This window comes from Rhodobacter capsulatus (assembly GCF_052363175.1).
Taxonomy (GTDB): Bacteria; Pseudomonadota; Alphaproteobacteria; order Rhodobacterales; family Rhodobacteraceae; genus Rhodobacter; species Rhodobacter capsulatus_D.
The window spans coordinates 2,827,501-2,941,492 of record NZ_CP198946.1; the positions used below are offsets into that span (position 1 = coordinate 2,827,501).

Annotated in this window: 100 protein-coding genes and 3 pseudogenes (2 of these 103 running past the window's edge); 34 read left to right on the forward strand and 69 right to left on the reverse strand. The window is 65.3% G+C overall.

Features of this window, described 5'->3' with window-relative positions; translation table 11 throughout:
• The 5 genes and pseudogenes from ACTTAI_RS14850 to ACTTAI_RS14870 all read right to left on the reverse strand — a co-directional run.
• Positions 1–470, reverse strand: a pseudogene (locus tag ACTTAI_RS14850) (phosphatidylserine decarboxylase); its annotated part reaches 250 nt to the left of the window's first position; the annotation flags it as partial.
• Between the two features lie 516 nt (positions 471–986).
• Positions 987–2,042 carry a calcium-binding protein gene (locus ACTTAI_RS14855; protein ID WP_444452293.1) on the reverse strand — a complete coding sequence of 352 codons (1,056 nt, stop codon included), beginning with the start codon at positions 2,040–2,042 and terminating at the stop codon, positions 987–989.
• A gap of 146 nt (positions 2,043–2,188) precedes the next feature.
• Complete coding sequence (rpsI, locus tag ACTTAI_RS14860) at positions 2,189–2,677, reverse strand: 30S ribosomal protein S9 (RefSeq protein ID WP_444452294.1); 489 nt, start codon at positions 2,675–2,677, stop codon at positions 2,189–2,191.
• A 2-nt stretch (positions 2,678–2,679) separates the two neighbouring features.
• Positions 2,680–3,144: a 50S ribosomal protein L13 gene (gene rplM / locus ACTTAI_RS14865; protein WP_013066607.1), complete on the reverse strand. Its 465-nt coding sequence runs from the start codon at positions 3,142–3,144 to the stop codon at positions 2,680–2,682.
• Between the two features lie 144 nt (positions 3,145–3,288).
• A complete protein-coding gene (locus tag ACTTAI_RS14870) occupies positions 3,289–3,714 on the reverse strand; it encodes a PaaI family thioesterase (protein WP_444452295.1) in 426 nt (141 codons plus the stop codon).
• A gap of 54 nt (positions 3,715–3,768) precedes the next feature.
• Between ACTTAI_RS14870 and ACTTAI_RS14875 the strand changes: the two genes are divergently transcribed.
• Positions 3,769–4,554 carry an enoyl-CoA hydratase gene (locus ACTTAI_RS14875; protein WP_444452296.1) on the forward strand — a complete coding sequence of 262 codons (786 nt, stop codon included), beginning with the start codon at positions 3,769–3,771 and terminating at the stop codon, positions 4,552–4,554.
• A 12-nt stretch (positions 4,555–4,566) separates the two neighbouring features.
• Here ACTTAI_RS14875 and ACTTAI_RS14880 read toward each other — a convergent pair whose 3' ends face one another.
• The 6 genes from ACTTAI_RS14880 to argS are packed head-to-tail and all read right to left on the reverse strand — an operon-like array spanning position 4,567 to position 10,029.
• On the reverse strand, positions 4,567–4,776 hold the full coding sequence (locus ACTTAI_RS14880) for a hypothetical protein (protein ID WP_444452297.1): 210 nt from the start codon (positions 4,774–4,776) through the stop codon (positions 4,567–4,569).
• 1 nt (position 4,777) lies between these two features.
• Positions 4,778–5,419, reverse strand: coding sequence for an SMC-Scp complex subunit ScpB (gene scpB / locus ACTTAI_RS14885; protein WP_110807293.1), 642 nt, complete (start codon positions 5,417–5,419; stop codon positions 4,778–4,780).
• Positions 5,416–6,219 carry a segregation and condensation protein A gene (locus tag ACTTAI_RS14890; RefSeq protein WP_444452298.1) on the reverse strand — a complete coding sequence of 268 codons (804 nt, stop codon included), beginning with the start codon at positions 6,217–6,219 and terminating at the stop codon, positions 5,416–5,418. Before ACTTAI_RS14890 ends, scpB begins: the two co-directional genes overlap by 4 nt.
• Entirely contained in the window at positions 6,212–7,231 is a 1,020-nt protein-coding gene (locus ACTTAI_RS14895; protein ID WP_444452299.1) for a glycoside hydrolase family 3 N-terminal domain-containing protein, read from the reverse strand. The genes ACTTAI_RS14890 and ACTTAI_RS14895 overlap by 8 nt, the downstream gene beginning before the upstream one ends.
• Entirely contained in the window at positions 7,207–8,229 is a 1,023-nt protein-coding gene (locus ACTTAI_RS14900) for an SPOR domain-containing protein (RefSeq protein ID WP_444452300.1), read from the reverse strand. The genes ACTTAI_RS14895 and ACTTAI_RS14900 overlap by 25 nt, the downstream gene beginning before the upstream one ends.
• Positions 8,230–8,283: 54 nt before the next feature.
• Positions 8,284–10,029 (reverse strand): arginine--tRNA ligase, encoded by a 1,746-nt coding sequence (gene argS, locus ACTTAI_RS14905; RefSeq protein WP_444452301.1) that lies wholly within the window; start codon positions 10,027–10,029, stop codon positions 8,284–8,286.
• Positions 10,030–10,282: 253 nt separating this feature from the next.
• Here argS and ACTTAI_RS14910 point away from each other — a divergent pair, with 253 nt between their 5' ends.
• Positions 10,283–11,923: a DEAD/DEAH box helicase gene (locus ACTTAI_RS14910; RefSeq protein ID WP_444452302.1), complete on the forward strand. Its 1,641-nt coding sequence runs from the start codon at positions 10,283–10,285 to the stop codon at positions 11,921–11,923.
• A gap of 54 nt (positions 11,924–11,977) precedes the next feature.
• Here ACTTAI_RS14910 and ACTTAI_RS14915 read toward each other — a convergent pair whose 3' ends face one another.
• The 6 genes from ACTTAI_RS14915 to ACTTAI_RS14940 are packed head-to-tail and all read right to left on the reverse strand — an operon-like array spanning position 11,978 to position 18,252.
• The gene (locus tag ACTTAI_RS14915) at positions 11,978–13,036 is read right to left on the reverse strand and encodes a dipeptidase (RefSeq protein WP_444452303.1); all 1,059 of its coding nucleotides are present in this window, start codon (positions 13,034–13,036) and stop codon (positions 11,978–11,980) included.
• Positions 13,033–13,812, reverse strand: coding sequence for an ABC transporter ATP-binding protein (locus ACTTAI_RS14920; RefSeq protein WP_444452304.1), 780 nt, complete (start codon positions 13,810–13,812; stop codon positions 13,033–13,035). The genes ACTTAI_RS14915 and ACTTAI_RS14920 overlap by 4 nt, the downstream gene beginning before the upstream one ends.
• Positions 13,805–14,638: an ABC transporter ATP-binding protein gene (locus ACTTAI_RS14925; RefSeq protein WP_444452305.1), complete on the reverse strand. Its 834-nt coding sequence runs from the start codon at positions 14,636–14,638 to the stop codon at positions 13,805–13,807. Before ACTTAI_RS14925 ends, ACTTAI_RS14920 begins: the two co-directional genes overlap by 8 nt.
• Positions 14,635–15,540 (reverse strand): nickel transporter permease, encoded by a 906-nt coding sequence (gene nikC / locus ACTTAI_RS14930; RefSeq protein ID WP_444452306.1) that lies wholly within the window; start codon positions 15,538–15,540, stop codon positions 14,635–14,637. Before nikC ends, ACTTAI_RS14925 begins: the two co-directional genes overlap by 4 nt.
• Positions 15,540–16,604 carry an ABC transporter permease gene (locus ACTTAI_RS14935; RefSeq protein ID WP_444452307.1) on the reverse strand — a complete coding sequence of 355 codons (1,065 nt, stop codon included), beginning with the start codon at positions 16,602–16,604 and terminating at the stop codon, positions 15,540–15,542. Before ACTTAI_RS14935 ends, nikC begins: the two co-directional genes overlap by 1 nt.
• A 49-nt stretch (positions 16,605–16,653) precedes the next feature.
• Positions 16,654–18,252 carry an ABC transporter substrate-binding protein gene (locus tag ACTTAI_RS14940; RefSeq protein WP_444452308.1) on the reverse strand — a complete coding sequence of 533 codons (1,599 nt, stop codon included), beginning with the start codon at positions 18,250–18,252 and terminating at the stop codon, positions 16,654–16,656.
• 753 nt (positions 18,253–19,005) lie between these two features.
• Between ACTTAI_RS14940 and ACTTAI_RS14945 the strand changes: the two genes are divergently transcribed.
• Together ACTTAI_RS14945 and ACTTAI_RS14950 are read left to right on the forward strand one after the other, a co-directional pair.
• Positions 19,006–19,620: a hypothetical protein gene (locus ACTTAI_RS14945; protein ID WP_444452309.1), complete on the forward strand. Its 615-nt coding sequence runs from the start codon at positions 19,006–19,008 to the stop codon at positions 19,618–19,620.
• A 246-nt stretch (positions 19,621–19,866) separates the two neighbouring features.
• The gene (locus ACTTAI_RS14950; protein WP_444452310.1) at positions 19,867–20,418 is read left to right on the forward strand and encodes a hypothetical protein; all 552 of its coding nucleotides are present in this window, start codon (positions 19,867–19,869) and stop codon (positions 20,416–20,418) included.
• Here ACTTAI_RS14950 and ACTTAI_RS14955 read toward each other — a convergent pair whose 3' ends face one another.
• From ACTTAI_RS14955 to pepN, 4 genes and pseudogenes are all read right to left on the reverse strand, one after another.
• Positions 20,419–21,393, reverse strand: a complete 975-nt coding sequence (locus tag ACTTAI_RS14955) for a DUF808 domain-containing protein (RefSeq protein WP_444452311.1) — start codon at positions 21,391–21,393, stop codon at positions 20,419–20,421. It abuts the gene before it with no gap.
• Positions 21,390–22,082, reverse strand: coding sequence for a hypothetical protein (locus ACTTAI_RS14960; protein WP_444452312.1), 693 nt, complete (start codon positions 22,080–22,082; stop codon positions 21,390–21,392). Before ACTTAI_RS14960 ends, ACTTAI_RS14955 begins: the two co-directional genes overlap by 4 nt.
• Before the next feature lie 255 nt (positions 22,083–22,337).
• Positions 22,338–23,856 (reverse strand): annotated as a pseudogene (gene gatB, locus ACTTAI_RS14965) (Asp-tRNA(Asn)/Glu-tRNA(Gln) amidotransferase subunit GatB).
• A gap of 173 nt (positions 23,857–24,029) precedes the next feature.
• Positions 24,030–26,576 (reverse strand): aminopeptidase N, encoded by a 2,547-nt coding sequence (gene pepN, locus ACTTAI_RS14970; protein ID WP_444452313.1) that lies wholly within the window; start codon positions 26,574–26,576, stop codon positions 24,030–24,032.
• A 156-nt stretch (positions 26,577–26,732) separates the two neighbouring features.
• On the opposite strand from pepN, the gene ACTTAI_RS14975 reads away from it, so the two are divergent.
• A complete protein-coding gene (locus ACTTAI_RS14975; protein ID WP_444452314.1) occupies positions 26,733–28,886 on the forward strand; it encodes a malate synthase G in 2,154 nt (717 codons plus the stop codon).
• A gap of 130 nt (positions 28,887–29,016) precedes the next feature.
• Here the strand turns inward: ACTTAI_RS14975 and ACTTAI_RS14980 are convergent, their stop codons facing one another.
• Both ACTTAI_RS14980 and ACTTAI_RS14985 read right to left on the reverse strand, forming a co-directional pair.
• Complete coding sequence (locus tag ACTTAI_RS14980) at positions 29,017–29,640, reverse strand: DnaJ domain-containing protein (protein ID WP_444452315.1); 624 nt, start codon at positions 29,638–29,640, stop codon at positions 29,017–29,019.
• Between the two features lie 146 nt (positions 29,641–29,786).
• Entirely contained in the window at positions 29,787–30,155 is a 369-nt protein-coding gene (locus tag ACTTAI_RS14985; RefSeq protein ID WP_444452316.1) for a DUF4177 domain-containing protein, read from the reverse strand.
• Positions 30,156–30,340: 185 nt separating this feature from the next.
• On the opposite strand from ACTTAI_RS14985, the gene cobS reads away from it, so the two are divergent.
• From cobS to ACTTAI_RS15000, 3 genes are read left to right on the forward strand one after another with little or no spacing between them, the layout of a single operon-like run.
• Positions 30,341–31,315, forward strand: a complete 975-nt coding sequence (cobS, locus tag ACTTAI_RS14990) for a cobaltochelatase subunit CobS (RefSeq protein ID WP_444452317.1) — start codon at positions 30,341–30,343, stop codon at positions 31,313–31,315.
• A gap of 9 nt (positions 31,316–31,324) precedes the next feature.
• Entirely contained in the window at positions 31,325–33,199 is a 1,875-nt protein-coding gene (gene cobT / locus ACTTAI_RS14995) for a cobaltochelatase subunit CobT (RefSeq protein ID WP_444452318.1), read from the forward strand.
• Between the two features lie 6 nt (positions 33,200–33,205).
• A complete protein-coding gene (locus ACTTAI_RS15000) occupies positions 33,206–35,005 on the forward strand; it encodes an aminopeptidase P family protein (protein ID WP_444452319.1) in 1,800 nt (599 codons plus the stop codon).
• 162 nt (positions 35,006–35,167) lie between these two features.
• Here the strand turns inward: ACTTAI_RS15000 and ACTTAI_RS15005 are convergent, their stop codons facing one another.
• Together ACTTAI_RS15005 and ACTTAI_RS15010 are read right to left on the reverse strand one after the other, a co-directional pair.
• Positions 35,168–36,337: an acetate/propionate family kinase gene (locus tag ACTTAI_RS15005; protein WP_444452320.1), complete on the reverse strand. Its 1,170-nt coding sequence runs from the start codon at positions 36,335–36,337 to the stop codon at positions 35,168–35,170.
• Positions 36,337–37,722, reverse strand: a complete 1,386-nt coding sequence (locus tag ACTTAI_RS15010; RefSeq protein ID WP_444452321.1) for a bifunctional enoyl-CoA hydratase/phosphate acetyltransferase — start codon at positions 37,720–37,722, stop codon at positions 36,337–36,339. Before ACTTAI_RS15010 ends, ACTTAI_RS15005 begins: the two co-directional genes overlap by 1 nt.
• 158 nt (positions 37,723–37,880) lie before the next feature.
• On the opposite strand from ACTTAI_RS15010, the gene ACTTAI_RS15015 reads away from it, so the two are divergent.
• Positions 37,881–39,266 carry an FAD-binding oxidoreductase gene (locus tag ACTTAI_RS15015; protein WP_444452322.1) on the forward strand — a complete coding sequence of 462 codons (1,386 nt, stop codon included), beginning with the start codon at positions 37,881–37,883 and terminating at the stop codon, positions 39,264–39,266.
• Complete coding sequence (locus ACTTAI_RS15020; protein WP_444452323.1) at positions 39,263–39,655, forward strand: SgcJ/EcaC family oxidoreductase; 393 nt, start codon at positions 39,263–39,265, stop codon at positions 39,653–39,655. Before ACTTAI_RS15015 ends, ACTTAI_RS15020 begins: the two co-directional genes overlap by 4 nt.
• Positions 39,656–39,826: 171 nt before the next feature.
• Here the strand turns inward: ACTTAI_RS15020 and recN are convergent, their stop codons facing one another.
• The 12 genes and pseudogenes from recN to ACTTAI_RS15080 form a co-directional block, all read right to left on the reverse strand.
• A complete protein-coding gene (gene recN / locus ACTTAI_RS15025) occupies positions 39,827–41,476 on the reverse strand; it encodes a DNA repair protein RecN (RefSeq protein ID WP_444452324.1) in 1,650 nt (549 codons plus the stop codon).
• 30 nt (positions 41,477–41,506) lie between these two features.
• Positions 41,507–42,352 (reverse strand): outer membrane protein assembly factor BamD, encoded by an 846-nt coding sequence (locus ACTTAI_RS15030; RefSeq protein WP_444452325.1) that lies wholly within the window; start codon positions 42,350–42,352, stop codon positions 41,507–41,509.
• A gap of 152 nt (positions 42,353–42,504) precedes the next feature.
• Positions 42,505–43,422: a UDP-3-O-acyl-N-acetylglucosamine deacetylase gene (gene lpxC / locus ACTTAI_RS15035; RefSeq protein ID WP_444452326.1), complete on the reverse strand. Its 918-nt coding sequence runs from the start codon at positions 43,420–43,422 to the stop codon at positions 42,505–42,507.
• A gap of 215 nt (positions 43,423–43,637) precedes the next feature.
• The gene (ftsZ, locus tag ACTTAI_RS15040) at positions 43,638–45,356 is read right to left on the reverse strand and encodes a cell division protein FtsZ (RefSeq protein ID WP_444452327.1); all 1,719 of its coding nucleotides are present in this window, start codon (positions 45,354–45,356) and stop codon (positions 43,638–43,640) included.
• A gap of 202 nt (positions 45,357–45,558) precedes the next feature.
• The gene (gene ftsA, locus ACTTAI_RS15045) at positions 45,559–46,887 is read right to left on the reverse strand and encodes a cell division protein FtsA (RefSeq protein WP_444452328.1); all 1,329 of its coding nucleotides are present in this window, start codon (positions 46,885–46,887) and stop codon (positions 45,559–45,561) included.
• Positions 46,884–47,834, reverse strand: coding sequence for a cell division protein FtsQ/DivIB (locus ACTTAI_RS15050; protein WP_444452329.1), 951 nt, complete (start codon positions 47,832–47,834; stop codon positions 46,884–46,886). Before ACTTAI_RS15050 ends, ftsA begins: the two co-directional genes overlap by 4 nt.
• A complete protein-coding gene (locus tag ACTTAI_RS15055; RefSeq protein ID WP_444452330.1) occupies positions 47,822–48,736 on the reverse strand; it encodes a D-alanine--D-alanine ligase in 915 nt (304 codons plus the stop codon). The genes ACTTAI_RS15050 and ACTTAI_RS15055 overlap by 13 nt, the downstream gene beginning before the upstream one ends.
• Before the next feature lie 77 nt (positions 48,737–48,813).
• Complete coding sequence (gene murB / locus ACTTAI_RS15060) at positions 48,814–49,734, reverse strand: UDP-N-acetylmuramate dehydrogenase (RefSeq protein ID WP_444452331.1); 921 nt, start codon at positions 49,732–49,734, stop codon at positions 48,814–48,816.
• A 179-nt stretch (positions 49,735–49,913) separates the two neighbouring features.
• Positions 49,914–50,153 (reverse strand): DUF2484 family protein, encoded by a 240-nt coding sequence (locus ACTTAI_RS15065; protein ID WP_110806901.1) that lies wholly within the window; start codon positions 50,151–50,153, stop codon positions 49,914–49,916.
• Positions 50,154–50,165: 12 nt separating this feature from the next.
• On the reverse strand, positions 50,166–51,572 hold the full coding sequence (murC, locus tag ACTTAI_RS15070; protein WP_444452332.1) for a UDP-N-acetylmuramate--L-alanine ligase: 1,407 nt from the start codon (positions 51,570–51,572) through the stop codon (positions 50,166–50,168).
• Positions 51,569–52,674: pseudogene (locus ACTTAI_RS15075) on the reverse strand (UDP-N-acetylglucosamine--N-acetylmuramyl-(pentapeptide) pyrophosphoryl-undecaprenol N-acetylglucosamine transferase). The gene murC and the pseudogene ACTTAI_RS15075 overlap by 4 nt, the downstream one beginning before the upstream one ends.
• Positions 52,675–52,685: 11 nt before the next feature.
• Positions 52,686–53,855, reverse strand: a complete 1,170-nt coding sequence (locus ACTTAI_RS15080; protein WP_444452333.1) for a peptidoglycan glycosyltransferase FtsW — start codon at positions 53,853–53,855, stop codon at positions 52,686–52,688.
• Positions 53,856–54,150: 295 nt separating this feature from the next.
• Between ACTTAI_RS15080 and ACTTAI_RS15085 the strand changes: the two genes are divergently transcribed.
• Positions 54,151–55,080, forward strand: coding sequence for an L-lactate dehydrogenase (locus ACTTAI_RS15085; RefSeq protein ID WP_444452334.1), 930 nt, complete (start codon positions 54,151–54,153; stop codon positions 55,078–55,080).
• Positions 55,081–55,139: 59 nt separating this feature from the next.
• Here ACTTAI_RS15085 and ACTTAI_RS15090 read toward each other — a convergent pair whose 3' ends face one another.
• A complete protein-coding gene (locus ACTTAI_RS15090) occupies positions 55,140–57,017 on the reverse strand; it encodes a calcium-binding protein (protein ID WP_444452335.1) in 1,878 nt (625 codons plus the stop codon).
• Positions 57,018–57,153: 136 nt separating this feature from the next.
• Between ACTTAI_RS15090 and ACTTAI_RS15095 the strand changes: the two genes are divergently transcribed.
• Both ACTTAI_RS15095 and ACTTAI_RS15100 read left to right on the forward strand, forming a co-directional pair.
• Positions 57,154–57,855 carry a Crp/Fnr family transcriptional regulator gene (locus tag ACTTAI_RS15095; RefSeq protein WP_444452336.1) on the forward strand — a complete coding sequence of 234 codons (702 nt, stop codon included), beginning with the start codon at positions 57,154–57,156 and terminating at the stop codon, positions 57,853–57,855.
• A complete protein-coding gene (locus ACTTAI_RS15100; protein WP_444452337.1) occupies positions 57,855–59,606 on the forward strand; it encodes a CHASE2 domain-containing protein in 1,752 nt (583 codons plus the stop codon). The genes ACTTAI_RS15095 and ACTTAI_RS15100 overlap by 1 nt, the downstream gene beginning before the upstream one ends.
• Here the strand turns inward: ACTTAI_RS15100 and ACTTAI_RS15105 are convergent.
• From ACTTAI_RS15105 to ACTTAI_RS15145, 9 genes are all read right to left on the reverse strand, one after another.
• Positions 59,596–60,201, reverse strand: coding sequence for a FecR domain-containing protein (locus ACTTAI_RS15105; protein ID WP_444452338.1), 606 nt, complete (start codon positions 60,199–60,201; stop codon positions 59,596–59,598). The genes ACTTAI_RS15100 and ACTTAI_RS15105 overlap by 11 nt on opposite strands.
• 148 nt (positions 60,202–60,349) lie before the next feature.
• A complete protein-coding gene (locus ACTTAI_RS15110; RefSeq protein ID WP_444452339.1) occupies positions 60,350–61,456 on the reverse strand; it encodes a protein-glutamate methylesterase/protein-glutamine glutaminase in 1,107 nt (368 codons plus the stop codon).
• Between the two features lie 3 nt (positions 61,457–61,459).
• On the reverse strand, positions 61,460–62,359 hold the full coding sequence (locus tag ACTTAI_RS15115; protein ID WP_444452340.1) for a CheR family methyltransferase: 900 nt from the start codon (positions 62,357–62,359) through the stop codon (positions 61,460–61,462).
• A gap of 11 nt (positions 62,360–62,370) precedes the next feature.
• Complete coding sequence (locus ACTTAI_RS15120; protein WP_444452341.1) at positions 62,371–62,907, reverse strand: chemotaxis protein CheW; 537 nt, start codon at positions 62,905–62,907, stop codon at positions 62,371–62,373.
• 112 nt (positions 62,908–63,019) lie between these two features.
• Positions 63,020–65,215 (reverse strand): HAMP domain-containing methyl-accepting chemotaxis protein, encoded by a 2,196-nt coding sequence (locus tag ACTTAI_RS15125; RefSeq protein ID WP_444452342.1) that lies wholly within the window; start codon positions 65,213–65,215, stop codon positions 63,020–63,022.
• 21 nt (positions 65,216–65,236) lie between these two features.
• Entirely contained in the window at positions 65,237–65,719 is a 483-nt protein-coding gene (locus tag ACTTAI_RS15130) for a chemotaxis protein CheW (protein ID WP_444452343.1), read from the reverse strand.
• A gap of 10 nt (positions 65,720–65,729) precedes the next feature.
• Positions 65,730–67,727: a chemotaxis protein CheA gene (locus ACTTAI_RS15135; RefSeq protein ID WP_444452344.1), complete on the reverse strand. Its 1,998-nt coding sequence runs from the start codon at positions 67,725–67,727 to the stop codon at positions 65,730–65,732.
• Between the two features lie 21 nt (positions 67,728–67,748).
• Positions 67,749–68,114, reverse strand: a complete 366-nt coding sequence (locus tag ACTTAI_RS15140; protein WP_444452345.1) for a response regulator — start codon at positions 68,112–68,114, stop codon at positions 67,749–67,751.
• Positions 68,115–68,116: 2 nt separating this feature from the next.
• Positions 68,117–68,380, reverse strand: coding sequence for a hypothetical protein (locus ACTTAI_RS15145; RefSeq protein WP_444452346.1), 264 nt, complete (start codon positions 68,378–68,380; stop codon positions 68,117–68,119).
• A gap of 255 nt (positions 68,381–68,635) precedes the next feature.
• On the opposite strand from ACTTAI_RS15145, the gene ACTTAI_RS15150 reads away from it, so the two are divergent.
• The 8 genes from ACTTAI_RS15150 (at position 68,636) to ACTTAI_RS15185 (ending at position 76,671) form a co-directional block, all read left to right on the forward strand.
• Entirely contained in the window at positions 68,636–70,225 is a 1,590-nt protein-coding gene (locus ACTTAI_RS15150) for a hypothetical protein (RefSeq protein WP_444452347.1), read from the forward strand.
• A gap of 60 nt (positions 70,226–70,285) precedes the next feature.
• Positions 70,286–70,594, forward strand: coding sequence for a PepSY domain-containing protein (locus tag ACTTAI_RS15155; RefSeq protein WP_444452348.1), 309 nt, complete (start codon positions 70,286–70,288; stop codon positions 70,592–70,594).
• On the forward strand, positions 70,594–71,259 hold the full coding sequence (locus tag ACTTAI_RS15160) for a response regulator transcription factor (protein ID WP_444452349.1): 666 nt from the start codon (positions 70,594–70,596) through the stop codon (positions 71,257–71,259). Before ACTTAI_RS15155 ends, ACTTAI_RS15160 begins: the two co-directional genes overlap by 1 nt.
• The gene (locus ACTTAI_RS15165) at positions 71,256–72,599 is read left to right on the forward strand and encodes a sensor histidine kinase (RefSeq protein WP_444452350.1); all 1,344 of its coding nucleotides are present in this window, start codon (positions 71,256–71,258) and stop codon (positions 72,597–72,599) included. Before ACTTAI_RS15160 ends, ACTTAI_RS15165 begins: the two co-directional genes overlap by 4 nt.
• Positions 72,600–72,681: 82 nt before the next feature.
• Entirely contained in the window at positions 72,682–73,794 is a 1,113-nt protein-coding gene (locus ACTTAI_RS15170; RefSeq protein ID WP_444452351.1) for a cytochrome b/b6 domain-containing protein, read from the forward strand.
• Between the two features lie 4 nt (positions 73,795–73,798).
• On the forward strand, positions 73,799–74,194 hold the full coding sequence (locus ACTTAI_RS15175; protein ID WP_444452352.1) for a DUF1924 domain-containing protein: 396 nt from the start codon (positions 73,799–73,801) through the stop codon (positions 74,192–74,194).
• Positions 74,195–74,209: 15 nt separating this feature from the next.
• Positions 74,210–74,692: a diheme cytochrome c gene (locus ACTTAI_RS15180; protein WP_444452353.1), complete on the forward strand. Its 483-nt coding sequence runs from the start codon at positions 74,210–74,212 to the stop codon at positions 74,690–74,692.
• 77 nt (positions 74,693–74,769) lie between these two features.
• Positions 74,770–76,671, forward strand: coding sequence for a cation-translocating P-type ATPase (locus tag ACTTAI_RS15185; protein WP_444452354.1), 1,902 nt, complete (start codon positions 74,770–74,772; stop codon positions 76,669–76,671).
• A 9-nt stretch (positions 76,672–76,680) separates the two neighbouring features.
• Here ACTTAI_RS15185 and ACTTAI_RS15190 read toward each other — a convergent pair whose 3' ends face one another.
• The 5 genes from ACTTAI_RS15190 to ACTTAI_RS15210 all read right to left on the reverse strand — a co-directional run bounded on the left by ACTTAI_RS15190 (position 76,681) and on the right by ACTTAI_RS15210 (position 79,542).
• Positions 76,681–77,175 carry a helix-turn-helix transcriptional regulator gene (locus tag ACTTAI_RS15190; protein ID WP_444452355.1) on the reverse strand — a complete coding sequence of 165 codons (495 nt, stop codon included), beginning with the start codon at positions 77,173–77,175 and terminating at the stop codon, positions 76,681–76,683.
• Positions 77,172–77,822 (reverse strand): cytochrome b/b6 domain-containing protein, encoded by a 651-nt coding sequence (locus ACTTAI_RS15195; protein ID WP_444452356.1) that lies wholly within the window; start codon positions 77,820–77,822, stop codon positions 77,172–77,174. The genes ACTTAI_RS15190 and ACTTAI_RS15195 overlap by 4 nt, the downstream gene beginning before the upstream one ends.
• On the reverse strand, positions 77,822–78,079 hold the full coding sequence (locus ACTTAI_RS15200) for a PepSY domain-containing protein (RefSeq protein WP_444452357.1): 258 nt from the start codon (positions 78,077–78,079) through the stop codon (positions 77,822–77,824). The genes ACTTAI_RS15195 and ACTTAI_RS15200 overlap by 1 nt, the downstream gene beginning before the upstream one ends.
• A gap of 154 nt (positions 78,080–78,233) precedes the next feature.
• Positions 78,234–79,064 carry a 4,5-DOPA dioxygenase extradiol gene (gene ygiD / locus ACTTAI_RS15205; protein WP_444452358.1) on the reverse strand — a complete coding sequence of 277 codons (831 nt, stop codon included), beginning with the start codon at positions 79,062–79,064 and terminating at the stop codon, positions 78,234–78,236.
• A 52-nt stretch (positions 79,065–79,116) separates the two neighbouring features.
• On the reverse strand, positions 79,117–79,542 hold the full coding sequence (locus ACTTAI_RS15210) for a DoxX family protein (RefSeq protein ID WP_444452359.1): 426 nt from the start codon (positions 79,540–79,542) through the stop codon (positions 79,117–79,119).
• A gap of 126 nt (positions 79,543–79,668) precedes the next feature.
• On the opposite strand from ACTTAI_RS15210, the gene ACTTAI_RS15215 reads away from it, so the two are divergent.
• Positions 79,669–80,565 carry a LysR substrate-binding domain-containing protein gene (locus tag ACTTAI_RS15215; protein WP_444452360.1) on the forward strand — a complete coding sequence of 299 codons (897 nt, stop codon included), beginning with the start codon at positions 79,669–79,671 and terminating at the stop codon, positions 80,563–80,565.
• A gap of 68 nt (positions 80,566–80,633) precedes the next feature.
• Positions 80,634–80,996 (forward strand): YigZ family protein, encoded by a 363-nt coding sequence (locus ACTTAI_RS15220; RefSeq protein WP_444452361.1) that lies wholly within the window; start codon positions 80,634–80,636, stop codon positions 80,994–80,996.
• 53 nt (positions 80,997–81,049) lie between these two features.
• On the opposite strand, the gene ACTTAI_RS15225 is transcribed toward ACTTAI_RS15220, so the two are convergent.
• A complete protein-coding gene (locus ACTTAI_RS15225) occupies positions 81,050–82,084 on the reverse strand; it encodes an aldo/keto reductase (protein ID WP_444452362.1) in 1,035 nt (344 codons plus the stop codon).
• A gap of 170 nt (positions 82,085–82,254) precedes the next feature.
• Between ACTTAI_RS15225 and ACTTAI_RS15230 the strand changes: the two genes are divergently transcribed.
• Together ACTTAI_RS15230 and ACTTAI_RS15235 are read left to right on the forward strand one after the other, a co-directional pair.
• Positions 82,255–83,154: an AraC family transcriptional regulator N-terminal domain-containing protein gene (locus ACTTAI_RS15230; RefSeq protein WP_444455783.1), complete on the forward strand. Its 900-nt coding sequence runs from the start codon at positions 82,255–82,257 to the stop codon at positions 83,152–83,154.
• Positions 83,155–83,359: 205 nt separating this feature from the next.
• A complete protein-coding gene (locus ACTTAI_RS15235) occupies positions 83,360–84,718 on the forward strand; it encodes an alanine/glycine:cation symporter family protein (protein ID WP_444452363.1) in 1,359 nt (452 codons plus the stop codon).
• A 64-nt stretch (positions 84,719–84,782) separates the two neighbouring features.
• Here ACTTAI_RS15235 and ACTTAI_RS15240 read toward each other — a convergent pair whose 3' ends face one another.
• The gene (locus tag ACTTAI_RS15240) at positions 84,783–85,094 is read right to left on the reverse strand and encodes an ETC complex I subunit (protein WP_444452364.1); all 312 of its coding nucleotides are present in this window, start codon (positions 85,092–85,094) and stop codon (positions 84,783–84,785) included.
• Between the two features lie 367 nt (positions 85,095–85,461).
• Between ACTTAI_RS15240 and uvrB the strand changes: the two genes are divergently transcribed.
• Positions 85,462–87,645 (forward strand): excinuclease ABC subunit UvrB, encoded by a 2,184-nt coding sequence (gene uvrB / locus ACTTAI_RS15245; protein ID WP_444452365.1) that lies wholly within the window; start codon positions 85,462–85,464, stop codon positions 87,643–87,645.
• Between the two features lie 11 nt (positions 87,646–87,656).
• On the opposite strand, the gene ACTTAI_RS15250 is transcribed toward uvrB, so the two are convergent.
• On the reverse strand, positions 87,657–88,961 hold the full coding sequence (locus tag ACTTAI_RS15250; RefSeq protein WP_444452366.1) for a UDP-glucose dehydrogenase family protein: 1,305 nt from the start codon (positions 88,959–88,961) through the stop codon (positions 87,657–87,659).
• A gap of 312 nt (positions 88,962–89,273) precedes the next feature.
• On the opposite strand from ACTTAI_RS15250, the gene ACTTAI_RS15255 reads away from it, so the two are divergent.
• Positions 89,274–89,459 (forward strand): hypothetical protein, encoded by a 186-nt coding sequence (locus tag ACTTAI_RS15255; RefSeq protein WP_444452367.1) that lies wholly within the window; start codon positions 89,274–89,276, stop codon positions 89,457–89,459.
• Positions 89,460–89,632: 173 nt separating this feature from the next.
• Here ACTTAI_RS15255 and ACTTAI_RS15260 read toward each other — a convergent pair whose 3' ends face one another.
• From ACTTAI_RS15260 to ACTTAI_RS15300, 9 genes are all read right to left on the reverse strand, one after another.
• A complete protein-coding gene (locus ACTTAI_RS15260) occupies positions 89,633–90,322 on the reverse strand; it encodes a YjbF family lipoprotein (protein WP_444452368.1) in 690 nt (229 codons plus the stop codon).
• A complete protein-coding gene (locus tag ACTTAI_RS15265) occupies positions 90,319–92,502 on the reverse strand; it encodes a YjbH domain-containing protein (RefSeq protein ID WP_444452369.1) in 2,184 nt (727 codons plus the stop codon). The genes ACTTAI_RS15260 and ACTTAI_RS15265 overlap by 4 nt, the downstream gene beginning before the upstream one ends.
• Positions 92,503–92,656: 154 nt before the next feature.
• Positions 92,657–93,811 carry an iron-containing alcohol dehydrogenase gene (locus ACTTAI_RS15270; RefSeq protein WP_444452370.1) on the reverse strand — a complete coding sequence of 385 codons (1,155 nt, stop codon included), beginning with the start codon at positions 93,809–93,811 and terminating at the stop codon, positions 92,657–92,659.
• Positions 93,808–95,196 carry an aldehyde dehydrogenase family protein gene (locus tag ACTTAI_RS15275; RefSeq protein WP_444452371.1) on the reverse strand — a complete coding sequence of 463 codons (1,389 nt, stop codon included), beginning with the start codon at positions 95,194–95,196 and terminating at the stop codon, positions 93,808–93,810. Before ACTTAI_RS15275 ends, ACTTAI_RS15270 begins: the two co-directional genes overlap by 4 nt.
• A 40-nt stretch (positions 95,197–95,236) precedes the next feature.
• Positions 95,237–96,601 (reverse strand): glutamine synthetase family protein, encoded by a 1,365-nt coding sequence (locus ACTTAI_RS15280; RefSeq protein WP_444452372.1) that lies wholly within the window; start codon positions 96,599–96,601, stop codon positions 95,237–95,239.
• A 53-nt stretch (positions 96,602–96,654) separates the two neighbouring features.
• Positions 96,655–97,689: a TRAP transporter substrate-binding protein gene (locus tag ACTTAI_RS15285; RefSeq protein ID WP_444452373.1), complete on the reverse strand. Its 1,035-nt coding sequence runs from the start codon at positions 97,687–97,689 to the stop codon at positions 96,655–96,657.
• A gap of 46 nt (positions 97,690–97,735) precedes the next feature.
• Entirely contained in the window at positions 97,736–99,061 is a 1,326-nt protein-coding gene (locus ACTTAI_RS15290) for a TRAP transporter large permease (protein ID WP_444452374.1), read from the reverse strand.
• On the reverse strand, positions 99,061–99,567 hold the full coding sequence (locus tag ACTTAI_RS15295) for a TRAP transporter small permease subunit (RefSeq protein WP_444452375.1): 507 nt from the start codon (positions 99,565–99,567) through the stop codon (positions 99,061–99,063). Before ACTTAI_RS15295 ends, ACTTAI_RS15290 begins: the two co-directional genes overlap by 1 nt.
• Entirely contained in the window at positions 99,567–100,337 is a 771-nt protein-coding gene (locus ACTTAI_RS15300) for an N-formylglutamate amidohydrolase (RefSeq protein WP_444452376.1), read from the reverse strand. The genes ACTTAI_RS15295 and ACTTAI_RS15300 overlap by 1 nt, the downstream gene beginning before the upstream one ends.
• Positions 100,338–100,489: 152 nt before the next feature.
• Here ACTTAI_RS15300 and ACTTAI_RS15305 point away from each other — a divergent pair, with 152 nt between their 5' ends.
• The gene (locus tag ACTTAI_RS15305) at positions 100,490–101,362 is read left to right on the forward strand and encodes a MurR/RpiR family transcriptional regulator (protein WP_444452377.1); all 873 of its coding nucleotides are present in this window, start codon (positions 100,490–100,492) and stop codon (positions 101,360–101,362) included.
• 20 nt (positions 101,363–101,382) lie between these two features.
• On the opposite strand, the gene ACTTAI_RS15310 is transcribed toward ACTTAI_RS15305, so the two are convergent.
• The 4 genes from ACTTAI_RS15310 to ACTTAI_RS15325 all read right to left on the reverse strand — a co-directional run bounded on the left by ACTTAI_RS15310 (position 101,383) and on the right by ACTTAI_RS15325 (position 105,265).
• Positions 101,383–102,429, reverse strand: a complete 1,047-nt coding sequence (locus ACTTAI_RS15310) for an ABC transporter ATP-binding protein (RefSeq protein WP_444452378.1) — start codon at positions 102,427–102,429, stop codon at positions 101,383–101,385.
• Positions 102,426–103,208 carry an ABC transporter permease gene (locus tag ACTTAI_RS15315; RefSeq protein ID WP_444452379.1) on the reverse strand — a complete coding sequence of 261 codons (783 nt, stop codon included), beginning with the start codon at positions 103,206–103,208 and terminating at the stop codon, positions 102,426–102,428. Before ACTTAI_RS15315 ends, ACTTAI_RS15310 begins: the two co-directional genes overlap by 4 nt.
• Positions 103,205–104,095 (reverse strand): ABC transporter permease, encoded by an 891-nt coding sequence (locus ACTTAI_RS15320; protein ID WP_444452380.1) that lies wholly within the window; start codon positions 104,093–104,095, stop codon positions 103,205–103,207. Before ACTTAI_RS15320 ends, ACTTAI_RS15315 begins: the two co-directional genes overlap by 4 nt.
• Before the next feature lie 72 nt (positions 104,096–104,167).
• Complete coding sequence (locus tag ACTTAI_RS15325; protein WP_444452381.1) at positions 104,168–105,265, reverse strand: ABC transporter substrate-binding protein; 1,098 nt, start codon at positions 105,263–105,265, stop codon at positions 104,168–104,170.
• A 292-nt stretch (positions 105,266–105,557) separates the two neighbouring features.
• On the opposite strand from ACTTAI_RS15325, the gene ACTTAI_RS15330 reads away from it, so the two are divergent.
• Both ACTTAI_RS15330 and ACTTAI_RS15335 read left to right on the forward strand, forming a co-directional pair.
• On the forward strand, positions 105,558–105,875 hold the full coding sequence (locus tag ACTTAI_RS15330) for an antibiotic biosynthesis monooxygenase family protein (RefSeq protein ID WP_444452382.1): 318 nt from the start codon (positions 105,558–105,560) through the stop codon (positions 105,873–105,875).
• A 54-nt stretch (positions 105,876–105,929) separates the two neighbouring features.
• Positions 105,930–106,160 (forward strand): transposase, encoded by a 231-nt coding sequence (locus ACTTAI_RS15335; RefSeq protein ID WP_444452383.1) that lies wholly within the window; start codon positions 105,930–105,932, stop codon positions 106,158–106,160.
• A gap of 496 nt (positions 106,161–106,656) precedes the next feature.
• On the opposite strand, the gene ACTTAI_RS15340 is transcribed toward ACTTAI_RS15335, so the two are convergent.
• On the reverse strand, positions 106,657–108,315 hold the full coding sequence (locus ACTTAI_RS15340; protein WP_444452384.1) for an NAD+ synthase: 1,659 nt from the start codon (positions 108,313–108,315) through the stop codon (positions 106,657–106,659).
• Between the two features lie 150 nt (positions 108,316–108,465).
• On the opposite strand from ACTTAI_RS15340, the gene ACTTAI_RS15345 reads away from it, so the two are divergent.
• From ACTTAI_RS15345 to ACTTAI_RS15360, 4 genes are all read left to right on the forward strand, one after another.
• Complete coding sequence (locus ACTTAI_RS15345; protein WP_444452385.1) at positions 108,466–109,908, forward strand: MORN repeat-containing protein; 1,443 nt, start codon at positions 108,466–108,468, stop codon at positions 109,906–109,908.
• A 186-nt stretch (positions 109,909–110,094) separates the two neighbouring features.
• Positions 110,095–111,543, forward strand: coding sequence for a sensor histidine kinase (locus tag ACTTAI_RS15350; protein WP_444452386.1), 1,449 nt, complete (start codon positions 110,095–110,097; stop codon positions 111,541–111,543).
• A 284-nt stretch (positions 111,544–111,827) separates the two neighbouring features.
• Positions 111,828–113,387, forward strand: a complete 1,560-nt coding sequence (locus tag ACTTAI_RS15355) for a 2-isopropylmalate synthase (RefSeq protein WP_444452387.1) — start codon at positions 111,828–111,830, stop codon at positions 113,385–113,387.
• A gap of 310 nt (positions 113,388–113,697) precedes the next feature.
• Positions 113,698–113,992, forward strand: partial view of a rod shape-determining protein gene (locus tag ACTTAI_RS15360; protein WP_444452388.1) — the beginning only. It continues 743 nt past the right edge of the window; only the first 295 of its 1,038 coding nucleotides appear in the window; its start codon is at positions 113,698–113,700; its stop codon lies off the right edge, out of view.

A 113,992-nucleotide genomic window follows, 5' to 3' on the forward strand; every position in this document is an offset into this window, starting at 1 on the left:
GAGGCGGTCTCGACCGCAAGCCCGTTGCGTTCGTTGTCCATCGAGGCCTTGTCGAGCGAGGCGTTCAGGAACAGCCCCTTGTGATAGGCGACCTTGGTGATGCGGCCTGCGAGCGGCAGACGGTTCACATGGCAGTTGAAGACCGACATGAAGACCGAAACGCGGGTCATCGGCGCATCGCCAAGGCCCAGCTCGGCCGGCGGCACCGCGGGTTGCAGCAGCGACACGACGCCATCGGCGGGCGAGATCATCAGCCCGTCGCGCGCCGGCGTCACCCGCGGCGGATCGCGGAAGAAGTAATACACCCAGATCGTCAGCCCGGTGCCGATCCAGCCGAGCGGCTCCCACAGCAGAAACAGCATCACCGTGATCGCCGCCGCGATGGCGACGAACTTGCGCCCCTCGGGGTGCATCGGCTTGACGAAGGTGGAAAGCATGGAAACGGACATTGCGAGCCTTTCTCGTTGGTCTTTCCGTTGCCGCTTCCTAGCGCAAGTTTCGCCAGAAGGAAACGCCCCCGCCGCCGCAGCGCAGCGGGGCGGAGTGGCAGGTCAGGCGTCTCGTGGTCGATGGTGCTTTCCACCTGATCCAGATCGATGTGCAACAGATCCTTGCCCGGAATGAAATCGATGATCGTGACAAGGCTGTTTCGCACCGCAGGCGTCACCGCTGCCACTCCACGGGCAAGTAGGAGAGATCGTTGGCGCAAAGCGCACCGATCTTTGTCAGATCGCCCCCGCTTCCTGCGCCAGGCAAAACCAGTGGCAAGGTGAACATCACACAGACGAGGCCCATGAGCGTCTGCAAAACGCAGATCCATCAAGTTCATGCAATTTGCGCGCATCAGCCATTCCGCAAATAGTTTCAGCAGCTTGCGGCTAGGGGCTGCGTGGAACGCCTTGCCCGCGTCGGGATGCGTCATGGCAGACCTGAAAACAAAAGACCCGCCCCTTGCGAGGCGGGTCTTGTCCGGAAACCGCGGTGGATCAGATGAGATCGGCGGCGGCCGCCCCGAAGGCGTAATCCTCGACGATCTGATCAAGGGTCACCCCCGTCACATCCAGAAGGGTGACCGCATCGTGGCTCGTGCCCGCACCGTCGGTGACCACGATGATAGTGTCGCCATCCTCGGTCCGCAGCGAAAGCGTCAGCGCATTCTCGACGCCGCCGTTCGAAAGGTCGAACTGCAGCACATCGCGCCCGGCCAGAAAATCGGTGACCGTCACATCGGCGCTCAGCGCCAGCGTCGTCTCGCCCGCCGCGCCGATCACGATCACATCCAGGCCCGCACCACCGGTGATCGTATCCGCCCCCGAGGCAAAGATCGTGTCATGCCCCGCGCCCGCATCGATCAGCGCCGCATCATCGGCCACCAGAGTGCCCGAGGCATCCGCAACCCAGACATCACGGATCACGTCATTGCCGTAGCCGCCGACCAGCGTATCGGCCCCATTGCCACCGATCAGCGTATCGGCTCCGGCATCGCCATTCATCCAGTCATTGCCCGCGCTCTCGCCATCATCGGTCAGCACATCATTGCCATCGCCCCCCCGGGCAAAGTCGTTGCCGCGCCCGACGATCAGGCTGTCAGCCCCGGCCCCGCCGAACATGCGGTCATCGCCACCACCTCCGATCAGCGTGTCCTTGCCCGCGCCACCGGTCAACTGGTCGTTCTGTTCGCCCCCGTCCAGAAGATCGTTGCCCTCGTCACCGAACAGGCGGTCGAAGCCGTAACCGCCATGCAGCTCATCGCCATAAGCGCCCCCCATGAGCTGATCCGCGCCAAGATCGCCCCAGATCGTGTCGGCGCCAATTCCGCCCGTCAGGACGTCCCCGCCGTCGCCGCCCCGCAGCAGATCATTGCCGAGACCGCCATCGATCGTATCGGCGCCTTCACGCCCGAAAAGATGATCCGCCTTGTCGGTTCCCGTCAGCTTGTCATCCAGCTTCGTGCCCCATTGCGTGACAATCGCAGCAGCCAGGGCGGCTTTCGCCGTGGCCGCGATTGCATCGGTCCGCGCGTCAACTGCGTCAGACGTCATCTCCTTAAGGGACAAGACAAATTGATTACGCATGGCCACCCCAGTTGCCGTTAAGAAATATTAACGAATTAGCATGTTCAACCGGGAAGAGAAAATGAAAAGGCGGCCCCTGATTGGGACCGCCCGGAAACGGATTGTTTCGAAGATCAGCGCTTCGAGAACTGGAAGGAGCGACGGGCCTTGGCCTTGCCGTATTTCTTCCGTTCGACGACGCGCGAGTCACGGGTCAGGAAGCCAGCGGCTTTCAGCGCCGCGCGCAGGCTCGGCTCGTGCAGTTGCAGCGCCTTCGAGATGCCGTGCTTCACCGCACCGGCCTGACCCGAAAGACCGCCACCCACAACCGTCGCCATCACGTCGTACTGGCCTTCGACGCCAGCAACGCCGAACGGCTGGTTCACGATCAGCTGCAGCACCGGACGCGCGAAGTAAACCGGCATCTCCTTGCCGTTCACCGTGATCTTGCCCGTGCCGGGCTTCACCCAGACCCGCGCAATCGCGTTCTTGCGCTTGCCCGTCGCATAGGCGCGGCCCTGCGCGTCACGCACCGGGGTGCGCTCCACCACAGCAGCCACCGCCGCCGCCGGGGTGCCAGAGACGGCCGACTTCAGATCGTCGAGGGATTTGATATCGGACATGATCAGGCGCTCCGGGTGTTCTTCTTGTTCAGGACTTTCACGTCCAGAACTTCGGGCTGTTGGGCTTCATGCGGATGGGCGGCCCCGGCGTAAACGCGCAGGTTCGACATTTGCGCACGGCCCAGACGGTTGCGCGAGATCATGCGTTCGACCGCCTTGATCACCACGCGCTCGGGATGCGCCCCTTCCAGAACCTGACGCGCGGTGCGGAACTTGATCCCGCCCGGGTGGTTCGTGTGCCAGTAGTAGCGCTTGTCTTCGCGCTTGGCACCGGTCATCTGCACCTTGTCGGCGTTGATGATGATCACGTTGTCACCCATGTCCATGTGGGGGGTGAAGGTCGGCTTGTGCTTGCCACGCAGGCGCATGGCAACGATCGTCGCGAGGCGGCCCAGAACGACGCCTTCGGCATCGATCAGGATCCACTTCTTCTCGATCTCCGCAGGTTTCGCGGTATAGGTTTTCATTGTCGATCGCCCTTTGAAGGGTTGGGAAACTGGATGCGGGCTTATCCGCGCTTTCCAAAAACAAATCAAGCAAACAAAGCGGAATTATTCCAAACAATTCCAATGGTTTATAAAATAGGTATCTAAATACCTCATGCCGAGGCGCTAAACCTGCCGCTTCGGCGGGATCGCATAGGTCATCGAGGCCCGCGCGACGGGTTCCCCCTGACCTTCGGAAAAGATCAGGCACTCGCCCACCGCCAGACTGCGGCCCAGCTTCAGCACCCGCACCCGCGCCATGAGATCAACGCCCGCCAGCGGCTTGCGCAGGAAATCGATCGTCGCATTCGTCGTCACGGCCAGCGCCACCGGCCCGATGCGCGCAAGGATCGCCAGATAGATGCCGACATCGGCCAGCGCGAACATCGTCGGCCCCGAGACCGTGCCGCCCGGACGCAGGTGGCTCTCGTCGACCTTCAGGCGGATCACCGTCTCCTCGCCCAGCGCGACGATCTCGAACATCCCGGCGACCTGCGGAAATTCGGCGCGCAAAAAGGCAGTCAACGCCGCCACATCCATCTTCAGTTGCATCTTTCCTCCCGGCCTCTCCCGAGCCTAGACTTCGGCTACAGGGGAGGAATTGCAATGAGCGAGCTTGTCGAGATCGAAAAACGTGGCGTCATCGCACATCTGACGTTGAACAGCCCGGGGACGCTGAATGCGCTCTCGGATGCGATGCTGGCGGCACTAGACGCGCGGTTCACGGCGCTGGCCAAGGATGCGAGCGTGAAGGTCGTGGTGCTGAAGGGCGCGGGCAAGGCCTTTTGCGCGGGCCATGACCTGAAGGAAATGCAGGCCGGACGGGCGGCAAAGGATGGCGGCCGGGCCTATTTCGCCGATCTGTTCGCCCGCTGCGCGGCGGTGATGCAGAAGATCCCCGCCCTGCCGCAGCCGGTCATCGCCCAGGTGCATGGCATCGCCACCGCCGCGGGCTGTCAGCTGGTGGCGAGTTGCGATCTGGCCGTCGCGGCCGAGGGCACGCGCTTTGGCGTGAACGGCGTCAACATCGGGCTGTTCTGCTCGACGCCGATGGTGGCGCTCAGCCGTGTCGTGCCCCGCAAGGTCGCCTTCGAGATGCTGACGACAGGCGAATTCATCGACGCCGCCCGCGCGCGCGAGGTCGGGCTGGTGAACCGTGTCGTGCCCCATGACGGGCTGGACGCGGCCACGACGGCGCTCGCCGAAACGATCGGGGCGAAACTCGGCGCGGCGGTGAAGGTCGGCAAGCGTGCCTTCTACGAACAGATCGAGATGGATCAGGCCGCCGCCTATGCCCATGCGGGCGCGGTGATGGTGGAAAACATGCTTTTCCGCGATACCGCCGAGGGCGTGCAGGCCTTTCTGGAGAAACGCAAACCGGATTGGGCCTGAGGGACCAACGCCTCAGCGCAACCGCCGCGTGATCGCCGCCGCCTGCCGCGCGCGTTTGACCGCCTGACGCGCCGATTTCGCGGCCTTGCGCTCGGCGGGCGTCATCTGCGACGCGGGTTTGCCCTTGCCCGCCGCCAGCTCGATGCCCTTGTTGACGCCAAGGCGCAGCAGGCGGCGCAGGATCGTATTCCAGACCATCTGCAAGAGCTTCATCGGATCCATCTTACTCCTCCTCGAACAGTTCGGTCTGACCGACCATGTCGCCCTCGTCGTCCTCGGCCCCGGGCATCGGCCGGTTGTCGAGAAGCCCCGCAGCACGCAATTCCTTGATGCCGGGCAGGTCGCGCGCGGATTCAAGGCCGAAATGATCCAGGAAAGTCTCGGTCACGACAAAGGTCACCGGCCGCCCCGGCGTCATCCGCCGCCGCCCGAGCCGGATCCATTCCAGCTCCAAAAGCTGGTCGATGGTGCCGCGACTGACCGCAACGCCCCGGATTTCCTCGATTTCCGCCCGCGTCACCGGCTGGTGATAAGCGATGATCGCCAAGGTCTCGATCGCGGCCCGGGACAGTTTCCGTTGCTCGACCGTTTCCTTTTGCATCAGGAAGCCGAGATCCGGCGCGGTGCGAAAGGCCCAGGCGTCGCCGATCTTCACCAGATGCACACCGCGCCCCTCGTAACGGCGGCGCAGATAGGCGAGCGCCTCGGCCGCGTCCGAGCCATGCGGCATCCGGTCCTGCATCTCGCGCACCGTCACCGGCTCGGCCGCGGCAAAGAGGATCGCCTCGATCATGCGCTCCTGCTCCGCCAAGGGCGGCGCGTCGAAAAGCGACTTTTCATTCGGATCGTAGCGGCTGTCACTCATGAGCTGGCACGCGGCGTGGTTCGGGCGCGGATGGTGATCGGCGCAAAGGTTTCGGTCTGGCGGATCTCGATCTGGCCCTGTTTCGCCAGCTCCAGAGACGCCGCAAAGGTCGCCGCCGTGGCGGAGCGGCGCCGCTTCGGGTCTGCCCCCCAGCCATCGGGCAGATAATCGGTCAGATCGGTCCAGGCCCCGGCATAGCCGATCAGCGGCCGCATCCGTTCCAGCGCCTCTTCCATGGTGAAGATGTTCTTGCGATCAAAGGCATAGGGGCGGAATTCGTCGCGGGTGCGAATCCGCGCATAGGCCTGCATCAGTTCCAGCAGCGTCGCGGAATATTTCACCTTGCGGACCCGCTCGACAGTCTCGCTGTAACCGCGGGCAAAGAAGTTGCGCCCCAGCTGATCGCGCCCCATCAGCGTCGCCGCCGCCTCGCGCATCGCCGAAAGCCGTTCCAGCTGAAAGGCCAGATGCGCCGCCAGATCCTCGGCCGAGGGGCCCGCCTCGCCCGGTTCGGGCGGCAGCAGCAGACGCGATTTCAAAAACGCAAGCCAAGCCGCCATCACCAGATAATCGGCCGCCAGTTCGATGCGCAGCGCCTTGGCCTCGTTGACGAATTTCAGATATTGCTCGGCCAGCGCCAGAACCGAGATGCGGCGCAGATCGACCTTTTGCGTGCGCGACAGCGTCAGCAAAAGATCGAGCGGCCCCTCGAACCCGTCGACATCGACAATCAGCGCCTCGGCCGCAAGCCGTTCGCTGACACTCGTGCTTTCAAAGAGGCTTGCCGTTTCCTCAGCCATCCGACCCGCCGCCGCCCGCAGCGTCAAATTCCGCCGCCAGCGCCGCCAAGTCAACCGCGCCGGGGGCTTGGCGCAAGCGCAGCGCCGCCGCGGCGCGCAGGCTGGCCGCGGGCGAAAGCCGCCCCGCCGCCGCCACGGTTTCCGCAAATTCCGCGCGCGTGCCGTTGCAATGCAGGATCACGTCGCAGCCGGCGGCGCGCGAGGCCGCCGCGCGCTCGGCATAGCTGCCCGACAGCGCCTGCATCCCGATATCGTCGGTCATCAAAAGCCCGGCAAAGCCGATCTCCTGCCGGATCAGATCGATCATCTTCGCGCTTTGCGTGGCAGGCGCGGCGTCAAAGGCGGTGAAGCGGATATGCGCGGTCATGCCAAGCGGCAGATCGGCCAGCGCCGCGAAGGGGGCGAAGTCGTGGGCGCGCAGATCCTCGGCCGCGGCCGTGACCACGGGCAGATCCTTGTGGCTGTCGGCCTCGGCCCGGCCATGGCCCGGCATGTGCTTGAGCACCGGCAGCACCCCGCCCGCCAGCAGGCCCTCGGCCGTCGCACGGGCGTTTTTCACCACCGCAGCAACAGTTTCGCCCAGGCAGCGGTTGCGCAGAAACGGATGCGTCTGCCCGCCCGCGATGTCACAGGTCGGCGCGCAATTGCCGTCGATGCCGACGGCGCGCAACTCGGCCGCCTGAAGCCGCGCGCGCAGCCACATCCCCCGCGGGCCGCGCAGAAGCGCATCCTCAAGCGGCGTCGCCCAGTCGCGCCAATGGGGCGGCCGCAGGCGCTGCACCCGTCCGCCCTCCTGATCGACAAAGATCGGCGCATCCCGCCCCAGGGCCGTGCGCAGATCGGCGGTCAGGCGGGAAAGCTGCGCGGGATCTTCGACGTTGCGGGCAAACAGGATCAGCCCCCAAGGGTCGGCCGCGCGCAGAAACGCCGCTTCATCGGCGCCCAGCACCGTCCCCTCGACGCCCAGAATCGTGGCGCCACAGGGGGTTACTTGATCACGGTCGGAATGCAATTTGCCCCCTCGGCCACCAGCGCGGCACAGAACTGACGCGCGTCCTCGACGCCCTTGAAGCCCGAGACGCGCAACCGCCAGAAGTTGCGCCCACCCGAGGCCGCCTCCTGCACGATGCGTTTCTTGCCCGCCATCAGCGCCTCGAACCGGCCCGCGATGCGGCCCCATTCGGCGCGGGCCTCGTCGGGGCTGTCAAAGGCGCCCAGCTGCACGACGCGGGTGCCCGAGGGCAGATCGGCCGCCTTGACCTCGACGGATTCGGGGCCAGCCATCGCGGCGGCAACGGCCTGCGCGGCGGCTTCCGCTTCGATATCGGCGGCCGGGCGCGGCAGTGGCCGCGGCGATTTCGCAATGCCCGGCACATCGGCAGGGATCGCCGGCTCGGCCGGTGCGGCCGCGATAGCCGGCGCGTCTTGCACCGCCGCGGTCGTTTCCTGTCCCGGCTCGACCGGAGCTTCTGGATCGATCGGCGGCTCGGCCGTCGGCTCGGGTGCGGCAACCGCCTCGGGCGCAGGCTTTTGCGGCAAGGCACTGTCGGGCACCGGCACCGGAGGGCCTTCCATCGCCAGATCCTCGGCCTCGGGCGCGGAGGCGACCTCGGGCAGCGGCTTGAGTTCGGACATCGGCGCGTCATCGGGCGAGAGCCCGGTGGGCGGCGGCGCCAGCACAACACGGTTCGGCCCCGGGGCGGCCAAGCCAGAGCCAGCCACCTCGTTCACCGCCAAGCCGACATGGGCGGCCATGTCGCCGCCCGGATCGGCGGGCGCAATCCGCGCCGGACCGGCAATCGCATGGATCACCGGCACACCGGACACATCGCGCACGGCCAGACGATAGCCCCAGATGATCACGCCAAGGATCAGCGCGCCGGAAACGGCAGCGCCCGCCCATTGCACCCAGCGCGCTGCCGGGGCGGCAGGCGCACCAGGACCGGAGGCATAATCGCCCCCGCCCTGCCTGCCAAAACCCCCGCCAACGCGGGTGTCGGGATCGGTCATGCTCGCCCCATCTCCGGTTTTCGGGCCGATCCGGCCCTGCCCCCCGGTGGTGCCTTAGCGCATCTCTTCGGCCGGGGTGACGCCAAGAATACCAAGACCGGCCGAAATCACAACGGCCGAGGCCCGGGCAAGGGCGATTTTCGCCGATGAGGCCGCCACATCGCCGTCCTGAATGAAGCGCAGGGACGGCTCGTCATTGCCGCGATTCCACAGCGCATGCAGGTCCGAGGCGATCTCGTAAAGGAAGAACGCGACCCGATGCGGCTCGTTCGCGCGGGCGGCGATTTCGACCTGACGCGGCCATTCGGCAATCTTCTTCGCCAGCGCGCGCTCGGCCTCGTGGCCGTTGCGGTCAAGATCGGCGGCAGCCAGCGCCGCATCCGACACGTCGATCCCCAGATCGCGCGCCTTGCGCAGCACCGAAGCAACCCGGGCATGGGCATATTGCACGTAGAAGACCGGGTTGTCCTTCGACTGCTCGAGCACCTTGTCGAAGTCGAAATCCAAAGGCGCATCGTTCTTGCGCGTCAGCATGTGGAAGCGCGTCACGCCCGCCCCCGCCTGTTCGACCACGTCGCGCAGCGTGACAAAGGTGCCCGCGCGTTTGCTCATCTTGAAGGGCTCGCCGTTCTTGAACAGCTTCACCAGCTGGATCAGCTTGATATCCAGCGAAACCTTGTTTTCCGACAGCGCCGCGACGGCGGCCTTCATGCGCTTGACGTAGCCACCGTGATCGGCGCCGAAGACGTCGATCAGCTGATCGAAGCCGCGCTCGATCTTGGTCCAGTGATAGGCGATGTCGGGAGCGAAATAGGTCCAGCTGCCGTCCGACTTCTTCACCGGCCGGTCAACGTCGTCGCCATAGTTGGTGGAGCGGAACAGCGTCTGTTCGCGCTCTTCCCAATCCTCGGGGAGCTTGCCCTTCGGCGGCTCCAGCACGCCTTCGTAGATCAGCCCGAGATCCTGCAGCCGCTGCAGCGCCGCCTCGATCTGGCCGGTGCCATAGAGCGACTTTTCGGAATAGAAGACATCCATCTTCACGCCGAGCAGCGCCAGATCCTCGCGGATCATCGCCATCATCGCCTCGGTCGCGAAAACGCGCACCTCGGCCAGCCAGTCGCTTTCCGGCTTGTCGATCAGGCTGGCACCGTATTTTTCTTTCAGCGCCTCGCCCACCGGGATCAGGTAATCGCCCGGATAAAGCCCTTCGCGGATTTCGGGCTCGAGCCCGTTCGCCTCGCGGTAGCGCTCATAGGCCGAGCGCGCCAGCACATCGACCTGCGCGCCGCCGTCGTTGATATAGTATTCGCGCGTCACATCGTAGCCCGCGAAGTCGAGCAGCGAGGCCAGCGCATCGCCGAAGACCGCGCCGCGGGTATGGCCCACATGCATCGGCCCGGTCGGGTTCGCGGACACATATTCGACGTTGACCTTGATGCCCTTGCCCAGATCCGAGCGGCCAAAATCCGCGCCCGCTTTCAGCGCCGCGCGCACCACATCGGTCCAAAGACCGGGCGCCAGCCGCAGGTTGATGAAGCCCGGCCCGGCCACTTCGGCCGAGACGATCCGGGCATCGGCGGCAAGCTTCGCCACCAGCCCCTCGGCCAGCGCGCGCGGGTTCATCCCCGCCGGTTTCGCCAGCACCATCGCGGCGTTGGTCGCCATGTCGCCGTGGGCGGCATCGCGCGGCGGCTCGACCGCCACGGCAGAGGTATCAAGGCCCGCAGGCAGCGCGCCTTCGGCCACCATCGCATCCAGCGCGGCAAGCACGACCGCGCGCATATCGGCAAAGAGGTTCATGATCTGATCGCTTCCTTCGTTGCCTCACCCCTGCCAGAGCGGCGCCGTGTCGTCAACTCTGCGCCACCGTTGACACCCCGCAGCACGCCCTGCCCCCCTGAGAAAGCGCGTCGCACCCCGTGCAGATTGACGCATCCGCATTTTTCCGCTAACGCGACCTCACCCGCAATCCGGCGGGCAGACGGGACGCCCGGTTTCATCGCGTCCCCCCCACCCCGCGCGCGGGGCCTTCCCGACGCGCTACAGGACGCCAATGACGAAGTTTTCCGATCTCAATCTTGACCCTGCCGTGCTGCGTGCCATCGCGGATTCGGGCTATGAAACGCCCACCCCGATCCAGGCGGGCGCCATTCCCCCCGCCCTCGAAGGCAAGGACGTGCTGGGCATCGCCCAGACCGGCACCGGCAAGACCGCCTCTTTCACCCTGCCGATGGTCACCATGCTGTCCTCGGGCCGCGCCCGGGCGCGGATGCCGCGCTCGCTCGTGCTGTGCCCGACCCGCGAACTGGCCGCGCAGGTGGCCGAGAACTTCGACACCTATGCGAAATACACCAAGCTGACCAAGGCGCTGCTGATCGGCGGCGTTTCCTTTGGCGAACAGGACAAGCTGATCGACCGTGGCGTCGACGTGCTGATCGCGACGCCGGGCCGCCTGCTCGACCATTTCGAGCGCGGCAAGCTTTTGCTGACCGGCGTGCAGATCATGGTGGTCGACGAAGCCGACCGGATGCTCGACATGGGCTTCATTCCGGATATCGAGCGCATCTTCCAGCTGACCCCCTTCACCCGGCAAACGCTGTTCTTCAGCGCGACGATGGCGCCCGAGATCGAGCGCATCACCAACACCTTCCTGCACGCCCCCGCCCGCATCGAGGTGGCGCGTCAGGCGACGACCTCGGAAACGATCACGCAAAAGCTGATCCAGATCACGCCGCCGCGCCGCGACCAGTCGGCCAAGGCGAAACGCGAACTGCTGCGCGCGATCATCAAGGCCGAGGGCGACAGCTGCACCAACGCCATCATCTTCTGCAACCGCAAGACCGATGTGGACATCGTGGCGAAGTCGCTGAAAACACACGGGTTCAACGCGGCGCCGATCCATGGCGATCTTGACCAGAGCCAGCGCATGCGCACGCTTGACAGCTTCCGCGACGGCTCGCTGCAACTTCTGATCGCTTCGGATGTCGCCGCGCGCGGCCTTGACATTCCGGCCGTCAGCCACGTTTTCAACTACGATCTGCCCAGCCACGCCGAAGATTACGTCCACCGCATCGGCCGCACCGGCCGCGCGGGGCGTCTGGGCACGGCCTATTCGATCGGCACGCCTGCGGATGCGAAATATCTCGCCGCGATCGAGGCGCTGGTGAAGCAGGAAATCCCCCGCGCCGATCCGCCCGAGGGCTTCACCCTCTCGGATGCTGCGCATCGCGAGCCGCGCAAATATGACGACGACAAGGGCCCGCGGTCGCGCTCGTCGCGGTCGCGCTCGGGTCGGGGTCGTGATGAAAAACGCGCGCCGCGGGAAGACCGCGCGCCGGTGATTGCCGCTGTGGAAGAAGACGAGTCGCATATCGTCGACGTGCCCGAGGCGAAGCGCCCCGACAGAAGCCGCTCCGAGCCGCGCCACAACGAACCGCGTCGCGCCGAAAGCCCGCGCTCCGAGCCGATCCGCCCGGAAAGCGCCCGCGAAGATCGCCGCACCGAACTGCATCGCGACAGCCGTCGCGGCCGCGACGGTGGCCCGGCTGTCGTCGGCATGGGCGATCACGTGCCGGACTTCCTGCTGCGCTCGTTCCGCACCACGAAACCGGTGATCGAAGACAAGGACACCGAGGCCGAAGACAGCACCGAGGCCGAGGCGCAAACCCCGGTCGAGGAAACCTCGGAAAGCTGAGCGGTTCCGCTGCAAAGGACAAAGCCCCGGTTTCCCGGGGCTTTTTCTTTTCGTTCAGGCGCCGAAGGTGCGTTCGAGTACGCCCAGCCAGTTTTCATGCGCGATCTTGCGGATCAGCTCCTCGCCCCAGCCATGATCGCGCATCGCGCCGATGAAGCCCTGCAACCCCGCGACATCGCCCAGCACCGCGGGGATTTCCGCCCCGTCGAAATCCGAGCCAAGGCCGACATGATCTTCGCCCAGCCGCTCGATCAGATGGTCGAGATGGCGCAGCATCGGCTCCCAGCCACAGGCCGGATTCTTGAGGCCATCGGGCGTCAGGAAGCTGACCGCATAGTTCAGCCCCACCATGCCGCGGCTTTCGCGGATGATGTTCAATTGCCGATCCGTCAGGTTGCGCGAGGACGGGCACAGCGCATGGGCATTCGAATGGGTGGCCACAAGCGGCGCATCCGACAGCGCCGCCACATCGTCAAAGCCCTTTTCGTTCAGGTGGCTCAGGTCGATCATCACCTTCAGCTTGTTGCATTCGCGGACCAGACGCTTGCCCGCCTCGGTCAGCCCCGGCCCGGTGTCGGGGCTGGAGGGGAAGGCAAAGGGCACGCCATGGCCAAAGATCGTCGGGCGCGACCAGACCGGCCCGAGCGAGCGCAGACCCATCGCATGGAAGGCGTGCAACATGTCGAGATCGGCGTCGATCGCCTCGGCCCCCTCCATATGCATGATGCCGGCGATGACATTTTCCGCCATCGCGGCGCGAACCTCACCCGCGGTACGGCAAATACGGAAGGCGCCCTCGGACGCGCGCTCCATCCAGAGCATCAGGCTCGCCGCCCGCAGCGCCGGATCGGCCGCCTCGGCAGCGTCCATCAACGCGGGCAGCGGCAGGCGATAGGGCGGATTGGCCATCTGCGCCATCAGATCGGCATCGTCATGCGCCGTGGGCGACGGCAGATAGATCGCGAAGAAACCGCCCGCGAACCCGCCCGCACGCATCCGCGGCAGGTCAAGCTGCCCCCTGCCCTCGCCCGTGAGCCAGATTTCATTGCGCTTTTCAGGGGCTTCCAGAAGCCGCAACAACAGATCGTTGTGGCCGTCAAAGACGGGGATCATCGGGTTTCCTTTCCGGCGGGGTCCAGCATCCGGTCCGCGGAGGCCGCGAACAAGCTTTGCGCATAGGCGGTCGTCATCCTTGCATGGGCCAGGTCGTCGCGCGCCAGTTCCTCGACCGCGCGGCCGCCCTGCATCACCAGCACGCGGTCGCACATATGGTCGATCACGGCGAGATCGTGGCTGACCATCAGGAAGGTCAGCCCGCGTTCCGCCCGCAGCCGGTTGAGCAGGTTCAGCACCTCGGCCTGCACCGAGGCATCCAGCGCCGAGGTGGGTTCATCGAGCAGCAAGATTTCCGGTTCCAGCATCAGCGCCCGGGCAATGGCGACGCGCTGGCGCTGCCCGCCCGACAGCTGGTGCGGATAGCGAAAGCGAAACCCGGTCGGCAGGCCGACATCGGTCAGCGCCCGCATCACCCGCGCGTCGGTATCGCCGATGCCGTGAATGGCGAGCGGCTCGGACAGCGTGCGGTCGATGGTGTGGCGCGGATGCAGGCTGGCGTAGGGGTCCTGAAACACCATCTGCACGCGCGCGGCAAAGGCCTTGTCGCGCGGCGATTTCAGCTTTTCCCCGCCGATGCGGATCGCGCCGGAGGAGATCGGCGCCAGCCCGCAGATTGCTCGCAGGATCGTCGATTTGCCGGAGCCGCTTTCGCCGACCAGACCGAAACTGGCCTTGGCGGGCACGCGCAGACTGACCCCTTCGACCGCATGAACAGCGCGGCCATGCGCGCGGAAGGTGACCGAAAGGTCTTCGATTTCAATCAGATCAGACATTGGCCCAAGCCCCCGTGCGATCAAGCCCCGGCAGCGGCGCGCGTGGCCCCCCGATCCGCGGCAGGCAGTTCAACAGCCCCTGCGTATAGGGGTGCTTCGCCGCCATCAGGTCATGCGCTGCCAGTTCCTCGACGATGCGCCCACGATACATCACCAGCACCCGATCGCAGAACCGCGCCACAAGCCGCAGATCGTGGCTGATGAAGATCAGCCCCATGCCGCGGCTTTTCACCAGACCATCAAGGATCGACAGAACCTCGGCCTGCACGGTCACATCGAGCGCCGAGGTCGGTTCATCGGCGATCAGCAGGTCGGGTTCCGGGATCAGCATCATCGCGATCATCACCCGCTGGCCCATGCCGCCCGACAGCTCATGCGGCCAAGCCTCCATCACCCGTTCCGGGTCGCGGATCTGCACGGCTTCGAGCGCCGCAATGGCTTTCTTGCGCGCCTCGGCCCGGCTGATCCTGTCCCGGCGCAGCAAGCCCTCGGTCAGCTGCGCACCGATCCGCATGACGGGGTTCAGCGAATATTTCGGGTCCTGCATCACCATCGCCAGACGCGGCCCGCGCAGGGCGCGCATCTGCTTTTCCGAGGCTTTCAACAGGTCGATGCCGTCGAACTCCATCCGGTCCGCCTCGATCCGCCCCGGAGGGCGGATCAGACGCAGCACCGAGCGTCCGGTGATCGTCTTGCCCGAGCCGCTTTCGCCGACGATCCCAAGCCGTTCGCGGCCAAGGGAAAAACTGACCCCGCGCACCGCCTCGACCGGGCCGGTCTCGGTGGCAAAGGTGACGCGCAGGTTTTCGATCTGCAACAGGCTCATCGGGCGGCACTCCGCGGGTCGAGGACATCGCGCAGACCATCCCCCAGAAGGTTGAAGCCAAGCGAGACGGTGAAAATCGCAAGGCCGGGCATGGTCGCGACCCACCATTGCTCGAACAGGAACTTGCGCCCCGAGGAAATCATCAGCCCCCATTCCGGCAAGGGCGGCTGCACGCCAAGACCAAGGAAGCCAAGCCCCGCCGCGATCAGGATCACCCCCGCCATGTCCAGCGTCACCCGGATGATCACCGAGGGCAGGCACATCGGCACGACATGGCCCCAAATGATCCGCCCCGCCCCCGCGCCCTGCAGGCGAACGGCGGCGATATAATCCGAATTGCGCACGGTCAGGGTTTCCGCCCGCGCGACGCGGGCATAGGGCGGCCAGGCCGTCAGCGCGATGGCAAGCACCGCATTCTCGATCCCCGGGCCGAGCACGGCAACCAGCGCCAGCGCCAGAATGAGCTTCGGGAAAGCGAGGAAAATGTCGGTGATCCGCATCAGCACGGTGTCGATCCAGCCACCGAAATAGCCCGCGACGGTGCCGATCAAAAGCCCGATCAGCGGCGCGGTGACGGCGACAAGGGCGACGATGGTCAGCGTGATCCGGGCGCCGTAGACGATCCGGCTCCAGATATCGCGGCCGAAATCATCGGTGCCAAGCCAGTGCCCGGGCGTGCCGGGCGGCAACAGCCGCTGCGCGAGATCCTGCACAAAGGGGTCATGCGTGGCAAAGACCGACGCCGCGGCGGCCAGAAGGCAGAGCACCGCGATGATGAAAAGCCCGAGCATCGCCAGCGGGTTGCGGCGCAGTCTGAGCCAGGCGAGCCAGGCTTGACCAAGGCGCGCCTGACGGCGCGAGCTGGGGTTCGGATCGGTGAGCCAAAGGGTCAACGCGGTCATCAGCGGGCCCTCGGATCGACAAGGCGGTAGAGGATGTCGGAAAGCATGTTCAGCGTCACGAAGACGACGCCCACGACCACGGTTCCGCCCAGAACGGCGGGCATGTCGGCGGCGAAAAGCGCGTCAGTTATGTAAAGGCCAAGCCCCGGCCAGGCGAAGATGGTCTCGGTCAGCACCGAACCTTCGAGCAGATAGGCGTAAGAGAGCGCGATCACCGTGATCAGCGGCACCGAGACGTTGCGCATCGCATGCACCCAGATCACCCGCCATTCCGGCATCCCCTTGACGCGGGCGGTGGTGATATATTCCTGGCTCAGCTCCGTCATCATGAAGCTGCGCGTCATGCGACTGATGTAAGCCATGGACACATAACCCAAAATCCCGGCAGGCAGGATGATGTGCGACAGCGCATTGGCAAAGATGTCCCAGGCGCCATTGATCGCGGAATCGATCAGGATCGCCCCGGTGTAACGGGTCAGGGTGAATTCGAGCATCATGTCATAGGCGGCATCGAGCCGCCCCGGACCGCCGACCCAACCGAGTTCGCCGTAAAAGATCAAAAGGCCGATCAGGCCGAGCCAGAACACCGGCATCGAATAGCCGACGAGCCCCACCAGACGCACCACCTGATCGGCCAGCGTCCCGGGCCGCGTCGCAGCAAGCACACCGGCCGGCACGCCCATCGCAATCCCGATCACCGTGCCAAGCGTCGCCAGCTCCAGCGTTGCCGGGAAAAACCGCGCGACATCCTCGATCACCGGAGTATGGGTGCGGATCGACTGCCCCAGATCGCCATGGAAGGCGTCGCGGACATAGATCCAGAATTGCAGCCAGAGCGGTTGATCAAGACCAAGCGCGGTGCGGGCGGCCTCGTATTGCTCGGTCGTGGCGCGTTCGCCGATGATCGACAGCACCGGATCGATCGGCACGACCCGCCCGATGACGAAGGTCACCAAGAGCAGGCCCAGAAGCGTGATGGCAAGGGAGAGAAGACCCCCGGCAGCATGGCGCGCAAGCGCAGGCAGACGGGAGGGCGGGGCCGGGGAAGCGTCGGATGTGGTCATGGGCAAAGGCCCCGCCGCGTGAGGGTCGGCCCCACGCGGCGGGATCGTCTTACTTGGTCACGGTCCAGTAGCTGGCCTGGTCGGTCGCGCCGCCCGCGTGGAAGCCCTTGATATTCGAGCGCAGCGCATCTTGCCGCGCCATCTGGAACATCGTCACGAAAGCCGAGGTGTCGCGGTGCACGCGCTGCATGTCTTCATACATCGCGGCGCGCTTGGCGGCATCGGGCTCGGCCACGGCGGCCTCGGCCTGCGCGCCCATCGCACCCGGATCCCAGGCCGTGCGCCAGGCCAGATAGCCGGTCGCCTTCGCCTCGTCCGAGTTGTCGGGGTTTTCGGCGAAGGTCGAGGCGTTGGTATGCGGATCGGGATAATCCGGGCCCCAGGTCTGCAGGGTGATCTGGTGCTGACGGCCGCGGAATTTTTCCAGCACCTGCTTGCCGTCGCCGACATCCAGCGTGACGTTGATGCCGATCTGCCCGAAGGTGTTCTGCACCGATTGCGCGATGTTCATCCGCTCGGGGTTGTTGCGCACGGTCATGCTGACTTCGAGCGGCAGCTTGACGCCCGATTCCGCCAAAGCCGCCTTGGCCTTCGCCAGATCGAGGCTGTAGGGCGTGTCGTCCAGCGCGCCAAGGAAGCCCTTGGGCAGGAAGGCCTGATGCACGACCCACTGGCCTTTCAGGATGCTGTCGGCCATGCCCTGATAATCGACCGCCCACCGCATCGCCTCGAGCACTTTCGGGTTCGCCAGATCCGCCACCTTCTGGTTCATCGCCAGATAATAGATCTGCCCGCCAACGTCGTTCTGCACGGTGATGTCGGGATTGCCCTCGACGCCCGCGATATCGGTCGGCGTCATTTCGCGGGCGATGTCGATGTCCCCCTTTTCCAGCATCAGCCGCTGGGTCGCGCCCTCGGGAATATGCCGCATCAGCACGTTCTTGATCGGCGCATCGCCGCGCCAATGGCCTTCGCGGGCCTGCAGGACATAGCCTTCGTTCGGCTTGAACGAGCGCAGCACATAGGCGCCGGTGCCTTCGGAATGCGCCTTGAGCCAGTCGTTGCCCATGTCGCCATTCACTTCATGCTCCATCGCTGCCTTGACGTCGACGATATAGGCGGGCGTCGCGGTCAGGCAGTTGTAGATGAAGCTCGGCGCATAGGCCTTGTCGGTCTTCAGGATCAGCGTGTCGCCGTCGAAGCTGACCATCTGATCGACGTTGTCCTTGCTCAGACCGAACTGGGTCAGGATGAAGGCCGGGGTCTTGTCCATCTTGACGACACGGCGCAGCGATTGCGCAGCGGCCTCGGCGGTCACGGGATTGCCGCTCGAAAAGGTCACGCCCGCGCGCATCTTGAAGCGATAGGTGACGCCATCGGCATCGACCGACCAGCTTTCGGCCAGGCCCGGCACCAGCTCGCCCGGTTTCGCCGGATCGAGTTCGACGAGCGAATCGTAAAGGTTGTTGTTCAAGTCCGCGCCCGAGAATTCAAAGCCTTCGGCCGGATCGATGGAGACGATATCGTCGATCGCATCGGCCAGAACCAGCGTGTCGGCGGGCGTCTGCGCGAAAAGCGCCGCGGGCGCGACACAAGCAAGAAGGGCGGCGAAAGCGGCCGCCGGGCGAAGGCTGCGGAGTGATGTCATATGCGGACTCCCTGTCCTGTCTGTTCTTGGCGCGAAGCGGCCCAAAGCGGGCCGCCCCAGTCAGACGAAGCTGGCCCGTTCCTTGCGGAAGATCAAGCGCGCCTGAACGCAAAGGCGTCCTGCAAAACCAAAAGCGCGAAAGATTGCCCGTTCGGAAGGCAGAGGAGCACCGCCACAGCGCCGAAAAATCGAGCCGCGAAAACCACATAGGCAAGATGGACGGCAGATCAGTGCGCGTGTCGTCAGGCATGCAATGGCGCCGGGCGCCCCAACCCGCCGCCCTCCGTGGCGGTTCGCGGCGGGAACTGGAGCGCAACCGTTTCCGACATGTCACCATAGCCCTTGCGCCGCCCCGCGCCGGATCCGGAGAATCAGCAATGCCGACACGTCAAGACCCCCGTCCCGGCTGTGTCCCGCTGGTTCCGAAAACCGGGGCCGCTTCGTGGCAGTTGCAGCGAAATCGCAAAATTTTGACACAATTGGCGAAGATCGAAGGTTGCACGGCAACGATCCCTGCGACCGCAAAACGGGAATTATTGCCGCGTGGTTAACAATTTCTTGCTTGTTTTCATGGGTCTCAACGCGAATTAAGGATTCATTAAGGTTTCTTAGCGCCGTCAAGACGTCGTTAACCTTTTGTTTCCATTTTAGGCGACAATTCCGAAAAGCTTCCTCACTGATGCCTCAGCCCGGGGGGATTATGGTCTCATCAAGCAGGTGCCCAAAGGGTACTGAGAGCCGAGGAGAACCAACATGGCGTTCACGTTCCGCAAGAAGCACGAGATGAAAGAAGCCCAGCCGGTTGCGGTCGCCGCGGCGGTTGAACAGCAAGAGCAACTGGGCCTGTCCGAGAAGATCGCCCAATACGATTACCTCGAACATCTGCTCGAAGATCTGATCGTCGAGCAGGAAACCCTGTCGCGCAACTTCTACGCCAAACAGCGCGAAGCCGAGGCCAACGGCGACAGCGTCGCGCTTGCCTCGGGCGAGATGGTGGCCCGCGACGAGATGACGATCACCGACATTTCCTTCCCCGATTTCAAGCAATTGAGCGATCTGGCCAAGCGCGTCGTGCCGAATGGCCTGCCGAATGCGCATCGCCGCTTCGTGCTCAAGGCTTGCAGCCCCGAGATGGTGGCGATCGAGGATCTGGAAGAGATGATCAAGCTCTACCGTTACCGCATGGGCGCGGCCGAGCAGGACATCCTCGATCACCGTCCGAAGACGGTCCTCGAAGCCACCGCGAAGCTGCGTTTCATGTCGAGCCTGATGCTCGACGGCCTCGACATCAAGCATGACTACTTCTTCTACCTGGTCGAGGAATGCGCGATGATCATCGAAAAGATCGAGCGTCGCCGCATCGCCTGACTTCCGTCAGCCCAGCCTGCCGAACGGGGAGCAGCAGGCCGGGCGAACCCCGCAGCAAGGGCTTTGCAGCCCGGTCGGCACCGGATCGATGCAAATCGACATCTTCGGGAGCCTATTTTCCTCAACTCTGAGGAGAGGCCGGACCTTTTAACTCTTTCTTAACCATTCCTGCGCGAATCTTCGAAAAAACAAGGACGTCGGGGCGGATCATCGCGATCGACGGACATGAGGCAAAGGAAGATCGAAATGTCCCCCGAAGACCACAGCCACGAGCCGCCCCGCTTCTGGGAGCGCCTGCGCCGTCGGCTCAGCCCCGCCGCCGCCCGCCGCGAGGCCCGTCTGGCGGAACTGCGCCAGCAGATCGACCGGGTGCGCGACAAGGCGCTGCAGGTCGTCGCCCATGCGGGCGAAGGGCGCGAGCGCTGGCTGCTGCTTCAGGAAGAAGACCTCGATCTGGCCGTAAGCGAAATGCGGATCCTCGCGGCGGTGACCATGCAGGCCGAATTCATTCTGCGCGCGCAATCGCAGCGCACGCGGCATGACACCCTCCCCGAGGCGCAGCTGATCGCGCTGTCGGAACAACTCGCCCACACGCTGGCCGCGCTCGAAGACCTGCGCACCGCGGCGGCGCTGTCGGCGCTGAAGGCGCGGCACGGTCTGCTGATGGCACACCCCGAGCCGCTCGGCCCCGAGGGACGCCGACCGGAAGCCCCCCGCCCTGCCCCGCAACGTGCGGGCAAGACCCGGGTGCTGAACGGCGTTCCCGCCGGGGCGCGGCCGCTGACGACGGCAGTCTGATCAGCCGCGCAGGCGGCCGATCAGACGGATCAGCGGATCGACGATGAACATCGCGAGCGGGATCAGCATCAGGCCGAAGATCAGCCCCAGCACGCCATCGCAGGCGGCGGTGACCAGCCATTCGGTGAACCCGCCCGCGGGCACCAGATGCCCCGCCCCCTCGGCCAGATGGTGGATCGTGTCATTGGCACCGGGCCAGCCAAGCTCCGCCGCACCATGCAGCAGGATCGCGCCGCCAACCCAGATCATCGCCGCCGTGCCGAGGATCGACAGCGCGGTCAGCAACGGCGGCATCGCCCGCACCAGCCCCCGCCCGAGCCAGCGGATCGGCGCGATCGCCCCCTTGCGCGCCAGCCACAGCCCGACGTCATCGGCCTTCACGATCAGCGCAACGCCGCCATAGACCAGCACGGTGATCCCCACCGCCACCACCGCCAGCGCCAGCGCCTGCATCCAGAGCGGCTCGCCAGCGGGCAGCGAGGCCATCGCGATGGTCATGATCTCGGCCGAGAGGATGAAATCGGTCTTCACCGCCCCCGAGACCTTTTCGCGCTCCAGATGCGCGGGATCACCCGCCGGATCATCATCGGGATCGATATGGCTGTCGGCATGCGGCGCATGCGGGAAGAGGACGTGAAAGACCTTCTCGGCGCCCTCGAAACACAGATAGGCGCCGCCGAGCATCAACAGCGGCGTGATCACCCCGGGCGCGAAGGCCGACAGGATCAGCGCGATGGGCAAAAGGAAAACGATCTTGTTGCGGATCGAGCCCATGGCGATCTTGCCGACGATCGGCAACTCGCGGCTGGCTTCAAACCCATGCACATAGCGCGGCGTGACGGCGGCATCGTCGATGACAACGCCCGCGGCCTTGGCCCCGGCCTTGGCAGCACCCGCGGCGACATCATCCACCGAGGCAGCCGCAATCTTGGCGATCCCCGCCACGTCATCGAGAAGGGCGAGAAGGCCGCTCATTCAAATCTCCCATGGGTTTCGCGGGAAAGTAGGGGCTGGGGGGGGGCGAGGTGCAAGGGGGGGACAACAAGCTTGATTTCTATGGAAGGCGCATTCTCCAAAGATAGATTATATAAGCCTTTCGTGCGCCAAAATAATTCATCATGGATATCCTTAGAGATATATCCAAATTTAGCCAAAGCATGCACATAATAGCGCAACAATGTCTCATAATGGGATTCGCTGACGCAATCTTCGCGCCGCGGAATCTGCGAGCAGTCAAGACGAGGCTCTCTTCCATAAGCACCCTCAACGACTTCACAGATTATTCTAGTAGCCCCAATACTCAATTCAGAGTTATAGGCATCGCACTCAGCCAAAGTCGGCCGATAAGCCCATAGGTTTCCTTGCGCCTCGTAAGCCACCTTTTTCACTGCTCCAGCAGCTGTCACGGCCTTATAAACCGAGGCATACAGCACCTTATGTGACCTCAAAGCATTCTCTTTAAGACGCTCCGCTCGCGCATCAAAGACATCTCGATCCGTCGAGAGATCTACATCACACCTCTTATTGTATAGTAACGAAGGCTCATCTTTTATCACCCAATGATCACGCGCGCCTTCAATGTACCATTTTCGCGACTGGCCAAACTTGTGAACAAAAAAATCCACATCGGCCAAACATAGACAGTAGAACCTTCTCGCAATCACCTATCTTACCTCTGCTCCCAGCCTTCATTCGCAGTAATAACACTTATGAAATTCGCCATATACTCAAAATGATCAACCGGCTTATCGCAAAAAAAACCGACGGACAAAAGTCATCAACTAATAAAATCACTAAATATTCGAAAAAATTTTCCAAGTCGGCATCCGAATAACCGCACCTGATGCCTCGAGGCATAAAAAGCTTCCACGCAAGAGTACCCCCAAAAAAAGGCGCCCCCGCAGGAGCGCCTTTTTCTCTTACAGCCCGAGCTTCTTCGCGACGATCTCGTTCACCGCCGCGGGGTTGGCCTTGCCCCCCCGAGGCCTTGATCACCTGCCCCACGAACCACCCCGCCAGCTTCGGATTGGCCTTCGCCTTCTCCACCTGCGCCGGGTTCGCGGCGATGATCTCGTCCACCGCCGTCTCGATCGCGCCCATGTCGGTGACCTGCTTCATGCCGCGGGCCTCGACGATCGCGGCCGGATCGCCGCCCTCGGTATAGACGATCTCGAACAGATCCTTGGCGATCTTGCCCGAAATGTCGCCCGAACGGATCAGCCGGATGATGCCACCGAGCTGCGCCGGGCTGACCGGGCTCTGGCCGATCTCGTGGCCTTCCTTCTTCAGACGGCCAAACAGCTCGTTGATCACCCAGTTCGCGGCCAGCTTGCCATCTTCGGCCACGGCCACCACGGCTTCGAAATACTCGGCATCCGCAACTTCCGCCGTCAGCACCGAGGCGTCATATTCCGACAGCCCCAGATCCTTGACGAAGCGGGCCTTCTTCTCATCCGGCAGTTCCGGCATCGTCGCGCCGATGTCATCGACCCAACCCTGCTCGATTTCGAGCGGCAGCAGATCCGGGCAGGGGAAATAGCGGTAGTCATGCGCCTCTTCCTTGGAGCGCATCGAGCGGGTCTCGCCCTTGTCCGGGTCGTAAAGCCGGGTTTCCTGCACGATCGACCCGCCGTCCTCCAGAATGGCGATCTGGCGGCGGGCTTCGTAATCGATCGCCTGCTGGATGAAGCGCATCGAGTTCATGTTCTTGATCTCGCAGCGCGTGCCGAGATGGCTGAAATCCTGGCTTTCCTGATATTTCTCATACTGCCCGGGACGGCAGACCGAGACGTTCACATCGGCGCGCAGGTTGCCGTTCTGCATGTTGCCATCGCAGGTGCCGATATAGCGCAGGATCTGCCGCAGCTTGGCGATATAGGCGGCGGCTTCTTCCGGGCCGCGAATGTCGGGACGCGAAACGATTTCCATCAGCGCCACGCCGGTGCGGTTGAAATCGACAAAGGACATCGTCGGGTCCATGTCATGGATCGACTTGCCCGCGTCCTGTTCCAGGTGAATGCGCTCGATGCGGACCTTGCGGGCGATGCCCGGGCCCATGTCGACGATGATCTCGCCCTCGCCCACGATCGGGTGGTAAAGCTGCGAAATCTGATAGCCCTGCGGCAGGTCGGGGTAGAAGTAATTCTTACGGTCAAAGGCCGAGCGCAGGTTGATCCCCGCCTTCAGCGCGAGCCCGGTGCGCACGGCTTGGGCAACGCAGAATTCGTTGATCACCGGCAGCATGCCGGGCATCGCCGCATCGACGAAGGCGACGTTGGCGTTCGGCTCATTGCCAAAGGTCGTGGACGCGCCCGAGAACAGCTTCGCATTCGAGGCCACCTGCGCGTGCACCTCCATCCCGATCACAAGCTCCCAGTCGCTTTTCGCGCCGGCAATGACTTTCGGTTCGGGGGCGGTGAAGGCAAGGTGATCAAGCATTGCGGGTTCCCTTTCTCGGCTTCGGCCCTTCTAGGACAGCCGCGCGCGCGGGGCAAGACGAACCACCCGCGCGGCGGCCGGGATGTCGACAGGGCGTATTTGCACCAAGAAAAAGCCGATGTGTTTTTTCCTGGCGCAAATACGTCGGGGTCCGGGGCAGCGCCCCGGCGCTCTCAGCCCGCAAGCCGCCCGACCATCTCGGCCAGATCGCGGCTGAGCCCGGGGGTGGCGGCGATGCGGGCAAGGGCCGTTTTCGCATGCGCTTGCCGCGTGGTGTCATAGCGCCGCCAAGTCTCGAAGGCCGTCGACATCCGCGCCGCGGTCTGCGGGTTGAGCGGATCGAGGCGCAGCAGCCAATCGGCGTAAAGCGCATAGCCCGCGCCATCAACCCGGTGGAAGCCCGCGTGGTTGGCCGCGAACCCGCCCAGCAGGCTGCGGAAGCGGTTCGGGTTCTTCCAGTCGAACTCGGGCGCCGTGCCCAGCCGGGTCACGGTTTCCGCCGCATCCTCGGGCGGGGTCAGCGCGCCCTGCGCCATCCGCCACTTGTCCATGACAAGCGGATCTTTCGACCATCGCGCCGCGAAAGCAGCAAGCTGCCCCTGCCCTTTGCCCTCGGCCACCAGAAGGTTGAGCGCGCCGATGCTTTCGGTCATGTTCGTGGCTTCGGCGAAAAGCGCCGCCGCCCGGGCGCCGCCATCTTCGGTCGTGAGCAGGGCGAGGACGGCCAGCCGCAGCGCGCGCCGCCCGGCGGGACCGGCATCGGGGCTGTAGGGACCGGTGACCGCGCAGCTGTCATAGACCCGCGTCAGCGCCGCGCCGTGGCGGGTGGCGAGCATCTTCATCAGCTTGCGCCGCGCCGCGCGGATCGCGTCGGGATCGGGGGTATCGCCCCGTGCAAACAGCGCCGCGGCAATCTCGTCTTCGCCCGGCAGGCGCAGACAGGCGGCACGGAAGCCCGGATCGGCCTCTTCGTCGGCAATGAGCCGCCCCACCGCGTCAAGGTAGTCAAGCTGCGCCCCCTCGCCACGCGCCATCGCCATCAGCGTCTGCCGCGCCAGCGTCCGTCCCGCTTCCCAGCGGTTGAAGGGATCGGTGTCATGGGCGAGCAGGAAAGCCTGTTCGGCGGGCGTCGTCGCCCGATCGAGGATCACCGGCGCCGAGAACCCGCGCAGCAGCGAGGGCACCGGCCGCGCCGCAAGCCCCTCGAAGCGGAAGCTTTGTCGCGCCTCGGTCAGTTCGAGCACCGTCGTCGGCACCACCTCGTCGCCATTGGGCGACAAGAGCCCCACCGCCAGCGGAATATGCCGCGGCGGCTTGACCTCCTCGCCCGGGGTGGGTGGGGTCGTCTGGCTCACCTCCAGCGTATAGGTGCCGTTTTCGTAAGCCTCGGTCACCGTCAGTTTCGGCGTGCCCGCCTGGGTATACCAGAGCTTGAACTGGCTCAGATCGCGGCCCGAGGTGTCCTCGAACACCTTGATCCAGTCCTCGATCGTGCAGGCCTGCCCGTCGTGGCGGTCGAAATAGAGATCAAGTGCCGCCCGATAGCCCTCGGGCCCAAGCAGGCTGGCCAGCATGCCGACCACCTCGGCGCCCTTTTCATAGACGGTCGCGGTGTAGAAGTTGTTGATTTCCTTGTAGCGATCGGGCCGCGGCGGATGGGCAAGCGGGCCTGCATCCTCGCGGAACTGGCGCGCGCGCAGGGCCGCCACATCCTCGATCCGCTTCAGGCCGCCCAACCGCACGTCGCGGGTAAAGCTTTGGTCGCGATAGACCGTCAGCCCCTCCTTGAGACAGAGCTGGAACCAGTCGCGGCAGGTGATGCGGTTGCCGGTCCAGTTGTGGAAATATTCATGCGCGATCACCGCCTCGATGCGTTCGTAATCGGTGTCGGTCGCGGTTTCGGGGCTTGCCAGGACCAGCTTCGAATTGAAGATGTTCAACCCCTTGTTTTCCATCGCCCCCATGTTGAAATCATCGACCGCGACGATGTTGAACAGATCCAGATCGTATTCGCGCCCATAGGCCTCTTCGTCCCATGTCATCGACCGGGCGAGCGCCCCCAGCGCGAAATCGCAGCGGTCCTCGTCGCCCGGGCGCACCCAGATATTGAGATCGACCTTGCGCCCCGAGCGCGTGGTGAAGCTGCCCGAAGTGGCGCGCAGATCCCCCGCCACCAGCGCGAACAGATAGGCGGGCTTCGGCCAGGGATCGTCCCATTCCGCCCAGCCCGGCCCCTGCCCGACCGGGTTGCCGTTCGACAAAAGCACCGGCAGATCGCTCTCGATGCGGACATGAAAGCGGCTCATCACATCGGGACGGTCGGGGTAAAAGGTGATGTGGCGAAAGCCCTCGGCCTCGCATTGGGTGCAATACATGCCGTTCGACATGTAAAGCCCCTCAAGCGCGGTATTGGCCGCGGGGGCGATCTCGACCTCGGTCTGCAGCCGGAACGGGCCCGCGGGCAGCCCCGCGGCAGGCAGCGTCAGGCCGGTCTCGTCCAGAAGATAGTCGCCCGGGACCAGCGCCCGCCCGTCAAGGGAAAGTGAGATCAGCGTGAGGTCCTCGCCCTGCAACACCATGTCGGCGCCCGGCTGCCGCGGTGTCACGTCGAGCGTCGCAAGAACCCGCGTCGCCGCCGGATCGAGCCGGAAGGTCAGGGAAACGGAGGCAATCTCAAAGGGATAGGGCTTGTAATCCGACAAAAGGGTGACGCCGTCCATGACTTTCCTCGCACTGGGCTTGCACTGGGCTTTCGCGCAAGCTAGGCGCTTCCCGCCCCCCCGGCAAGGCATCGCCGACAGTCGGCGCGGATGCGAATTTCGCTGGACAGGGGCGGCGTCAGGGCCAAGATACCGGCCAAAGCTTGGGAGGAGCCGATGACGGAACGCGTGGAACGCGAGGGGCTGCAGGTTGCGGCCGAACTGGCGACCTTCATCGAAACGGAGGCGCTGCCCGGCACCGGGGTCGATCCGGCGCGGTTCTGGGCCGGATTTTCGGCGCTGATTCATGAATTCGGCCCGAAGAACCGCGCGCTGCTCGACAAGCGCGACCAGCTGCAGGCGCGCATCGACGCCTGGCACCTGCACCATCGCGGTCAGGGCCATGACGCCACCGCCTACCGCGCCTTTCTGGACGAGATCGGCTATCTGGCACCCGAAGGCCCCGATTTTGCCATCGAAACCGGCCCGACCGATGCCGAGATCGCAAGCGTGTGCGGCCCGCAGCTTGTCGTGCCGATCACCAATGCGCGCTATGCGCTCAATGCCGCGAATGCGCGCTGGGGCAGCCTTTACGATGCGCTTTACGGCACCGATGCGCTGGGAACGCCGCCCGCCGCGCCGGGCTATGACCCCGTCCGCGGCGCGAAGGTGATCACTTGGGCGAAGGAGTTCCTCGATACCGCCTGCCCGCTGGTGGCGGGCTCCTGGGCGCAGGCGACGCGGCTTTGGCTGCAGGATGGGGGCTTGTTCGCCGAGGTAGCGGGCGAGGAAACCGGGCTGAAAGACCCCGCCCAATTCGCGGGCAGTCGTGGCCCGGCCGACGCTCCCGCCGAAATCTTGCTGCGCAACAACGGGTTGCATCTGATCCTGAAACGCGACCCCGCCCATCCGATCGGCGCCAGCGATCCGCTGGCTCTGGCCGATCTGGTGCTCGAATCCGCGCTGTCCTCGATCATGGATTGCGAGGATTCGGTGGCCACCGTCGATGCCGCCGACAAGGTTCTGGCCTATCGCAACTGGCTCGGCCTGATGCGGGGCGATCTGACCGAGACGGTCACCAAGGGCGATCGCAGCTTCACCCGTGCTCTGGCGCCGGACCTGAGCTTTACCGCGCCCGAGGGCGGCACCGTCACGCTCAAGGGCCGGGCGCTGATGCTGGTGCGCAATGTCGGGCCGCTGATGACCACCCCCGCGATCCTCACCCGCGCGGGCGCCGAGGCGCCCGAGGGGCTGATGGATGCGATGGTCACCACGCTCTGCGCGCTGCATGATCTGAAGCGTGGGGCCAATTCCACCACCGGCTCGGTCTATGTGGTGAAGCCGAAGCTGCACGGCCCCGAAGAAGTCGCCTTCACCTGTGCCACCTTCGCCCATGTCGAAGAGGTGCTGGGTCTGCCCGCGAACACGGTCAAACTAGGCATCATGGACGAGGAACGCCGGACCTCGGCGAACCTCAAGGAATGCATCCGCGCCGCCAAGGATAGGCTCGCCTTCATCAACTCGGGCTTCCTTGACCGCACCGGGGACGAGATCTTCACCTCGATGGAAGCCGGGCCGATGGTGACCAAGGCCGAGATGAAATCGCAGCCGTGGATTTCGGCTTACGAGGATCGCAACGTCGATATCGGCCTGCGGTGCGGGCTGCCCGGCAAGGCGCAGATCGGCAAGGGCATGTGGGCCGCGCCCGACAACATGGCCGAGATGCTGGCGCAGAAGATCGCCCATCCGATGGCCGGGGCGAATTGCGCCTGGGTGCCCTCGCCCACCGCGGCGGTGCTGCATGCGACGCATTACCACCGCGTCGATGTGAAGGCGCGCCAACGCGAGATCGCGCAGTTGCAACGGCCGCTGCGGCTGTTTGATCTGCTGACGATCCCGCTGGCCGTCGGGCGCACCTATTCCGAGGCCGAGATCACCGCGGAAATCGAGAACAACGCGCAGGGCATTTTGGGCTACGTCGTGCGCTGGGTCGATCAGGGCATCGGCTGCTCGAAAGTGCCCGACATCCATGATGTGGGCCTGATGGAAGACCGCGCGACGCTGCGGATCAGCTCGCAGGCGCTGGCGAACTGGCTGCATCACGGCATCTGTGGCGAGCCGCAGGTGATGAAGGCGTTCCGCAAGATGGCGGCGGTGGTCGACCGGCAGAATGCGGGCGATCCGGCCTATCAGCCGATGGCGCCGAATTTCGACGGGCTCGCCTTTCAGGCCGCCTGCGATCTGGTCTTCCTCGCCCGGATCCAGTCCTCGGGCTACACCGAACCCGTGCTGCACCAGCGCCGGGCGCAGGTGAAGGCCGCCAAGGCCTGAAAAAAGGGGGGCTCTGCCCCCGTCCGCAAGCGGACTCCCCCCGGGATATTTGGGGCAAGATAAAAGGGCGCTCCGCGATGGGCGCCCTTTATCTTGCCGAACATATCTTGAGGGCCGCGCCCCCGCCGCCTCACTTGAAGTTGCGGCTGTCCTTGATCTGATCCCAAGCCCAGACGACCTGCTGCAGCATCTCCTCCTGAGAACGGTCGCCGCCGTTCATGTCGGGGTGCAGCACCTTGATCAGCGCCTTGTAGCAGCCGCGGATCTCGGTCTTCGTCATCGTGTCCCGGGCATCGAGCAGCTCAAGCGCGCGCCGTTCGGTCGGCGGCAGCTTGCGCCCCACCGCGGTCCGGCCGGGGTTTTGCGTCGCATTCGCGCCCAGCAATTCCATCGGGTCGGTGATGCCGTGCCGCGCCCAGCCCTTTTCCTCTTTCGAGCGGCCAAAGGGTTTCGTCGGCCGTTCCCAGACATTGGCACTGTCCAGAAACTGCTGGAATTCCTCGTCCGACTGGCCCTGGAAATAGTTCCAGCGCAGGTTGTATTCGCGCACATGGTCCTTGCAGAACCAGAAATAGTCGTCGAGCACCTTCGGGCTCTTCGGCGCGCGGTACTGGCCCGGCTCGCTGCACTCGGGGTGATCGCATTGCCGCGTCGAGGTTTCAAAGGCGCCGGACATGCCGCGCTTGCCTTTGGTCCGACTTTTCTTGTCGGCTGCGGCAGAGATGTTGAAGCCGAAAGGGTCAGTCTTGCTCATGGGGCCTCGCAAATCACGTCCGCAAGTCGGGCGCGGTCAGGGTCTCGGCACGGTTTCTGCGTCCGTTGCCGACTCGGGTGCCAGAGGATAGAGGTTTTCGCGGCCAAGCCAAGGGCAAGCGGGCAGATTGAGAAACGAGCCGTTGATCAGAAGGTCTCGTCGGCCGCCGGACCCAGCCGCGGCGCCCGTCCCTCGGGGGCAAAGGCGGTCAGACGGCCGCGGCGTTCCGACGAAAACGTCAGACCATCCTCGTCCTCGCCGTCCGCGTCCGAAACTTCTTCGTCTTCAAGGGCGCGGCGGAACACCAGCAGGTGGTGAATCACCGTCGTCTTCGAGGCAAGCCCGGCGCGTTCCTCGGCGGGCAGCGTCTCGGCGCGCCAGTATTCCCAGCCGTCGCGCGCCAGCTCGTTCATCACCTCGCTCAGCGCAAGGGCAAAGCGCTCGGCCCCGGTCAGCCCGCGGTCCTTTTCGCCCCGCACCGGCGCGGGAACCACCTTGTATTCGTAAAGCTGCATGGCGCTCCTCGTTTTGGCGCGACAGATACGCCTCCTGCGCCGGGGGTCAAGCAACGATGGGGTGAACGCGGCCTTCACCCCGCCTTGGCAAAAGCGCCCGCAGCCTTGTCCCCCGCACAATCCGCCTCTTGCGCAGCCCTGCCCCTTCGGCCACAAATTGGCGGATTGCCCAAAGAGGACCCAAGATGCTCGACCTGACCGCCAAGCCCACCGAGGAAATCGACCTGCGCGAGGTCTTCGGCATCGACAGCGACATGAAGGTGAAAGCCTTCGCCGAGCGCACCGACCGCGTGCCGGACCTTGATCCGACCTACAAGTTCGACCCTGACACCACGCAGGCGATTCTGGCGGGCTTTGCCTACAATCGCCGCGTGATGATCCAAGGCTATCACGGCACCGGCAAATCGACCCATATCGAGCAGGTCGCGGCGCGGCTGAACTGGCCCTGCGTGCGGGTGAACCTTGACAGCCACGTCAGCCGGATCGACCTGATCGGCAAGGACGCGATCAAGCTCGTTGACGGCAAGCAGGTGACCGTGTTCCACGAGGGGATTCTTCCCTGGGCTTTGCGCAACCCGACCGCGATCGTCTTTGACGAATATGACGCGGGCCGCGCCGATGTGATGTTCGTGATCCAGCGCGTTCTGGAAGCCGACGGGAAACTCACCCTGCTCGACCAGAACGAGGTGATCACGCCGAACCCCTATTTCCGGCTGTTCGCCACCGCGAACACCGTGGGTCTGGGCGACACGACCGGGCTTTACCACGGCACGCAACAGATCAACCAAGGCCAGATGGACCGCTGGTCGCTCGTCGCGACGCTGAACTATCTCAGCCACGACGCCGAGGCCGCGATCGTTCTCTCGAAGGTGCCGCATTACAACACCGAAAAGGGCCGCAAGGTGATCTCGCAGATGGTCACCGTGGCCGATCTGACCCGAACCGCCTTCATGGCCGGGAACCTGTCCACGGTGATGTCGCCCCGGACGGTGATCGCCTGGGCGCAGAACGCCGATATCTTCCGCAACGTGGGCTATGCCTTCCGGCTGACCTTCCTGAACAAATGCGACGAGCTGGAACGCGCCACCGTGGCCGAGTTCTACCAGCGCCTGTTCGACGAGGAACTGCCCGAAAGCGCCGCCGTCATCGCGGGGCGGTAAGGGGGGGCGATGAGCAAGCCCACCGACAACCCCGCCGATCCGTTCAAGAAGGCGCTCGCCGAGGCCACCCGGACCTTGGCCGATGCGCCCGAGCTGAACGTCAGTTTCTCGGTCGATCCGCCCGGCGTGGCGGGCGATCAGATGCGCCTGCCGCAGGTCTCGCGTCGGATGACCCGCGACGAGATCATGATGGCGCGCGGCACCGGCGATGCGCTGGCCCTGCGCCAGCGTCACCACGATACCGCCGTGGCCGCCCGCTATGCGCCCTCGGGCGACATGGCGAAATCGCTGTACGAGGCGATGGAAACCGCCCGCTGCGAGGCCTTGGGCGCGCGCGACATGCCCGGCACGCTGACCAACATCGACTTCAAGATCGGCCACGAGGCCGAGCGCAAGGGCTATGGCCAGATCCGCACGCAAGCCGAGGCGCCGCTTGCGGTGGCCGCGGGTTACATGGTGCGCGAAATGGCGACGGGGCGGAAACTGCCGCAGGCCGCGAACCATGTGCTCGACCTCTGGCGCGGCTTCCTTGACGATCAGGCGGGCGAGGATTTTCAGGGCATCGAGGCCGCCTTGGCCGATCAGGCGGCCTTTGCGCGGCTCGCGCGCAAGGTGATTGCCGATCTCGGCTATGGCGATCAGCTGGGCGAAGATCCCGACGCGCAGCAAAACGACGAGGCCGATCAGGAGAGCGAGGAAGACCCCGAGGCGGATCAGGACAACGGCTCGGACGAGGAACAGCAGGACGACGACGGCGAAGCGACGCCCGAGCAAAGTCAGGAACAGCAGCAGGATCAGCGTCAGACCACCGTCAGCCAAGACGATCTCGCCGATGACGAGACCGGCGACGAAATCGACATGCCGCAGGCCGACGCCCCGCCCGAGCCGCCGCCGCCCGCGCCGCATTCCTCGGCCGATCCGAATTACACCGTCTTCACCACCGAGTTCGACGAGGAAATCCGCGCCGAAGATCTGGCGGAACCGGCCGAACTCGAACGGCTGCGCGCCTACCTCGACACCCAGCTTGAACCGCTCAAGGGCGCGGTGGCGCGGCTCGCGAACAAGCTGCAACGACGGCTGCAGGCGCAGCAGAACCGGTCGTGGGAATTCGACCGCGAGGAAGGCACGCTCGATGCCGGGCGGCTCGCCCGCGTCGTCGCGAACCCGACGATGCCGCTGTCGTTCAAGGTCGAAAAGGACACCGAGTTCCGCGACACCTGCGTGACGCTGCTTCTGGACAACTCCGGCTCGATGCGGGGCCGCCCGATTTCCATTGCCGCGATCTGTGCCGACGTGCTGGCCCGCACGCTCGAACGCTGCTCGGTCAAGGTCGAGATCCTCGGCTTCACCACCCGGGCGTGGAAGGGCGGCCAATGCCGCGAGAAATGGCTGGCCGAGGGCCGCCCGCAGGGACCGGGGCGGCTCAACGACCTGCGCCATATCATCTACAAATCGGCCGATGCGCCGTGGCGGCGCGTGCGCTCGAACCTTGGCCTGATGATGAAGGAAGGCCTGCTGAAGGAAAACATCGACGGCGAGGCGCTGGAATGGGCGTGGAAGCGCTCGATGGCGCGGCCCGAGGCGCGGAAAATCCTGATGGTGATTTCCGATGGCGCCCCGGTCGACGATTCCACCTTGTCGGTCAACCCCGCGATTTATCTCGAAAAACACCTGCGCGACGTGATCGCGATGGTCGAGCGCAAGCGGGCGGTCGAACTTCTGGCCATCGGCATCGGCCATGACGTGACGCGCTACTATTCGCGCGCCGTCACCATCACCGATGTCGAACAGCTGGCGGGCGCGATGACCGAACAGCTGGCGGCGCTTTTCGACAGCGATCCGCGGGCGCGGGCACGGGTGCTGGGGATGAAGAAAACGGGGTAAGCGGGCATGTTTCAGGATTTCACCACCCGCTCGACCCGCACGAACGGCCCGGCCCGGCTGGCAGCGCTGCGGCAGGCGATCCGCGGCGCCGGGCTGACCGGCTTCCTGATCCCGCGCGCCGACGTGCATCAGGGCGAATATGTCGCCGAGAGCGACGCGCGGCTGGGCTGGCTGACCGGCTTCACCGGCTCGGCCGGGTTCTGCATCGTTCTGCCCGAGATCGCCGGGGTCTTCATCGACGGCCGCTACCGCGTGCAGGTGAAATCCGAAGTCGATCAGACCGCCTTCACCCCCGTCCCCTGGCCCGAGGTGAAGGCCGGGCCGTGGCTTTTGGAAAACCTGCCCGAGGGTGGCCGGATCGGCTTCGATCCCTGGCTGCACACCCGCAAGGAGGTGGAAGATCTGCGCAAGGCGCTCGATGGCTCGGGCATTGAGCTCGTCGAGACGGCGAACCTGATCGATGCGGTCTGGACCGACCGCCCTGCCCCGCCGATGCAGCCCGCGCGGGTGCATCCCGCTCAATTCGCGGGAGAGCCGAGCGCGGAAAAGCGCCAGCGTCTGGGGGCCGGAGTGGTCAAGCAGGGCGCGCAGGCGGCGGTGCTGACGCTGCCCGATTCCATCGCCTGGCTTTTGAACATCCGCGGCGCCGACATTCCGCGCAATCCGGTGATGCAGGCCTTCGCCGTGCTGCATGGCAATGGCCATCTGACGCTCTTCACCGAGGCGGCGAAGCTTTCGCCAGAGCTGCGCGTGCATCTGGGCAACGAGGTGACGCTGCGCCCGGTTTCGGCCTTTGACGCCGCGCTGCGCAGCCTGAAAGGCCCGGTTCTGGTCGATCCCGCCTCGGCGCCGCATCAGGTCGGCCGCGAGCTGGAGGAGGCGGGCACGCTCGTCCTTTGGGCCGAAGATCCCTGCATCCTGCCGAAGGCCCGCAAGACCGCGGCCGAGGTGGCGGGGATGCAGGCCGCCCACATCCGCGACGGTGCGGCCGTGGTGGAGTTCTTGGCTTGGCTCGACACCGAAGCGCCAAAAGGCAAGCTGACCGAAATCGACGTGGTGGAGCGGCTCGAAAACCACCGCCGCGCCACCGGGCAACTGCTCGACATCAGCTTCGACACGATCTGCGGCGCCGGACCGAATGGCGCCATCGTGCATTACCGGGTGACCGAGGCGACGAACCGCAAGGTCACCCCCGGCGAACTCTTGCTGATCGACAGCGGCGCGCAATACCCCGACGGCACCACCGACATCACTCGCACCGTCGCCGTCGGCCCCGTGCCCGAGGGCGCGGCCGAGGCCTTCACCCGCGTGCTGCAAGGCATGATCGCGATTTCCCGCGCCCGCTTCCCGCGCGGCCTTGCCGGGCGTGACCTTGATGCACTCGCCCGCATCGCGCTCTGGCAGGCGGGGATGGATTACGACCACGGCACCGGCCACGGCGTCGGCGCGGCGCTTTGCGTGCACGAAGGCCCGGCCCGGATCTCGCGCATCTCGGACGTGCCGCTTGCGCCGGGCATGATCCTCTCGAACGAACCCGGCCATTACCGCGAAGGCCAATGGGGCATCCGGATCGAGAACCTGATCCTTGTCGAAGAGGCCCCGAAGATCGGCGACGGCCGCGATCATCTCTGTTTCGCCACCCTGACCTGGGTGCCGATGGATCGCCGCCTGATCGTCGTCGGCATGCTGTCGCAGGCGGAACGCGACTGGCTCGATGCCTATCATGCGGGTGTGCTCGAACGCATCGGTCCGCTTGTGGGGCCCACCGCGCATGACTGGCTGACGGCGGCCTGCGCCCCCCTTTAAGGAAAGGGCGTATTTGCGCCAAGGAAAAGCAGGACCGGATCGACCGGCCCTGCCCTTGGTTTTCCTTGGCAAAATACGCCGCGGGGTGAATTGCCGCAGGCAAGAGGGGGGCGCGCAGCCCCCCTTGCTGCGGGGGTCCGGGGGCAGCGCCCCCGGCCTTGCTCAGATATGCAGCGCGTCTTTCGCCGCGCGCGCGATCACCACTTCCTCGTTCGTCGGGATCACTCGCACCGCCACGCGGCCGGTCGAGATCTCGCGCGCATGCGCCAGGTTCGCCGCCTCGTCGATCGTGATACCGGACCAGTCAAGCCCCTCGCAAACCGCTGCCCGCACATGCGAGGAGTTCTCGCCGACACCACCGCAGAAGACGAGCGCATCGATCCCGCCCATCGCCGCCGCAAGCGAAGCGATTTCGCGTTTCACGCGATGGCAGAAATAATCGATCGCTTCCTTCGCATGCGGATTCTTCGAAGCTTCGAGCGTGCGCATGTCGTTCGACACGCCCGACATCCCGATCAGCCCGGAGCGGCGGAACAGCAGATCGGTGATGTCTTCGGCGTTCATCTTTTCCTGGTCCATCAGATAGACCACAACGCCAGCGTCCAACTCGCCAGCGCGGGTGCCCATCGGCAGACCCGACAGCGTCGAGAAGCCCATGGTGCAGGCAATCGATTGGCCATTGTGCACGGCGCAGAGCGAGGCGCCCGAGCCAAGGTGCGCAATCACCACGCGACCCGCGCGCAGTTCCGGCTCCTCGGCCGCCAGCACGCCGTCGATATAGGTGTAGCTGAGGCCGTGGAACCCATACCGCCGCACGCCCTTTTCGTAATAGTGCCGCGGCAGCGCATAGGTGTCATCGACAAAGGGATGGCCGCGGTGGAAGGCGGTGTCGAAACAGGCGACGTTCGGCACGCCCGGGAAAGCCTCGATCGCCGCACGCACGCCAGCAAGGTTGTGCGGCTGGTGCAACGGCGCAAAGGGGTTCAGCCGTTCGAGGTGGTCCATCAGCACGTCCGTCACCTTCTCGGGTTCGGCATGCGCGGTGCCGCCATGCACGATCCGGTGCCCGATCGCCACGATCTCCAGTTCGGGCATGTCGGAGCGGAACGCGCCAAGCGCCGAGCGCAGGGCGAGCGTGTGAGTGGCGAAGTCATCCGGGCCAAGATGCGGCACCGGCATCGCATTGCCGTCAGCATCCTTCAGCTTGAGCGAGCCCTCGGGCGCGCCCAGACGATCGACGTGGGCTGTGGCCAGAGGCGCCAGCGCCTCGTCGAACAGACCAAGTTTCAGCGAAGATGACCCGGCATTCAGGGTCAGAATGGCTCTCGTCATCAGCGGCTCCCTTCGCGAATGCGGTTCCAGTGGATCGAGGCGACAGCGGCCGAGGCGAGCCGCGCCATCGCGCTGTCAGAGCGCGAGTTCAGGATCACCGGCACCCGGGCGCCCAAGACCACCCCCGCCGCTTCCGCGTGGGAAATATAGGCCAGCTGTTTCGCCAGCATGTTGCCCGCATCGATCCCCGGCACCACGAGCACATCGGCCTGTCCGGCGACCGGCCCGCGCAGCCCCTTGGTGCGCGCCGCGCCAATATCGACCGCGTTGTCCATGGCGAGCGGACCATCCACGACACCACCCTTGATCTGTCCGCGCTCGGCCATCTTCGACAAAAGCGCCGCGTCGATCGAGCTGGGCATCGCCGGGTTCACCGTCTCGACCGCGCTCAGGACGCCCACTTTCGGCGTTTCCATGCCGAGCGAAATCGCCAGATCGATGGCGTTCTGCACGATGTCGACCTTGGTCGCGAGATCGGGGGCGATGTTGATCGCCGCATCGGTCACCAGCAGCGGATGGCTGACGCCGGGCACGTCCATCACGAAGACATGGGTGAAGCGCCGCCCGATCCGCAGCCCCTTCTCCTTGTCGAGCATCGGCCGCAACAGGTCATCGGTGTGCAGATGCCCCTTCATGATCGCCTGCGCACGGCCCTCGCGCACCAGATCGACGGCCGAACGCGCGGCCTCGCGGTGGCTCAGCATCTCGACGATCTCGTAATCCGCAAGCGACTTGCCCATCGCCTTGGCGGTGGCCTCGATCTTGCCCGGGTTGCCGATCAGGATCGGCTTGATCAGCCCGCGTTCGGCCGCGAGCAGCGCGCCTTCCAGCGCCGATTGCTCCTCGGGGCAGACGACGGCCGTGCCGATCGCCGGCAACGCTTCGGCCCGCTCGAGCAGCGCCTCGAAATGGCGGTGGCGCTGCACGATCAGGCCGGGAGCGTCGATTTCTTCATAGCGGATGTAGGTCTTGGGGGCGAGCACGCGCGCGGTGCCCGAACAGATCAGCGCCCCACCTTCGACCCGGCGCACCTCGGTCTCCATCACGATCACGCCGTCGGCTTCCTTCGCCGTCACCGTAACCTTGGCCACCAGTTCTTCGCCCGCGGTGACATAGTCATGAAAGGCCAGATGCTGGTCGCGGTAACGCGTCCCCGGCCCGGGCAGGATCGAGCCCAGAAGCGACGAGATCAGCGAGGCCACGAACAGGCCCGGCGCCAGCGGCTTTTCCTTTTGTCCATCTTCATCGACATGCTCGAGGTGCATCGGGTTGTGGTTCCCCGAGGCAGCGACGAAGGCATAAATGTCATCAGCAGTGCAGAGTCGGCGCAGCTCTGCGCTCATGCCTGGCTCGATTTCGTGATACATGCGGCTTTCGAAAATCATCGCGGACTCCCTCCATCGCCGCGACTCTGCGGCTGTCTCCTGTCCGAGCGGATTGGTGCATCCGCGAGAGATATTGTTCAACGCCTGATGCTGCGGTTTTTCGCCCCTTTCGGGACGCCGCCGATCCGCTTAAGACGAGGCAACATCGGGAGGGGCACATGGCAGACGCAACATTCTGGCAAGAGGCGCAGGTAATTTTCGGCAATCGGATCAGCAAAAAAAGGACAGATTGCGAAACCCATGGCCAATCCGAGACCTGGTTTCCCCTGACCCCGCCCGAGGCGGTGGTCTTCCCCGAAAGCACGGAAGAGGTCGCCGCCCTCACGAAAATTTGCGCCGCCCATCGCGTGCCGCTGGTCGGTTGGGGGGCGGGCACCTCGCTGGAAGGGCACGCGCTGGCGGTTGCGGGCGGGATCGTGGTCGATTTCAGCCGCATGAACCGGGTGTTGGAGATCCGCGCCGAAGACCGTCTGGTGCGAGTCGAGCCCGGCATCACCCGCGAGGCGCTGAATGCGGATTTGCGCGCGACGGGGCTGTTCTTTCCGGTCGATCCGGGGGCGAATGCGTCTCTGGGCGGGATGGCCGCGACGCGGGCCTCTGGCACGACGACGGTGCGCTATGGCTCGATGCGTGACAATGTGGCGGGGCTGACCGTGGTTCTGGCTGACGGGCGGGTGATCCGCACCGGCTCCGGCGCGGCGAAATCGGCCTCGGGCTATGATCTCACCGCGCTGATGCTCGGCTCGGAAGGGACGCTTGGCCTGATCACGGAACTGACGCTGCGGCTGCATGGCCAGCCCGAGGCGATCTCTTCGGCGGTCTGCGCCTTTGACCGCTTCGAAGCGGCGGTGGAAACCGTGCAGCATGTCATCCAGCTGGGCATCGAGGTCGCGCGGATCGAATTCGTCGACGAGGAAATCGCCCGCGTCTTCAACAAGATGAACGGCACCTCCCTGCCCGAGACGCCGCATCTGATGATCGAATTCCACGGCTCCGAGGCCTCGGTCGCCGAAGCCTCGCAGCGCTTCGGCGAGGTGGTGGCCGAGATGGGCGGCGCCGATTTCCAGTGGGCAACGACGACGGAAGAGCGCACGAAGCTCTGGAAGATGCGGCACGGCGCCTATTCCGCCTGCATCGCCTCGCGGCCGGGCTGCATGGGGCTCGTCACCGATGTCTGCGTGCCGATCTCGCGGCTGGCCGAGGCAGTGGCGCGGGCGCGGGCGATGATCGACGCGGCGGGGCTTCTTGGCCCGATCCTTGGCCATGTCGGCGACGGCAATTTCCACGCCATCCTGCTTCTCGACCGCGAGAACTCCGCAGAACTGGCGAAGGCGAAGACGGTCGCGCATGATCTGGCAGCGATGGCGCTCACGATGGGCGGCACGATCACCGGCGAGCACGGGATCGGTATGGGCAAGCGAGGCATGATGATCGAGGAACATGGAGAGGCCTGGGCGGTGATGGGCGCGATCAAGGCCGCGCTCGATCCGCTGAACATCCTCAACCCCGGCAAAGTCGTGCCGCAAGCCGGAGAAACACCGTGAGCCTGAGCCAACCGGCGGACCTGCCGCGGACCTTTGCGATGCTCTGGGGCGCACGCGATGCGCTTGGCATGGCGCAGCTTTTTGCCGAAGACGGCGAGATCCTGAGCCTCACCGGCGGCGCGGCGCAGGGGCGCACGGCGATTGCGGAGCTTGTTGCGGGCGAATTCGCGGGCGCCTTCCAGCGCGCGCGTCTGGTGACCGGCCGCACCCGGCTGCGCCCGATCGGCACCGAAGTGACGGTGCTGATGCAACGCTTCGTGCTGTCGGGGCTGGTCGATGAAACCGGACAGGATGCGGGCCGGATCGGCGCCGTCCTTTGCGCCACGCTCGAACGCACCGGCCCCGAAGGCTGGCAGATCGTCACCGCGCAATTCGTGGTGGAATCATAAGGGGAAGCGGGGGGCGCTGCCCCCCTCTTTGCGCTGACGCGCAAATTCACCCCCCGAGATATTTGCAGCAAGGTAAGACCAAGCCCGGAGGGAAAGCCCCGCCCTTTTATCTTGCTTCAAATATCTCGGGGGGAGTCCGCTTGCGGACGGGGGGCAGAGCCCCCCCCTGCCTCAGCTGTGCAAGAGCGACTGCGCCGCGGCCCGGGCGGCATCGGTGACCTCGGCGCCCGAGATCATCCGGGCGATTTCATCCACCCGTTCGGGCGGCGGCAACGCCTCGACGCGCGAGGTGGTCATGCCGTCACTGACCGATTTCGCGACGCGGAAATGATGCGATCCGCGCGCGGCCACCTGCGGGCTGTGGGTGACCACCAGCACCTGCGCGGTTTCCGAGAGCTGCGCCAGACGCCGCCCGACCGCATCGGCCGTGGCCCCGCCGACACCGCGGTCGATCTCGTCGAAGATCAGCACAAGCGCATCGGCGCCCCGCGCCAGCACCACCTTCAGCGCCAGCAGAAACCGCGAGAGTTCCCCGCCCGAGGCGATCTTGTCCAAAGGCCCGGCAGGCGCGCCCGGGTTCGTCGCCACGGTGAAGGCGACCGTATCCCAGCCCTCGGGGCCGGGATCGCCCTTGCTGAGTTTCGTCGCGAAAACAGCGCGTTCAAGCTTCAGCGGCGCCAGTTCAGCCGCCATCGCCGTATCAAGCTGCCCCGCCGCCTGCGCCCGCGCGGCCGACAGTTTCTCGGCCGCCGCCGCGAAAGCCGCCTCGGCCGCCGCAACATCGGCTTCGAGCCGCGCAATCCCCTCTTCGCCCGCATCGAGCGCATGCAGCCGCGTCGAGAGCTTGCCAGTCAGGTCGGCCAGCGCGTCGGGTTGCACCCCATGCTTGCGCGCCGCCGCCCGCAGGGCGAAGAGCCGCTCCTCGCAGGCCTCCAAAGCGCGGGGATCGAAGGCCATCGCATCAAGCGCCGCCTCGACGCCCGACACCGCCTCGCCAAGCTCGATCAGCGCCCGTTCGAGCGAGGCCATCGCGCCATCGAGCGCCCCTTCGGCCTTGTCGGCCGCGCCCGAAAGCCAGCGGTCGGCATCGCGCATCGCGCCCTCTGCGCCCTCGGGACCAAGGATCTGATGCGCGCGGACCACATCGGCCCGGATCCGCTCGGCCGCCTGCATCAGGCGCCGACGGGTGTCGAGATCAGCTTCCTCGCCCGGCTGGGGGGCAAGCTTCTCAAGTTCCGCCACCGCATGGCGCAGGAAATCTTCTTCACCCTTGACCGCCGCCAGCGCCGCACGCGCCTCCGCCAGCCGCTTCGCGGCCGCCGAACGCGCCGCCCAGGCCGACCGGACCGCCGCCAGCAGATCATCGTGGCCCGCAAAGGCATCCAGCGCCGCCCGGTGACCGCGGGCGTTCAGAAGCCCGCCGTCATCTTGCTGCCCGTGCAGCTCGACAAGCGTGTCAGAGACCGCCCGCAGCACCTCTCCGCTCGCGCGGCGATCATTGATGAAAGCGGTCTTGCGGCCATCGAGCGCATTCACCCGGCGCAGGATCAGCTCGTCCTCGGCCGGGATGCCAGCCTCTTCCAGAACCGTCCGCGCCGGATGGCCCGCGGGCAGATCGAAGACCGCCACCACCTCGCCCTGCGCCGCGCCCTTGCGCACCAGTTCCGCCCGGCCGCGCCAACCCAGCACGAATCCCAGACAATCAAGCAGGATCGACTTGCCCGCCCCGGTCTCGCCGGTGAGCACGTTCAGACCGGCGCCGAAATCAAGTTCGAGCCGGTCAATCAGCAGCATGTCACGAATGTCGAGCGTGCGCAGCATCTCAGCCCCCTGCCCCGGTCCCCGAAAGGATCAGAGCCATTCGCCCTTGATGACCTGCCGGTAAATCGCCGAAAGCCAGCTCGACCCTTTCGCCTCGGGCTCCAGCCCTTGCTTCTTCAGGCGCTTGTAGGCGTCTTCATAGAAGGGCGAGGACTGGAAGTTGTGGCCAAGAATCGCCCCCGCCGTCTGCGCTTCATCGGTCAGGCCGAGCGAGAGATAGCATTCCACCAGCCGCTCCAGCGCCTCGGGCGTGTGGGTGGTGGTCTGATATTGCTCGACCACGACGCGGAAACGGTTGATCGCGGCGGTGTAATGGCCCTGCTTCAGATAGAAACGGCCGATTTCCATTTCCTTCGACGCCAGATGGTCGAAGGCCAGATCGAATTTCAGCGCCGCCGAGCGGGCGTAATCGCTGTCGGGATATTCCTCGATCACCGCGCGCAGCGCCTGCAGCGCCTGGAAAGTCAGGCCCTGATCCCGGCCGACCTCATCGATCTGGTCGTAATACGAGAGCGCCAGCAGATACTTGGCATAGGCCGCATCCTCGGACCCCGGATAGGTATCCAGATAGCGCTGCGCCGAGGACCGGGCGTCTTCATATTTCTTCGCCTTGTGCTGGGCGAAGGCCTCCATGATCAGCGCGCGCTTGGCATATTCGGAATAGGGGTAAAGCCGCTCGACTTCCGAGAAATAGCGCAACGCATCCGAGGGGCGGCGCGGGTTGCCGACCTCAAGCTCATACTCGCCGCGCTTGTAGATTTCCTCGGCGGTGAAATTTTCGAGCGGCGGCTCCTTTTGCGACGGACCGCAAGCCGCCAATGCCGCGAGCAGCGCAAGACTGCCGACTCGTAGCGCCGCCGTTTTGCCCGTTGCCATTGCTGCCTCTTCCGTTCGTCACCGGAACTGCGTCCGGTCTGCCGCCTGAGACCCCGCGAGGGGCCGCTGTTTCGCCCGTCCTAGCACAGAAAAAACGGCGGCGCAAAACGCCTTTCGCTCTTGCGGGGGGTGACTGTCGCAGCCGTGAAGCCTCAGCGCGCGGCCAGCGATCCCCGCAGCACGCCCGCTCCGGGCAGACGATGCGCCTGTTCGGGCGAGCAGTTTTCCCAGATCCAGGCATCCGGATCGGCGAAAAGCGCGCGCAGAAGCTTGTTCGTCAGGGCGTGACCGGCGCGATTGCCGACATAACGCGCCATCAGCGGTGCCCCGGCCAGCGCCAGATCGCCCATCGCGTCGAGCATCTTGTGCCGCACGGCTTCATCTGCATGGCGCAGACCGCCGGGCGACAGCACTTCGGCGCCATCAACGACGACAGCGTTTTCATAGGTGCCACCCAGCGCCAGACCATTGGCGCGCATGAAATCGACATCGGCCTGACGGCAGAAGGTGCGGCTGTCCATCAACTCGCGCACGAAGGCGCCATTGGCCATTTTCAGGCTTTTCGCCTGTTTGCCGATCGCTTCATCGGCGAAGTCGATGGCGAAATCAATTTCCAGCGTCCCAGCGGGTTCGAGCCGGGCCACTGCCTCGCCCTCGCGCACTTCGACCGGATGCAGAACGCGGATCGCGCGCAGCTCGGCGTCAAGACGCCGCAGGCCGACGCGGCGGATCGCCTTCACGAAGGGCGCCGCGGAGCCGTCGAGAATCGGCACTTCCGGCCCGTCGATCTCGATCAGCGCATTGCCGATGCCCAGACCAGCCAGCGCCGCCATGACATGTTCGATCGTCGAGACCGAAACGCCATCGGCGTTCACGATCAGCGTGCAGAGTTTCGAGGGCGTGACATGATCCCAGGCCGCCGGGATGCGCGGATCGACGCCGTTCACATCGGTGCGGCGGAAGACGATGCCGTGATCGGCGGGGGCAGGATGCGCGATCATCCGCACCGGCTTGCCCGAATGCAGGCCGATCCCGGTGAAGGTGACAGATGCGCCAAGCGTGGTTTGCACGGTCGTGCTTGCCTTTCTTTTTCCCCACCGATCGTGGCGGGGAGTTCCGAGCCTCAGTTAAGAACCGTTGACCAAACACTCAATTCACCTTTTGCAACAAACTGAAACAGAAGGCGGAGAGCTGGGCGAATCCCTGCCGACTTCGCATTAAGCAATTGATTCACAAAAGAAAAGGGCCGGTTTTGACCGGCCCTTCCGCGACATGTTGTGATGCGTCAATTCGCCTGACGACGCAGGAAAGCCGGGATCTCGATGCGATCCTGATCGGGATCCTGCTCGTCGTCATAGGGCTGATGCTGCGGCGCGGCAGGCATGTGGCGCTGAGTCGGGGCGACGGCGGCCGCCTCGGCATGGCCGGTCATCCGGTTGATCAGCGAGTTGATGCCGAAACGCGGCTTTTCGGCCGTGGCCTGTTGCGGCGCGACAGCGCGGGTCGCGCTGACAGCGCCTTGCGCCACCGGGCGGTGATAGCCCGCGGCCGGAGCCTGCGTGCCGCCCGGAACCTTGCTCACCGCCGCTTGCAGACGGGCCAGCGCTTCGGGCGAGGGTTGGCCGGGCGCGCGCGGACGCGGCGCAACGAAGCTCGCCTCGTCGTCCTGCATCATCATCTCGCGCGCAGCGGGGCGCGGTTGATAGGCGGGGGGCGGCAGCTCGTCCGACATCTGCTGCGCCACGGGTTGCGGCGCGGGCGCGGCCACCGGTTGCGGCGCCGGGGCGGTAGCGACCGGGGTTTCGAACAGGTTGCGATCATAGACCGGCTGCGCGGCGGGTTGCGACGCGGCCATCGGCTGTTGTTGCACCGGCTGCGGCGCGGGTTGCGGCGCCACCGGCTGCGCAGCCGGTTGGCTCATCACCAGCGGTTGCGCCGAAGCCACGGCCTGCGCCGGACGGGCGGGTTCGACCGCAGCGGGGGCGGCTTTCAGCGGCTCGGCCATCGAGCGGCGCGGCACCGGGATTTCCTGCGCCACCACCGCATCAATGCCAGTCGCAACGACCGACACACGCATCATGCCTTCCATCGACGGATCAAGCGTCGAGCCAACGATGATGTTGGCGTCCGGGTCCACTTCCTCGCGGATGCGGTTCGCGGCTTCGTCGAGTTCGAACAGCGTCAGATCATAGCCGCCGGTGATGTTGATCAGCACACCCTTGGCACCACGCAGGCTGATTTCGTCCAGCAGCGGGTTCGAGATCGCCTTTTCGGCGGCCTGAACGGCACGGTCATCGCCCGCGGCCTCGCCCGTGCCCATCATCGCCTTGCCCATCTCGTCCATCACCGCGCGCACGTCGGCGAAGTCGAGGTTGATCAGGCCCGGACGGACCATCAGATCGGTCACGCCCTTGACGCCCTGATAAAGCACATCATCGGCCAGCGCGAAGGCTTCGGTGAAGGTGGTCTTTTCGTTCGCGAGCCGGAACAGGTTCTGGTTCGGAATGATGATCAGCGTGTCGACGACCTTTTGCAGGGCTTCGATGCCCGCTTCGGCCTGACGCATCCGCTTCGGCCCTTCGAACTGGAAGGGCTTGGTGACCACGCCCACCGTCAGAACGCCCAGCTCACGCGCCGCCTGTGCGATGATCGGGGCCGCACCGGTGCCGGTGCCACCGCCCATGCCGGCCGTGATGAAGCACATATGCGCGCCGACCAGATGATCGACGATCTCTTCGATGGTTTCTTCGGCCGCCGCTGCGCCGACAGACGGACGCGCGCCCGCGCCGAGACCCTCGGTCACCTTCACACCCATCTGGATGCGGTCGCGCGAGCGCGATTGCTGCAGCGCCTGAGCATCGGTATTGGCCACGACGAACTCGACGCCTTCCAGCGCCTTGTCGATCATGTTGTTGACCGCGTTACCACCCGCACCGCCCACACCGAAAACGGTGATGCGCGGCTTGAGGTCTTCATGCTCTGACATGCTCAGATTCAAGGTCATTGGAGTCCGCCTGTGTTCACGCGGCCTTCGACGGCCGACTGTCCCCGAAATTACCGCCAAGTGTAGCCAGCTTTGCAGGTTCCGTCACTCAAAAAACACGAAGATTCCACAAAATGTGGACGCCAACCTGACGCATTAAGCGGTATTTCGCGCAAACATCATCATCTGGGGGACGCAAACCACGTCTCCCCTTTTGATAGCCTCACCAATTATCGCGGAACCAGCGGATGGCCCGCTTGAAAGAGCGTCCACCCATCCGGTCCAAAGGAATCTCGAAGTCCCACCATTCGTCCTGCGGGCAGGCGGCGAAAAGCGCGAGCCCCACCATCGCGGCGAATCCGGGGCCGCGCATCGCCTCGGGCATGCCCTGCACGCGCATCGGTCGACCCAGACGCACATTCTGGCCCAGAATCTTCGCCGCCAGCATGTCGAGACCGGGGATCTGGCTTGCCCCACCCGTCAGCACGATCTGCTGGCTGGGCAGGTGATCGAAGCCCGCCGCATCCAGACTGGCGCGGACCTCTTCGAGGATCTCCTCGACCCGCGGACGCATGATGCCGATCAGTTCGGTGCGGCTGATTTGGCGACGGTCCTTTTCCCAATCCCCCGGATCGGCCGAGAGCTCGATCATCTCGCGGTCGTCCATGCCGGTCGCGTGCACGCCGCCGTGGAAGGTCTTGATGCGCTCGGCCAACTGCGTGCCGATCTGCAGCCCGGCCGCGATGTCGCGGGTGACGGTATCGCCGCCCATGCGCACCGTATCGGCGAAAATCATGTGCTTCTTCAGGAAGATCGACACGCCTGTGGCACCGCCGCCCATATCGATGCAGGCCGCGCCGAGCTCCTGCTCGTCTTCGACCAGGGCCGACAGCCCCGCGACATAGGCCGACGAAGCAATCCCCGCCAGCTCCAGATCGCAGCGACGGATGCAATTGATGATATTCTGCACCGAGGCCGCATCGACCGTCAGCATGTGCATGTCGGTGGCCAGTTTCGCGCCGACATGGCCGCGCGGATCGGAGAGCCCCGAACGATGGTCCAGCGCGAAGTTCACCGGATGGGCATGCAGCACCTCGCGGCCATAGCCGATATCGGGCAGATCGCAGGCCGCCAGAACCCGCGCCACATCCTGCTCGTCAACATGACCGCCCGCCACCTCAACCTCGCCCGCGAGCCCGTAGCTGCGCGGATCACCGCCGGCAAAGCAGGCGATGACGTGATCGACACGGGTGTTGGCCATCTTCTGCGCCGCCTGCACCGCGGTGCGGATCGCGCGCTCAGTCTCGGCCATCGCATCGATCTCACCGTAGCGCACGCCTTGCGAGGCGATGGTCTTCGCCCCGATCACCCGCATCGCGGATTGCCGGAACAGCGGCGTCACCACGTCATTCGCCGCTTCGGGATTTTCGAAGCGCAGCACCAGACAGGACACTTTCGAGGTGCCGATATCAAGCAAAGCGATCACACCCCGCGCCATGGCGGTGGTCCGCATCGTGCGCATGGCACGCTGAGTCTTGTGAAACTCGGTCATTGCGAGGCCTCTGGAGTGGGTTGCGCGGCCGTCTGCTGGAACGCCACCAGCGCTTGCGCGCTGAGACGGATCGTCGGCCGGGTTGCGTTGCGAAGGTCGAGCCGCGTGAAATCGCGGCTCAGCAGATCTTCGGCGGCATTGAGGGCAAGCGCGCGGTCGATCGCCTGCACCGGGTCGTTTTCCGGCAGCATGATGCGCCGGTCGTTATCAAGCACAATGTCCCAGCGCCGCTCGCCGATGCGGATCAGCCCGCGCGCCCGCGGCAGGATCGGCTTCGCAGCGGCAAGGATCGCCAGCGCCTCGGGCACGGCCTTGTCGGCCCCCTCGCCCGCAATCAACGGCAGATCCGGCCGGGCATCGCGGCGCTTGAGCGAGGCGGTGCGATGCCCGCTTTCATCGAGCATCTGCAGGCCGAGAGCGGTGCGCCACAGGATCACCGGCTCCCGCTCGGTCACGCGCACGCTCAGCGTGCCGCCGGGCTGCACGATCAGCGAGACGGATTTCACCGCATCCAGACGCAGGATCGCCGCCCGGTAGCCATCAAGATCCAGCGCAAACCGCGACGCGGGCAGCCGCACCGGCAACAGCGCCTGAACCGCCGCTTCAACCTCGGGCGAGGCGCCCTCGATCGCCAGCGTCGACAGCTGGAATTCCGGCCGGTTCTCGATCTGCGTGCGCAGATCCTGATAGCTCTCGATCAATTCGGCGCGGCGATCACCATCGCCCAGCCAGAGCCCCAGCCCCAAGGTGACGCAAAAGACCGGGACGCCAACGCGGGTAACGATACGCACAACGGGCGTGAGCCAGAGCCGTTCGAGCCGGAACGCCAGACGGGTCGGCGCCACGGTGCGGCGCGGTGCCTTTTGCGGCTTCAGCGCCAGCGCGGGCTTTTGCGGCGCCGTTCCCTGCGGCTGCGGATAGCGGGGCTCGGCGATCAACGGTCGCATGAGGCATCCTCCACCATCCAGCGGCAGAGATCGGCAAAGGACATCCCCTCGGCCGCCGCTTGTTCGGGCGCGAGCGAGGTGGGCGTCATGCCGGGCTGCGTGTTGGTCTCAAGCAGGATCAGACCCGCCACGCCGCGGCTTTCGTCCCAGCGGAAATCGGTGCGGCTGACGCCGCGGCAGCCAAGCGCCTTGTGGGCACGCAAGGCATAGTCGCGGATCGTTTCCGCGATCTCGGCGGGCAAATCCGCCGGGCAGACATGCCGCGAGCCGCCCGCCGTGTATTTCGCCGCATAGTCATACCAGCCGGTGGTGATGATCTCGGTCACGCACAGCGCGCGCTCGCCCATCACCGTGCAGGTGAGTTCGCGCCCCGGGGCATAGGTTTCCACCATCACCACCTCGGGCATCTCGTCCGAGAGCTGCGGCGGCTGATTGGCACCCTCAAGCACCAGATAGACGCCGACCGAGGAGCCCTCGTTGTTGGGCTTGACCACATAGGGCGCGGGCAGGACGTGATGCGCCATCACCTCGGCCTTGCAGGCGAGACGGCTTTCGACGACCGGCAGCCCGGCTGCCTTGTAGGCCGCCTTGGCCCGGGTTTTGTCCATCGCAAGGGCCGAGGCCAGCAGGCCGGAATGGGTATAGGGAAGCCGCAGCCATTCCAGGATACCCTGCACGCAGCCATCTTCACCCCAGCGGCCATGCAGCGCGTTGAAGACAACATCGGGACGCAGCGCCCGAAGACGCTCCGCGAGGTCCGCCCCCGCATCGATTTCAGCTACGTCGTATCCCGCCGCCCGCAGTGCCTTGGCGCATTCACGCCCGGAGGACAATGACACCTCGCGCTCGGCCGAGGGTCCGCCCATGAGTACCGCGACGAGGGGGACCGTCCTGCTCGACATGCCCGCCACTTTCGTCCCTGCCGGGGTTCTCCCCCGGGCTGTTCTTGCCGTATCTTGTTATGGATTGCGCGACGACCTCAATATTCGCCCACGCGCATGATTTCCCATTCTAGCGAAATTCCCTGCGTCTGCAAAACCTTTTTGCGCACCTCCTCGCCCAAAGTTTCCAGATCACGGGCCGTTGCACCGCCCGCATTGATCAGGAAATTCGAATGCATCGGGCTGATCTGCGCGCCGCCGAGCGTCGCCCCGCGCATCCCCGCATCATCGATCACCTTCCAGGCCTTCAGCTCCTGACTGTCATCGGCCCGGCCGGTGGAGGAGGCGCCCGAGGGATTGCGGAAGGTCGATCCCGCCGAGCGGTCCTTCGTCGGCTGGCTCGCATCGCGTTTGGCGATCTGATCGGCCATCCGCGCCGCCAGAGCCTCGGGATCGCCCGGCTCGGCCCGGAAGGTCGCGGCAACGATCACCGCCTGCTCGGGCAGGGTCGAGGAGCGATAGGCGAGATGCAGATCATCGGCAGGGATTTCAACGACTTCGCCCGAGCGCAGCACGACCCGGGCGGAGATCAGGGCATCGGCGACATAGGCGCCGTAGCAGCCCGCATTCATCCGCACCGCCCCGCCGATCGCCCCCGGAATGGTGCGCAGGAAGGTCAGATCACGCCCGGCCTCAGCCGCCTTGCGCGCGACATGGGCATCCAGCGCCGCCGCGCCCGCAGTGACGGTGTCGCCGTCGACCGAGATCGCATTGAAGCCGCGGCCCAGCCGGATCACCACGGCGCGGATACCGCCATCGCGCACGATCAGGTTTGACCCCACCCCCATCGGAAAGACCGCCACATCGGCGGGCAGCGCCGCGAGAAAGGCGCTCAGATCCGCCTCGTCGGCGGGCTGAAACAGCCAATCCGCCGGACCGCCGACGCGCAGCCAGGTCAGATCGGCAAGCGGGTAATTCGGCGTCAGCGCGCCGCGCGGGGTGTAGCTCAGGTTTTCCATGACCCTGCCTTAGCGAGAGTGCCCCAGTGGGGCAAGGGGGGCGCTGCCCCCCGTCCGCAAGCGGACTCCCCCGGCGTATTTCGGCCAAGAAAAAACGGCGGGCTTTTTCTTGGTGCAAATACGCCGGGGGTGAATTTTGGCGCAGCCAAAAGAGGGGGCGGCGCCCCCTGCCCCGCCCGTCAGTCGCGCGGATGCATCGCGGCAAAGAGCCGCCGCACCGGCCAGCGCAGCACGCTGAGCCCCCCCGCCAGCACCACCAGACCCCAGACCGGGCCGTTCTCATAGGTGACCCAACCCAGGATAGGCACGCCCGCCGCGATCAGCCCCCAAGCGGCGGGCCAGTGAAACCGGCGCGGACCAAGGGCAATGAGCGATGCGATCACCGCCCAGAGACAAGCGGTGGCAAGCGAGAGGGTCATGGCTGTCCTCCGTTATCCGAGTTTGGCCGGCAGGCCGTTCGCCCAGGTCGAGATCGTCCCTGCCCCGAGGCAAACGACGATATCGCCGGGCCGCGCCTGTTCCTTGACCAGCCGGGCGAGGTCTTCCTCGTTCAAGAGCGCCCGGGCGTGGCGGTGGCCGTGGCGAATGAGCCCCGAGACCAGATCATCGCGCGAGGCGCCCGGGATCGGTTCTTCGCCCGCGGCATAGACATCGGCGATGGCGACGACATCGGCCTCGTTGAAGCAGGTGCAGAAGTCGTCGAAAAGGTTCTTCAACCGGGTGTAGCGGTGCGGCTGATGCGCCGCGATCACGCGGGCGCCCGGCGTGGCCGAGACCGCCTGCCGCGCCGCTTTCAGAACGGCCGCGATTTCGACCGGATGGTGGCCGTAATCATCGATCACGGTGACGCCGCCCAGCACTTCGCCGACCTTGGTAAAACGTCGGTTCACGCCCGCAAACTTCGCCAGCGCCTCGCGGATCTCGTCCTTCTTCATGCCCAGATGGCGGGCGACGGCGACAGCGGCGAGCGCGTTCGAGACGTTGTGATTGCCCGGCATCGGCAGGGTGCAGCCCTCGATCACCGCGCCCTCGGCCTGCAGCTGGATGTCGAAGCAGTTGCGGCCATTTTCAAAGCGCAGGTTCGTCGCGCGCACATCGGCCTGGGCGTTGAAGCCGAAGGTCACGACGCGGCGGTCGGTGATCTTGCCCACCAGCGCCTGCACCTCGGGGTGGTCGGTGCAGCAGACGGCCAGACCATAGAACGGGATGCCGGAGACGAAATCGTAAAAGCCCTTGCGCAGGTTTTCGATCGTGCCCCAGTGCTCCATGTGCTCGGGGTCGATGTTCGTCACGATGGCGATCGTCGCGGGCAGCCGGTTGAACGAGCCATCGCTTTCATCCGCCTCGACCACCATCCATTCGCCCGCCCCGGCCCGCGCATTCGAGCCGTAAGCGTGGATGATGCCGCCGTTGATCACGGTGGGGTCAAAGCCGCCCTTGTCGAGAAGCGTCGCCACCATCGTCGTCGTGGTGGTCTTGCCATGCGTGCCCGCGATCGCGATGTTCGAGCGCAGCCGCATCAGCTCGGCCAGCATCTCGGCGCGGCGCACGACGGGCAGATGGCGGCGGCGGGCTTCTTCAAGCTCCGGGTTGCCGGGCTTGATCGCCGAGGAAATCACCACCACGGCGGCTTCGCCGATGTTCGAGGCGCGTTGGCCCTCGAAAACCGTCGCGCCCAGTTCCACCAGTCGGTCGGTGATCTTCGAGGCCTTCGCATCCGAGCCCTGCACCGCGAAGCCCTGCGTCATCAGCACTTCGGCAATGCCCGACATGCCGATGCCGCCGATGCCGATAAAATGGATGGGGCCCAGCTCTCCGGGCAGTTTGGTCGCGTTCATGGGCGGGGTCCTGCAAGCTTTTCGACGATGGTGACGAGCCGCGCCGTGGCATCGGGGATGCCTTCGGCCAGCGCTGCCCGCGCCATTTGCACCGCGCCCTCGGGATTGTCCAGCACGAGCGCGATCTGTGTCGCCAGCGCCGCAGCGGTGGCGGCGGTTTCGGGGATCATCACGGCGGCGCCCGCACGGGTCAGACCGCGGGCATTGGCGGTCTGATGGTCGCCCGTGGCGGCGGCAAAGGGAATGAGGATGGCAGGCCGCCCGATCACCGAGATGTCGGCGACGGAGGAGGCGCCCGAGCGCGAGATCACCAGCTGGCATTCCGCCAAGCGACGCGGCACATCGGTAAAGAAGGGCTCGACCTCGGCCTCGATGCCCGCGCGTTCATAGGCTTCGGTGACACGGGCGGCATCTTCGGGGCGCGCCTGATGGGCGATGCGCAGATGGCGGCGCAGGCCCTCGGGCAGCGCGGCAAAGGCGGCGGGCACGATATCCGAGAGGGATCCGGGCGCCCTGCGAGCCGCCGATCACGAGAACCGACATCGGATACTCGCCCGGCGGGATATAAGCTGCGCCCGCCCGTTCGACGACAGCGGCGCGAACCGGATTGCCGGTGTGCACGCCCTGCACGCCGGGGGGGCAGATCGGTCGGCCAGGTGCCGCAGGCAAAGGCATGAACGCGGCGCGCAAAGACGCGGTTAACCTTGCCCATCACGCCGTTTTGTTCGTGGATCGCGCGCGGCACCCCCAGAACCAGCGCCGAGGCCAGCGCCGGGATCGTCGGATAGCCGCCAAAGCCCACCACGACGGCGGGCCGGTCCACAAGATTACGTGCGATCGCCGAGACCATCCCCCCCGCCAGCCGGAACGGCACGGCGAGTTTCGCCACCACACCGCCGCGCGCAAAGGTGGCCGAGGCGACCTGCTCGACCGGCACCTGCGCCGGAAAGGCGCCCGCATAGCGCGCGCCGCGCGCATCGGTCGAGAGCTTCACCCGCCAGCCGCGGCGGACCATCGCTTCTGCAAGCGCCTGGGCCGGGAACATATGTCCCCCGGTCCCCCCGGCAGCGATCAGAAGCAGCGGCGGTTTGGTCTGGCCCATGTCACCCTCCATCAGGCGGCGGGACGATTGCCGAGAATGCGGGCGATCTCGTTTTGCGGCCGGGTGCGGGTCAGCGCGAGCAGGAAGCCCAGCGCGATCCCCGAAGCGATCACCGAAGAGCCGCCATAGCTGACGAAGGGCAGCGTCATCCCCTTGGCGGGCAGAAGCCGCACCGCCACGCCCATGTTGATCAGCGCCTGCACGCCGAAGGCAAAGGCGAGACCCGCCCCCGCGATCCGGGCAAAATGGTCGCGTTCCCCCATCGAGCGATAGAGCGAGCGCAGCACGACCGTGGCATAAAGCAGGATGATGCCGATCACGAGGACGAGGCCGTATTCCTCGGCCGCGACGGCGACGATGAAGTCGGTATGCGCGTCGGGCAGCGACCATTTCACTGTGCCCTCGCCGACGCCGACGCCGAAGAAGCCGCCCTCTTGGATCGCGTTCGTCGCATAGCCGATCTGGGTGCGTGGATCGACCTCGGCCGACAGGAACCCGTTGATCCGCCGCGCCACGTGCTCGGAGACGTTATAGGCGAAGACGACGCCCGCGGCGCTCAGACCGCCCGCCGCGACAAGCGGCAGGATCGGCGCGCCGGAGACGAAATACATCACCATCCACGAGAACAGGATCAGCGAGGCCTGCCCGAAGTCGGGCTGCAACGCCAGCGTGACCACGATCAGCGCGGTCAGGCAGAAGGAATAAAGCCGTCCGGGCGGGCCAGCGACCTCCATCGCCGCCGACATGAACCAGGCGGTGACGATGACGAAACCGGGCTTGAGGAATTCCGACGGCTGGAACGAGGCGAAGCCGAGCGAGATCCAGCGCACCGCGCCCTTGCCGAAATCGGTGCCGATCACCGGCAGGACCATCAGCGTGAAGAAGGCCATGGCAAAGCCGATGACCCCGATGCGGCGCACCTGTTGCGGGCTCATCATCGAGAGCGCAACCATCACCACGAGACCCACGCCGCCGAAGAGCGCCTGCCGCTTGACGTAATAGAAGGGTTCAAGCCCGTTCTTTTCGGCCAGCGGCACCGAGGCCGCAAGACCGAGCAGCATGCCGACACCAAAAAGCGCGAAGACCGCGGTCAGCGCCCATTTGTCGATCGTGCGCCACCAGCGGGGGAGCACGGGATCCGTCGCCCGCAAGGGGACGGTGCCGAAAACCATTTCCGTCATCGCGAAAACCGCTCGTTTGCCTGTATCTGCCGAGAGACGCCCGGTCACCGGGTCTTGAGGGGCGACTCTAGCCCAAGTTGCGCGCTCTGGCCAGAGCTTTTGCCGGACAACGTCGCGCGGGGGGCTTTCGCCCCGGCAAGGCCGGGGCGACCCGCGGGGGCTCTGCCCCCGCCCCCCCGGGCGTATTTGGCCAAGGAAAACCGGGGCCGGATCGGGGCGAGGCGCGACACGAAACAGGGTTGCGCCTCGCCGCTGGCGTGACATGGTAGCGCCATCAATCGGAAGGAGTCGGGCGATGAAGGTCGGAATCGTGGGAGCAGGCATGGTCGGCTCGGCGGCGGGATTTGCCATCGCGATGCGCGGGGGCGCCTCGGAGGTGGTCTTTGTCGATCGCAATGCGGCGCTGGCGCAGGCGCAGGCCGAGGACATCGGCCATGCCGTGCCCTTTGCCCATCCGGTGAAGCTGGGCGCGGGGGATTACGAGGTGCTGGCGGGCGCGGGCATCGTGATTCTGGCTGCAGGCGTGGCGCAAAAGCCGGGCGAAAGCCGTCTGAGCCTTTTGTCGCGCAACGCAGAAGTGTTTTCCGAGGTCATCGCCCGGGTGCGCCAGTATGCGCCCGATGCGCTGCTCATCGTCGCCTCGAACCCGGTCGACATCATGACCGAGGTGGCGCAGCGCGCCTCGGGCCTGCCGCCGGAACGGGTGATCGGCACCGGCACCTTGCTCGATTCCGCCCGCTTCCGCGCGCTTCTGGCCGGGCATCTGGGAGTTGCGGCACATTCGGTGCATGGTTTCGTGCTGGGCGAGCATGGCGACAGCGAGGTTCTGGCCTGGTCGAGCGCGCGGGTCGGGGCCGAGCCTTTGGACCGGATCGCCTCGCAGCTTGGAGTCGCGATCACCGAGGAGGTGCGCGCGAAGATCGATGCCGGGGTGCGGCAGGCGGCTTACCGGATCATCGCGGGCAAGGGGGCGACCTGGTATGGCATCGGCGCCGGGCTCGCGCGGCTCGTGCAGGCGATCCGCGACGATCAGCGCGCGGTGATGTCGGTCTCGATCCGCTCGCCCGAGGTGGCGGGGATCGCCGATGTGGCGCTGTCGCTGCCGCGGGTGATCGGCGCGGCCGGGGTGGTGTCGACGCTGGTGCCCTCACTCGATACCGGCGAATGGGCGGCGCTGAAACGCTCGGCCGAGGTGCTGAAGGAAAGCACGGCGGGGCTCTGGTAACCCCTGAAACGGTGAAAACCCCCGGGCCTTGCGGACCGGGGGCCGTTTCTTGAAAGAGCTCAGAACAGGAAGTCGGTCTCGGTCAGCGTGCCCACACCGGCGAGCGCATCGATCTGAAACACCAGATCCGGGGCGCCGTCGGCATCGGTGAAAACGCTGACCACGGTGGCGCCATTGACCACGTTCGTCACCACCGCCCCGGCGCCATCGGCCACCAGCGCCAGATGGAAATCGGCGGCAGGCGACAGCGCCGAAAGGTCGATTTTGTCCACGCCGAGCTCGAAGCGGGTGATGTGATCGCTGCCCCCCACTGTGTTGAGCGAGTCGACAGTGGTCACGAAGACGAAAGTATCCGCCCCGGCCCCGCCATCCATCGTATCGGCCCCGGTGCCACCGATCAGCACGTCGGCCCCGTCGTCACCGCGCAGCAGGTCATTCTCGGTGCCGCCATCAAGCCGGTCATTGTCCGTGCCGCCCGACAGCTGGTCTGCCCCACCATCTCCGAAAATCGTGTCGGCACCGCTGTCGCCCGTCACCGTGTCATTGCCCGCATCGCCATGCGCCAGATCGTTGCCGGAGCCACCCGAGACCAAATCGTTCTCGCTGCCGCCCGAAACCGTGTCATTGTCGAGCCCGCCAAAGACCGTGTCATTGCCCGCATCGCCATTCACCCGGTCGGCCCCGGCCTCGCCGTCGACCCGGTCGCCATCATTGCCACCCGACAGCTGGTCGCCCCCGGTGCCGCCGAAAAGCCCGTCCGTGCCATTGCCGCCCGAAACCGTATCGGCGCCGCTGCCGCCGATCAACGTGTCGATGCCGTCGCGGCCATCGATCCGGTCCGAGCCCGAACTGCCGTCCAGCCGGTTGCCCAGCGCATCGCCCGAGATCGCATCAGCCTGCGCCGAACCGATGACATTTTCAAAGCCGTGGAAGGTGGAGGCAAAGGCGCGGCCGGTGACCAGATCGATGCCGTTGAAGACGCCCGGCGGCTGGAAGATATTCGGCAGGGTCGAAAAGCTGAGCGTGTCGATCCCGGCGCCACCTTCCAGACGATCGGCATCGGTGCGGCTTTCGAAACGAACGAAGTCACTGCCGTCGCCGCCATCGACAGTGTCATTGCCCGTGCCACCTGCCAGCGTGTCGGCATCGGCGCCGCCCGTCAGCACATCGTTGCCGCTGCCCCCCAAGAGGTTGTCATTGCCCGCATCGCCCGAAAGCCGGTCGTCATTGTCGCCGCCATCCATCTGGTCGTTACCCGTGCCGCCTGACATCAGGTCATTGCCGGTGCCGCCCGACAGCGTGTCGGTGCCATCGCCCCCCGAAAGCGTGTCATTGCCGCTCTCGCCGCTCAGGCTGTCATTGCCGGTCGAACCGACCAGACTGTCGTTGCCGTCGCCGCCCAGCAGCGTGTCATTGCCGCTGCCGCCTTCCAGAACGTCATTGCCGCCCAGACCCGAAACCCGGTCATTGCCGCCCGAGGCGAGGATCCGGTTGGCGGCAGACGAACCAAACAGGCTGTCGCTGAAGTTGCTGGCGATCAGGTTTTCGATGCTGACCAGGCGATCGCCCGAGGCCATGCCGCCCGATTGTGCCGAACTGGACCCCAGGTTGACAGTGATCGCCGCGCCCGAGCGGCTGTAATCGACGGTGTCGATATCGGCGCCGCCATTGATCGTGTCGCGGCCCTCGCCGGCAACGATCGTGTCATTGCCCGCCTCGCCGAAGATCTGATCATCGCCCGAGATGAAGCCGATCAGCGTCGCATCCACGATCCGGTCATTGCCGCTGCCGCCGAAGACCGTGTCGTTGCCGTCGTTGATCGTGATCGTGTCGTTGCCGCCCAGCGCCGCGACGCGGTCGTTGCGAAAGCCCGGGATCCCCAGCGAGAACGCGTCGTCGAGGGTGTTGGAGCCGTTGGTGCCGATGATGTCCGCCATGGAAGTGACCTTTCGGTTGGGGTGTTGCGATGGGATCACCTTGCCCGTTCGCGGGCGCTGGCGCTGTTCCGCAGGGAACAGGCTTGCCAGACGGCCGCGGCCCGGCCAGCATGGGGCTAGGGAAAAGGGGCCGAACATGCGGGATCTGGCGGGAAAACCGGCCTTCTGGCGCTCTTTCGCGCTCTTCGAGGGGCTGGATGCGGCGGCGCTTTCGGCGCTGGCGGGGCTCGCCCGGCTGCGGCAGTGGGCGCCCGGAGAGGTGCTGTTTCAGCGCGACGATCCGGGCGACTGGATGGTGGCGCTGGCGGCTGGGCGGGTGAAGCTGACGCTGCTCGCCCCCGGTGGGCGCGAGCTGATCTTGCGCCATGCCGAGGCGGGCGACACTTTGGGCGAATTCGCGCTCGTCGATGGCGAGCCGCGCTCGGCCGATGCGACGGCGGTCACGGCGACGACGGGGTTCGTGCTCGACCGGGCGCGATTTGCGACGCTGGCCGCGGCGCATCCGGCGCTTGGCCTGTCCGTCGCGCGCTATTTCTGCCGCCGCCTGCGCGAGACGACCGAGCAGCTGGAGGGCATCGCGCTTTACCAGCTCGAAGCCCGGCTGGCGCGGTTTCTGCTCTTCAGCCTGCGGCAGCTGAATGGCCCCGATCTGCCGCCGACGGCGGTCTTGCGGCTCGAAATCTCGCAAGGCGAATTGGCCGCGGTGCTTGGCGCGAGCCGTCCCAAGGTTAACCGCGCCCTGCAGACCCTGGAAGCCGCGGGGGCGATCTTGCGCAAGGACGGGGCCTGGACGCTCGACATGGCGGCGCTGTCGGCTGCCGCCGAGCCGGAGGCGTGATGGCCTGGCGCGGCGCGGTTCTGGCGGCAACGGCGGCGCTTGGCCTGCTGCTGGCGCTGCCGCCCGCGCCCTTGCGGGGCCTGCAGGAGCGGATTTTCGACCCCCTGCCCCGCCCGGCGGACAGTCGCGGCATCGTGGTGATCGACATTGACGCCGAGGACGAGGCCGGGCAGGTCTGGACCCGGGCGGCGACGGCGCGGCTTGTGGCGCGGCTGGCGCAGGCGAAACCCCGGGTGATCGGGATCGACATGCTGATCGCGGGCGACTGCGACGGCCCGGCCGCCCGTGATCTGGCCAAGGCGTTGCAGGACCAGCCCGCGGTGATGGGGCTTTTGCTCTCCGACACCCCCGGCCCAAGCCTGCCGCCCGCGCGGCTCGGTCAGACCGGGCCGCTGCCGCTTTGGCCCGCGGCCGGGGCCGAGCCCCCCTGCCCGCAATTCGCCGCGCAGGATTGGGCGGTGATGGCGCTGATGGGCGACCCTGACGCCACGGTGCGCCATGTTCCCGTCGCGGTGGCGGTGGGGGCAGAGGCTCTGCCCGGTCTCGCCGTCGCCATCGCCGCCCGGGCCGAGCGGGTTCTGCCGCTGATCGGCCCCGCAGGCCTGCGGCTTGGCGCCAAAACCTTCCCGCTTGAGGCGGGCAGCCTGCGCTTTGCCCCCTCTCGACCCGCGGACTGGCCCCTTCGCACCCTGCCCGCCGCCGCCGTGCTGGCCGGGCAGGCGTTGCCGCCCAAAGACGCGGTGGTGCTGATCGGATCGAGCCTGCCCGAGCGTGGCGGGCTCAGGCCCAGTGCGACCAGCCCGGTGATGCCCTCGGTGCAGATCCTCGCCGATGCGGTGGCGGGGCTGCGGGCGGGGCAGATGCCGCAGCGCCCCGGCTGGGCCCCGGTGGTGGAGGGCGGCTTTGTCGGGCTGGCGGGGCTTTTGACGCTGCTGATGCTCTTGCGCCTCAGCCCGTCGCGCGCGACCGCCGCGGCCGGAATGCTTGCCGCGCTCTGGGCCGGGGCGGCCACATTTCTGACGCGCGGCGGGCTGCTCATCGACCCCGTCCTGCCCGTCGTCGCGCTGGCGCTGATCCTGCTCACCGCGCTTCTGGGCCGCGCCGCAGCGCTCGCGCGGGCCGAGCGGGTGCTGCGCGACCGGATGGGGCAACTGCTGCCCCCCACCCTCGTCAGCCGCTTGGCCGCGCAACCGCGCCTGATGCGGCTCGAAGGCGAAACCCGCGAGGTCACCGCGCTTTTCACCGATATCGAGGGCTTCTCCGCCGCCACCTCGGCGATGGGCGCGGTCGAGATGGTGGCGCGGCTCGACGCCTATTTCGCGCTGACCTGCGCGATCGTGCTGCGCCACGGCGGGATGATCGACAAGCTGGTGGGCGACAGCGTCCATGCGCTGTTCAACGCCCCACTGGATCAGCCGGGCCACGAGGCGGCAGCGCTGGCCTGCGCCGCCGAAATCCTCGCCGCAACCAAGGTTTTCGCGCGCGAAAACAACGGCTTCGGCATCACGCGGATCGGCGTCGAATGCGGCCCGGCGGTCTTGGGCGATGTCGGCTTTGGAACCCGCATCGACTACACCGCGCATGGGCCCGCGGTGAACCTTGCCGCCCGCCTGCAAGAGGCGAACAAGGCGCTTGGCACAAGAATCTGCATCGGCCCGGCGCTCGCCGCGCGGGTGCCCGGCCTTGTGCCCTTGGGCGAGACCGAGCTGCGCAGCTTCGGGCGGCTTGCCCTTTACACGCTCAAGGCGTGAGCCCGACCGAGGCGAAGGCAGCGGCAATCCGTGGCGCCTTCCACTGGGCCACGGCACTCGGCGCGACCCCGGGGCGGGCGATGTCGATGCCGTCGCCCGGTCCCAGACGCCGGGTCTCACCGCCCGCCACCACCTCGATCGCGCCGCGCGCGACGAAGATGCCGTAAACCCCTTTCGACGGGCCGCAGAAGAACCGCGTGCCGCGCACGCCGATACGGGCAAAGGCGCTTTGCACCGTCAGATCGAGTTTCGGCAGATCCTCGGGGCGATCAAAGACCATCGCGCCGCCGATGCTGACCACCCCGCCCAGATCGGCGGTGAAGCGATCAAGGGTAAAACGGGTCTCGGGACCAAGGTTGATCTGCGTCGCGGTGAAAAGCTCCAGCGCCGCGGTCGAGGCGGCCATGGTCGCGATCTCGTCCCCCTCCATCAGCGGGTCGCGTTCATGCAGATAAGCGCGGCTGCCAGCGCGGGTCAGGCTGGCCTGACCGGTGAGCGCCCGAGTGGTGCCAATCGCGGATTGCGCAAGCGCACTGCGCGGCACAAACGCAAGGGCTGCGGGCAAGGAGAGCAGAAGACGTCGGCTTATGGTCATGTGACACCCGTTCGGAATTTCCCTGCGGGCCTCCGCCGGTGCCGCGCTTGCCCCCGCGGTGCCGCCCCCTTTTTCGGATGTTCCGAAGTCCGTGCGTCGAGTATGACGCGAAACCGCCCCGGATCAAGCGCCGTGTCTGAGCCTCGGATCAGCGCGCCGCACGCAAGATCGCCCCGGGCAATTGCGTCAGCGACATCTCCTGCCCGACGGCCCCGCGCGCCATCGCCTCTTTCGGCATGCCGTAAACGACACAGCTTTCCTCGTCCTGACCGAGCGTCGTGGCCCCGGTGTCGCGCATCTCGCGCAGACCGCGGGCGCCATCGTCGCCCATGCCGGTCATGATCACACCCACCGCATTGCGCCCGGCAAACCGTGCGACCGACCGAAACAGCACATCGACCGAGGGGCGGTGCCGCGAGACGAGCGGCCCTTCGCGAACCTCGACATGATATTGCGCCCCGCTGCGGGCCAGAAGCGTGTGCTTGTTGCCCGGCGCGATCAGCGCATGACCGCGCAAGAGCCGGTCACCCGGTTTCGCTTCGCTCACCGTGATTGCGCAGAGCCCGTCAAGGCGCTTGGCAAAAGCGCCAGTGAACAGTTCCGGCATGTGTTGCACGATCACGATTGGCGGGCAGTCGAGCGGCATCGCCTGCAGCAATTCGCGCAAGGCCTCGGTCCCGCCGGTCGAGGCGCCGATCGCCACGATCTTTTCCGTCGTGCGCAGCATCGCCCCACTTTCGCGCGGCGGCGCCAGCATCGCATCGGCGCTCAGCTTCGGCTGCACCGGGCGCTCGCGCATCGGCTGTACTTTGGCCGAAGCGGCATTCACCAGAACATCGCGGATCCGCTGCGCGCTTTCGGACAGATATTGCTTCACCCCGATCTCGGGCTTGGCGATCACATCGACCGCGCCCGCCGACATCGCAGCCAGATAGGTCTCGGACCGATCTGAAACGAGCGAGGAACAGATCACCACCGGCAGCGGATGTTGCGCCATCAGCTTGCGCAGGAAGGTCAGCCCATCCATGCGCGGCATCTCGACATCGAGGATGATCACGTCGGGCACCATCGATTTCAGCCGCTCCGCAGCCGCAAAGGGGTCGCTGGCGGTCGCCAGCACCTCAAGACGCGGATCGGAACCGATGATATCTGCAAGCGCCTGGCGCACCACCGCACTGTCATCGACGATGAAGACCCGGACCGGGCGGCCCTCGGGCGGCAGTCGGGTGGATTTCGGATCGGGCATCGCCGTCATTGCCTAGTCCTTTCGAAAGATCGCGGTCCCCGCGGGGGTCAGACCCTCGGGCAGGCTGCGCAGGTTGTCGGAATGCCCCAGAAGCAGAAAGCCCCCCGGCCGCATGCATTGCATGACATTGCGGATCGCCCGGATCCGATCCTCAGCGTTGAAGTAGATCAAGACGTTGCGCAGGAAGACCACATCGGCGAGCGGCACCTGCCCCTCAAGCTTCCCAAGCAGGTTGGCGGTGCTGAAATGGGCGCGATTGCGCAAGGCCGGGGCAATCCGGTACACGCGCTGCTTGGGCGAGATCCGGGCACCGGGCTTCGAACGCAGCAGATAATCCGAGCGCAGATCGAACGACAGGCCCGATAGCTCCGACGAGGAATAGATGCCAAGACGGGCCTTGCGCAGGATTGCGGCAGAAATGTCGGTGCCGACAAGCCCCCAGCGCAGACCGCCATGGACCTTGTGACTGTAGCGATCCAGCACGATTCCCGCGGACCAGAGTTCAAGCCCGGAGGAGCAGGCCGCGCTCCAGACGACGAGCGGGTGGGCTCGCCCCGCCCCGTTCTCGATCAGTTTTGGCAGGCCAACCGTTTCCAGCCAGTCGTAATGCGCCTTTTCGCGAAAGAAACTGGTGGTGTGGGTCGCAAGACTTTCGACCAGCCGCTTGATTTCTGCCGGCCCCTCGGGGCTTTGCAGATGCAGCAGATATTGATCGTAATCGTCCATCCCCAAGGCCGTCACCCGCCGATCGAGCCGGTAGGAAATGAACTGGGTATTCGACGGATCGATCCGGATTCCAGCTTCCGCTTTCAGAATCGTCACGATCTCGCGCGCGGCAGCCGAACTCATCGGCACCGAGGGCTGCGTCAGCATTTCGGCATAGTCGGCAGAAGCCAGGGCGGTTCGGCGCAAGAGAACCTCCGTCAGTCGAAGTCGAACGGTCCGGGCAAGCCGACCGAACCCGACTGACCGAGGGCTGCGCGCAGATCGATCAGGTAAACGAGTTCCCCCTCGACCCGGGTCAACCCGAACATCGCACCAGCGTTCCAGCCGCCGGGGACCGAGGGCACCGGATCGACATCGGCCTCGTCAACCTCAACCACAGTCCGGACCCGATCGACAACGATCGCAATCGCCGCCTCTCGGTCGGTCTGAAGGTCAAGTACGATGATCCGGCCATCGTAATCCTCGACCTGCCGCGACAAGCCCAGCGACAGCGCGACATCCATAACCGCAATCCCCTCGCCACGCAGGTCGATCATACCCAGAAGCGCCGCGGTGGCGTTGGGCAAGGGGGCAATCACCTGATGATCAAGGATTTCGCGGACATCGGCGACATCTGCCGCCAGGATCTGGCTGCCGATGTCGAAGGTCACATAGGCCCGCCGTGTTTCGACGATATCGGCTTCGACCGGGTGGCCGAAAGACGATGGTTCCTTGAGAAGCTGGGCGGAAGTCATCCGGGGGTCCCTTTCGGTGCTGAACGATCCCGCGGCGGGTTAACCCGCTCCGGGGGAAGCCCCGCCCGGGGCCATAGAGGCCGGGCGGAGCACTGGGTCAAGGCACTGCAGATCAGATCTTCTCGAAGTCCGAGTCGTCGATATCATCTTCCGACATGTCGAGCGCGAAGCCGCCATTGCGGGTGCCGCTGGCCGCGGCGCGCGCTTTGCGACGGCTGGCCGGGGGCGCAGCGGGCGACTCCTGCCGTGCGGTGCGCGCCCAAGCGGCATCCTTGACCCGTTCCGCCCGATCGGAGCGGCCGGGTTCGCCCTGCACCTTGAAGAAGCCGATCACGTCATGCAGCTGCTCGGACTGGCTCGCCAGTTCCTCGGAGACCGAGGCGGCTTCGGTCGAGGCCGAGGCGTTGCGCTGGATCACCGTGTCGAGCTGGCGGATTGCCAGGTTGATCTGGTCGGCACCGGTATTCTGCTCGCGCATCGCAGCCGAGATTTCCTGCACCAGATCGGCGGTGCGCTGGATCGCCGGGACCAGTTCGCCGAGCATGTCACCCGCATTGCGGCTGACTTCGACCGAACGGCTCGACAGTTCGTTGATCTCGCGCGCCGCCTGCTGACTGCGCTCGGCAAGTTTGCGCACCTCGGAGGCCACCACCGCGAAGCCGCGGCCGTGCTGACCGGCCCGCGCCGCTTCCACCGCGGCGTTCAGCGCCAGCAGGTCGGTTTGACGGGCGATTTCCTGGATGATGGTGATCTTGTCGGCGATCGTCTTCATCGCACCGACCGCCTCGTCCACCGCCTTGCCGGTGTCGAGGGCACGGCTCGAAGCCTGGGTCGCGATCTTTTCGGTCTGCGCGGCATTGTCGGCCGATTGACGGATGTTCGCCGTCATCTCTTCCATCGCCGAGCTCGCCTGTTCGGCAGCCGCCGCCTGTTCGGTGGCCCCCGAGGACAGATCTTCGGCGGTCGCGCTCATCGCATGGGCACCAGCCGAGACGCTTTGCGATGAGACATGCATGTCGATCACGATTTCCTGCAGCTTGCCGATCATGGTTTCCAGCGCGATCCCAAGCGAGTCGGCTTCCGAACGACGCTTGATGTTCACCGTCAGATCGCCACGCGAAATCGACTCGGCCACGTTGGCCATGCCGTCGAGCGCCACAGTCATCTCGCCCAGCGCCGTCATCAGCTCGCCGATCTCGTCGTTCGAGGTGACGCGGGTGTCGACCTTCAGATCCCCTTCGGCGACCTTGCGGGCGACGCTGACGGCACGGTTCATGCCCCGGGTGATACCGATCAGGATCAGCGTCGCGGCAATCAGCGCGCCAATGATCGCGACCCCGGCAATCGTCAGGATCAGGGTCCGGCTGTTGGCGTAGCTCGCATTCAGATTGCTCTGCGAGGCGGTCATGGCAACGCCCGCCTTTTCGTCAATCAGGTCGAGCTGGGCAGCGACGGCATCTTCTGCGGCCTTGAACGGACCGCTAATGAGCGCGCTGGCACGCGGTTCGGAATTCGCCAGCGTTTTCGCTTCAAGGTCGTCGTTGATCTTGAAATAATCAGTCAGGATCGCCTGCACACCGGCCACTTCTTCCGGGAACTGCGCACCGAGCATGGCGTCAAGCTTGTCCATGTGCGTCGTCACGGCACCGCGCAGGTCCTTGACCTTGGCCAGGAATTCTGCGGTGCCCGCGTCGCTTTCCTCCATGATGGCGCGGGCGTTCATCGAGCTCACTTCCATCAGCGCGCGTTCCAGTTCAAGGATCTGCACCCGGGCGGCATCAATCGAATAGGGCAGCATCGTGGTCTTTTCCAGCGCCGCCTCAAGCTTGGCGATCTGCGCGTCCATCTTCTCGAGTTCGGCATAGGACGGATAGATGAAAAGCTGCCGCGCCTTGGCCATGCTGCCCTCGCGCGAGAGTTTCAGGGCATCATTCCGCAGATCCCTCGCCGTGGCGAGGATCTCGTCATAGCGCGCGAAATCTTCGCGCAGCGTGCCGTCGTCGAGATCCTTGATCTCGGCGATCAGCGCCTCGCGCTTGGCGCGATCGGCGGCGATCCCGTCCTCGGCCGCCTGCATGTCGGTGTCGCTGCTGGCGGCGATATGCTGAAACGTCCGGATGTCGGAGAGCGCGAGGCTTTCCTTCAGACTGCTCACGAGGGTCTGCATTCGCGCGCTCACATTGGCCATCTTGTTCGCATCGACATTGGCCGATTGCAACGAGGACAGGCCGATCCAGGAAATGGCGGCCAAAAGCGCCAGAACCACCCCGAAGGTGGCCATCAGCTTGGCCTTGATCGTCAGCTTCATGGTTGTCTCACTTTGTTCAGTTCAAGCCGCCTGTTCGGGACGGAAGAGGTTTTCGGGATCGAGGAGGAGGATGAGGTCGTCGCCACGCCTGAGCGCGCCGGTGACATAATTTGAAGGCCAGGGAGAGCCGTTTTCCGGCAACGATTCGATGGCGGCGGGGTCGATGTCGACCACCTCCTGCACCTCGTCGGCGAGCATCGCGAGACGGAAAGCTTCCACCCCGAGCGCGATGTCGAGAACGACGATGCGGCCCTGATTGACATGGCTGACCGGCATCCGGAGACGCTGGCGCACGTCGACAAGAGGCACAACAGCGCCGCGCACGTTGATCAACCAAGGCGCAAAGGCCGATGCCCGGGGCACGCGGGTGCGGGGGATCGGGTCGATCACCTCGTGAACATGGCTCACGGGAATGGCGAGGGCTTCGCCACAGACGCGGATGATCAGGGCAATGGAATTCGCCTCATCTTCCGCAAAGGCACTGGCATTGGGCATCTGTGTCATGACGATCTCCTCAGGCGGCAAGGCCGATTCCGCCGCTGCCCAAACGGCGCAGCAGCATCGCCACATCCAGGATCAGCGCCACAGTGCCATCGGCCAGGATCGTCGCCCCGGCGAAATCGTCGAGATCGGCATGATAGGCGCTCATCGGTTTGATCACGGTCTGGTGCTGACCAAGAATATCATCGACCACGAGCCCCATCCGCTCGCCCTCGGCGCGCACGATCACCACGCGGCGGCGGCCATCATTTTCCACCGTGCCGTCCAGCGCATCGGCGAGATCGACAAAGGGCACCAGATGGTCGCGGATGCGCAGCATGCGTCGCCCACTGTTGCGGGTCAGTTCCGCGACGTCGAATTCGACGCATTCCTCAACCGCAATGAGCGGCAGTACGAACACATCGGGGCCGAGTCGCACCAGAAGCCCATCGATGATGGCAAGGCTCAGCGGCAGGCGCAGCGTCAACCGCGTGCCCTCGCCCCTGCGCGAGGTGACCTCGACATTGCCACGCAGCGCGGTGATGGCCGAGAGCACGGCATCCATCCCGACCCCGCGGCCGGAGACCGACGAAACTTTGTCGGCAGTGGAGAAGCCGGGCGCGAAAATCATCTGTGCCAAGGCTGCTTCGCTTGGGCGGGCGTCGGCGGCCAGCAGACCGCGTTCAATCGCCTTGAGGCGGATTTTTTCATGATCCAGTCCGCGGCCGTCGTCCTCGATCACGATGACGATCTCGCCCGCGTCCTGCGAGGCGGCAAGCCGCACCCGACCCTGGGCCGGTTTGCCTGCGGCCACACGATCCGCGGCGGCTTCGATGCCGTGATCGGCCGAATTGCGGATCATATGCACGAGCGGTTCGCTGAGCCGGTCGAGCACGTTCTTGTCGATCTCGGTCTCGCCGCCGTCGGTAACAAGGACGACGTCCTTGCCAAGCTCCGTCGAAAGATCGCGGACAACGCGGCGGAATTTGCCGAAAACCGTCTCGATCGGCAGCATGCGCACCGAAAGAGTGGTATCACGCAGCCCGGTGACGAGGCGATGCACCTCTTCCACCAGACCTTCGAGCGTCGAGTCACCCAGCCGCGCCGCGGTCTGGTTCAGTCTGGCCTGAGCGATGACCAGTTCGCCCAGCTGATCAAGGATTGAATCGAGCTTGGCCGAGGGCACGCGGACAGTGTCTTGCGCGGCAAGGCTCTGGGTCCTGCTCCCGGTCCGTGCGGCGGGCGCCGCGGAGGCCGACGTTGCTGGGCCGGTCGTGGCGTTTGCCGTCGGCGACGTATCCGCCTCGATCCCCGGCGCAACCACCGGCTGCACAGCCTTGGTCGCCGGTTCTTCCTCAAGATCCAGCTGCACGATGCGCGGATCGGCATCATCCGCGAAGACGAAAACCGTCTCGATCGCCGAGCGCGGCTGCGCGGTGGTCAGTTCGACCACCCAACCCAGATGCGATTGCGTCGGATCAAGGCTCTCGAGCGGCGGCAGGTCGGAAACATCGCAGCGAATGCGGCAATCGCCCAGTTCGCGCAGCTCTTCAAGCAGCAGATCGGGGCGCATGCCACAGCGCAGCGCCCCTTTCGACGGGCGGAACGACACCTCCCAGCGGTGCAGATGCACCACCGCAGCCGGGGCACCCGCCACGGCCCCCTCAAGGGCAGCCAAAATCCGGCGCGCCTGATCAGACCCCACGAGTTCCGCCGTCGCAGCCTCGTCTCCCCCGGCATCGAGCAGCGCGATCACATGGTCGCGGCCTTCCAGCGCCGCATCGAGCAGCGGCTTGGAAATGCCGATTTTGCCCTCGCGCACACGATCGAAGGCATCTTCGAAGTGGTGCACGAACGCCGAAAGCGCCGGAAAGCCGAACATGCTCCCCCCGCCCTTCAGCGTATGCAGGGCTCGGAACACCGAGTCGATCGCCTCGGGTGACGCGTCGGTCTCAAGATCCAGAAGCATCTGCTCGAGCTGCGTCAGCAAATCCCGGGCTTCGTGAATGTAACTTTGGGCGGCGGGGTTCATGGGGAGGGTCCCTTCTGTCCGTCAGCCGACCAGCTTGCGCGCGACCGCGACCAGCATGGCGGCATCGAAAGGCTTGTTCAGCCAGCCGGTGGCGCCAAGCGCCTTGCCCTCCGCCTTGGCTTCGGGCTTCGTCTCGGTGGTCAGCATCAGGATCGGCACGCCCGAGCCCTTCGGCTCCTGCCGCGCCTTGCGGATGAATTCGAAACCGTTCATCACCGGCATGTTGAGGTCGACCACGACGAGCGACACGGGCTCGCTTTTCAGCTTGTTCAGACCTTCAAGGCCGTTCTCCGCCTCGACCACACGGTATCCGACCCCTGAAAGGGTAAAGGAAACCATGTCGCGGATCGCCTTGCTGTCGTCGATCGTCAATACCGTTTTCGCCATATTCAACCTTCCCATCCCAATTGCGCCAGAGCCGCGCGGCTGTCGGCGTCAAAGCTTGCGGCACGTCCTGCGGCTCCGGCGGCAGCGCTTGCAGACAAGGCAAGCTGCATCGCCACCACGCCCAGACGTTCCTCGCCCTCGAACCGCACGACCACCGGACCCGTGCCCCCCGCGAGGAGGGCCAGCATGCTCTGGCGGCACCCTTCGGCATCGGCTACGGCCAGATCGGCCGGGATCGCCAATGTCAGCATTTCGTCGTCGGTCACGCCCGCCACTCCTTGCGTCCAAGTGTCTCAGAGCCATCTGTTACGCCGAATCCCTTGCGCGCCGGTTAATCGCCGACAGTCGCCCCGTAAAAACGGTTTCAGAGAATTCTTCGTATCTCCTTGCGGAGCTAGAGAGTTTCTTAATCACCCTCGCTGAAAGTGGCCGGAACTTGCGGCGTTCTGCCGCCGTCCGGGGTCAGGCAGGATCAGGCAGAAATGGACAGGCTATCTTCCGTGCAGTCCGTACGACGCGACATGATCGCATCGCTCGATGCGCTCTCGGCACTGCTGGGCGATGTTCGCGGGCATCTGATGACCGTGAATGATCGCACCAGCGCGCTGGTCGCCGCGCAGCAAGAGCCGATCGAAGGCGTCACGCATATCCCAGAGCTGGCCAGCGATCTGTCCCGGGCGATGCGGCACTGGTCGGGCAGCATGACGAATGGCACAAGCCGCATGCTCTTGCGCGAAACCCGCACGCTTCTGAACGGGCTGACGCGGATTCGCATCTTCTTTCAGTTTCTTGCCACGATCACCTCGATTCAGATCTCGCGCAGCCGCTCGGGTCAGCTCAGCGCGTTCGTCGGCGCCCTGCGGGGGGTTTCGGCACAGATCGAAACCGAACTTGCGCAGGCACAAAGTGGCCTTGACGCCTTCGAGCAATCCTTCGAGTCGATCCTCGTCGTCGCGAACGAGGGGGCCGATCATCTCGATCCCGCCGCGCGCCGTCTGACCGAAATTCTCGCGCCGATCGTCGCCGGGCAAGCGCAGATGACCACGCGTCGGCAACGGGTGACGGTTCAGGCACAAGAGCTTTCGGGGCGGATCGAGCAGGTCATCGCCCGTCTGGTCAGCACCTTCCAGTTCTCGGATTCGGCGGCGCAACGGCTGGAACATGTCGAAACAATCCTGGCACGCGCCGTTTCTCGCGACCCTGGACCGGAACGCGCCGCCTTCGAGCGGCTGGCTTCGGCACAGTTGCAGGCGCTGGAGCGGGACACCCTCGACATCCTGACGCTGCTCGACGAGAGCTTCCAGACGATCGAGGGGCTTGGCGGGGGCTTCGTGGCCGAACTTGCCGCCCAGCGGGCCGAGGTGGAGCCGCTTCTGGCGGCGCAGGACCGGGCCTTTGGCCAACTCAACGAGGCGCTTGGCACGGTGATGCCGACGCTTCAGGGGATCATCGCCCGCTCTGCCGGGTTCGAGGGGCAGATCGACCTGCTGCATGAGCGGCTCGACAATCTTTCGGGCATCGGCCAGACGATCGGGCTCGCGGGGGTGAACTCGCATCTTGAAGCCGCGCGCGCCGAGGTCGGGCAGAAGGAACTGACCTATATCGCCATGTCGGTGAAGGAGACGGCGCAACAGGCGCTGAAGACCTTTGCCGATACCGGGCGCACCCTCGACAAGCTGCGCACCAGTTTCGACACCGGGGAATTTTCCGCTCTGCAAGACGGGATGAACAGGCTCAAGGGAGATCTGGGGCAAATCGCCGAAGGGCTGGAAACCGCACGGGCGCGGCAGGCCTTATTGTCGAAACTGGAAGACGAAACACGGACGGAAACGACGGCGTTGGCACGGCTGGCGGTGTCCGGGCGGCAGATGACTTCGGGGCTCGTGCAGACGATCCTGCGGATCGAAGCTCTGGGCGCGCTCTTGCGCGAGGGGCTTGCGGCCACGCCCGATCTGTCCTGTCTTGCCGAGATCGCGCCGATCTACACAATGGACCGCGAACGCGAAGTGCATGCAGAGGTGCTGGGGCTTCCGCCGGAATCGGCCGGCTTCGGCGTGATGGATATGTCAGCGACCGCGGCGCAGGATACACTCGACTCGATCCTGTTCTGACCGCCCGATCCGCCACGTTTTGTCAGCGACGCGCAAGTTTCGACGCGGTAGAACCGGGTCATGATCTTGCGAAGCGCCTTTCTTTTGCTGCTTCTGACCGTTCCGGCGCTGGCCGAGGACGATCATGATCGCGCGCATTCCGCCTTGGCGCAGGGCGCGATCCTGCCGCTGTCTGCCATCCTTCCGGGGCTTGAGTCGCAGTATGGTGCGCGGTTGCTCAGCGTCGAGCTGGACGAGGAACACGACCGGCTCGTTTACGAATTCGAGCTGATCACCCCGCGCGGCCAGATCGTCGATGTGAATGTCGATGCCGCGACCGGCGCGGTGATCACGACAGAACCCGGGCACCATGACGAGGATGACGACTGATGCGGGTGCTTCTGATCGAAGACGATCCGCGCATCGGCGCCGATCTGGCCGTCGCGCTTGAAACCGTGGGCTATCGGGTCGAGCGCTGCGCGGATGGCGAAGAGGCCTGGTTTCTGGGCGATACCGAGGATTATGACCTGATCGTGCTCGATCTGGGCCTGCCGCGGCTCGATGGTCTGACCGTGCTCAAGCGCTGGCGGGCGAACGGGCGCGAGATGCCGGTTCTGGTGCTGACCGCACGCGGTACCTGGTCGGAGCGGGTCGAGGGGATCGATGCCGGAGCCGATGATTACCTGCCCAAACCCTTCCGGATGGAGGAACTGGTCGCCCGCGCCCGCGCGCTGGTGCGCCGCTCGGCCGGGCGGGGCAGCGCGCTGCAGAAGGTGGGCGATCTGAGCCTTGACGCAAACCGGATGACGGTCGCCGTGCGCGGCCTGCCCGTCGCGGTGACGGCGCTCGAATATCGGCTGCTCGCCTATCTGATGCTCAACCGCGACCGGGTGGTGGCGCCGACGGAACTGCTCGAACACCTCTACGGCGACGAGGATTCGCGCGAGGCCAATGCGCTCGAGGCGCTGGTGGCACGTCTGCGGCGCAAGCTCGGCGCGGGCATCATCGGCACAAGGCGCGGCTTTGGCTATTATCTCGAAAGCGCCGCGGCATGAGACGCCTGTCTCTGCGGCTGCGCCTTGTGGCGGCCGGGGCCGCGGCGGTGACGCTGACGATTGCCACCGCCTCCTTCGGCTTGGCCGCGCTGTTCTCGGCCCATGTCGAGCGCCGCGCCGTGGCCGAGCTTTCGGTGCAGCTCGATCAGGTGCTTGCGGGGATCGAACGCAATGGGGATGGCAAGCTGATCCTGTCGACCACCCCCGCCGATCCGCGGTTTCAGCGTCCCTATGGCGGGCTTTACTGGCAGATTTCGGCCGAGGGGCGGCTGATGCGCTCGCGCTCGCTATGGGATGTCGAAATCCCGCTGCCCCCCGATGATCTGAAGGATGGCGCCGAGCATATCCATGCGCTGCCGGGTCCGGCAAACACCGCGCTTCTGGTGGTCGAGCGCTCGGTCACCCTGCCCGCCCGGCTCGGCGCGGCCTCGATGCGGGCGGCGGTGGCGATGGACCGCGCCGAACTCACGCAGGCGCGGGCCGATTTCCTGCGCGATCTGGCACCGTGGTCGGCGGGACTGGCCTTTGTCCTCGTGATGGCGGGCTGGGGCCAGATCGCCGTCGGGCTGCGGCCGCTCTCAGACATCCGTGCCCGCATCGCGGCGCTGCGGGCCGGGCGCGCGCGGCGTCTGGGCGAGGAACTGCCGCGCGAGCTTCTGCCGCTAGCGGCCGAGGTCGATGCCCTTCTCGATGCCCGCGAAACTGAACTGGCCCGCGCCCGCACCCGCGCGGGCGATCTGGCGCATGGCTTGAAGACGCCGCTGCAAGCGCTTCTGGGCGAGGCCGGGCGGCTGCGCGCCGCGGGCCGCCCCGAGGCCGCCGCGATCGAGGACATCGCCTCGGCGATGCGCGCGCATGTCGAGCGCGAGCTGGCCCGGACCCGCGTCGCGATGAAGGGGCCGCAGGCGCGGGCCGATGTGGCGCAGGTGGTGGCGGGGCTGATCCGGGTGATCCGGCGCACCGAAACCGGGGCCGCCCGCGACTGGGTCACCGAGATCGCGCCCGGCCTCGTGCTTGCCGCCGAGCCGGAGGATCTGGCCGAAGCCCTTGGTGCGCTTGTCGAAAACGCCGCCCGCCACGCCCGCACCCGGGTTCTGGTCCGCGCCCAACCCGGCGCCGAGGGCACGCGGATTTCGGTGATCGACGATGGTCCGGGCATTCCGCCCGACCGCATCGCCACGCTGATCGAACGCGGCACCCGCGCCGATCTGCTCGGGCCGGGCACCGGCCTTGGACTTGCGATTGCCCATGACATCGCCGAGGCTCTGGGCGGCCAGCTGACCCTTCACCCCACCGAGCCGGGGCTCGAAGCACGGCTGACGCTGCCCGCGGCTCCCTGACAAAACGCTGACGCTCGCTGTCAGAACCCTGTCAGCAGCCCTGTGCGAAACGCTCCTCACCCGCCCAATCGGAGAGGATCGCATGACCGAAGCCACCACAAATCAACCGACCCTGACCCCCGTCTGGGATCTTGGCGTGCGGCTCTTTCATTGGGCGCTGGCGCTGACCGTTGGCCTCGCCGCCCTGACCGGGTTTCTGGGAGAGGCCGACACGCTCAAGATCCATATCACCGCCGGGCTGATCGCGGCGGCGCTGGTGATCGCCCGCATCGTCTGGGGCTTCTTCGGCCCGACCCATGCGCGCTTTGCCGATTTCCTGCCCGATCCGGTCGCGATCCGGGCGCATCTGGCTGGCGCCGATGCCCGGCATCTGGGCCATAACCCGCTCGGCGCACTGATGGTCTTCGCCATGCTTGCAGCGGTGCTTGTGCTTGCCGGAACCGGGCTTGTCGTTCTGGGCGGAGTCTTGCGCCTTGGGCCGCTCGCCGCCAGTTTCGGCCCCGATGCGGGCTTTGGCGCCCGCGAACTGCATGAGATGATTGCTTTTTGCGTCGTCGGGTTGATCGCGGCGCATCTCGCTGGGGTGGTTTTCGAAAGCCGCCGCTCGCGCGAGAATCTGGCTCGGGCGATGATGACCGGGGTCAAGGAAAGCCGTCCGGGCGATGTGCCGGTGCGCGAGACGAAGGCGCAAGTGCTGATGGCGCTGCTCCTGATCGCCGCGCTCGGCGCAAGCTTCCTCACCGCCAATGCCACGCTCTCGCGCCGCCCGGTCCCGGGCCTGCCGGTGACGCAGATCGACGCCACCACCGCGGCCGAATGCGGCGCCTGCCACATGGCCTACCCGCCCTCGCTGCTACCCGCCGCCTCGTGGCAGGCGCTGATGGCGGGCCTGTCCGATCACTTCGGCGAGGATGCCTCGCTGCCGCCCGCGACCGCGGCGCAGATCGAAAGCTGGCTCACCGCGAATGCCGCCGAGACCGTGCAGACCCTGCCCGCCCGGATCTTTGCCCGCACCGACGCGAAAGCCCCCTTCACCCTGACCGAAACCCCGGCCTGGAAACGCATTCACGGCGATCTGCCGGAGGCGCTTTTCGCCCGAAAGCCGATCGGCAGCCGCGCCAATTGCGCCGCCTGCCACCACGACGCCGCGACGGGCCGCTTCAGCCCCTTCGCCATCGCCATCCCCAAGGAGTGACCTGATGAAACCGCTCTCTCTGACCCTTGCGCTCTGCGCCTTCGCCCTGCCCGCCGTGGCACAAGACACCACCCCCGCCGCGCTGATCGCGGGCTACGAGGCGGCCGCGGGCGCCAAGGCCGATCCGGCCGCCGGGCGTGATCTGTTCCTGGCCAACCACACCGGCGGCAAGCCCGACACGCCGTCCTGCACCACTTGCCACACCAATGATCCGACGAAAGCCGGTCAGGCCCGCACCGGCAAGGCGATCGATCCGCTCGCCCCCTCTGCCACCCCCGCGCGCTTCACCGACAGCGCCAAGGTCGAGAAATGGTTCGGGCGCAATTGCGATTCTGTCCTCGGCCGCGCCTGCACCGATGCCGAGAAAGCCAATCTCATCGCCTGGCTTTCGTCCCTCTGACCTCTGGAGATCCTGATGATCCGTCCTGCAAGCCTGATCCTCTGCCTGGCCCTTGCCGCCACCCCCGTCTTCGCCGAATCCGAGGAGGAGGAAGAGGGCGAAGGCGGGTTCCGCACCGCCGTCGCCGCGAACCCGACGTTCCAGACCGAATGCGGCAGCTGCCATATCGCCTATCCGGCGGGCTTCCTGCCGGCGCGGTCGTGGAGCGCGATCATGGCCGGGCTTGACGACCATTTCGGCGAGAACGCGACGCTTGACGACAAGACCCGTGCCGAGATCGAAACCTACCTGACGCAGAACGCCGCCGATGTGCAGACGGGCTGGGGACGGCGGGATCCGGCCCAGGGGACGACGCCGCTGCGGATCAGCGAATTGTCGTGGTTCGTGCGTGAACACGGCCGCGAGGTCTCGGACCGGATGAAGACGAAGGCGAAATCGATGTCGAACTGCTCCGCTTGCCATCAGGGCGCCGCACAGGGCTATTTCGAAGACGACTGAGCCTGCGGGCAGCACAGAGGACAGGCCCCGGTGCAGCACCTGCGCCGGGGTTTCGGCGTGAAGGAAGGAACGGAAGAATGAAGATCGACGAAGAACTGCAGCGGCTGATCCTGACAGTACTGACCATTCTGGGCATGGGCGTCGGGGGCTTTGTCCACTGGGTCTTTCCCGGCCTTGGTGCGGGCTGGGTCGAGGGTCTTGCGATGCTCTCGGTCTTCCTGACGGGCGGCGTTCCGGCGGCGATCCGGGCGGGCGGCGCGCTGATCGAGGAGCGCCAGCTCGACATCGACCTGCTGATGGTCGTCGCGGCCCTTGCCGCCGCCGCCGTTGGCGCCGCGCTTGAAGGGGCGGTGCTGCTGACCCTTTTCAGCCTGTCGACCACGCTCGAACACCGCGCCATGGGCCGCACCCGCCGCGCCATCGAGGCGCTGATGGACCTGCGCCCCGACCGCGCGCTGAAGCGCGTGGGCGAGACCGTCACCGAAGTCGCCGTCGAAGAGCTGCATCCGGGCGATGTCGTCATCCTGCGCCCGGGCGCGCGCGTGCCCGTCGATGGCGTCATTATCGAGGGCGAGGGATCGATCGACGAAAGCACGATCACCGGCGAATCCGTCCCCGTGCACAAGGCGCCCGGCGCGCAAGTCTTTGAAGCGACGGTCAATCTTCACGGCGTCCTCGCCATCGAAGTGCGGCGCGAACTCGGCGAATCCACCGTCGCGCGGATGATCGCGCTGGTGACCGAGGCGCAGGCGGCCCGTGCGCCCTCCGAGCGCTTCTCGGAATGGTTCGGGCAGCGCTACACCATCGCCGTGCTTGCGGGCGCGATCCTCGCCTTTGCCGTCTTTGCCGCGATGGGCCTTGGCTGGCAGGCGGCGCTTTACAAGGCGGCAACGCTGCTCGTCGCCGCAAGCCCTTGCGCCATCGTGATTTCCGTCCCGGCCGCGATCCTCTCGGCGCTCTCGGTCGCGGCCCGCGGCGGGGTGCTGTTCAAGGGCGGCGCGGCCTTGGAAACCTTGGCGCAGGTCGAGACCTTCGCCTTCGACAAGACCGGCACGCTGACGACCGGGCGGCAGGAGATCGTCGACATTCATTGCGAGGGGTCCGAGGACGCCTTCCTCGCCCGGCTGGCGGGCATCGAGGCGCAGTCCGAACATCCGATCGCCGAGGCGATCCGGCGTCTGGCCGAGACCCGCGGGCTGACCCCCGTGCCGGTGCGCGAGGCGAAGGCGGTGCCGGGCGAAGGCATGGTGGCCGTCGATGACGCGGGGGTGATCTGGGCGGGCAATGCGCGGCTTGCGGCGCGGATGGGGGCGCGGGCGGGCGCGGATCTGGCGCTGCCGCCGGTTCTGGAAAACGCGCCGCGGACGCTGGTTCTGCTGGGGCGGGGCGCGAAGATCCTCGGCGGGGTGACCTGCGAGGATCGCCCGCGCGCGACGACGCCTGCGGGGCTGGCGGCGCTGCGGGCGGGCGGCGTGGGTCACATCGCGATGCTGACCGGCGATCGCCGCCCGGTGGCGGAGCGGATCGGGGCGGAGCTGGGCATCGGCGCGGAGGAGATCCACGCCGATCTGCGCCCCGAGGACAAGGTGCGTCTGGTCGCCGATCTGACCGCGAAGGGCCGGGTGGCTTTCGTGGGCGACGGGGTGAACGACGCGGCGGCGCTGGCGCGGGCGGATGTGGGGATCGCGATGGGCGCGGCGGGCTCGGAGGTTGCGTTGCAGGCGGCCGATGTGGCGCTTCTGGCCGATGACATCGCGCGTCTGGCCGAGGCGCATCGGCTGGCGCGGCGCACGGTACGGATCATCCGGCAAAACCTGATCTTCGCGATGGGGGCGATGACGGTCCTTGTGACGACGGGTCTCTTCTTCCACCTGCCGCTGCCGATCGCGGTGATCGGCCACGAGGGCGGCACGGTGCTTGTCGTGCTCAACGGCCTGCGGCTGCTCACCGACCCGATCCGAAAGGGAAAGGACGGCTGAGCGGGGGCCTCAGCCCAGCAGATCCTCGACGAAGAGGGCCGCGAATTGCGCGCGGCCCGACACGCCCGCCTTGGCATAAACCCGTGTCATCTGCGCCCGCACCGTGCCCGCGGCGGCACCGCGCAGCGTGGCGATCTCGGCCACGTCGAGCCCCTTGAGAGCGAAAAGCGCCACGTCCCGCTCGGCCGGGGTCAGGGCCCAGCGGGTGAATTGCGCCTCGATCACCTCGGCCAGAGCGCCACGCGCGACCTCCAGCGCCTGCGCCTGGCTCTGCACCGTCTCAAGCGTGCGGCGCAGCTGCCAGCCGCTCGTGACGATGCCAAGGATCAGCGCGAGCGAGACCAGCGCCTCGACCGCGGATTCCGGGCCGAGCCCGTCCAGATCGATATCGGCCGCCGCATCGCCCATGAAGAAAAGCGCCGCCACCGCCTGCACCAGCACCACAGCCGCAAGGGCGGCAGACTGCCGCCGCCCCGCATCCTTCGCAAAACCGGGCAGCTTCATGCCTTGCCCCGGCCCAGCATCGGCCGCACCAGATTGCGGCCAAGCGCGCGGCTTTCCACCACCACCCCGCCCACATGCAGGGCGGCAAGGATCAAAAGCAGATTGGCCGCGGTCTCGTGGATCGCTCCCACGATCTTTCCTCCGTCGCTGTCGCGCTCATCATCCTCTGCGGGCGCCTGTTTCACAAGGGCCGACCAGTCGCCCGAATTGACCGCGGCCTGATCGGCGGCAATCGTCATCGGGCTGCGGCCCCCGGTCATCACGAGCCCGGTCAGCGTCACGGTCAAAAGCAGCGCCCAGAGCGTGTAGACCATCATCGCACCAGCCGGATTGTGCGAGGGATATTCGCGCGGTCGTTCCCGGCGCACCAGCCCGCCCAGATGCGACAGGGCCTTGAAGGGCGCAGGCGGAAAGCTCGCGAACCGCGCCGTGGCCGGACCGACAAAGCCCCAGCCCAACCGCACCAGCACGATTGCCAGCACCGCCCAGCCAAGCCCGACATGCAGCGCGGCCCCCGGCTTGTCGATCAGCCCGTTCACCAGCACGGCCAGCGCGACGAGCCAGTGCGAGAGCCGCACCAGCGGGTCCCAGACGGGGGGCGTCACGCCCCCCGCGGGATCCGTCTTGAGAGACGGAGCGCGCCCCATCAGTCGCCCGCCTTGATCTCGGTGACGACGCCCGATTTCGGATCGATCACCACTTCGAAGGTCTTGCCGTCCTCGTCCTTGCAGATCGCCTCGACCTTGCCGTCTTCGGCTTCGAATTCGGACACCGCACAGCCCTTGGCGGCGATGGCGGCCTTGGCATCATCGGGGTTGGTGCCGACGACATCCCCCACGACGGGCATGGCGAAGGCGGCGAAAGGCGAAAACGCGAGGGCGCTGGCAAGCAGGATCTTTTTCATCGGTCACTCCATCGGTGGATCAGCCCGGATTGGGCAAGCCGTTGTGGCTGAACCGAAATTGACCGGCAAAAACGGCGCGGTCGATCAGCCTGAAGCTGATTTTGGCGGGCGTAAGCGGCTGCTTACGCCCGTTCAAAGCCTTGGAAACCGGGCCTCAGCGCGGATGGAAGACAAAGGAGCGCATGGAAATCGACCCCAGATCGATCGAGTCGGTCATGAAGGTCAGATCGTCGCGCGCATCGGAGGCGCCCGCGATGGTGAGCGTCGGCAGATAGTGATCGATGCTCGGATGGGCGATCGGCAAGAGCGGCCCAAGCCCGGCGCGGTCGGACAGCGCGGCGAAGTCGCGGGCCTGCAGCCGGTCGGTGAAGAGCCGGTCGAACTCCAGCGCGAAGTCATGCGGTTTCGCGTTCTTGCCCCAGGTCACCGCGCGCAGGTTATGCACCACATTGCCCGAGCCAATGATCAGCACGCCACGGTCGCGCAGTTCGGACAGCGTCCGGCCGATCTCAAGCTGATGCGCCAGATCGCGGCCCATGTCGATCGAGACCTGAAACACCGGCACATCCGCATCGGGGTAGAGAAACTTCAACAGCGTCCAGGCGCCGTGATCGAGCCCCCAGGTGTCGTCGCCCTCGGCATGGTGGCTGGCGAGCAGCGAAACCACCTCGCGCGCGAGGGTCGGATCGCCCTTCGCCGGATATTGCTGATCGAAGAGCGCCTGCGGAAAGCCGTAGAAATCGTGGATCGTGCGCGGCACCGCCGAGACATCGACCAGCGTCGTGCCGCGGGTCATCCAATGCGCCGAGACGACAAGGATCGCTTTCGGACGCGGCAGGCTGCGCCCAAGCTCGGTCCAGGCGCGGCTGAACGCCGTGTCCTCGATCGCATTCATCGGGCTGCCGTGACCCAGAAAGACCAGCGGCATCCGGTCGGAGGGGGAAAGCCGGTCGCGCAGCGCCGACAGAGAGGAAACGGGGGGCATGGCAGTCTCCTTGTCAGGGGGCCGCCCGCGCCGGACGCGGGCGGCGTTGCGGTCAGGCGAATTGGCCCAGTTTGCGTTGCAGAACCGGCACGCGCAGGGCAAAGGCCCCGGCGCCCAGAAGCGCGATCACCACCTGGATGATGGCCCAGAACAGCGGGAATTCCCAGCCGCCACCCTCGCCCGAGAAAAGCCAGCCATTGCCCGAATGCACCCAGGTCGCGCCGAGCAGCACCGGGATCTGCGCCAGCGCCACAAGCCGCGTCGCGACGCCGAGGATCAGCGCAAGGCCGCCCACAAGTTCGGCCAGAATGGTCAGATAGGCAAAGGCGCCCGGCAAGCCGAGGCTTTCGAAATAGCCGACCGTGCCGGCGATGGTGAAGACATTAACCTTCAGCAGGCCGTGGGCAAGGAAGGTCACACCCGAAGTGACGCGCAGCAGCGTGGCGGCATAATCGGAAACGGCGGGGGTCTTGATCATCTTGATCTCCTGTGCAGGGCCGCCCGACGCGGCCTTTCTCTGCATCTGAAATACGCCTTGCAGACCATCCATGAAATGACGAACATCCGGAATGACTTTCGCCGATTTGTTCCGAATGAGGAGCCGATGGACATCACCGAAGAATTGCGCGCCTTCGTCGCCACGGCGCAGACCGGGTCTTTCACCGCCGCGGCCGATCAGCTCGGGGTATCGAACCGGCTGACCTCGAAATATGTGGCCGAGCTTGAGGCGCGGCTGGGCGTGCGGCTTTTGCAGCGCACCACCCGGCGCGTCGGCCTGACCCCCGCGGGCGAGGATCTTCTGGCCCGCGCCCCTGCCCTTCTCGACGATCTGCAGGATCTTCTGGCCGAAGTCTCGGAAGGCTCGCGCGGGTTTTCCGGGGTGATCCGGATCTCGGCCCCGGTGACCCTGGGCGAGATCTATGTCGGCGGGATGCTGGCGCGGTTTGCCAAGGCGCATCCGGGGTTGAGCTTCGATCTGCGGCTGAGCGACAGTTTCGCCGATCTCGCGCGCGAGGGGATCGACGTCGCCTTTCGCATCGGCCGCTCGGACATGCTGTCGCTGAAGGCGCGGCGTCTGGGCGAGAGCCATGCGGTCGTCGTCGCCAGCCCCGCCTATATCGCCGCGCATGGCACCCCCGCGCGCCCCGAGGATCTGGCCGACCATGCCTGCATCGTCGACACGAACCGGCAAAACCCGCGCCGCTGGGCGTTTCAATCGGACGGTGGCGCACATGTCGTGACGGTTCAGGGGCGCTTTCACGTCAACTCGGCGCGGGCGGCGGCAGAACTGGCGGCGGCGGGCTTCGGCATCGCCCATGCACCGCGGTTTGCCCTGTTCGACGCGCTGGCAACGGGGGCGCTGGTGCCGCTTTTGACCGCGTTCGACAGCGCCCCGAGCCCGGTCAGCGCAGTCTATCTGGAAGGCCGGGTGCTGCCGCGCAAGCTGCGCGCCTTGATCGATTTCGCCGCGGACGACATCCGCCACGCCGGAATTCTCTAGCTGTCCGATCCCGGGCCTGGCGGGCCAGATGCCTTGTCGCCGCCAGTCACCCGCTGTAATCCTGCCGCATGCGCCTCCTTGAGAACATCATCAGCGACCGCGGTTCGAAATATGCGGTGTCGGGTGGCCCCTGCGCAACCGAGGATGACGCAAGAGCCTTCGTCAAGGCTTTGTGCCGCGACAAGAAATTCGCCAAGGCGACGCACAACAGCTGGGCGCTTCTCTGTGCCGGGGCCGCGCTGAAGAACGACGATGGCGAGGCCGGGGCCGGCATGGTGATCCTGCGCATGCTGGAGCGCGAGGGCCTGCGCGATCACATCATCGTCGTGACGCGATGGTTTGGCGGCAAGCATCTGGGCGGCGATCGCTTCCGCCATGTGCAGGAGGCGGTACGGATCTACCTTGCGGATCTGCAGCAGGACCGCCCCTGAGCCCCCGCGGCCAACGCCCGCCCGAAGCGGGCCGGGCGCGGCCAAAGGGGATCTCAGCCCCGTTGCGCGGCAAAGGGGGCGCGATATTGCGCCTGCCGCTCCAGCATCCAGCCCGGATATTCCGCCGGAAGCTTCGTCACGGCATCCAGCGCCAGCAGATCTTCGGTGGACAGGCTGACCTCGGTCGCGCGGATGTTGTCGGCCAGCTGCTCGATCCGCTTTGCGCCCACGATCACCGAGGTTACCACCGGCTGATGCAGAAGCCAGGCCAGCGCCACCTGTGCCACAGTGCAGCCCTTCGCCGAAGCGATCTCGCGCAGCACCGCAATCGTGGCATCGCCCCGCGCCAGATCGACGGGCGGGAAGTTGAAGCTGGCCCGCCGCCCCTCGGTCGCCGTGCCATCGCTGTATTTGCCCGAGAGGAACCCACCGGCCAGCGGGCTCCAGACCATCAGCCCGATGCCCTCGCTTTGCAGCATCGGCACGATCTCGCGTTCCAGATCGCGGCCGACGAGCGTGTAATAGGCCTGCAGCGACAGGATCGGCGCCAGCTGCCGCGCCTCGGCGATGCCCACCGCCTTGACGATCTGCCAAGCCGCCCAGTTCGACAGGCCGATGTAGCGCACATGCCCCTGCCGCACGAGCGTATCGAGCGCCTCGAGCGTTTCGGAGATCGGCGTCAGCGGGTCGAAGCCGTGGATCTGATACAGGTCGATGTGATCCATCTGCAGCCGGGAAAGGCTCGCCTTCGCCTGCGCCAGAATGTGCGCGCGCGACGCCCCGCGGGCATTCGGCCCCTCGCCCATCGGGCCGAGCACCTTGGTCGCGATCACCACATCATCGCGGGCAAGGCCAAGATTGCGGATCGACTGACCGAGAATCCGCTCGCTCTCGCCGCCCGCATAGACATTCGCGGTGTCGATGAAATTGATCCCGGCGTCGAGCGCGGTCTTCACCAGCGCATCGGCCTCGGGCTGGCGCAGCTGGCCGATCTGGCCCCACATGCCGTCAGCGCCGCCAAAGGTCATCGTGCCAAGGCAAAGTTCGGAAACCAGAAGGCCGCTCGGGCCAAGAGTGCGATAGCGCATGATCTTTCCTTTCGTGACAAAAACCCGGGGCGATGGCCGCCCGGTTGTGGCGAAGATAGGACCACCCTGCTCCGGTCCGCGACGCCGATCCTCGCGAATTCTTGCACGATCCTCTCATTCGGGGCGATTGCGGGATGCGCTGCCGGGCAAGGGCGGTTAGCGTGACGGACATGGACACCGAGAGCCTTGCCCCGCTGAAAGACACGGTCACCCGCCTGTGGCAGGCGCATGGCCGCGAAACGCCGCTCGACGGGCTGTATCTGACCGCGGTTTCGGCCCCGACCGGACCGATCCATGCGGTTTACCGCCCCTCGCTCTGCGTCGTGGTGCAGGGCGCCAAGATCAGCATGCTGGGAGATCGGGCTTTTCGCTATGATGCGGGGAAATGCCTGATCGCCTCGATGGAGGTGCCGATCCGCGCCGAGATCACGCAGGCCAGCCCGGATCACCCCTATCTCGCCTTCAGCCTGGCCCTCGACCCGACCACGATCACGGAACTGCTTTTGGAAACGAGTGCCGCTCCCGTTCTTCCAGTCAGCCCGGCATTGTCGGTTCAGAGCCTCGGCGCGGAACTTCTGGATCCGCTTGACCGGCTCCTGCGCCTGTGCGACCGCCCACGCGACCTTGCGATCCTTGCCCCGCTCGTGCGGCGCGAGATCACCTGGCTGCTTCTGAACAGTCCGATGGGATCGGTTCTGCGCCAGATCGGGCTTGCAGGCAGTCTGACGGCCCGCATCGGCCGCAGCATCGCCCGCATCCGCGAGAATTTCGCCGACCCGCTGAGCATCGGCCAACTTGCCGATGTGGCGGGCATGAGCCCGGCCACTTTTCACCGCCATTTCAAGGCGGTCACCGCGATGACGCCGGTGCAATATCAAAAACAGCTGCGGTTGCAGGAAGCGCGGCGGCTGCTTTTGTCCGACGCCGCCGATGTCGCGCGCGTGGGATACGCGATCGGCTATGAAAGCGCCTCGCAATTCAGCCGCGAATATCGTCGCATGTTCGGCGCTCCGCCCGGCCGTGATGGGCTCGCGATCCGCAAAGGGCTCGCCACACAGCCGGATCTGTGAGGGACGTCATCGCACGACCGGTTGCGGTGCCGCGGCGTATTCCCGGCAGGGTGTGGTGAATCGCCGGGTTGATCTTTGATCCGGCACGACCGTAGGAGAGCGCCGCGAACAACAGCACAAGATCCCAGCGATGCAACCAGCGTCGCACACCTGCCCGTCTTCCCGGTGAAGACGAAGGTGCGAGGGACACAGAGGAGACTGGCGTTTGGAACTGATTCATAACTTCTTCGAGTGGCTGAACGGGATCGTCTGGGGCGTTCCGATGATCGTCCTGATCATCGGAACCGGCTTCTACCTGCAGATCCGTCTGGGCTTCATGCCGATCCGCAAGCTGATCTACGGCTTCCGGATGATCTGGAAAAGCCGCACCCCCGGCGCGGATTCTGAGGGGGAAATCACCCCCTATGCGGCGCTGATGACCGCGCTTTCGGCCACCATCGGCACCGGCAACATCGCCGGGGTCGCGACCGCCATCGCGGTTGGCGGCCCGGGAGCGCTTTTCTGGATGTGGGTCACCGCCTTTGTCGGCATGGCGACGAAATACGCCGAAGTGGTGGTCGCGGTGAAATATCGCGAAGTGGACGACAAGGGCGAACACGTCGGGGGCCCGATGTTCGCGATCAAGAACGGGTTGGGCCGGAACTGGGGCTGGCTCGCCACCGCTTTTGCCTTCTTCGGCGGGCTGGCGGGCTTTGGCATCGGCAACATGGTGCAAGCGAACGGCATCGCCAGCGCGGTGCAGAACGCCTTCGGCATCGAGACCTGGATCTCTGGCGTCGTGATGACGGTGCTCACCGGTCTGGTCGTTCTGGGCGGGATCAAGCGCATCGGCGCGGTGGCCGAACGGGTCGTGCCCTTCATGGCGATCGTCTATCTGGTCTGCGTCAGCATCGTGCTGATCGTCTTTGCCGAAAACATCCCCTCGGCCTTTGCGACCATCATCTCCGATGCCTTCACCGGCACGGCCGCCGCGGGCGGGTTCCTTGGCTCGACCATCCTGATGGCGATGCAAAAAGGCGTGGCCCGTGGCATCTTCTCGAACGAGGCAGGGCTTGGCACCGCCGGGATCGCGCAGGCTTCGGGGGCGACCTCGAACCCGGTGTTCTCGGGCGTGATCGGGATGATGGGGACCTTCATCGACACGATCATCATCTGCACGCTGACGGGTCTGGCGATCATGGTCACCGGCGTCTGGACGAGCGGCGAGACCGGGGCGATGCTGTCCTCCTCGGCCTTCGAAGCGGCGATGCCGGGCTATGGCAAATACCTGCTGACGATCTCTCTGGCGCTCTTTGCCTTCACCACGATCCTCGGCTGGGCCTATTATGCCGAGAAATGCTGGGAATTCCTGCTGGGCACGATCAGCGAAAAGCCGTTCCGGGTGCTTTGGACCATCGCGGTCTTCTTCGGGGCGACGCTGAGCCTCGATTTCGCCTGGTTGGTGGCGGATACGCTCAATGCGCTGATGGCGATCCCGAACCTGATTTCGTTGCTGCTGCTCTCGCCGATCATCGTCAAGCTGACGCGCGAGTATTTCGCCCCGGGTGGCGAAGGCGGGAACTGACCTGCAATTGGCCGGGGCGTCTGGTTGGATGCCCCGGTCCCCATAGGCACCGGCGGCAAGCCCCTCAATGCGTCCAGTTCGCGCGCCGGTTCGTGGCGAAATTCTCGCCATAGCCCATCGGACGGATATTGACCGAACGCTTATGCCCCTCGGTCACGGTATACTCCAGCCCCTGTGCCTTCGCGAAAGCTTCCGCAGCCTCACGGCTTTCGAACTTCAGACGGACCTGCGCCTGAGTGTCATCGGTTCCGGTCCAGCCCATCAGAGGATCGAGATCACGGGCATCGGCTTGCAGGAAATCGAGATACCAGAGTTTCGTTTTCGCCTGACCGGATTGCATGGCGTTGCGGGCCGGTTGGTAGATGCGTGCGCGCATGGGATCCCCCTTTTCTTGTGCAAAGTCCTAGGCCGATCCGAAGAAAAATTCAAGCTCTGCATACAATGGTGTGCAGAGATGGCATCCGAGCTTGGTCGCCCCGAGCGCGTCTCAGATTTTCAGGAGGGGGTACTACCGGCCGGGCTTGGGGAGCGAGGGGTGGGGGTGGTGCCCCGGCCGGTAGCCAATCGCTGCTTGCCTGAACAATATGAGAACAAACCACGTCAATAGCAAGCACAAAATCACCGTAAGGCTATGTTTTGCATTATAAAAATGGAAATTCGCCTTAACCTTCGCTTAACACCTGCAGCAATCCCTTGAAAGAGAACGAAAAGGGACCGACATTGGAGCGGATCAAGGAGGCCCCATGCCCCACAATACCAATGACCGCCCGACCCCGCGCCCCGAAGTTCTGACCCGTCCGAAGCTCGAAGGCGGCAAACGATTCGTGATGAAGAGCGAATTTTCCCCCGCAGGCGACCAACCCACGGCGATTGCGGAACTGTCTGCTGGCGTTCTTGCGGGCGAGCGCGATCAGGTGCTTTTGGGCGCCACCGGCACCGGCAAAACCTATACGATGGCCAAGGTGATCGAGACGACGCAGCGCCCCGCCATCATCCTTGCGCCCAACAAGACTTTGGCTGCACAATTATACGGCGAATTCAAAGGCTTCTTCCCCGAAAACTCGGTCGAATATTTCGTCTCCTACTACGATTATTACCAGCCCGAGGCCTATGTCGCCCGCACCGACACCTATATCGAGAAGGAATCGATGATCAACGAGCAGATCGACCGGATGCGCCACTCGGCCACCCGGGCGCTTCTGGAACGCGACGACGTGATCATCGTCGCCTCGGTGTCGTGCATCTACGGCATCGGCTCGGTCGAGACCTATTCGGCGATGACGCAGGATCTGACCGTCGGCAGCCTGTATGACCAGCGCAAGTTCCTCGCCGATCTGGTGGCGCAACAATACAAGCGCCTCGACGCCGCCTTCCAGCGCGGGGCGTTTCGGGTCAAGGGCGATACCGTCGATCTCTGGCCCGCCCACCTTGAGGACCGCGCCTGGCGATTCTCGTTTTTTGGTGAGGAATTGGAGGCAATCACCGAGTTTGACCCCCTCACAGGTTCGAAAACGGATAGTTTCCAGCAAATCCGCATCTACGCGAACAGCCACTATGTGACCCCCCGCCCTACCCTGCAGCAGGCGACGAAGTCGATCCGGATCGAACTGGCGCAGCGGCTGAAGCAGTTGAACGACGAGGGCAAGCTGCTCGAGGCGCAGCGGCTTGAACAACGCACGAATTTCGACCTCGAGATGCTTGAGGCGACTGGCGTTTGCAGCGGCATCGAGAATTATTCGCGCTATCTGACCGGCCGCGCCCCGGGCGAGCCGCCGCCGACGCTGTTTGAATTCATCCCCGACAATGCGATCGTCTTTGCCGACGAGTCGCATGTGACCGTGCCGCAGATCGGCGGCATGTATCGCGGTGACTATCGGCGCAAGTTCACCCTCGCCGAGCACGGCTTCCGGCTGCCAAGCTGCATGGACAACCGGCCGCTGAAATTCGAGGAATGGGATGCGATGCGGCCGCAATCGGTCTTTGTCTCCGCCACGCCCGCACCCTGGGAGCTTGAACAGACCGGCGGCGTCTTTGCCGAACAGGTGATCCGGCCGACAGGGCTTCTCGACCCGGAGGTCGAAATCAGACCGGTCGAGACGCAAGTCGATGATCTTCTGGATGAAATCCGCAAGGTCGCGGCGCGGGGGCTGCGCGTTCTGGTGACGACGCTAACCAAGCGCATGGCCGAGGATCTGACCGAATACCTGCATGAACAGGGCATCCGGGTGCGCTACATGCATTCCGACATCGATACGATCGAGCGCATCGAGATCTTGCGCGACCTGCGGCTGGGGGCTTTCGACGTGCTGATCGGCATCAACCTTCTGCGTGAGGGGCTCGACATTCCCGAATGCGGGCTGGTGGCCATTCTCGATGCCGACAAGGAGGGGTTCCTGCGCTCGGAAACCTCGCTGATCCAGACGATCGGGCGGGCCGCGCGGAACGCCGATGGCCGCGTGATCATGTATGCCGACCGGATCACCGGTTCGATGCAACGCGCGTTGAACGAAACCAACCGGCGGCGCGAAAAGCAGATCGCCTACAACCTCGAACACGGGATCACACCGCAAACGGTGCGCAAGAATGTCGAGGATGTTCTGGCCGGTCTGTGGCAGGGCGACACGGATATGTCCCGCGTCACCGCCAAGGTTGAAAATGTGCAAGTCGGATCGAACCTGTCGGCCCATCTTGAGGCGCTCAGGTTGAAAATGCGCAAGGCGGCCGAGAACCTCGAATTCGAGGAAGCGGCCCGTCTGCGCGACGAGGTGCGGCGGTTGGAGGCCGTCGAACTGGCCGTGGCCGATGATCCGCTGGCGCGGCAATCGGCGGTCGAGGAAGCGGTCGAGGCCGCCACGCAGGCCAAGGGCCGCTCCACCGCCGGGCGGCCGGGGCAGCGCGGCGGGGTGAAGCGGCCGAAGAAACGGTAAGGGCCCTGCCCTTACCGACCGACGCTGACGTAGCCCTCGAAGCCCGCCTTCTTCGCATCCTTGGCGGAATAGATGTTGCGCAGATCGGCCATCCGGGCCGTCGTCATCTTCTTCGCCAGTTTCTTCAGATCGAGGGCGCGGAATTCGTTCCACTCGGTCAAAAGCACGACGCAATCGGCTTTCTGCGCCGCCTTGTAGGCATCGTCCATCCAGCTCACACCGGGCAGCAGATGCTGCGCTTCGCGCATCCCCTGCGGATCGACGGCGCGCACCTTGGCCCCTGCCCCGATCAGCGCAGGCACGATGGTCAGAGACGGCGCATCGCGCATGTCATCAGTGTTAGGCTTGAAGGTAACCCCAAGCACCGTAATGGTTTTTCCATTCACAGAGCCATCGCAGAGGTCGACGATCTTGTCGATCATCCGCCGTTTCACCTCGTCATTGACCTTGATCACCGTCTCGGTGATCTGCATCGGAACGGCATGATCCTGCCCCATCCGCGCCAGCGCCTGCGTATCCTTGGGGAAGCACGACCCGCCATAGCCCGGCCCGGCATGCAGGAACTTGTTGCCGATCCGGCCATCCAGCCCCATGCCGCGCGCCACTTCCTTGACGTCGGCACCGACCTTTTCGCACAGCCGCGCAATTTCGTTGATGAAGGTGATCTTCGTCGCCAGGAAGGCATTGGCCGCGTATTTGATCATCTCGGCGGTTTCGAGATCCGTATAGAGGATCGGGAATTCACGCAGGAAGAGCGGCCGGTAGATCTCGCCCATCACCTCTTTCGCGCGCTCTGAGGAAACGCCGACCACCACCCGGTCGGGGCGCATGAAATCGTCGATCGCGGCCCCTTCGCGCAGGAACTCCGGGTTCGAGGCGACATCGAACTCGGCCTCCGGACGCGCCTTGCGGATCACCTGCTTGACCTGCCGGTTCGTGCCCACAGGCACTGTGGATTTCGTCACCACGACGGTGTAGCCCGTCAGGGACGCCGCAATTTCCTCGGCCGCCGCCATCACATAGCTCAGATCGGCGTGACCATCCCCACGCCGGGTCGGCGTGCCGACGGCGATGAAAACCGCATCCGCGCCATCGACCGCAGCGGCAAGGTCACCGGTGAACGACAGCCGCCCCGCCGCCACGTTCTTCGCCATCAGCGCATCAAGTCCCGGTTCGTAGATCGGCACTTCACCCCGGCTCAGCCGTTCGATCTTGCCGGGGTCCTTGTCAACGCAAATGACGTCATGGCCAAAGTCGGAGAAACACACACCCGAAACCAAACCGACATAGCCCGTGCCGATCATTGCAATCTTCATCGCCAATCCTTTCGCAGTTTGGGCAGAATTTCGATCCCCCGCCCCATGAAGTCAATCCAAGCCTTACACGAGGCGAATAAAAGCTGTGCAACCATCTTAAAAATGGCGATTATTCCCGTGACGCGCCAAAGCGGCGAAAACGATGCCGCTTTGCAGCATCGCAAGAACTCAAACGAGTGCCAAACTGCAACACCTTGCGAGACCCTTGCAGAACCCTCTCCGAATTCCCCTTTGCATTTAGCGGTTCATATGCTTTTCTCGCCATGATGCTGCCGGGCTTGGCGGCTCTCTACAGCAATGACGGAGATTGACATGAAAAAGATCGCTACCATCGCCCTGGCCCTCGGCCTCTCGGCTTCGACCGCTTTCGCTGGCGGCTACACTGCTCCGGTCGTCGAAGCGACCCCGGTTGTCGCCGGCACCTCGTCGTCGAACGCCGGCATCCTGATCCCGGCTCTGCTGCTCGTCGGCGTGGCCGTGGCCGCTTCGTCGAACTAATCTCGACGATCGAGCACGCTCGATTTGGCCGGAAAGCGCAAGCTTTCCGGTCTTATTTTTTTTTGGAAAGTCGTAAAGACACGAGAGCCCGAAAACCGGGGCCCAAAATCGCGGCACGAACGACAAGGGGCACCCCGCGGGGGTGCCCCTGTTCATTTGCCCTGTGGTCACGCTCAGTTGCGCAGCGACTGGAGGGTCAGATAGCCGAGCCGCGGCCCGATCCACTGCCGCGAGGCAAGGATCGTCCCCGAATTCGCGACGATGTAGCTGTTGTCGAAGCTGAAGCCGTAGCCCTCGCAATGGACGGCAACGGGCGTGCCCGAAAACTGCATCCCCGCGAAATCGTAGCCGGTCGCGGCCGCCGTGCCCGAGCTGCAGTCAAGCGGCAGCGGGCGTTCCTTGCCAAGCCCATCGAGATAGCGCAGCTCGATCTTGAGCTTCTGCGCCCGGCGCCCCTGCACCGCGGCGATCATCGGGCCGATGTCGGAGGACATCATATCGTTGCCGAAGCCCCGCGTTCCGGCCAGCACGCCGCCGCGGGTAATCACCCCCTGCCCCGCGGGCGAGAGCCAGGTCCGCATGCCGTTGTTCTCGCCGCGAAGAGCAAAGACGGAGGTGGATTTCGTCGCCTCCAGCGAGACAAGGATCAACGGCCCCGCATTCGCATTCAGCGCCTCGCGCGCGATCACTTGCGGATCGGGCGCCGCCACTTTCGGCCCGCGATGGAAAAGCCCCGTCAGCAAGGTCTTGACTTCGGCCGTGGCCTCGCGCCCGGTCTCCAGCCGGGTCTGATCCGTGCCGCAAGCCGCAAGCACGGAGGCGAGGACCAGCGCGGCCAAAGCGGCCCGACGCTGTCCTGTCATCGCCAGAATCTCCCCCATTCATTGTAGAGCGCCCCGGTCTGCGCACCATGAACGGTGTCGAACAGACGCCCGTCGATATCAAGCCGCGCGCCGCCGTCGCGTTGCAGCGGACGGATCGTCGTCTTGAGCGTGTTGACCGAGGGCTTGCCAGTGCTCCAGGCCACCGGAATGGTCAGGCGGATACCCTTGTCGAAGGAGCCCTCGCCATACTCTTCGGAGGACATGTCGGTGACCGTCGCAAAGGCGCCAACCTTCCAGCCGTTTTCGAATTCGCGATCAAGCTCGACGGTTCCGCCCCAGTCCTGCGCCAGATAACGGCCCAGATGCACCTCGCCGACATACCCCTTGCCGAAGTCGTAATAGGCCGAGACATGGCCGGTGGTGGTCGAATAGTCCTGAAAGCCGAAATGCTGGTCGAAATCGCGCTGCTTGACCCAGTTCGCTTCCAGCCCCAGCGCCAGACGGCTGTCGACCGGTTTCCAGAGCACTTCGCCCGAAACCCCGCCATACATCCGCTCCAGATAGCCCACCGTCACCCGCGAAAACACGTTCGGCATCGGCTGGCCGTAATGGCTGACGGTCAGATATTGCAGCGCCAGATCACCGTTGCGCTGATATTCGACCAGATCCGAGCGCACATGTTGCACCACGGAATCCGACACGCGGGTGGAGGCGTCAAGGTTGCCGACAACCTTCTGCCGCACGAGGCCCGACATCACGAAGCCCGGCGCCAGTTCGTATTTCGCCGAAAGCTGGGCCCCGAAATCGGCACGCAGCGGGTTGTCGGGGTCGAAGATCGAGGCCTCGGCATAGGGCGTCAGGCCCCAGCGGAAGCGCGGATAAAGACCTGCAGTGCGGACCTGCGCCGGATCATGGGCATCCGCGGCGCTGATCGTCGTCGTGGGCAGGATGTCGAGCGCCCGGGTGTTTTCCAACCGCTCCAGATCGCGGCGATGGAAGGTGACCGAGGAAATCGCCAGCCCCCGCTCGACCGAGGTGATGGTGATCGTCTCGACCGAGGGCGGCAGCGCGCGGGTGGCGACACGGGCGGCGTGGCCGATCGCTTGCGGCTGCGCGCCATAGGTCATGTTGCGGATGCGCAGCTCGGCCCGGGTCGCGGTCAGCGACATCGACTCGAGCACCTGCCCGTCCTTTGAAAGCGACTCTGCCAGCGCGCCCTGAATCGCGGGCTGTGCGGTCGGGTCCTTGCTCCAGTCCCCGGACCAGCCCAGCCGATCGGCCGAGATCGAGGGGCGCGGCTGCACCGGCAGCGGTGCCTTTTCGATGCCCGAGGCAAAAGGCGGTTCGTGCGGATCGATCGCGCGGGAAATCTGGAAGCCGATCTTGTCGCCATGCATCAGGAACAGCTGCATATGGGTAAAGGCGCCAAGCTGGTAATCCGCGCCAATGTTGACAGCGGTCTTCTGGTCCCAATCCCCGAGCTCGGTTTCCTTCACATAGGCATCCGAGGAATATTCGGCCTTGAAGGTGAGACGATCGTTCATCGCCCAGGACACGCCCAGAAACGGCGCCACATCGCCCCGGAACCAGGACTTGCCGTTGAACTGACCACCGTTCGAACCGTAGTCGTAGTCTGGCCGCGTTCCGATCGAGCCGATCGAACCGTTCGAGCCCAGCCGCCCCCAGCCCAGACCCGCCGACACCCGCAGCCGGTCGCCAATCCCCTTGGTTGCGACGATATATTCCGAGGAATAGACACCGGTGCCGACAAAATCGTTCAGACCGATCGCAAGCGCGGGACGATAGCGCCCCTCCTCGAACATCTGCCAGCGGATATCGAAGGAGCGGTCATAAAGCGCAGTGTAGGCGCCGGTCGGAAGATCGTCGTCGCCCTTCACCGGCATCAACCCCGGCACGCGGGAATAGCGGAAGGCGCCCACAAGATGCGGCGCGATCTGGAAGGTCAGCGTGGCCCGGGTGGTGCCATCTTCGAGCGCCGTCATGCCGATGCCAAGCTCGCCATCCGAGAACATCTCGGCGCTTGGCATGTCGAGCACACCGGGCATCCCGTAGGTGTTGCGCGTCTTGCCCACCAGCGGATCAGCAGGCACCGGCCCGGCACTCATCGCGGCGGCAAGGACGGCGAGGCTCGTGGCAGAAAGCCAGCGGCCAAAGCCGGATTTTCCCTGTTGCGTCACGGGCGCAATGGCAGTCTGCACGAGGACCTCCCCAGTCTTTTCCCCGTTATACCCGTTTTCCTTGTGGAGACGAGAGTGAAACGCAGTCTTTTGGGCCGTAATGTGGGGAAATGGCCGCAAAGTCGCAACAGGTGGTGGTTGGGCCCGACGGCGGAGGCACCGCCGGGCCGCCCCCTCACATGCAGGTGTCGAAGAGCGCGCGGGTGTTGTCGCGCGTCATTTCGATCGGGTTGCCGCCACAGGACGGATCTTCCAGCGCCATCTCGGTCAGCATGTCGAGATCCTCGGGCTTCACGCCCATCTTCGTCAGCGTCTCGGGGATGTTGAGCTCCTTGTTCAACGCCACCACCGCGGCGCGGAAGCCATCAAAGCCCCCCGCGATGCCGATATAGGCGGCGGCTTTCTCGATCCGCTCTTCGATGGCGGCGCGGTTGTAGTCGAGCACCATCGGCATCACGCAGGCATTCGTCGTGCCATGGTGAGTGCCATAGACGGCACCGACCGGGTGGCTGAGCGAGTGAATCGCGCCCAGCCCCTTCTGGAAGGCAACGGCACCCATCGCGGCGGCCGACATCATATGCGCGCGGGCCTCGATGTCCTGCGGGTTCTTGTAAACCTTGGGCAGGTTTTCAAAGACAAGCCGCATCCCTTCCAGCGCGATGCCCTGCGACATCGGGTGGTAGAAGGGGCTGCAATAGGCCTCGAGGCAATGGGCCAGCGCATCCATGCCGGTGCCCGCGGTGATGAAGGCGGGCATGCCCACCGTCAGCTCCGGGTCGCAGATGGTGACCGAAGGCATCAGTTTCGGGTGGAAGATGATCTTCTTCTTGTGGGTGACCGAATTCGTCAGCACCCCGGCGCGGCCGACTTCCGAGCCCGTCCCCGCGGTGGTCGGCACGGCGACGATCGGCGCGATCTTCGTGGCGTCTGCCCGGGTGTACCAGTCGTCCACATCCTCCAGATCCCAGACCGACAGATCCGCGCGCTGATCGGCCATCAGCGCGATCATCTTGCCCAGATCGAGCGCCGAGCCGCCGCCAAAACAGATCACCCCGTCATGGCCGCCCGCCTTGTAGACGGCGATGCCCGCGGCCATGTTGCCCTCGTTCGGGTTCGGGTCCACGTCCGAGAACACCGCCCGGCCAAGTCCGCCTTTTTCCATCACATCCAGCGCTGCCGCGGTGATCGGCAAGCTGGCCAGCGCTTTGTCGGTGACCAGAAGCGGTTTCTGGATACCGACCGACTTGCAATGCTCGGCAAGCTCCGCGATCCGGCCGCAGCCGAATTTGATAGGCGTCGGGTAGTTCCAGTTTCTGTTCGGAACGCTCATTTCGTCACCTTCTTCAGATGGTAGGATTTCGGCCGGGTGACCGAGTAATAGCCCAGGGTCGAGAGCGCGGCGCCGCGGCCGGTGTCCTTGCAGCCGGTCCAGCACAGCGCCGGGTCGAGATAGTCGCAGCGGTTCATGAAGACGGTGCCGGTCTCGATCCGCGCGCCAATGGCAGCCGCGCGCTCGACATCCTTGGTCCAGAGCGAGCAGGTCAGGCCGTAAGGGCTGTCATTCATCGCGGCGATGGCTTCTTCGTCGCTCGACACCGGCATGATGCCGACGACGGGGCCGAAGCTCTCCTCGCGCATCACCCGCATTTCGTGGTTCACGTTCACGAGGATCTGCGGGGCGAGGTAAGCGCCGCCGTCGTCTTCGGGGAAGAGCGCGGGATCGATCAGCGCCGTCGCGCCCTCGGCGATGGCTTCTGCCACTTGCTCGCGCACGACATGGGCAAAGCGCTTGTTCGCCATCGGGCCAAGCGTCGTCGCCTGATCGAACGGATTGCCCAGCTTCAGCGCCTTGACCCAGGCGACCGCCTTTTCGACGAAAGCATCGTAAAGGCTTTCATGCACATAGATCCGCTCGATGCCGCAGCAGCACTGACCGGCATTGAACATCGCGCCATCCATCAGGCTGTCGACGGCGGCGTCCAGATCGGCGTCGTCCATCACATAGCCCGGGTCCTTGCCGCCCAGTTCCAGCCCAAGCCCGGTAAAGGTGCCCGCCGCCGCGCGCTCGATCGCCGCGCCCCCCCCGACCGAGCCGGTGAAGTTGACGAAGTTGAAGGCACGGTTTTGCAGCAGCGTTTCCGTAACGTCATGGGTCAGATAGACGTTCTGGAACACATCCTCGGGGATGCCCGCTTCGACAAAGGCCTCGACCAGACGCTCGCCCACCAGCATGGTTTGCGTCGCGTGTTTCAGAACGACCGTGTTGCCCGCGATCAGCGCCGGAACCAGCGTGTTGATCGTGGTCAGATAGGGATAGTTCCACGGCGCGATGATGAAGACGACGCCCACGGGTTCGCGCGCCAGATACCGGCGGAACTTCTCGCTGTCCTCGACCACGGTCGGCGCCAGCGTCTTTTCCGCGATCTCGGCCATGTAATTGGTGCGGTCATTGACGCCGCCGAATTCCCCGCCAAAGCGCGTCGGACGGCCCATCTGCCAGGCCAGTTCCTCGACGACGCGGTCTTTCATCTCGTTCAGCTTCGCCACCCCGGCCTTGACCAGCGCGATGCGGTCCGCCAGCGGGCGCGCCGCCCAGTCCACCTGCGCAGCCCGGGCGCGCGCGGCGACCTCTTCGGCCTCAGCCAGCGTCAGCGCCGGGCGCTCCGCATAGACCCGCCCATCCACCGGCGAGATACATTGGATCATCTTCGTCATGTCGACCTTCCTTTGGGGCGCCTTCGCCCCCGTGAACCCGTTACGCCCGCTCGAAGCCGCGGTGCCGTTCCCAATCGGTCACGACGCGCAGGCTTTCCTCGATTTCCCAGCGCGCGGCGTGATAATAGTGTTCCACCACCTCTGCCCCCAGCACGCGCGAGAGGAAAGAGGAATCCTTCAGCGCCTCGGCCGCCTCGATCAGCGAGCGCGGCACCTCGGGCGCGGTCTCGGACTGATAGAGATCGCCATTCACCGGATGCCCCGGATCGAGCATCTGTTCAATCCCCTCAAGCCCCGCCGCCAGAAGCGCCGCGCAGGCCAGATAGGGGTTCAGATCAGCGCCCCCGATCCGGCATTCGACGCGGACGGATTTCGTGTTCTCGCCACAGATCCGATAGCCAGCGGTGCGGTTGTCCAGTGACCAGACCGCCTTCGTAGGCGCGAACATGCCGACGCAGAAGCGCTTGTAGCTGTTCACATAGGGCGCAAGAAAGACCGAAATATCGCGCGAAAAGGCCAGCTGCCCGGCCAGATAATGCCGCATCACCGCGCTCATGCCGTGCTCGGCCGCGGCGTCGTGAAAGGCGTTCTTGCCATCCTTCCAGAGCGACTGGTGGATATGGCTTGAAGACCCCGCCTTGCGGTGATCGTATTTCGCCATGAAGGTCACGCTCGCCCCGTGCTGCTGCGCAATTTCCTTCACGCCAAGCTTGATCAGGCTGTGCATGTCGGCGGTGTCGAGCGCGTCCGAGTATTTGGCGTTGATCTCTTCCTGACCGGCCTCGGCCTCGCCTTTCGAGCATTCAACCGGGATCCCCGCGCCGTAAAGCTTGTTGCGAATGTCGCGCATGATCTTTTCGTCGCGTGCCGACCCCATCAGGTTGTAATCGACATTGTAGCGCGCCATCGGGGTCGGCAGCGGATAGCCCGCGTCAAACAGCGCCGGGAAGCTTTCCTCGAACAGGAAGAACTCCAGCTCGGTCGCCATCATCACGTCAAAGCCCATGGCTTTCGCGCGTTCGATCTGCCGTTTTAGCACCGTGCGCGGCGCATGCGGCACAAGCTCATGCGTGTGATGATCCAGCACATCGCACATCACCAAAGCGGTTCCCGGCGCCCAGGGGATCGTGCGCAGCGTCGCGAGATCCGGCTTCATGACGTAATCGCCATAGCCGCGCGACCACGAAGACGACTTGTAGCCCGGCACGGTGATCATCTCCATGTCGGTCGCCAGCAGATAGTTGCAGCAATGCGTCTCTTCATGCGCGCTTTCAAGGAAATGCGCGGCGTGGAAACGCTTGCCCTGCAAGCGGCCCTGCATGTCGCAGATGCAGGTGATGACGGTGTCGATCTCGCCCTTCGCGACGGCCTCTTTCAGCGCGGCAAAGGTCAGGTTTGCGGGCATCTCTCTCTCCTATTCGGGCGGGGAAAGGGCCGGGGATGCCCCGGCCCCACCGATCAGTAGCGATAGGGCACGCCGACCTTGACCATCGTGTCGTTGTATTTCTTGATGATTTCGACCACCTTCGCCTTGAGCGGGCTTTCGGCGGCGATCTCGTCCCAGAATTTATGCGCGGCCTCCTCGATCTTCGCATAATCCTCGGGCGGAAGCGAGGTCAGCGTCATGTCGGCGCCCTCGACACGCAATTTCGCCTCGCCCGCCCAATACCACCACTGACGGCGGTAATGCGACTGGTCGAAACAGGTCTGCATGAGCTGCTGCAGATGCGGCGGCACGGCGTTCCAGCGGTCCATGTTGGCGAAGAAATGCCCGATCCAGGCGCCCGAGATGTTGTTTGTCAGGAAGTAGGGTGCGACCTTCGACCAGCCCGAGGTGTAATCCTCGGTGATGCCCGACCAGGCCAGACCGTCCAGCTCGCCGGTTTGCAGCGCCACTTCCACATCTTCCCAGGGCAGCGTGACGGGAATCACACCGAACTGCGCCAGGAACCGCCCGGCGGTCGGGAAGGTGAAAACGCGCTTGCCCGACAGGTCAGCGAGCGATTTCACCGGCTCCTTCATGTTGAAGTTGCAAGGGTCCCACGACCCCGCCGAGATATGCTTGATGCCGACCTTGGCGTATTCTTCCTTCCAGATCTGATCGAGACCCCATTCGTTGAAGAGCGCGGGCACGTCGAGCGAATAACGCAGCGCGAGCGGGAAATAGCCGCCGAAGACCGTCACTTCGGTGGGCGAGGCCATGCTGTCATCATCCGACTGCACCGCGTCGATCGTGCCGTTCTGCATCGCCCGGAACAGCTCGCCCGTCGGAACCAGCTGGTCCGAGGTGTAAAGCTCGATCTCCATCTGGCCATTCGCGATGGTGTTGAAGGCGTCGATCGCGGGCTTGACCACCTGCTCGGCCAGAACCGTGCCGGCATAGGTCTGCAACCGCCACTTGATCGGCGCCGCTTGCGCCAGCGCCGGGGTCGCAAGACCCGCCGCAACGCCCACCGCGCCGGTGGTGAGGAACTTCCGTCTCGTCGTCGTCATTTCTCTCTCCTTGTCGGTTGATGCCCCATTTTCGGGGTCGTTCGTGTCAGCGCCCGAGCATCACCTGCGGCAGCCAGAGCGCGATTTGCGGAAACACCATGATCAGAACAAGCGTCAGCAGCATCACCAGAACGAAGGGCCAGACCGAGCGGTAGATCACCGGAAGCGTATATTCGGGTGGCGCCAGCGCTTTCATCAGGAACAGGTTATAGCCAAATGGCGGGGTCAGATAGGCGATCTGGCAGGTGATGGTATAAAGCACCCCATACCAGATCAGATCGAAGCCCAAAGCCTTGGCAAGACTGACGTAAACGGGCGCGACGATGACCAGCATCGCGGTATCGTCAAGAAACATCCCCATGATCAGGAAGCTGACCTGCATCAGGACAAGGATCTGCCAGGGCTCCAGCGCCAGATCCCGGGTGAAAAAGGTCTGGATCGAGCGGCCCGCCCCCAGCCCGTCGAAAACCGCCCCGAAAGACAGCGCCGCGGTGATGATCATCATGAACATCACGGTGATCATCAGCGTCTGCTTCGTCGCGGTTTCCAGCACATACCAGTTCATGCGGCCCTTGGCCCATGCGACCAGAACGGTGGCCGCAACCCCCACCACAGAGGTTTCGGTCAGCGAGGCCCAGCCCTTGATAAAGGGCAGCATCATCGCGACGAAGATGAAGACCGGCAGCAGCCCGGCGCGCAGAAGCTGGAACTTTTCGGCCCGGGTGATGGCGGCGCGTTCCTCGGCCGACATCCGCGGCGCAAGGCTCGGGTTCGCCCAGGTGCGGATCACGATGTAAAGGATGAACATCGCCGCCATCAGCAGGCCCGGCATGATCCCGGCGAGCCAGAGGTTCGACACCGGCTGACGCGCGATCATCGCGTAAAGCACGAGCACGACCGAAGGCGGAATCAGGATCCCAAGCGAAGATCCCGCCTGAATGACACCTGAAATCATCAGCTTGTCATAACCGCGCCGCTGCAGTTCCGGCAAAGCGATGGTGGCGCCGATCGCCATGCCCGCAACGGAAAGCCCGTTCATTGCCGAAATCAGCACCATCAGCATCACCGTGCCGATGGCAAGCCCCCCCGGCAGCGGCCCCATCCAGACGTGAAACATCCGGTAGAGATCCTCGGCCAGACGCGTTTCGCTCATCACATAGCCCATGAAGACGAACATCGGCAGCGTCAGCAGCGCGTTCCACTTCATCAGCTTCATCACGGCCGAAAAGCCCATGTCGGTGCCGCCATCGCCCCAAAGCGTCAGCGCGGCCGCGACGGCGACGATCCCGATCGCACCAAAGACGCGCTGCCCCGTCAGCATCATCAGCAGCATCGTCGAGAACATCAGGGCCGCAATGGTGTTGTAATCCATCAGATCTTCTCCCCGCGCAGGGTGGCCACGTCACGGATCAGAAGCGAGACGGATTGCAGAAGCATCAGCCCGAAGCTGAGCGTGATGATCGTCTTGATCGGCCACAGCACCGGGCGCCAAGCGGTCGGATTTCGTTCTGACATTTCAAAGGAATAGACCGTGCTGTCGAAGGCGCCGTAAAGCATCACGGCCAGATAGAACATCAGGCAGAAGACGGTGAAGACATCCGTCAGCGCCTGTCCCTTGTGCGTCAGCCGACCATAGATCAGGTCCATGCGCACATTCACATCGGTCTGCAGCGCCCAAGGAGCGCCCAGCATGTAATAGGCGACCAGCGTGAACTGCGCCATCTCCAGCGTCCAGAGCGCCGGGATATGCGCCGCCTTGGTGATCATCGAGATGATCATGATCGCCATGATGACATAAAGCAGATACATGGCGAAGCGGCCAACGCGGCGGTTCAGCCCGTCGATCGCATGGACATAGGCAACAAGGACACGTGGCATCAGGCGGCCTCCCCGGCGGCGTGCAATCTGGCCAGCGCGGCCAGCAGCACCGGAGCGAGGCGCTCGGCCATCGCCTCCTGCGCGGACGTGTCGGCGATCAGATCGTTGCGGATCTCCAGCATCGCATTCCTCAGCCCCATCGGCGTGGCCTGAAGCGCCAGCGTGTGGGTGACTTCGTCCGCGGCAGAGTAAGGCTCGTTCAGCCGCACGTCGAGCGTGGTCTGGGCCCGGGCTTCATCGAAAATTGCCTCGGCCAGCGCCGGATCGGCGTCATGGATGATACCGAATTCGACGGCGCGGGGCTGGCCGTGCCAGAGCGGCGTGAAGGAATGGATGGTGATCACGACCGGGCTTTGCCCCTGCGCCAGCCGCTCGGCCAGAAGCCCGCGCAGGGCGGCGTGAAACGGCAGATAAAGCACCCGGGTGCGGTCGAGCCGCGCTGTGGGCGACAGGTTTTCATTGCCCGGGATCGCGTAGATTTCGGACCGCGCCGCCATCGCGCCTTGCGACTGCGGCGGCCGGTTCAGATCATAGATCAGCCGCGAAGTGGTGGCGCGCACCAACACGGCGCCAAGCCGCCGCGCCAGCCCGCGGGCCAGCCCCAGCGCGCCCGGGTCCCAGGCGATATGGGCCGCGCGCGCGGCCGGGCTCAGCCCCAGATCGCCCCAGCGGGCGGGAAAGGCATTGGCGGCATGTTCGCATACAAGGACGAACGGGCTTGCGGCCGCGTCCCCCTCGATGACGACCGCCCCTTCGGTCGGATCTTCCACCTTGGCTCCCTGGTCTTGCTGGCGATTCTGCGACCGCCTGTCATGCAGGCTTGACCGGACGCACGAAAGTGTCAACATTATTTCAAGGGGAGCAATTCTGTTACAATCTGTTCGGCGGGGCAGGACGGCCTTGCCGCAGCGAGGTGCCCGTTTTGACAGCAGGCAAGGCCACGATCGAGGAGCAGCTGCGCGGCGCCATCGAGACGATGACCCGCGCCGAGCGGCAGCTGGCGGGGCATGTGCTGCGGCACTATCCGGTGGCGCTTCTGGGCTCGGTCACGCAGCTGGCGAAGGCCGCGCAGGTCAGCTCGCCCACGGTGGTGCGGCTGGCGCAAAAGATGGGCTTTGGCGGCTATCCGGGGTTGCAGGCGGCAGTGCGCGACGAGCTGGAGGCGCGGCTCGAAGGGCCCTTGTCAAAGCACGACCGCTGGTCGGCGCAGGCGCCGAAAGCCCATGTTCTCAACCGTTTCGCCGATGCAGTTCTGGGCAATCTGCAGGCAACACTCGCCCAGATCGACCAGCAGGACTTCGATGCCACGGCGGCGCTGATGGCCGATCCCGCGCGCAAGGTCTTTGCCACGGGGGGCCGGATCACGCTCGCCATGGCGGAATATTTCGTCACCCACATGAAGGTGATCCGCCCCGAGGTCGAGCTTCTGATGCCGGTCTCGAACGCCTGGCCGCCCGCGCTTCTGGAGATGCGCCGCGGCGATGTGCTGCTGGTCTTCGACATCCGCCGCTATGAAAACAACGTGCTGCAGCTGGTCGAGATGGCCGCCGAACAGGGGGCCGAGGTGGTGCTGGTCACCGACCCCTGGGTGAGCCCAGCGGCGGCGCATGCGCGCTACCGGTTCTCGGTGCAGGTCGAGGTGCCCTCGGCCTGGGACAGCACGGTGGCGATTCAACTGCTTGTCGAGACGCTGATGGCGGCGGTGCAGGATCTGACCTGGCAGAGCACGGCCGAACGTATGGCGCGGCTTGAAGCGCTTTACGAACGCGCCCGGTTCTTTCGCGGACGGAAGTAGGGGGGGCAGAGCCCCCGCCCTTATGCGCCGATGACCAGCAGATCCGCCGCATTGAGGCCGAGCGTGACTTCGGAGCCCACTTCCGGCGGCGCGGCGTGGCTGTTGTTGAACGTGTCGAACGCGATCGGCTGACCTGCCAGATCGGCGCGCAGCCGGATCACCGAGCCGAGGAAATCAACCTCGCGGATCGTGGCAGAGAGCCGCGTGTCGTGGTTCCCCTGCCCCAGCGTCACAGCCTCGGGGCGCAGCCCCAGCGTCGCTGCGCCCGCAGGCAGCGGGCGGCCCAGCACAATCTCCGTCGCGCCCAGCTTCACCCTGCCCGTCGTGGCATCGAGCACCTGCACATTGAGCGTGTTCAGCGTGCCGACGAAGCTGGCGACAAAGCGAGTCGAGGGACGGTTGTAGATGTCAAAGGGCGTGCCGACCTGATCGGCGATGCCTTCGTGCATCACCACGACGCGGTCCGACATCGACAGCGCCTCTTCCTGATCATGGGTCACGAAGATCGTGGTGATGCCCAGCTCGCGCTGGATCGCCCGGATCTCGTTGCGAAGCGACACCCGCACTTTGGCATCCAGCGCCGAGAGCGGTTCATCAAGCAGCAGCACCGAGGGTTTCGGTGCCAGCGCCCGCGCCAGCGCCACGCGCTGCTGTTGCCCGCCCGAAAGCTGGAACGGATAGCGGTTGCCCAGATCGGGCAGGCCGATCAGCGAAAGCATCTCTTCGACGCGCGGGCCGATCTGCGCCTTGGGCGTGCCCTTGACCTTGAGCCCGAAGCCGACGTTCTGCGCCACGGTCAGGTTCGGAAACAGCGCATAGGCCTGAAACACCATGCCGATATTGCGCTGGTTCGGCTTCAGCTCCGTCACGTCCTTGCCGGCGATGGTGATCGTGCCGGTGGTGGGCGTCTCGAACCCGGCCACCATGCGCAGCACGGTGGTCTTGCCGCAGCCCGAAGGGCCGAGCAGCGAGATGAACTCGCCCTTTTCGACGGTCAGGTTGAAGTCCTTCACCACGCGCAGCGTGCCGAAGCTCTTTTCCAGATGGGTCAGCGAAAGATAGCTCATCTCGGGGCCTTGTCGTGTTTGGTGAACCGGGTGACGAGCTGGATCAGCCCCATGCAGGCCCAGGTGATGATGAAAGTCAGGGTCGAAAGTGCCGAGGGTTCATAGGCGCGGTTCGCCCCCATCAGCTGCAGATAAGGCCCGAAGGCGGGCCGGTCGAGCAGCGCCGCCAGCGTGAACTCGCCCATGACGATGGCGAAGGTGACGAAGGCGCCCGAGAGCACGGACACCAGCACGTTAGGCAAGATCACCCGCGCGAGGATCGTCACCCAGCCAGCCCCCAAGGACTGCGCGGCCTCGGTCAGCGTCGCCACGTCGATAGTGCGCAGCCCGGTATCGATCGAGCGATACATGTAAGGCAGGCTCAGCGTCGCATAGCCGAAGAGAAGCAGCAGGTTGGTTCCGGTCGTCGATCCGGTCAGCGGCAGCCAGCTCGAGGTGTTGTAAAGCCGGATGTAGCCGAAGACGATGACGATGGCCGGGATGACGAGCGGCAGCAGGGTGACGAATTCGATCACCGGCCGCCACTCGGGCAGTTTCAGACGCACCCAGAACGCCGTCGGCACCACCAGAAGCGCGCCGAAGACGATGGTCAGAAGCGCCATCAGCACGGAATAGCTGAGCGTCTGGCTGAAGCGCGGATCGGCAAAGACGACGCGATAGGCCTCAAGGCTGTATTGGCCGCGCAGCATCGAGAGCGAGAATTCCACCATGCCGATCAGCGGCAGGATGAAATAGGCCATCCCGAAGATGAAGATGGCCCAGGCGGCAAGGCGCTTCATTTCAGCCACCTTTCCGACCGCATCCGCAGCCAGATGTAAAGGATGTTGGCGAAGGCGGTGATCAGGATCATGCCAAAGGCCATCGCATAGCCCAGATGCGGATTGCCGAGCACGTCCCCCCGGATCTGCGCGAAGAGCATGATCGGCACGATGTTGAGACTCGACCCGGTCAGCGCGATGGCGGTGGCGACGGCGCCGAAGGCATTGGCGAAGAGAAGCGCGAAGGTGCCCAGAAGCGAGGGGAACAGGATCGGCAGCGCGACCGAGGTCCAGTATTGCACGGCGTTGGCACCCAGGCTTTGCGCCGCCTCGCGCCATTCCCGCTTCAGCCCGTCCAGCGCCGGGGTGATGATCAGGATCATCAGCGGGATCTGGAAGAAGATATAGGTGATCGTCAGGCCCCAGAAGCTGAGGATATTGAAGCCATAGGCGCGCAGGTTGATGCCGAATTCGGTGCGCAGCCAGACGGTCACGAGGCCCAGCGGCCCGAGCGTCGCCAAAAAGGCGAAGGCGAGCGGCACGCCCGCGAAGTTCGAGGCGACGCCGGAAAAGGTGAGCAAAGGCGCGCGGATGAAGCGCGGCAGCCCGCCCAGCACCATCGCGGCGGCCATCAGGAACCCGATCAGCGCGCCAAGCGCGGCGGAAGCCACGGAAATCTTGATCGAGATCCAGTAGCTCGCAAGGATCGAGGGGGTGAAAAGTCCGGCCAGATTTTCCAGCGTGAAGCTGCCATCGGCGCGTTGGAAGGCGCCGATCACGATCTTCATCGTCGGCGCGATCAGGAACAGACCGACGAACAGCGCGAAGGGAACCAAGCCAAGCCAGGCAAAGCTCAACCGTCGGCGCGGCGCGATCGGCGGGGCGGCGGGGGGGGATATGTCTGTCACGGGAGCCCTTGGTCCGGATCGGGAAAGCCGCCCCCGGGATCCCCGGAGGCGGCGCAGATTTTTTCGAGCCGATTACTGGACGTTGGCGCCCACGACCTTGTCCCAGCCCTCGGTGACGGCGGCCTTGTTGGCGGCTTGCTCATCGAGGCTCGGGAAATAGGCCTTGGCATAGGCGTCGGCCGGGGGCAGCGCCGCCAGCAGTTCCGCCGGAACCTTGCCCGCCGCCGACATCGCATTGAAGCGCGCCGGGTGGCAGTAGCCCTTCAGCCAGAGGTTCTGACCTTCATCCGAATAGATGTATTCCATCCAGAGTTTCGCGGCATTCGGGTGCGGCGCATAGGCCGAAATCGCCTGCACATAGACGCCCGCAAGCACACCCGTTTTCGGCACGATCACGTCCACCGGCGGGTTGCCCTTGAGGGTGTCGCGCGCCGAAAGCGCGTTGTAGTCCCACATCACCACGATGGGCGTCGCGCCCTGCGCCAGCGTGCCCGCCTTGCCGATGACCGGAACGAAGTTGCCCGCGTCGTTCATCGACTTGAAGTAGTCGAGACCCTTGGCCCCGGCTTCCGCGCCCGCCTTGCCGCCATTGGCCAGACCCGCAGCCAGAACCGCCAGAATCGCCTGGTTCGAAGCGCGCGGATCGCCCGCCAGCGCCACTTGGCCCGCGTAATCCGCTTTCAGCAGATCGGCCCAGTCGGTGGGCGGGGTCGGCACCAGATCCTTGTTCACCATGAAGGACATCACGCCGTAGTAGTCACCATACCAGTAACCATCGGCATCCTTCACCTCGGCCGGGATCTCGTCCCAGGTCGAAACCTTGTAAGGCTGGATCAGGCCTTCTTCCTTGGCCTGCGGGCCAAACGAGAGGCCAACGTCGATCACGTCGGGCGCCTGCGGGCCGGTGTTGCCCTTGTTGGCGCGAATCGCTTCGAGCTCGTCAGCCGAGCCCGCGTCAGGGTTCAACTCGTTAATCTTGATGTCGGGATACTTGGCCTTGAAGCCTTCGATCACCGCCCCGTAACCACACCAGTCATGCGGCAGAGCGATCGTCGTCAGCTGGCCTTCGGCCTTGGCGGCGGCTTCGAGTGCGGCCAGATCTTCGGCGTGAACAAGCGCCGTGCTGGCCATCAGCAGAGCGGCGCCTGCAAGGACGTGCATCGGTTTCATCTGTCTCTACTCCCCGTTATCGGAAGGTTGGGCCCACTATGGGCACCAGCCAGCACCTAGGCGCGTTCTGTGACAGTCTGTTGACAGTCAGGCCCCCGGCGGTCGGTCGTGGCCGACAAGGGAAGACTTGCCCGAAAACCAGCCGCTTGCAACATTTCTGTTATCATTCCGTCACATTCAGCCGGAACGCGAGCTTGCCGCTGCGGCAGGTCGCGCGCTTGACGTCGCGAGGGGTGGATTTTTCGGACAACTGCGTCATTCTGATCCTGAGGAGACCGAAAGGGAGGATGAAATGGCCGAGATTACCAAGGACTTCACCGGTCAGACGGTGATCTGCACTTTCGAGATGACGCCTGCGACGGCGATGGAGCTGATGGAGGCGCTGAAGTCGGCCTATACCGACTGCATCAGCAAATCCGAGGGCTTCATCGGCGCCGGGCTTCACATGAACGACGCCCACACCCGCATCGCCACCTATTCGAAATGGGGAAAACGCGGCGATTATCAGGCAATGCTGCGCAGCCCCGAGATGATCACGCGCAACCGCCACATCGCCACGCTCTGCCGCAGCTTCGAGCCGGTGATGTATGAGGTCGCGGCCGATTTCTAGGTCCGATTCGGACGGATTCAGGGTTCATTAACCCTGCAGGCGCAGGATCGGTGCATGAGCATCATGGACCGATTCCCGCTTCCGGGGCAGACCCGGTTCTTCACTCTGCGCCTGGCGCGGACGGGGAGCAGTCTGCTTGTGGATCACATCAAAGACCTGCGGGCCGCCTGGGCCGCGATGGTCGCGGAACATCCCACGGTCTGCGTGGCGATGGTGGTTCTGCCCGATCACCTGCACGCGGTGCTGACGCTGCCGCAGGGGCCGCGGGCGGTGTCGGCGCGCTAGTCGCAGTTTCGGCGCGATTTCGCGCAGCGAGTCGCGCCCGAGGCCCCCGAGACGATCTGGCAGCCGGAAATCCTGATCCAACCGCTGCGCGACAGTGCCGAGGTGAACCGGGCCTTGGCCGCCTGCTGGGAGGCGCCGGTGCGTCTGGGGCTGGCAAAGCATCCCGAGGATTGGCCCTATTCCTCGCTGCATCGCGACATGCGGATCGCGGCACGGCGGCGGGTGGGGGTGTAGGGCCCCTGCCCCTTTCTGCGCCTCGGTTTTCGGGCGGAACAGGAAAGGTACCGCCTTTCCCCGCCCGCATCGGCACGGAGTCACAGGACCGTTTCCCCAAGCACGACAGAGGTCAGCGCCTGACCCGGCGGGCGAGAAGCGCCCGCCGAGGGCAGGGCGGGCGCTGGCCGAGTGCCTTTGGGCCCCCGGCGGTCACGAGGCATCTCTCCCAAGTGACCTCGGCGATAGCCTCGGTCAGGGCAACCGCGGGCGAAGCCCCCGCTTAGATGGTATCCCGCCAGCGGTTCACCATCGGATAGCGCCGATCGAGCCAGAAGGCCCGCGTCGTCAGCCGCGGCCCCGGCGCGGATTGGAAGCGCTTCCATTCCGAGATGTAGAGCAGATGCTCGATCCGCTTCACCGTGGCGCGCTCGAACCCGGCCGCGACGATCTCTTCGACCGATTGATCACCCTCGACCAGCCGCTCCAGAATCGCATCCAGCACTTCGTAGGGCGGCAGGCTGTCCTGATCCTTCTGGTTCTCGCGCAGCTCGGCACTCGGCGGCTTGTCGATGATCGCGACCGGAATGATCTCGCCCGCGGGCGCCTTCATCCACGGCCGATGCGTGGCGTTGCGCCACCGGCAGGTCTCGAAGACACGAGTTTTATAAAGGTCCTTCAGCGGGTTATAGCCCCCCGCCATGTCGCCGTAGATGGTGCAGTAGCCCACCGCCACCTCCGACTTGTTGCCGGTGGTCAAGAGCATCGCGCCGAACTTGTTCGAGATCGCCATCAAGATCACGCCGCGCAGACGCGACTGGATGTTCTCCTCGGTCACGTCGGGCGCGGTGCCCGCAAGCACATGGGCCAGAGCGCCCTCAACCGCCGCGCGCGGCCCCTCGATCTCGACGGTATCAAGCCGCGCCCCCACGCGGCGCGCCAGATCGGCGGCATCGTCAAGCGACCCTTGCGAGGTGTAACGCGAGGGCAGCATCACGCAATGCACGTTCTCGGCGCCCAAGGCATCGGCGGCGACGACCGCGACCAGCGCCGAGTCGATCCCGCCCGAGAGCCCCAGAACCACCTTGGAAAACCCGGATTTGCGCAGGTAATCATGCAGACCCAGCACCATCGCGCGGTAATCCTGCTCGATGTCCCCCGGCTGCGCGACAATCGCGCCCGGCACGGCCCGCCAACCCGCCGCGGTCTTTTCCAGATCCAGATGCACCACCGCTTCTTCGAAAGCGGGCAGCTGAAGCGCCACCGTGCCATCGGGGTTCAGAACGAAACTGGCGCCATCGAACAGCTGATCATCCTGCCCGCCCACCATGTTCAGATAAACAAGCGGCAGGCCGGTTTCCGCAACCCGCGCCCGCGTCACCTCAAGCCGCAGATCCAGCTTGCCGCGGCGATAGGGCGAGCCATTCGGCACCATCAGCACCTCGGCCCCGGCCTTGGCCAGCGTGCCCGCAACATCCGGGTGCCAGGCATCTTCGCAAACAGGGATGCCCAGCGCCACCGGACCAAGGCGCAGGGGATCGGAAACCGGTCCCTGATCAAAGAGCCGCATCTCGTCAAAGACATCGTCATGCGGCAGGTGGTGCTTCAGCGCGCGGGCAATCACCTTGCCGTCTTTCAGCACCCACCAGGCATTGTAACTGCCGGTCTCATCGACATAAGGACCACCAATCCCAAGCGCCGGACCGTCGGTCACCTGCGCGGCCAAGGCGTGCATCGCCGCCATCGCATCGCGCAGGAAGGCCGGTTTCAGCACCAGATCCTGGGTCTGATAGCCGGTCAGAAACATCTCGGGCAGCGCCACCAGATCGGCCCCCGCCGCCCGTCCGGCCTGCCATGCCGCCAGCGCCTGCTCGGCATTGGCAGCCAGCGCCCCCACGGTCGGGTTCAGTTGCGCAAGGGTGATGCGGAAACTCTCGGTCATGCTGGATCCTGTCTGTTGTCCCTGATGTAACGCCAAGGGCGGGCGGGGAAAAGCACCCGGACGCGAAAACCGGGGCGGCCGGGCGCTTGTCACGCATTTTGCGTATCATTAGGTTTGCGCCGTTCAGACAGTCCGAGTCAGGGGAAGCGCATGGGGCAGGCAGGCAGACGGGGACTGACATTGGCGGCAGCGCTGGTGCTGGCCGGGGCGGCGGCGCAGGCGCAGGAGGTCGTCTCGAAGCAATACGAAGACGGCGGCATCTACGAAGGCACGTTCAAGGATGGCAAGCAGGACGGCACCGGCAAATATCGCCTGCCCTCGGGCTACGAATATGAAGGCGCGTGGAAAGCAGGCGAAATCGCCGGACAAGGCCGCGCCCGTTTCCCCGACGGCTCGATCTACGAAGGCCATTTCGCCCGCGGCAAACCCGATGGCCGCGGCAAGATCACCTTTGCCGATGGCGGCACCTACGAGGGCGACTGGGTCGCGGGGCAGATCACCGGCAAGGGCGTCGCGCATTACGCGAACGGCACCAGCTACGAGGGCACCTTCACCAATGCGCTGCATGACGGCGCGGGTGTGCTGACCGGCCCTGACGGCTACCGCTACGAAGGCGGCTGGGTGCAGGGGATGAAACAGGGCAAGGGCAAGATCACCTATCCCGATGGCGCCACCTACGAGGGCGACATGGTCAAGGGCCAGCGCGAAGGCAAGGGCAAGCTGATCCTGAAGACCGGCGTGACCTACGAGGGCGACTGGAAAAGCGGCCAGATGGAGGGTCAGGGCCTCCTGATCCAACCCAATGGCGATCGCTACGAGGGCCAGATGGTGGCGGGCAAGCGGCAGGGCAAAGGCCACGTCACCTATGCCAATGGCGATGTCTATGACGGCGTTTTTTTCGCCGACAAGCCGCAGGGTCAGGGCAGCTTCCATGGCGCGGACGGCTACGACTATGCCGGCGGCTGGGTCGAGGGCCGGATCGAAGGCAAGGGCCGGGCGAAATTCCCCGATGGCTCGGTCTACGAGGGCGATTTCAGGAACGACATGCCCGAGGGTCAGGGCAAGATCACCTATCCCGATGGCGCCACTTATGACGGCAGCTGGGTCGCGGGCGGCATCGCCGGTCGCGGCGTGGCGCGTTACGCCAACGGCCTTGTTTACGAAGGCGAATTTCTGGCCGCCCGGCAGCATGGCAAAGGCAAGATGACCTACCCCGACGGCTATGTCTACGAGGGCGACTGGGCCGACGGCACCCGTCAGGGTCAGGGCAAGGCCACCCATCCCGATGGCACGGTCTATGAAGGCGGCTTCGAGGCCGGACAGCGCTCGGGACAGGGCAAGCTCGTCATGCCGGACGGCTTCACTTACGAGGGCATGTGGCGCGACGGCGAGATCGACGGGCCGGGAACGGCCACCTATGCCAATGGCGACGTCTACGAGGGCAATTTCGTGCATGGCCGACGGCAGGGCAAGGGCGTGATGCGCTATGCCTCGGGCAAGATTACGGGCGGCACCTGGTCGGAGGATCGCCTGACGCAACCGGCCGAACTGCTGCCCCCTGCCCCCACGACGCCTGCCGCTCCGGCAAATTGACCTGCGCCCTGGCACGGCACTCCGTTTTTGCATGAGGTCTCTTTCGCAACTGGCTTTGGCAGTGCGATTGTGGTGAAATGGTAAGAAATCGGTAGGGAAAGCTGGGGTATTCGTTGGCTGGCGGGACTCGGCAAAGGCGGCTTGTCCGCGCGGGGTAACCCGGAGCAATCGGGTCAGGTGAGTGCGTTGGCAAGTCAGCAGTCAGACATTGATGGCATCGACTGTCGCAAGGAAATCGACCGGCTGTTCGATCTCGAATACGGGCGTCGTCTCGATGCCCTGTTCCGTTTCAGCCTGATCGTCGGCGTGGGCGTTGTCCTGCATTACTACATCAACACGACCCTGACGCTGTGGTGGCTGGCCGGTCAGCTGCTTGGTCATGCGGTGCATTTTGCCTTCCTGCGCACCCGTGGCGAGACCTGCTCGCGCCGCGAGGTGATGATCGCCGGGGCGATGTTCTGGTATCTCATCGCCGCCTTCATCTGGCTGCCCGCAGAGCTGATCACCTCGACCGATCCGGCACTGCGGATCGGCGGCGCCGCAGGGATCGGGGCGATGCTGGTGTTTCTGATCTACCGATCCGACCGCGTGCTGGCGATCATGCTGGGCGAGATCGTGGTGATCGGTGGCGCCATCGCCTGGGTCGTCTTTCGCACCATCCAGGAGGTCGATCACCCGGGGGCAATCCTCGGCACCATACTCGCCGCCGTCGGATTGCACATCTATTTCACCCTCACCCTGCTCGCCCATCGCCGCGTCCGGATCGAGGCGGAACGCGCCGTGCTGCGCTCGGTTCAGGCACAAAAGATGGAGGCGATCGGTCAGCTTGCCGGTGGGGTTGCCCATGATTTCAACAACATCCTGACCGCAGTGATCGGCAATCTCGATCTTTACGACGCGATGGACACCGATGCAGAACGGCTCAATGCGGTGACCGAAGCGAAGACGGCGGCGCTGCGCGCGGCGGAGCTGGTGAAGCAGCTTCTGGCCTATGCGCGCCGCACGCCGATGCAGATTGCGCGCCGCGATGTCAGCAGCCTGCTCGAACAGCTGCAACTGCTGACGCGGCGGCTCTTGCCGGCCTCGATCACCCAGGATTTCGAGGCGCCGAATACCCCGCTCTGGGTCGCGCTTGACGAAAACCAGTTCATCACCGCGCTGGTCAATCTGGTCGTCAACGCCCGCGATGCGATGCCGAATGGTGGCACTCTGACGGTTTCGGCCCGCCCCGTGCATCTTTTCACCGATGACGTGCAGCCCGATGGCACGGTGTTGAATGCTGGCGACTATGCCGAGGTGACAGTGGCCGATACCGGCACCGGCATCCCGCCCGAGATCATCCGTCGCGTCACCGAGCCCTTCTTCACCACCAAGGCGGTGGGACAAGGCTCGGGACTTGGTCTGAGCATGGTCGACGGATTCGCGCGTCAGTCGGGGGGGCTTCTGACCATCGACAGCTCGCCCGAGGGCACGGCGATGCACCTTCTGCTGCCGATCGCCCCCGCCGAAGAGACGTGGCGCGACACTGCGCAGGACGCGCCGCCCTCGGAATCTCCGCCCCCGCCGCAGGCCCCGAACCGGCCGCAATCGGGCGCGCCGCGCATGGTGCCGGGCCTGCGCACCTCGCAGGCCTGAGCCTGCGGCCCCCCGCCGCGCATTTTCGGGCTTTTCATTTCCCCGCGGCCCCGCCATAGTCCGCCGCATGGCACGGAACAGCATCAGTTCGTTCGGCATGCGCGGGGCTTTCGCCCCCCTCCTCTCCGTGCGCGGTCTCCTTCTTCTTAGCAGCCTCTGAGCGTGCCCAAGGGCGCGACCGCTCGGAGGTATCAGCGCCCACCCCCCGAAGGACCAGGCGAGACGCTGGCATTCGGGAGCCCGCAACGCTAAGAAACCGACATCCCACAGTTCAGGCCCAGACCATGACCGACAAATCCCGCGTTCTGATTTTTGACACCACCCTGCGTGACGGCGAGCAATCGCCCGGCGCCACCATGACCCACGACGAGAAGCTGGAAATCGCCATGCTGCTCGACGAAATGGGCGTCGACATCATCGAAGCCGGCTTCCCGATCGCCTCGGAAGGCGATTTCGAAGCCGTTTCGGCGATTGCCAAAGCCTCGAAGAACTCGGTGATCGCCGGGCTTTCGCGCGCCAATTACAAGGACATCGACCGCTGCTGGGAGGCGGTGAAACACGCCGCCCGTCCGCGCATCCACACCTTCATCGGCACCTCGCCCCTGCACCGCGGCATCACCAACCTCGGCACCGAGGAAATGCTCGAGCGCATCCACGACACCGTGAGCCATGCGCGCAACCTCTGCGAAGACGTGCAATGGTCGGCGATGGACGCGATCCGCACCGAGCGCGACTATCTGTGCCGCGTCGTCGAATGCGCGATCAAGGCGGGCGCCACCACGATCAACATTCCCGACACCGTGGGCTACACCCTTCCCTCGGAATCCTCGGACATCATCTCGATGCTGCTCGAAAAAGTCCCGGGCGCCGACGAGGTGATCTTCGCCACGCACTGCCACAACGACCTTGGCATGGCGACGGCGAACGCGCTGGCCGCGGTCTCGGCGGGCGCACGGCAGATCGAATGCACGATCAACGGCTTGAGTGAGCGCGCGGGCAACACCGCGCTCGAGGAAGTCGTGATGGCGATCAAGGTCCGCAAGGATCTGATGCCCTTCACCACCGCGATCGACACCACGAAGATCATGCATCTGAGCCGCCGCGTCGCGCAGGTCTCGGGCTTCCCGGTGCAGTTCAACAAGGCCGTCGTCGGCAAGAACGCCTTCCTGCATGAATCGGGCATCCATCAGGATGGCGTGCTGAAGAACGTCGAAACCTTTGAAATCATGCGCCCGGCCGATATCGGCCTGACCGAAACCAACATCGCGATGGGCAAGCATTCGGGCCGCGCGGCGCTGCGGACCAAGATGCGCGATCTGGGGTTCGAACTGGCCGACAACCAGCTCAACGACGTGTTCGTGCGCTTCAAGGCCTTGGCCGACCGCAAGAAGGAAGTCTATGACGACGACCTGATCGCGCTTCTGACCGACAGCACGGCGAACACCGACCATGACTTCCTGCAGGTGAAATGGCTGCGCGTGATCTGCGGCAGCGACGGGCAGGAAGCCGAACTGAAGATGCTCGTCGATGGCATTGAAAAGACGGCGAAATGCGCGGGCGATGGTCCGGTCGACGCCTGCTTCAAGGCGGTGCAGGCGATCTATCCGACCAAGGCCGAGCTGAAGATCTATCAGGTCCATGCCGTGACTGAAGGCACCGACGCGCAGGCCACCGTTTCGGTGCGCCTGGCCGAGGACGGACGCATCGTCACCGGCTCGGCCGCCGATACCGACACGATCCTCGCCTCGGTCAAGGCCTATGTCGGGGCGCTGAACCGTCTGCGCGTGCGGAGCCAGAAGACCGCGCCGGATGCCGATGTGAAGTCGGTCAGCTACAAGCTCTGAGCGTTCGGGGCGCTCCCATCTGCATGGGGGCGCCTCTTTCGAGGTCGCGAAGGGCGTATTTGCACCAAGAAAAAGCGGCAGTGCAGCATTTTCTGACGGATTCGTGAAATGTTCGATTTGTGCTATTTCAGGGGCGAAATCCTGACCTCAAACCGCTGAAAAATCGCATTATTGTTAGCGCTCTGCGGAATCTCGCACAGGGGTCCCGACTGGCTCGGGAATCGTCTTCCCCCGCACGGGGCCTTTGCCTATATGGGCTGAAACCGGGCTCGAAGCCGAGTCGCGGCAGCTTCATCATGGGAACGTGTATATGGGCGGGTTGGGCGGAATCTTCTCTTCCGACATGGCAATCGACCTCGGGACGGCGAACACGCTTGTCTATGTCAAGGGCAAGGGCATCGTTCTGAACGAGCCTTCGGTGGTGGCCTATCACGTCAAGGACGGCAAGAAGCAGGTTCTGGCGGTGGGCGAAGATGCCAAGCTGATGCTCGGCCGCACCCCCGGCTCGATCGAGGCGATCCGGCCGATGCGCGATGGTGTCATCGCCGATTTCGACAGCGCCGAGGAAATGATCAAGACCTTCATCCGCAAGGTCCACAAGCATT

Bases quoted from the DNA above. Each gene is read 5' to 3' on its own strand.
- ACTTAI_RS15270 (WP_444452370.1), bottom strand. From the start codon at position 93,811: ATGAGCGTTCCGAACAGAAACTGGAACTACCCGACGCCTATCAAATTC.
- ACTTAI_RS14855 (WP_444452293.1), bottom strand. From the start codon at position 2,042: ATGACGTCTGACGCAGTTGACGCGCGGACCGATGCAATCGCGGCCACG.
- rpsI (WP_444452294.1), bottom strand. From the start codon at position 2,677: ATGTCCGATATCAAATCCCTCGACGATCTGAAGTCGGCCGTCTCTGGC.
- ACTTAI_RS15175 (WP_444452352.1), top strand. From the start codon at position 73,799: ATGAAACCGCTCTCTCTGACCCTTGCGCTCTGCGCCTTCGCCCTGCCC.
- ACTTAI_RS15155 (WP_444452348.1), top strand. From the start codon at position 70,286: ATGATCTTGCGAAGCGCCTTTCTTTTGCTGCTTCTGACCGTTCCGGCG.
- ACTTAI_RS15095 (WP_444452336.1), top strand. From the start codon at position 57,154: ATGCGGGATCTGGCGGGAAAACCGGCCTTCTGGCGCTCTTTCGCGCTC.
- ACTTAI_RS15105 (WP_444452338.1), bottom strand. From the start codon at position 60,201: ATGACCATAAGCCGACGTCTTCTGCTCTCCTTGCCCGCAGCCCTTGCG.
- ACTTAI_RS15355 (WP_444452387.1), top strand. From the start codon at position 111,828: ATGACCGACAAATCCCGCGTTCTGATTTTTGACACCACCCTGCGTGAC.
- ACTTAI_RS15055 (WP_444452330.1), bottom strand. From the start codon at position 48,736: ATGTCGAGCAGGACGGTCCCCCTCGTCGCGGTACTCATGGGCGGACCC.
- ACTTAI_RS15210 (WP_444452359.1), bottom strand. From the start codon at position 79,542: ATGATCAAGACCCCCGCCGTTTCCGATTATGCCGCCACGCTGCTGCGC.
- ACTTAI_RS15130 (WP_444452343.1), bottom strand. From the start codon at position 65,719: ATGACACAGATGCCCAATGCCAGTGCCTTTGCGGAAGATGAGGCGAAT.
- ACTTAI_RS15090 (WP_444452335.1), bottom strand. From the start codon at position 57,017: ATGGCGGACATCATCGGCACCAACGGCTCCAACACCCTCGACGACGCG.
- ACTTAI_RS15290 (WP_444452374.1), bottom strand. From the start codon at position 99,061: ATGGATTACAACACCATTGCGGCCCTGATGTTCTCGACGATGCTGCTG.
- recN (WP_444452324.1), bottom strand. From the start codon at position 41,476: ATGCTGCGCACGCTCGACATTCGTGACATGCTGCTGATTGACCGGCTC.
- uvrB (WP_444452365.1), top strand. From the start codon at position 85,462: ATGCCCCACAATACCAATGACCGCCCGACCCCGCGCCCCGAAGTTCTG.
- ACTTAI_RS15340 (WP_444452384.1), bottom strand. From the start codon at position 108,315: ATGACCGAGAGTTTCCGCATCACCCTTGCGCAACTGAACCCGACCGTG.
- ACTTAI_RS14915 (WP_444452303.1), bottom strand. From the start codon at position 13,036: ATGATCCCCGTCTTTGACGGCCACAACGATCTGTTGTTGCGGCTTCTG.
- ACTTAI_RS14945 (WP_444452309.1), top strand. From the start codon at position 19,006: ATGGCGTTCACGTTCCGCAAGAAGCACGAGATGAAAGAAGCCCAGCCG.
- ACTTAI_RS15110 (WP_444452339.1), bottom strand. From the start codon at position 61,456: ATGACGGCGATGCCCGATCCGAAATCCACCCGACTGCCGCCCGAGGGC.
- rplM (WP_013066607.1), bottom strand. From the start codon at position 3,144: ATGAAAACCTATACCGCGAAACCTGCGGAGATCGAGAAGAAGTGGATC.
- ACTTAI_RS15120 (WP_444452341.1), bottom strand. From the start codon at position 62,907: ATGACTTCCGCCCAGCTTCTCAAGGAACCATCGTCTTTCGGCCACCCG.
- ygiD (WP_444452358.1), bottom strand. From the start codon at position 79,064: ATGCCCCCCGTTTCCTCTCTGTCGGCGCTGCGCGACCGGCTTTCCCCC.
- ACTTAI_RS15160 (WP_444452349.1), top strand. From the start codon at position 70,594: ATGCGGGTGCTTCTGATCGAAGACGATCCGCGCATCGGCGCCGATCTG.
- ACTTAI_RS14975 (WP_444452314.1), top strand. From the start codon at position 26,733: ATGACGGAACGCGTGGAACGCGAGGGGCTGCAGGTTGCGGCCGAACTG.
- ACTTAI_RS15100 (WP_444452337.1), top strand. From the start codon at position 57,855: ATGGCCTGGCGCGGCGCGGTTCTGGCGGCAACGGCGGCGCTTGGCCTG.
- ACTTAI_RS15230 (WP_444455783.1), top strand. From the start codon at position 82,255: ATGGACACCGAGAGCCTTGCCCCGCTGAAAGACACGGTCACCCGCCTG.
- pepN (WP_444452313.1), bottom strand. From the start codon at position 26,576: ATGGACGGCGTCACCCTTTTGTCGGATTACAAGCCCTATCCCTTTGAG.
- ACTTAI_RS15285 (WP_444452373.1), bottom strand. From the start codon at position 97,689: ATGACGACGACGAGACGGAAGTTCCTCACCACCGGCGCGGTGGGCGTT.
- ACTTAI_RS15185 (WP_444452354.1), top strand. From the start codon at position 74,770: ATGAAGATCGACGAAGAACTGCAGCGGCTGATCCTGACAGTACTGACC.
- ACTTAI_RS15225 (WP_444452362.1), bottom strand. From the start codon at position 82,084: ATGCGCTATCGCACTCTTGGCCCGAGCGGCCTTCTGGTTTCCGAACTT.
- cobS (WP_444452317.1), top strand. From the start codon at position 30,341: ATGCTCGACCTGACCGCCAAGCCCACCGAGGAAATCGACCTGCGCGAG.
- ACTTAI_RS15280 (WP_444452372.1), bottom strand. From the start codon at position 96,601: ATGCCCGCAAACCTGACCTTTGCCGCGCTGAAAGAGGCCGTCGCGAAG.
- ACTTAI_RS15240 (WP_444452364.1), bottom strand. From the start codon at position 85,094: ATGCGCGCACGCATCTACCAACCGGCCCGCAACGCCATGCAATCCGGT.
- ftsA (WP_444452328.1), bottom strand. From the start codon at position 46,887: ATGACCGAGTTTCACAAGACTCAGCGTGCCATGCGCACGATGCGGACC.
- ACTTAI_RS15275 (WP_444452371.1), bottom strand. From the start codon at position 95,196: ATGACGAAGATGATCCAATGTATCTCGCCGGTGGATGGGCGGGTCTAT.
- ACTTAI_RS14875 (WP_444452296.1), top strand. From the start codon at position 3,769: ATGAGCGAGCTTGTCGAGATCGAAAAACGTGGCGTCATCGCACATCTG.
- ACTTAI_RS15330 (WP_444452382.1), top strand. From the start codon at position 105,558: ATGGCCGAGATTACCAAGGACTTCACCGGTCAGACGGTGATCTGCACT.
- ACTTAI_RS15150 (WP_444452347.1), top strand. From the start codon at position 68,636: ATGATCGCATCGCTCGATGCGCTCTCGGCACTGCTGGGCGATGTTCGC.
- ACTTAI_RS14910 (WP_444452302.1), top strand. From the start codon at position 10,283: ATGACGAAGTTTTCCGATCTCAATCTTGACCCTGCCGTGCTGCGTGCC.
- ACTTAI_RS15010 (WP_444452321.1), bottom strand. From the start codon at position 37,722: ATGATTTTCGAAAGCCGCATGTATCACGAAATCGAGCCAGGCATGAGC.
- ACTTAI_RS15065 (WP_110806901.1), bottom strand. From the start codon at position 50,153: ATGACCCTCTCGCTTGCCACCGCTTGTCTCTGGGCGGTGATCGCATCG.
- ACTTAI_RS15085 (WP_444452334.1), top strand. From the start codon at position 54,151: ATGAAGGTCGGAATCGTGGGAGCAGGCATGGTCGGCTCGGCGGCGGGA.
- ACTTAI_RS14950 (WP_444452310.1), top strand. From the start codon at position 19,867: ATGTCCCCCGAAGACCACAGCCACGAGCCGCCCCGCTTCTGGGAGCGC.
- ACTTAI_RS15015 (WP_444452322.1), top strand. From the start codon at position 37,881: ATGGCAGACGCAACATTCTGGCAAGAGGCGCAGGTAATTTTCGGCAAT.
- ftsZ (WP_444452327.1), bottom strand. From the start codon at position 45,356: ATGACCTTGAATCTGAGCATGTCAGAGCATGAAGACCTCAAGCCGCGC.
- ACTTAI_RS14890 (WP_444452298.1), bottom strand. From the start codon at position 6,219: ATGGCTGAGGAAACGGCAAGCCTCTTTGAAAGCACGAGTGTCAGCGAA.
- ACTTAI_RS14920 (WP_444452304.1), bottom strand. From the start codon at position 13,812: ATGTCTGATCTGATTGAAATCGAAGACCTTTCGGTCACCTTCCGCGCG.
- ACTTAI_RS15190 (WP_444452355.1), bottom strand. From the start codon at position 77,175: ATGAAGCTGCCCGGTTTTGCGAAGGATGCGGGGCGGCGGCAGTCTGCC.
- ACTTAI_RS14985 (WP_444452316.1), bottom strand. From the start codon at position 30,155: ATGCAGCTTTACGAATACAAGGTGGTTCCCGCGCCGGTGCGGGGCGAA.
- ACTTAI_RS15215 (WP_444452360.1), top strand. From the start codon at position 79,669: ATGGACATCACCGAAGAATTGCGCGCCTTCGTCGCCACGGCGCAGACC.
- ACTTAI_RS15315 (WP_444452379.1), bottom strand. From the start codon at position 103,208: ATGAAGCGCCTTGCCGCCTGGGCCATCTTCATCTTCGGGATGGCCTAT.
- ACTTAI_RS15030 (WP_444452325.1), bottom strand. From the start codon at position 42,352: ATGGCAACGGGCAAAACGGCGGCGCTACGAGTCGGCAGTCTTGCGCTG.
- ACTTAI_RS14935 (WP_444452307.1), bottom strand. From the start codon at position 16,604: ATGACCACATCCGACGCTTCCCCGGCCCCGCCCTCCCGTCTGCCTGCG.
- ACTTAI_RS15140 (WP_444452345.1), bottom strand. From the start codon at position 68,114: ATGGCGAAAACGGTATTGACGATCGACGACAGCAAGGCGATCCGCGAC.
- murC (WP_444452332.1), bottom strand. From the start codon at position 51,572: ATGAACGCGACCAAACTGCCCGGAGAGCTGGGCCCCATCCATTTTATC.
- ACTTAI_RS15170 (WP_444452351.1), top strand. From the start codon at position 72,682: ATGACCGAAGCCACCACAAATCAACCGACCCTGACCCCCGTCTGGGAT.
- ACTTAI_RS15080 (WP_444452333.1), bottom strand. From the start codon at position 53,855: ATGACGGAAATGGTTTTCGGCACCGTCCCCTTGCGGGCGACGGATCCC.
- ACTTAI_RS15005 (WP_444452320.1), bottom strand. From the start codon at position 36,337: ATGACGAGAGCCATTCTGACCCTGAATGCCGGGTCATCTTCGCTGAAA.
- ACTTAI_RS15000 (WP_444452319.1), top strand. From the start codon at position 33,206: ATGTTTCAGGATTTCACCACCCGCTCGACCCGCACGAACGGCCCGGCC.
- ACTTAI_RS15220 (WP_444452361.1), top strand. From the start codon at position 80,634: ATGCGCCTCCTTGAGAACATCATCAGCGACCGCGGTTCGAAATATGCG.
- scpB (WP_110807293.1), bottom strand. From the start codon at position 5,419: ATGAGTGACAGCCGCTACGATCCGAATGAAAAGTCGCTTTTCGACGCG.
- ACTTAI_RS15335 (WP_444452383.1), top strand. From the start codon at position 105,930: ATGAGCATCATGGACCGATTCCCGCTTCCGGGGCAGACCCGGTTCTTC.
- ACTTAI_RS15295 (WP_444452375.1), bottom strand. From the start codon at position 99,567: ATGCCACGTGTCCTTGTTGCCTATGTCCATGCGATCGACGGGCTGAAC.
- ACTTAI_RS14900 (WP_444452300.1), bottom strand. From the start codon at position 8,229: ATGACCGATCCCGACACCCGCGTTGGCGGGGGTTTTGGCAGGCAGGGC.
- ACTTAI_RS14870 (WP_444452295.1), bottom strand. From the start codon at position 3,714: ATGCAACTGAAGATGGATGTGGCGGCGTTGACTGCCTTTTTGCGCGCC.
- ACTTAI_RS15200 (WP_444452357.1), bottom strand. From the start codon at position 78,079: ATGAAAAAGATCCTGCTTGCCAGCGCCCTCGCGTTTTCGCCTTTCGCC.
- ACTTAI_RS15125 (WP_444452342.1), bottom strand. From the start codon at position 65,215: ATGAAGCTGACGATCAAGGCCAAGCTGATGGCCACCTTCGGGGTGGTT.
- ACTTAI_RS14980 (WP_444452315.1), bottom strand. From the start codon at position 29,640: ATGAGCAAGACTGACCCTTTCGGCTTCAACATCTCTGCCGCAGCCGAC.
- ACTTAI_RS15260 (WP_444452368.1), bottom strand. From the start codon at position 90,322: ATGACAGGACAGCGTCGGGCCGCTTTGGCCGCGCTGGTCCTCGCCTCC.
- ACTTAI_RS14940 (WP_444452308.1), bottom strand. From the start codon at position 18,252: ATGACATCACTCCGCAGCCTTCGCCCGGCGGCCGCTTTCGCCGCCCTT.
- murB (WP_444452331.1), bottom strand. From the start codon at position 49,734: ATGGAAAACCTGAGCTACACCCCGCGCGGCGCGCTGACGCCGAATTAC.
- ACTTAI_RS15310 (WP_444452378.1), bottom strand. From the start codon at position 102,429: ATGAGCTATCTTTCGCTGACCCATCTGGAAAAGAGCTTCGGCACGCTG.
- ACTTAI_RS14880 (WP_444452297.1), bottom strand. From the start codon at position 4,776: ATGGATCCGATGAAGCTCTTGCAGATGGTCTGGAATACGATCCTGCGC.
- ACTTAI_RS15345 (WP_444452385.1), top strand. From the start codon at position 108,466: ATGGGGCAGGCAGGCAGACGGGGACTGACATTGGCGGCAGCGCTGGTG.
- ACTTAI_RS15250 (WP_444452366.1), bottom strand. From the start codon at position 88,961: ATGAAGATTGCAATGATCGGCACGGGCTATGTCGGTTTGGTTTCGGGT.
- ACTTAI_RS15135 (WP_444452344.1), bottom strand. From the start codon at position 67,727: ATGAACCCCGCCGCCCAAAGTTACATTCACGAAGCCCGGGATTTGCTG.
- ACTTAI_RS15325 (WP_444452381.1), bottom strand. From the start codon at position 105,265: ATGAAACCGATGCACGTCCTTGCAGGCGCCGCTCTGCTGATGGCCAGC.
- cobT (WP_444452318.1), top strand. From the start codon at position 31,325: ATGAGCAAGCCCACCGACAACCCCGCCGATCCGTTCAAGAAGGCGCTC.
- ACTTAI_RS15050 (WP_444452329.1), bottom strand. From the start codon at position 47,834: ATGCGACCGTTGATCGCCGAGCCCCGCTATCCGCAGCCGCAGGGAACG.
- ACTTAI_RS15195 (WP_444452356.1), bottom strand. From the start codon at position 77,822: ATGGGGCGCGCTCCGTCTCTCAAGACGGATCCCGCGGGGGGCGTGACG.
- ACTTAI_RS15255 (WP_444452367.1), top strand. From the start codon at position 89,274: ATGAAAAAGATCGCTACCATCGCCCTGGCCCTCGGCCTCTCGGCTTCG.
- argS (WP_444452301.1), bottom strand. From the start codon at position 10,029: ATGAACCTCTTTGCCGATATGCGCGCGGTCGTGCTTGCCGCGCTGGAT.
- nikC (WP_444452306.1), bottom strand. From the start codon at position 15,540: ATGACCGCGTTGACCCTTTGGCTCACCGATCCGAACCCCAGCTCGCGC.
- ACTTAI_RS14955 (WP_444452311.1), bottom strand. From the start codon at position 21,393: ATGAGCGGCCTTCTCGCCCTTCTCGATGACGTGGCGGGGATCGCCAAG.
- ACTTAI_RS15180 (WP_444452353.1), top strand. From the start codon at position 74,210: ATGATCCGTCCTGCAAGCCTGATCCTCTGCCTGGCCCTTGCCGCCACC.
- ACTTAI_RS15165 (WP_444452350.1), top strand. From the start codon at position 71,256: ATGAGACGCCTGTCTCTGCGGCTGCGCCTTGTGGCGGCCGGGGCCGCG.
- ACTTAI_RS14925 (WP_444452305.1), bottom strand. From the start codon at position 14,638: ATGAGCCTGTTGCAGATCGAAAACCTGCGCGTCACCTTTGCCACCGAG.